Consider the following 111613-nt stretch of genomic DNA (forward strand, 5'->3'; position numbering starts at 1 on the left):
CTCGATGGAGCTCAGGGCGGAGGTGTCGAGCGGTGCGCCGAAGGTCACGGCCCGCAGGACAAGCACGTCGCGCGCCATGTCTGCACCATGGCGATAGGCGACCTCGGGCAGGGGCATAGGGTCGGATATCAGGGTCTGATATTGCTCAAGACGCTTCTTCTGGGCCTTGGAGAACCGCAGCGCCCCGCCGTCGATAACGCCAATGGCCGCCAGCCGGCGCAGCGGGTCCGGCGGCAGGTTCAGCGTGGATTCGTGTTCGAGAAGCGGGCCGAGAGGGGTCTCGGTGGCGCCGGGAAGGACGGTGTTCAGGACGCCGGTGCGCGCCATGACGGCGACCGCGGCGAAAGGGTCGGGGGCAGCGAAGAGCTTCAGCAATTCCTGCCCGACCCGTTCGCGCGACAGGTGTTCCAGACCATCGAGATTGGCGGCAATGGCGGCCAGCGCATCGGCGTCCATCCCGGTCTGCGGGTCGCCGTACCAGGCATAGAACCGGAAGAATCGCAGGATGCGGAGATAGTCCTCGCGAATCCGCCGGTCGGCGTCCTCGATGAAGCGCAGGTGCCGCGCCTCGATGTCGGGCAGGCCGCCGAGGGGATCGGTGATCTGCCCGTGCCGGTCGGCGTAGAGCGCGTTCATGGTGAAGTCGCGGCGCACCGCATCCTCGGCCACGTCATCGGCGAAACGGACCACGGCGCGGCGGCCATCCGTCTCTACATCGGCGCGAAAGGTGGTGACTTCGAAACCCGTGCCGTTGGCGACGACCGTCACGGTGCCATGGTCGATGCCGGTGGGAACGGCCCTGAGGCCCGCCGCCTTCGCCAGCTCGATCACCCGTTCGGGACGCGCGTCGGTGGAGATGTCGACGTCCGCGACGGGTTCGCCGAGCAGCGCGTTGCGGACACAGCCCCCCACGGCATAGGCGCGATGACCGCCATCCTCCAGCATCTTCAGCACGGCCTGCGCGCCCGGCGCGGTCAGCCAATCGCCGGTGACGCGGGTCACGCCTGCACCCGCTCCGCCAGGCCGCGCAGCATCCGCGCGGTGGCGCCCCAGATGTAATAGGGACCATAAGGTGCGGTGTAATAGAGACGCCTTTCCCCCCGCCAGCGTCGCCATTGCACGCTGTAGCGGGCCGGGTCGGTGATGTGGTCGAAGGGGACGTAGAACGCCTCTTCGACCTCGCCGGGTTCCGGCACCAGCGTGAAGGGGGCGCGGATCAGTGCCAGCACCGGCGTCACGAGGAAGCCGGTCACGGTCTCATGCGCGGGCAGGGTGCCCAGCACCTCGACGTTGGAGGGGTCGAGGCCGACCTCTTCATGCGCTTCCCGCAGCGCGGCGGCGACCTCGTCCGCGTCGCCCGGATCGACCTTGCCGCCGGGAAAGGCAATCTGGCCGGGATGGTGTTTCAACCGGCTGGAGCGCTTGGTCAGCAGCAGTTGCAGGCCCTGCGGCGTGTCGAGGAAGGCCGCAAGAACGCCCGCGGGGCGCAGCTTGCGCTCCGGAGGCAGCGCGATTCTGGGGTTCAGGTCGAAATCCGACGACTGCCCGGCCGGGACGCCCAGCGCCCGGCGCAGGGCATCGGCCTGGTCACGCGTTGTCATCCGCCTCGAACCCCACCGTCTTCGGGTCGAGCTCGTAATGCGCCCCGCAGAACTGGCAGTCGGCGGTCACGAGACCATCGTCAGTGGTCATCCGCGAGATATCCTTCGCGGAGTAGATCGACAGAGACTGGCGCACACGGTCTTCGGAGCAGGTGCAGCCGAAGCGTACCGGCTGGCTGTCGTAGACGCGCGGCCGCTCTTCGTGGAACAGGCGCACAAGCAGGTCGGTTGGCGGCACGGAGGGGCCGATCAGCTCGAACTCTTCCAGAGTCTGGAGGTGGGCGTTCACCCGGTTCCAGTGCTCCTGCTCGTCGCCCGACACGAGGTCGTCAGCCTGCAACAGGCCTTCTTCGCCGGACCCGCCGTCCTGCGCCGCGAAGGGCGACGCCTTCGGCATGTGCTGCAGCATGAGGCCGCCGGCGCGCCAGTGCTCTTCCTGCCCCGGCTCCTTCGAGCGGCCGAAGGTCAGCGCGAAGGTCGTCGGCAACTGTTCCGACTGGGCGAAGTAGGCGGCGGCGCAATCCGACAGGCTGTTGCCCGCGACCGGGGTGATGCCCTGGTACGGCTGCATGCCCTCGCCCTGGTCGATCAGGATCGCGAAGTAGCCCGCGCCAAGCTGCTGGAACGGCGTCGCATCGGTGATGCGGTCGCGGTCGAAGCTGGCGTAGGCCCGGATGCGCGCCGGGTGGCCTTCCTTGTCGGGGCCGTAGTAATCCGTTGCGATCATCCGCACCGGGCCGTTTGTCTGAACCTGGAGCGACAGCTTCCAGCGCAGCTTGATTGTCTGGCCGATCAGCGCGGTCAGCAGCGCCATCTCGGCCACCAGGGCCTCGACCGGGGCGGGATAGTCGTGCTGCTTCAGCACGCCCGACAGAACGCCGTCGAGACGCGCCACGCGGCCACGCATGTCGCTGCGATCAAGCTGAAAGGGAAGGACGGTATCGTCCCAGACGATCTTGTCACCGAAGCTCATGAATAGGTCCTTGGGGGTTTTCCTGGCTGCCTGTGGCTGGCAATAGGCGGTCATATAGGGACTTCATGTCCGGAACGCAAAGGGGCAGGGATCATGCGCAGATACGGGGACAGTCCGAAGGCCGGGCAAAGCTACACCTTCCGCCCCGGCGTTTACGTCATCCTGCCGCGCGCCGGGAAACTGCTTCTGACGCACCAGTCGACCCCTTACCCGGAGTTCCAGCTGCCCGGCGGCGGTGTCGATCCGGGTGAGCATCCGCTGACCGCGCTGCACCGCGAGGTCTTCGAGGAGACGGGATGGCGAATCGCGGAGGCGAGGCGGCTGGGCGCGTTCCGGCGTTTCACCTGGATGCCGGAGTACGAGATCTGGGCCGAGAAGCTCTGCGTCATCTACACCGCACGGCCGGTCTTTGCGTTGGGCGATCCGACGGAACCGGGACACACCGCGCATTGGGTTCCGACCGATGTGGCGGCGCAGGTTCTGGGCAACCCCGGGGAGCGGGACCTGGTGACGCGACACATCCTGTAGGCGGCCCTACAGCACGTCGAATTCCAGAAGCGCGGCAGAAACGTCGTCGCCCAGCTTGTCCGAATTCTCCATTTCGCTGGTGAGGCGCCAGAACATGTCCTCCATCAGGTCGGGGCCGGAGCCGTTGGCGGCGCTTTCGCGGAACAGCCGCGCGAGCCCGTCCTCGCCCAGCATGGTGCCGTCTTTCATCACCGCCTCGGTGAAACCGTCGGAGTAGAGCAGGAGCATGTCGCCGCTGGCCATGCGGAACCTGTGCTGGTCGTAGCTGACGTCTTCGACAAGACCGATGGGCAGGCCGCCGTCGCCGATCCATTCGATCTGCCCGTCGGCGCGCAGGAGCAGCGCGGGGGAATGGCCCGCCTGAACGAGCCGCATGTGCCCGGTGCGCAGGTCGGCGGCGACATAGGCCAGCGTCAGGTATTCCTCCACCCCCGGATCGGCGGCGAGGCGCTGGTTCAGCAGGCGCGCGGTTTCCGCCGGTTCGCGCATGGCAAAGCGGTTGCCGGGCATGGCGCGCAAGGCAAGGTTCTGTTCGGGAAAGGTACTTGAGAGATAGCCCGCCACCCGCGCCGTCACCATCGCAGAGGTGATGCCATGGCCGGAAACGTCGATGCTGTAGAGGCCAAGCCGGTCGCCGCCGGGACGGAACATACCCACGAGGTCGCCGCCGACATGGCTGCAGGGATGCAGCAGCAGGCTGACGCGGGAGGTGCCGATTTCGGCGACCCGTTCGGGGACAAGGGACTGCTGGATCGTGCGCGCCTGCCTGAGGTCGTTGTCGATCGCCTTGTGGATCTCGCGCAGTTCCTCCAGCGCGACGGAGAGGTGCTGGTTCTTGACCGACAGTTCCCGCTGCATGGCAAGCAGCCGTTCGCCCGCGTTGATTCGCGCCCTGAGCTCATGGTTGTCCACCGGCTTCGTCAGGAAGTCGTCGGCGCCGGCGTCGAGGCCCTGCGCCACATCGCCTTTCTCGCTTTTCGAGGTCAGGAGGATGAAGTAGCCGTATGTCTCCCGGTCGAGCGCGCGAAACCTGCGGCACAGTTCCAGTCCGTCCATGCCGGGCATCATCCAGTCGGACAGCACGAGGTCGGGCGGCGTTTCGGCGCAGATGCGCAGCGCCTCCGGGCCGGAGGTGGCGGTCAGCACCTCGAACCCCCACCGCGCGAGAACGAGGCCGACGATCTTGAGCTGAAGCTGACTGTCGTCAACGACCAGAACGCGCCGGATCGATCCCGTCAGGACGGGCGATTTGAGAAATTCTTCGGCGTGCAAGGCGCTTCCTTCGGCTGCGTTCCGACCCCCGGGAACCCCTGCTAGCGGCATTTTCTTAACGGTGCCTCAAACATCGAATTCGCGGCAACTTCTGTCGTCGCTAAAGGTCGCGTTCACGGTCTTGTCCTATTCCGGAGCGTCAGAGAAGGAGGCGACAGATGATCGACTGGACGCGCGTGAACGAACTCGTCGACGAGATCGGGACCGAGGATTTCGGCGAGGTGGTGGAGCTTTTCCTGATGGAGGTGGACCATGCCATCGGCCTGCTGGCGAACGGCGCCGGCAATCCCGTCGTGGTCGAGGAGCAGTTGCATTTCCTGAAGGGCGCGGCGCTGAACCTCGGGTTCGAGACGATGGCTCAGCTTTGTCTCAAGGGGGAAAAGGCCGCCGCCGCCGGACGCCCCGACGTAGTGTCCGCCGAAGAGGTGCAGGCGGTCTACGTCACCTCCCGCGCGCAGTTCGAACGCGATCTGCCGAAACGGCTGGCCGCCTGACCCGTCTCAGATCAGGAACTGCGCCAGGATCTCGTCGTCGGTGATGTCCTTGTAGTTGAAGCCGTTTGCGTCGAGCTGGCCGAACAGCCGGTCGAAGCTTTCGGGCGCGTTCGTCTCGATCCCGATCAGGACGGAGCCGAAGTTGCGCGCGGACTTCTTGAGGTACTCGAAACGCGCGATGTCGTCTTCCGGACCGAGCAAGTTGAGGAAATCCTTCAACGCGCCGGGGCGCTGCGGCAGGCGCAGGATGAAGTACTTCTTGATTCCGGAGTAACGCTGGGCACGTTCCTTCACTTCGGGCAGGCGCTCGAAATCGAAGTTGCCGCCGGAGGTGACGCAGACCACCGTCCGCCCGCTGATCCCCTGGCCCAGGTCCTTCAGCGCATCGACGGACAGCGCGCCCGCCGGTTCAAGGACGACCCCCTCCACATTCAGCATTTCCAGCATCGTGGTGCAGAGGCGGTCCTCTGCGATGGTCAGGGAGTTGGCAAGCCCGACGCCCTTCAGCCGGGCAAAGCTGCGTTCGCCGATCTTCGCCACTGCGGCGCCATCGGCGAAGGTGTCGACCTTCGGCAGCGCCACCGGCCGCCCCGCCTGCAGCGCCGCGCGCAGACAGGCGCCGCCGGCGGGCTCGACAAAGGTGTACTGCGTGTCGGTGCCGAAATAGGACAGGATGCCCGCCGCCAGCCCGCCGCCGCCCACCGGGATCACGATGTGATCGGGGGCGCGGCCAAGCTGGGCTTCGATCTCGGCCGCGACGGAGGCCTGCCCCTCGATCACGTCGTCGTCGTCGAAGGGCGACAGGAAATGCCCGCCGGTATCGCGGCAGAAGGCCTGCGCGGCGTGAAGGCAGTCATCGAAATAGTCACCGATCAGGCGAATCTCCACATGGTCGCCGCCGAACATGCGGGTCTTCTGGATCTTCTGCTGCGGCGTCGTCACCGGCATGAAGATCACACCCCGCACCCCGAAATGGCGGCACATGTAGGCGACACCCTGCGCGTGGTTGCCCGCAGAGGCGGCAACATAAAGCTCCACCTCCGGGCGCTTGCGCATGGCGTTCAGCGCGCCGCGCAGCTTGTAGGAGCGCACGGGCGACAGGTCCTCGCGCTTCAGCAACACCTCTGCGCCGAAGCGTTCGGACAGGTGATCGTTGCGCAGAAGCGGCGTCGCGGGGAAGACCTCGCGCATGGCCGTCTCGGCGGCGCGGGCAATATCCTGGAACTCGGTCATGGTCCCGTGCTGGCACCGGCTGCGGCGCTTGGCAAGTGGGATCAGCGCCGCAGGACCCCTGCGTGGAAGATCGCCGTGACCGCGGTGGTGTGGATCAACACCTGCACCCAGAAGGTCACGAGCACGAAGACCGCGTCGAGCGCGCTGGCCGCGGCACCCTCGACCGGGATCATGAGCTGGATGCCTACGGACATGACGAAGAGCGCCACGGCCAGCCCGAAGAGCGGCGCGGCCTGCTTGCCCGTGGCGGCCCATGCCTCGTGCAGGCGCATCACGCGGTCCACGGCAATGCCGGGCAGCACCGGGCTGAGCCGCAGGAAGACCCAGAACACCATGAACCACACGATGTTTATCAGGAAGGCATGCACCAGCGGCCCGGGGCGCAGCAGCATGTCGAGGAAGATCAGGATCAGCACACCGGCGAACAGCAGGCCGAAGATCAGCCGGAACAGCCGCCAGCCGTAGCGCGTGAAGACGTCGATGGGGCGGTCGGTGGCCAGCGGATGCTGCGGTTCCGCCAGAAGCAGGAAGCGGTGCCAGCGCACGGCGAACCACGCGACGCACAGGCTGAAGACGATGAGCATGCCGGCGGCCGCGGCGATGGCGAGGAACACGCTGTCGCCCATGCCCTGCGCGTAACCGAGGTAGTTGTACCAGACCACGAGCCCCGCCACGACCGGGACAACCGACAGACGCAGACCCTGGAAGATGTGCCTGTTGATGAGGTGAACGGTCAGGACGATGAGCGAGACGAGGGGCAAGGGCGTGCTGTTCCGGAAAGAGGCGGATGGCCCAGAAGGAAGGCGCAGGGCGCACGGGTGTCAAGACCTGCAGCCCGGCCACGGCGGCCTGTCCTGCGGCCATGCGCCGGTGTCCACCTTGCCCATGCGGCAAAAACCCGTTACGCACCGCGCCAAATCTGCGATGAGGATCATCCACATGAACGCGCCCAAGAAAGTCGTGCTGGCCTATTCCGGCGGCCTCGACACTTCCATCATCCTGAAATGGCTGCAGACCGAATACGGCTGCGAGGTGGTGACCTTCACCGCCGATCTCGGCCAGGGCGAGGAGCTGGAACCGGCGCGAAAGAAGGCCGAGCTTCTGGGGATCAAGCCGGAGAACATCTACATCGAGGACGTGCGCGAGGAGTTCGTGCGTGACTTCGTCTTCCCGATGTTCCGCGCCAACGCGGTCTACGAGGGTCTGTACCTGCTGGGCACCTCCATCGCGCGTCCGCTGATCTCCAAACGGCTGGTGGAGATCGCCGAGGAAACCGGCGCCGATGCCATTGCGCATGGCGCCACCGGCAAGGGCAACGACCAGGTGCGGTTCGAACTCTCTGCCGCCGCGCTGAACCCCGACATCAAGTGCATCGCGCCCTGGCGGGAGTGGAACCTGAACTCGCGCACCTCGCTTCTGGCGTTTGCCGAGGAGAACCAGATCCCGATCGCCAAGGACAAGCGGGGCGAGGCGCCGTTCAGCGTGGACGCGAACCTGCTGCACACCTCGTCGGAGGGCAAGGTTCTGGAGGACCCGGCCGAGAACGCGCCGGATTACGTCTACCAGCGCACGGTGAACCCGGAAGACGCGCCGGACACGCCGGAGGTCATCGAGATCACCTTTGAAAAGGGCGACGCGGTGGCGATCAACGGCGAGGCGATGAGTCCGGCGACGATCCTGACGCAGCTCAACGAATATGGCCGCAAGCATGGCGTGGGCCGTCTGGACTTCGTCGAGAACCGTTTCGTCGGTATGAAGTCCCGCGGTATCTACGAGACGCCGGGCGGCACGATCCTTCTGGAAGCGCACCGCGGCATCGAGCAGATCACGCTCGACAGCGGTGCGGGCCACCTGAAGGACAGCCTGATGCCGCGCTATGCGGAACTGATCTACAACGGCTTCTGGTTCTCGCCGGAGCGCGAGATGCTGCAGGCCGCCATCGACAAGAGCCAGGAACTGGTCTCGGGCACCGTGCGGCTGAAGCTTTACAAGGGGTCGGTGCGCACCGTGGGCCGCTGGTCGGAGGCGTCGCTCTACTCGGAAGCGCACGTGACCTTCGAGGACGACGCCGGCGCCTACGATCAGAAGGACGCGGCGGGCTTCATCCAGCTCAACGCCCTGCGCCTGCGTCTGCTCGCGGCGCGGAAACGTCGTCTGGGCTGACGGCTACGTCCGCAACGTCACTCTTGCATAGTCCCTCGTGCCGGGCACATTCGCGCGGTACGAGGGAGACAGCATGAGCCTGACAGACATTCGCGACAAGATGCAGCGTGGGCTCGACAAGCGCCCGCTGGACGAGGTGATCAAGTTCGACTGCGGGGCGGACGGGTCGATCACGCTTCAGGACGGGCAGGCCGTGCTGGAGGATCGCCCCGCGCAGTGCACCATCCACATGACCGCGGACAACCTGCGCAAGCTGATCCAGGGCAAGATGAACCCGATGACCGGCTTTGCCATGGGCAAGATCCGCGTGTCGGGGGACATGGCCCTGGCGATGAAACTGGGACAGCTTCTGGGCTGAGACAGAGACTGATTACTCAAGTGAATGACCCCGGCGGAACGCTCCGCCGGGGTCTTTTTCGGACTGCTCTTATTGCGCGGTGATGGTGGCCATCACGAGGCTGCCGTCCGGCTTGATCGGGCCGTCCTCGGTGGCGCCCAGCGTGTATTCGAAAACGCCGGTCGTCATGCCGCCGTCTTCACCGTGGACCATCAGCATCAGCATGTCGCCCGCAGCGACGTCTTCCTGCAGGATCGCGGCGACGTCCATGTTTTCACCCATGCGCAGCGGAGCGTAGCCGACAACCGGGCCGGGCTTCATTTCCGCGTCGGTGCGGTGCACGACCATCCAGCCGTTTGCCGGAGCGACGACCTTGGTGGCGGACACGACGCCGTTGGAAACGTCCTGATCCGCGGCCTCGACCATCGGCGCCATGGAGTGGCTGGCGGCAAAGGCGGTGGTTGCGGTCACGGCAATGGCTGCGGCAAGTGCTTGGATTTTCATAATTTCATCTCCCGATCATTTGGGTTTTGCGGGCCTTTGCCCGCGTTGAACACCAGCATCCACGTTCGGGGTGTGGGGGAAGTTTCGAATTTTCTCGGAAATCGTTCACGTCCCTCTCACCTTGCGGTGAAGACATGCCGCGACAGTTGCCACGACGGGCAGGGCGCGCGCAGGGTATTTCCAAAAGGGGATCCGACATGAGCACGATCAGGATTTGGATGACGGTCGCCGCGCTGGTCGCGGGGCTTTTGGTACAGGGCCAGCGCGCAGAAGCGGCGGAACTGTTCGTCGCGGGCGGCTGCTTCTGGTGCGTGGAGGCGGATTTCGAGAAGGTCAGGGGCGTGCGGGAGGTGGTGTCGGGCTACACCGGCGGATCGACGAAGAACCCGACTTACAAGGAGGTGTCGCGCGGCGGCACCGGCCATTACGAAGCGGTGCGCATCGACTACGACGAAGGTCAGGTCTCTGCCCGGCAGCTTTACGACCTGTTCTTCCGCTCCGTCGATCCGACCGACGCGGGCGGCCAGTTCTGCGACCGGGGCGAAAGCTACCGAACCGCGATATTCGTTACCAATCCTGCCCAGAAGCAGGCCGCAGAAGCCGCCAAGGCCGCGGCGGAGAAGGCGCTCGGCAAGAAGATCGTCACGCCGATCCGGAACGCCGGACCGTTTTACAAGGCCGAGGATTATCACCAGGACTACTACAAGGGCGACAGCCGGACGCTGACCCGCTTTGGCCCGATCAAGCAGAAGGACGCCTACAAGCGCTACCGATCGGGCTGCGGCCGCGACCAGCGGGTGAAACAACTTTGGGGCGAGGCCGCGCCCTTCGTGAACTGAGAGGGCCGAGCGCTCAGCCGAAGGCGTCCTGAACCTCTTTCAGGTCCGGGATCACGTCGGCGGTGCCGTAGCGCGTGACCATCAGTGCGCCGGCCTTCTGCGCAAGACCGATCGCCTGTTCCATCGGCATGCCACGGTCGAGGCCCGCCAGAAGATAGCCGGTGAAGGTGTCGCCCGCGCCCGTGGTGTCGGCCGGCGTGACCTTCGGTGCAGGCAGGTCGCGGACCGAACCGGCGTCGGTGTTGTGCCAGCGGCATCCGTCGCCACCCAGCGTGATGACCACGTCGCGGACCGGCAGGCTCTCTGCCGCGCGGCCGGTGGCCTGTTCGAGCTGCTGCGCCTCCACCGCGTTCAGGACAAGGATGTCCAGAAGCGGCAGGACGGCAAGTGTCGCCTCTGCCGAGAACGGCGCGGCGGCATAGGCCACCTTCATCCCGCGGCGAGAGGCCTGTTCGGCGGCTTTGCGCTGAAGATTTGTCTCGTTCTGGAAGAGGAAGATGTCGCTGGAGGTCGCGTCGGCCAACGCCTCGGCGATATGCGTCTCTGTCAGGGCATGATTCGCGCCGGGGAAGATGACGATGCTGTTCTCGCCTTCGGCATCCAGAAGGACGATGGCGTGGCCCGTGGTCTCTTCGACCTCTCGCAGCTGGCGCGTATCGACGCCGTATTCCGTCAGGCGCTGGACCGCCCATGCGCCATCCGCGCCGACTGCCCCGATGTGCAGGCAATGCGCGCCCGCCCGGGCCGCAGCCACGGACATGTTGGCGCCCTTGCCGCCCAGACCGCGGGTAAAGTTCGTCGCGGCCAGTGTCTCACCGGCGACAGGAAGGTGCGGAAGACGATAGAAGAGATCCGCATTCACGGACCCGAGGTTGAAGATTGTCATGTGCCCATCTGCAATAAACTGGTGCTACGCGATATTCCGATGTCCTGCGATCCTGCAGATGGCAGGCATTCCTGAAATGCCGTTGCGCTCTTCACGATGCAGCGCTTCGGCGCTGAATTCAACACGAAGACGTTTGACCGTCGCGGTCACCGAGATCATCGAGCAATAGGGACGGGCGGCGCGGGACCGTCCCGCGCCGCCCGGTTTTCGGATATGGCTGTCAGCCGACCTTGCAGGCGGCCAGAACCGCCATGTTCAGGATGTCGTTCGCGGTGGACGAGGACGAACAGATCTGGATGGAATGATCGACGCCGGCCAGGATCGGCCCGATGATCGTGGCGCCCGCCATTTCCTGCATCAGCTTGGTCGAGATCGAGGCCGAGTGCCGCGCCGGGACGACGAGGATGTTCGCCGGGCCGGTGAGGCGCTGGAACGGGTAGGATTCCTGCGCCTTGGGGTTAAGCGCCACGTCGACCGTCATCTCGCCCTCGTACTCGAAGGACACGCCCCGCTGGTCGAGAACGCGCGGCGCGATGTGCATCTTCTCGGCCCGCTCGGACACCGGGTAGCCGAAGGTCGAGAAGCTGACAAAGGCGACGCGCGGCTCCAGCCCGAGGTGCCGCGCCACGTCGGCGGCCCGTTCGGCGATGGTGGCGAGGTCCTGTTCGTTCGGCCATTCGTGCACCAGCGTGTCCGAGATCAAAACGATCCGGCCCTTGTGCAGGATGGCGGTGACACCGGCGGCGCCGTGTTTGGCATCGGCATCGATGACGTGGTTGACCAGTTGCAGCACATGCGCGGACTTGCGCGTCGCGCCCGTGACCAGACCGTCGCCATGCCCATGCGCCAGCATAAGCGCGCCAAAGACGTGGCGGTCGCGGGCGGCAAGCCGGTGCACGTCCTGGCGGTCCATGCCACGGCGTTGCAGGCGTTCGTAGAGGAAGTCCTTGTAGGTCTGCAGGTGGCGGCTGTTGGCGGCGTTGACCACCTCGAGCTCGCGCACCGCGTCGGCGAGGCCCGCTTCTTCCAGCTTCTGCTTCACGTCCGCCTCACGGCCCACGACCAGCGCCTTGCCGAAGCCGTTCCGCTGGTAAAGGACGGCGGCGCGCAGCACGCGGGGATCGTCGCCTTCGGCAAAGATCATGCGGGCTTGCGCGGCGCGGGCACGGTTGTTGATCGACCGCAGGATCGGCGTCGTCGGGTCCATGCGCGCCTTCAGCCGTTCCGTGTAGGCGCCCATGTCGACGATCGGACGCCGGGCCGCGCCAGTGTCCATGCCGGCGCGCGCCACGGCGGGCGGAATACGGTGGATCAGGCGCGGATCGAAGGGCGTCGGGATGATGTAGTCACGCCCGAAGGAAAGCGTCTTGCCATAGGCGAGGCCCACCTCGTCCGGCACGTCCTCGCGCGCCAGCGCCGCCAGCGCTTCCGCACAGGCGATCTTCATCTCGTCGTTGATGGCCCGCGCGTGGATGTCGAGCGCGCCGCGGAAGAGGTAAGGGAAACCAAGGACGTTGTTCACCTGGTTGGGGTAGTCGGAACGCCCGGTCGCCACGATGGCGTCGGGCCGGACCTCGTGCGCCTCTTCCGGCGTGATCTCGGGATCAGGGTTCGCCATGGCGAAGATCACCGGGTCCTCGGCCATGTCCATCACCATCTGCTGGGTGACGGCGCCCTTGGCGGAGACGCCGAGGAACACGTCGGCCCCCTTCATCGCATCTTCGAGCGTGCGCATTTCGGTCTTGACGGCATGGGCGGACTTCCACTGGTTCATGCCCTCGGTGCGGCCCTGATAGATCACGCCCTTGGTGTCACACATGACGCAATTGTCGTGCTTCGCGCCCATGGACTTGAGCAGTTCGAGGCAGGCGATCCCCGCCGCACCGGCGCCGTTCAGCACGATGCGCACGTCCTCGATCTTCTTGCCCGACAGGTGCAGCGCGTTGATCAGGCCCGCCGCGCAGATCACCGCCGTGCCGTGCTGGTCGTCGTGGAAGACGGGGATGTCCATCTGTTCCTTGAGCGTCTGCTCGATGATGAAGCATTCGGGCGCCTTGATGTCCTCGAGGTTGATACCGCCGAAGGTCGGGCCCATCAGCCGCACTGCCTTGATGAATTCCTCCGGGTCCTCGGTGTCGAGCTCGATGTCGATGGAGTTCACGTCGGCGAACCGCTTGAAGAGCACGGACTTGCCCTCCATCACCGGCTTCGAGCCGAGCGCGCCGAGATTGCCGAGACCCAGCACCGCGGTGCCGTTCGAGATCACCGCGACGAGGTTGCCCTTGTTGGTGTAGTCGTAGGCCAGTTCGGGGTTCGCTGCGATGTCCTCGCAGGGGACCGCCACGCCGGGGGAATAGGCAAGCGACAGGTCGCGCTGGGTGGTCATCGGCACGGTTGCCTGAACCTCCCACTTGCCCGGTGTCGGCTCCAGGTGGAAGGCAAGCGCCTCTTCGCGTGTGAACTTCACTCTTGCCATGGACCGGTCTCCCCCCGTTTAGGTGTCTGGCCTCATTACCTCCGGTTTGACCGGGCAACAATGGGGGAAGGGCGGTGGTAGCGCGACCAGTGCGACGGCTGCGGCCCGCCTCCGGCCCGACCGACCCTTTCGCAGCGCGACCGGCCTGATATACCGCTTCGGACCAAGCGGAAGGGAAGGTCCATGTCCAACGTCACACCGATGATGGCACAATATCTGGAGATCAAGGCGCAGTACCCTGACGCGCTGCTGTTCTACCGGATGGGTGACTTCTACGAGATGTTCTTTGACGACGCGGTGGCGGCGTCCGAGGCGCTGGACATCGCCCTGACGAAACGCGGCAAGCACGACGGCGACGACATCCCGATGTGCGGCGTCCCGGTGCACGCGGCGGAGGGCTATCTGCTGACGCTGATCCGCAAGGGATTCCGCGTCGCGGTGGGCGAACAGCTCGAAAGCCCCGAAGAGGCGAAGAAGCGCGGCTACAAGGCGGTGGTAAAGCGCGACGTGGTGCGGCTGGTGACGCCGGGCACGCTGACGGAGGACACGCTGCTGGAGGCGCGGCGGCACAATTTCCTGTGCGCTTTGGGCAATGTCAGAGACGAATGGGCGCTGGCGTGGACCGATATCTCCACCGGCGCGTTTCACGTGATGCCGCTGGGACAGGCACGGATCGGCGCGGAACTGGCGCGGCTCGCCCCCTCGGAGGTGCTGGTCTCGGACAAGGTGGACGAGACCTTGCGCGAGGTGCTGGGCGATCTGGGGATCGAGGCGACGGTGCTGGGCGCGGCGTCCTTCGAGTCGGGCGCGGCAGAGCAACGCCTGTGCAGCACCTTTGCGGTGCAGACCCTGGCGGGGTTCGGGTCGTTTTCCCGGGCGGAACTGTCCGCCATGGGCGCGCTGGTCGATTATCTCGACATCACGCAAAAGGGCCGGTTGCCGCTGCTGCAGACCCCGAAGCAGGAGGCCGGCGCACGGCTGATGCAGATCGACGCCGCGACGCGCCGGAACCTCGAACTGACCTCTGCCATGTCGGGCGGGCGGGCCGGATCGCTGCTGGCGGTGATCGACCGGACGGTGACATCGGGCGGGGCGCGGTTGCTGGAACGGCGGGTCTCCTCGCCTTCGCGCGACCTTGCAGTGATCGGCGAGCGCCTGGAAGCGGTGCGCTGGGGTGTCGAAGGGTCGTTCTCCGACGGGCTGCGCGAGCTGCTGCGGCGCGTGCCGGACGTGGAGCGTGCGCTGTCGCGGCTGGGTCTGGACCGGGGCGGGCCGCGCGACCTGACCGCCGTGCGCAGCGCCCTGACTCAAGCGGAGACGATACGCGACCGGCTGGAGGGCGTGGAACTTCCAGCGCTTTTGGGGCGGAGTAGAGACGCATTGGCCGGTCACGAGGCTCTGCTGGAACTGCTGGATGCCGCGCTGGTGGCGGAGCCGCCGCTGCGGGTGTCCGATGGCGGGTTCATCGCGCCGGGCTACGACGAGGCGCTGGACCAGGCGCGGACCCTGCGGGATGAGGGCAGGGGCGTGATCGCCCGGATGCAGGGGGAATACGCCGAGGAAACCGGGATCGGGTCGCTGAAGATCAAGCACAACAACGTGCTGGGCTATTTCATCGAGGTGGCGACCACCCATGCCGACAAGATGCACGCCCGCAGCGACCGGTTCATCCATCGTCAGACAACCGCCAACCAGGTGCGCTTTACCACCACTGAACTGTCAGAGCTGGAAACGCGCATCCTGAACGCCGGGGCGGAGGCGTCGGAGATCGAAAAGCGGCTCTATGACGCCTTGAGACGCGAGATTCTGGATCGGGCAGGGGTGTTGTCCGAGCTGGCGTTTTCGCTGGCCGAGTTCGATCTTGCGCTGGGGCTTGCGGAACTGGCGCGGCAACGGGACTGGTGCCTGCCGAAGGTCGACGACAGTCGCGCCTTCGATATCGAAGCGGGACGGCATCCGGTCGTGGAGGCGGCGCTGCAGAAGGCCGGTGAGCCGTTCATCGCCAACGACTGCGCGCTGAGCGCCGAGGGGGATGCCGCTTCGGTCCGGCTGCTGACCGGTCCGAACATGGCCGGTAAGTCGACCTATCTCAGGCAGAACGCGCTGATCGCGCTGCTGGCGCAGATCGGGTCCTATGTTCCGGCGCGTTCGGCTCACATCGGGGTGGTCAGCCAGATCTTCAGCCGGGTCGGAGCCTCTGACGATCTGGCGCGCGGGCGGTCGACCTTCATGGTCGAGATGGTGGAAACCGCCGCGATCCTGAACCAGGCGGACGACCGGGCGCTGGTGATCCTCGATGAGATCGGACGCGGCACGGCCACTTATGACGGGCTGAGCATCGCCTGGGCGACGCTGGAGCATCTGCATGAGGTCAACCGCGTGCGCGGGCTGTTTGCCACGCACTACCACGAACTGACCGTTCTGGCCGGAAAGCTGCCGGGCGTGAAGAACGCCACCGTGGCGGTGAAGGAGTGGGAGGGCGATGTCATCTTCCTGCACGAGGTGCATGACGGTGCAGCCGACCGGTCCTACGGTGTGCAGGTGGCGCAACTGGCCGGACTGCCCAAGGCGGTCATCACAAGGGCCCGGGACGTGCTGGAAGCGCTGGAGAAGGGGGAGCGGGAACGCGCCTCGCCCAAGGCGCTGATCGACGACCTGCCGCTGTTCTCTGCCGCGGCGAAGGCACCGGCACCCGCTGTTTCACGGGAAACACCCTCGGCGGTCGAGGAGCAACTTGCGGCGATCATCCCGGATGAGATGTCGCCGCGAGAAGCCCTGCAAGTGCTCTACGACCTCAAGGCGCTCGTAAAGGGGTGAAGGTGGGTCACTGATCCACCTTCCTTTTGGTTACTCGTTCAGCTTGCCGGGGTGGAGCTGACGCCGACCTGCGCGGGGCGCAGCAGACGGTCGTGCAGCATGAAGCCTTCGGCAGAGACCTGGATGATCTCGCCCGACGTGGTGCCCGGCACCGGAGCCTCGAACATCGCTTCGTGCAGTTTGGGATCGAACCGCTCACCGATTTCCGGCGACACGCGGGTCATGCCGTGGCGGTCGAAGACGTTCATCAGCTCTTTCAGCGTCAGTTCGACGCCTTCCACAAGTGCCGTCGACGCGTTGGAGCCGTCTTCCTTCGCCGCAAGAAGGGCGCGGTTCAGGTTGTCGTAGACCGGCAGCAGGTCGCGCGCGATGCGGGAACCGCCGTAGGCCTGTGCTTCCTGCCGGTCCTTGGCGGCACGCTTGCGCGCGTTCTCCGCATCGGCCAACGCCCGCATGAAGCGGTCCTTGTAGTCGTCGCGTTCGGCGCGGAGAGCGTCCACTTCCGCGGCCTCGTCATCAATCTCTTCCTCGGCACCGGCATAGGTTTCGGCTTCGGCGCTTTCGACATCGTCGAGGAATTGCTCTTCTTTCGGATCTGCCATTCTTCACCTCTGGCTCCGGTCGGTGATCAGCTTGCCGACCAGTTGCGCTGTATAATCCACGATCGGGACGATGCGTCCGTAGTTCAGACGGGTGGGTCCGATGACCCCCACTGCACCGATGATCTTTCGGTCTGCGTTCATATATGGAGAGACCACCAGAGAGGAACCCGAAAGTGAGAAAAGTTTGTTCTCCGAGCCGATAAAAATGCGCACCCCTTCGCCGTCTTCGGTCAATTCGAGGAACTCTGCGATGTCTCTTTTGCGTTCGAGGTCGTCGAACAGGCTGCGGATTCGGTCCAGCTCTTCCTCGGCCGACTCATCGAGAAGATTCGCGCGGCCCCGCACGATCAGCCGTTCGGAGCTGCGGCCCTCGCCATCCCAGACGGCGATGCCCGCGTCTATGAGGTCGGCGGCAAGCGTGTCGATTTCCTGACGGCGGGCCTTTACCTCGGCCTGCATGACCTTGCGGAGATCGGAGAGGGTGCGTCCCTCTGCCAGGGCGTTGATGAAGTTCGCCGCCTCGCGCATCGCCGAAGGGGTCAGGCCCGGCGGCGGCGTGAAGACGCGGTTCTCCACGTGGCCGTCGGCGAAGACGATGACCACCAGCGCGCGGTCTTGCGCGAGCGAGACGAAGTCGATGTGCTTCAGCGGCGCTTCGTGTTTCGGGGTCAGCACGAGGGAGGCGCCGCGCGTCACGCCGGAGAGGGCGGAACCGATCTCGTCCAGAAGGCCGCCGACATCGCCGCTGCGTCCGACAGTGGCATCGAGCTTTTCGCGGTCGCTGTTGTCGAGGTCGCGGACTTCAAGCAGGCCGTCGACGAACATCCGCAGACCGAGTTGCGTGGGCACGCGGCCTGCCGAGACATGCGGGCTGTCGAGGAGGCCGAGGAACTCGAGGTCCTGCATCACGTTGCGGATGGTCGCCGCCGAGATGCGCTCCGACAGCATCCGCGTCAGGCTGCGGGAGCCCACCGGTTCGCCGCTTTCCAGGTAGCCTTCGACCACCCGGCGAAAGACTTCGCGGGATCTGTCGTTCAGCTCGGAGAGAATTTCGTTTGCCTCGGCCATTCTTATCCCTTCGCCCGTCATTAAAGTGCATGCCGGACGCGCGTCAATCGGGGTTGCGCTTACGGGTGCGCCCTGTCTATCCCGTGACAAACACGAAAGGACAGATCATGCGACCGTCGGGACGAGACTTAAGCGAGATGCGCCCGGTTTCAATCGAAACCGGGGTAACGAAGCACGCAGAGGGATCTTGCCTCATCAAGATGGGGGACACGCATGTCCTGTGCACCGCATCTTTGGAAGAGCGGGTGCCGCCTTTCGTGAAGGGCAGCGGGCAGGGCTGGGTGACGGCGGAATACGGCATGCTGCCGCGGTCGACCTCTTCCCGGATGCGACGCGAAGCGGCGATGGGCAAGCAGGGCGGGCGTACGGTGGAAATCCAGCGCCTGATCGGCCGCGCCCTGCGCGCGGGTGTCGACCGCAACGCCCTGGGCGAACGTCAGATCACCGTGGACTGCGACGTGATCCAGGCGGACGGCGGCACGCGCTGCGCCGCGATCACCGGCGGCTGGGTGGCTTTGCGGCTGGCGGTAAACAAGCTGATGAAGGCCGGCGACATCGTCACCGATCCGCTGATCTCGGAGGTCGCGGCGGTGAGTTGCGGGATCTACGCGGGGCAGGCGGTTCTTGACCTCGATTACCCTGAGGACAGCGAGGCCGGCGTTGACGGCAACTTCATCCTGCGGGGCGACAACGCGCTGATCGAAGTGCAGATGAGCGCGGAAGGGTCCGTCTTTTCCCGCACCCAGATGACGCAGCTGATGGACCTGGCCGAAAAGGGCGTGGCCGAGCTGGTCGCGGCACAGCGGGCGGCGGTGAAATGACACGCAAGTTCGAGGGCGACAGGATCCTTGTCGCCACCCACAACAAGGGCAAGCTGGAAGAGATCGCCGATCTGCTGAAGCCGTTCGGGGTCGAGGTTGTTGGCGCCGCGGGCATGGGTCTGCCGGAGCCGGTCGAAGACGGCACGACCTTTGTCGAGAATGCGCGGATCAAGGCGCATGCCGCGGCCAAGGCCACCGGCCTGCCCGCACTGTCCGACGATTCCGGGATCGAGATCGACGCGCTCGACAAGGCGCCGGGGGTCTACACCGCGGATTGGGCAGAAACAGAGTCTGGTCGTGACTTCGTGATGGCCATGACGAAATCGCACGACCTGCTGGTGCAGTCCGGTGCGCCGGAGCCCTGGACCGCGCGGTTCTGCTGCACGCTGGTGCTGGCCTGGCCGGACGGTCAGGACGAAGTGTTCCCCGGCAAGATGGAAGGCCGCGTGGTCTGGCCGATGCGCGGGGAGCAGGGACATGGGTACGATCCGATCTTCCAGCCCGAAGGGTACGACGTGACCTTCGGAGAGATGGATCGCTGGGAAAAGAACAAGATCAGCCACCGCGCCGATGCGTTCCGCAAGTTCGTTGACGGCTGCTTTGCCTGAGAACTGGCAGCAGGGGGGCTTTGGGCTTTACGTGCATTGGCCGTTTTGCGAGGCCAAATGCCCTTACTGCGACTTCAACAGCCATGTCGTTCGGGAAATCGACCAGACCCGCTGGGCCGCGGCGCTGGCCTCGGAAGTACGGCGTGTGGCGGCGGAGACGCCTGGGCGGGTACTGGGGTCGATCTTCTTCGGGGGCGGCACGCCGTCGTTGATGGCGCCGGAGACCGTGGCGACCGTGCTCGACGCGGCCCGGGACGGCTGGACCTTCGGCAACAACATCGAGATCACGCTGGAAGCCAATCCGCGGTCCGTCGAGGCGGCCCGGTTCGAAGGCTATGCGCGGGCGGGGGTCAACCGCGTGTCGCTGGGTGTCCAGTCTCTGCGGGAGCCGGACCTGCGACGACTGGGCCGGCTTCACGATGTTGGCGAAGCGCGGGCCGCGTTCGGGATCGCACGTGAAGTTTTTGACCGTGTCAGCTTCGACCTGATTTATGCGCGGCAAGGCCAGACGCTGGCCGACTGGGAAGAGGAACTGGGTGAGGCGCTCGACATGGCGGTCGACCACCTATCGCTCTACCAATTGACCATCGAGCCTGGCACGGCCTTCTGGGACCGGTCTCAGGCTGGCAAGCTGCGCGGTTTGCCGAGTGATGATCTTGGCGCCGACATGTACGAGCTGACGCAGGAAATGTGTGCGCGGGCCGGGATGCCGGCCTACGAAGTTTCGAACCACGCGCGCTCCGATGCGGAGTCGCGGCACAACCTTGTTTACTGGCGGTATGGTGACTGGGTTGGCGTCGGTCCCGGCGCCCATGGACGTTTCGATCTTGGGCCGCAGCGGATCGAAAGCGTGGCTTGGAGGATGCCCGGTCGCTGGATGTCCGCCGTGGAAGAGGCGCAAGACGGAGACGAAAGCCGTACGGCCGTTGGCGGGGACGATCAGGCGATCGAATACCTCATGATGGGGCTTCGCCTGTCAGAGGGACTTGATTTGGCGAGGTTACACCAGATGTCGCTGAATGTCGCCCAATCGGCGCAAGTTGCGTCTCTGCAGGAGATGGAGCTTCTGGAATTGTCCGCCGGAAGGTTGATCGCAACCCCCCGGGGACGCCTGGTTCTGAACTCAGTGATCGAGGCGCTTCTGCCTTAACGGTACGTGCTCAGCAGCCCGCAGAGCGCGTCGAGATGTTCCAGCGTGTCGTAGGAAATCGACAGTCTGCCTTTCTCTTGCCCCGGCTTGTGGTCGATCTGAACCTTCATGCCAAGAGCCGCGGAGAGGTCCGCTTCGAGCGCCTTCGTGTCGGCGTCCTTGTCCATCTGGAAGGCGCCGTCGGTCGAGGGCTTGCGGGGCTTGTCCGGGTTGGGACCAGATTTGACGAGCTTTTCCGTATCACGGACGGAAAGACCCTTTTCAACGATGGTCGTTGCGAGCACTTCGGGGTTCGGCGCCGTGATCAGCGCGCGGGCATGGCCGGCGCTGAGGCTGCCCTCGGAGACCATTTCCTGAACGCTTTCCGGCAGGTTCAGAAGCCGCATCAGGTTCGCGATGTGCGAGCGGCTTTTGCCGAGCGCCTCGGCCAGCTTTTCCTGAGTGTGACCGAACTTGAACATCAGCTGGCGGTAGCCTGCAGCCTCTTCCATCGGGTTCAGGTCGGCCCGTTGAATGTTCTCGATGATTGCGATTTCGAGGACTTCGGTGTCGTTGAAATCGCGGACAAGGACGGGCACCTCGTGGAGCTGCGCCATTTGCGCGGCGCGCCACCGGCGTTCGCCCGCGACGATTTCATACATGTTCGCGTCATTGGGATCCTGCCGGACAATGAGCGGCTGGATGACGCCCTTGGTGCGGATGGAGTTCGCGAGGTCGTCCAGGTGTTCCTGCGTGAAGGTCCGGCGCGGCTGGTCCGGGTTCGGGCGCAACTGCTCGATCGGGAGCAAGCGGTCCGGGCGGCGGGGACCTTCCTGCGGGGCGCTGTCCGCGGCCGGTGTCACGTCTGCCATCAGCGCCGACAGGCCACGACCAAGGCCGCGACGGTTGTCTTTTTTCTCTGCCATGTGAGCCTCCTCTGTCACGCCGATCCTTAGGCTGCGTGTTTTTCGTTCTTCTTGATGAGTTCTGCCGCGAGTGCGCGATAGGCTTGGGCGCCCTTCGAGGCCGTGTCGTAGGCCAGAACGGGCAGGGCATAAGACGGCGCTTCGCTGACGCGGACATTCCGGGGGATGACTGTGCTGAAGACCAGATCGCCGAGATTGGAGCGCGCGTCCGCTTCGACCAGTTGGGACAGGTTGTTCCGTGCGTCGTACATCGTCAGGACGATGCCCTCGATCCGGAGGCTGGGATTTGCTGACTGGCGGACTTCGCGAATGGTCAGCATGAGTTGCGACAGACCTTCGAGAGCGAAGAATTCGCTTTGCAGCGGCACGAGCACGGAATGCGAGGCAACCATCGCGTTCACCGTCAGAAGGTTAAGCGAGGGCGGGCAATCGATCAGGACAACGTCAAAGTCCAGCTTCGCCATGGCGGGTTGGCGCAGGGCATCGTGCAGAAGGTAGCTGCGTTTTTCGTTCGAGATCAGCTCGATATCGGCGGAGCTGAGATCGACGGTCGCTGGGATCAGGTGAAGATTTTCCGTCGACGTGGAGAGGATCACGGAATCGAGGTCGGCCTCGTCCAGCAGGAGCTCGTAGGTCGTATATTCACGATCTTCTGGCTCGATCCCTAGACCAGTCGATGCGTTGCCCTGAGGGTCCAGATCGACAACCAGAACTTTCTGGCCCAGTTCGCACAGCGCTGCGCCCAGATTGATCGTCGTGGTCGTCTTGCCGACGCCGCCCTTCTGGTTTGCAACGGCAATGATTCGAGGCCCGTTTGGCCGCAGTGGATCAGTCATGTGCGAGATCTCGTATTTCCAGAACGACGGCATCTGCGTCTGTCTTGCTTGTATGCGCAGTATAACCGAATTGCCATTGCGCGCGTGCATCTTCGAGCTCTTTTCCCCAAGTTTTCCCTTTGGGAAACAGGGCTATGCCTGTTGGCTTCAGATGGTGGCTGGCGAACTGGCAAAGGGCCGGAAGAGGGGCCAAGGCGCGCGCGGTCAGGATATCTGCCGCCAGGGCGGGAAGATCCATAATGCGCTTGCAGACGACATTTGCATCAACCTGGGTTTCGCGCAGAACGGTGCGCAGGAAGCTCGCCTTCCGTTGGTCCGACTCGATGAGCGTGACCTTCAGTTCCGGGTGCGATTCCTCGGCCAGAATAGCAATCACGAGGCCGGGGAACCCTCCGCCAGAACCGAGATCGGCCAGTTTTCGGCTTTTCCCAGGGATCAGATCCATGAGCTGGGCAGAATCCTGAAAATGGCGACTTGCAGCATCGTTCAAGGTGTTTTGTGAAACCAGGTTTATGACCGGGTTCCACTTTTTAAGGAGCGAAAGATAGTGCTCGAGCTTCTCCGATGTTTCACGTGAAACATTCAGCACTGGTCCAAGGTTCAGATCCATCACGCGACTGTCTTGCGCTCTAATTGCCGCAGCTTGGCGAGGATGAGCATCAAGGCAGCAGGGGTCATTCCTTCAATACGCGATGCCTGAGCGATGGATTCGGGCCGCACATCATCCAGTTTTTTCCGAAGCTCGTTGGACAAGCTCGGAAGCGCATGGAAATCGAAATCGAGCGGTATGCGAACAGCCTCGTCGCGCCTCAGCGTATCAACGTCTCTGGCTTGGCGATCCAGGTAATTCGCATAAAGCGCTTCTTTCTCGATCTGAGCACCGGTGGCTTCGTCGATGCCAAGGAACGCCGGTTCCAGTTTCGACAAATGAGCGAGTGTAACGTCTTTGAAAGACAGAAGCTGGAAACCTGAACGACGCGTTCCATCCTGATTGACCGCTATTCCCAACGTCTTCACCTGCGAGGGCGTGAAGGACGTCTCTTCCAAAAGACGTTTGCCGGCATTCAAAGCTTCCATTTTCTGAGTGAATGCCTTGGCGCGTTCTTCAGAAACGATGCCCAGATCAATGGCCCTTGGCGTCAGACGCTGGTCCGCGTTGTCGGCGCGGAGGGACAGGCGGAACTCGGCGCGGCTGGTAAACATCCGGTAAGGCTCCGTCACGGAGCGGGTCGTCAGATCGTCAATCATCACGCCAATGTAGCTGTCGGTACGCGAGAACTGTATCCGGTCTCGCCCCAAGGCATTGGCCGCGGCATTCAAGCCCGCAACAAGACCCTGAGCGGCGGCTTCTTCGTAGCCAGTCGTGCCATTGATTTGTCCGGCCAGATACAGACCTTCGAGTTGTTTCACCCGCAGGGTGGAATCGAGAGAGGTCGGATCGACAAAATCGTATTCGATGGCGTAGCCCGGTTGCAGGATCTCGACATTTTCCAGTCCTGCAATGCTGCGAACGTAATCCTCCTGAACCTCCGCGGGTAGCGACGTGGAGATTCCGTTGGGGTAGACGGTATCGGTGTCGAGGCCTTCCGGTTCCAGAAAGACCTGATGCGACTCTTTCTCTGCAAACCGCACCACCTTGTCTTCGATGGACGGGCAATACCTGGGCCCGATCCCCTGGATATGACCCCCGTACATGGCGGACCGTCCGAGGTTTTCCCGAATGATCTCGTGGGTCCTGGCGTTTGTGTATGTGATCCCACAGGAAATCTGCCGTGCTTCTGGTGCCTTGGAGAGGAAAGAGAAGAGGACCGGATCCTCATCTCCGGGTTGCTGTTCGAGCCCACCCCATGCAATCGTCTTTCCGTTCAGTCTGGGCGGTGTGCCGGTTTTCAAACGACCGAGCGGAAGACCCAACTCGTCTATGCGCTCCGCCAGGCGAACCGCGGGGTCGTCACCGACCCTCCCGCCGGGGTAAGAGCGATCACCGATATGAATGATGCCGCGCAGGAAAGTGCCACTGGTCAGGACGACGGACCGGGCCGAGATACTCTGTCCGTCGCGCAGGACCACACCGCAAATGCGCCCACCCTCAATGGAAAAGTCTACCACCTCGGCTTCGACGATCTCCAAGTTCTCGACCGAGGTAAGCGTCTCCCGCATCTTTTCCGCATACCGTTTACGGTCAGCCTGCGCGCGCGGGCCTTGAACGGCGGGGCCTTTACGGCGGTTCAGAAGACGAAACTGGATTCCTGCGTAATCGGCAACGCGCCCCATCACGCCATCCAATGCGTCGATCTCCCGCACAAGATGCCCTTTGCCGAGACCGCCGATCGCCGGATTACAGGACATCACGCCAAGATCGGTTTTTTTGAGCGTCACAAGCGCTGTTTTTGCGCCCATCCTGGCAGAAGCGGCCGCAGCATCAGCGCCCGCGTGCCCGGCGCCAACGACTACAACATCGAACGTCGATTGTTTCACGTGAAACACTCCTCACTTCCCGATGCAAAACGACGAGAATATCTCGTCCAGCAAGTGCTCAACTTCAACCTTGCCAACGAGAACTTCCAGTTGGCGAATTCCCAGCCGAATATCCTCACTCAGAATATCGACTTCACTCATTCCGTCTTCCAGACCAGATACGGCCTGTTCCAGATAGGTTCGGCTCCGTATCAGGCTATCCCGATGCCGCTCCCGCGACGTTAGGCCCATCCCGGCCGTCCGCTCAGAAAGGACCTCCTCAATCCGGGACAGGAGCAACGGCACACCGAACCCTGTCCGGCCGGAAAGTCCGTCCTCGTACACACCTGAATCATCTTTGGCCCAGCGAACAACATCACCGCACCTTACTTCGATTTCCGGCTGGCCGCCATGCTCCACCAAGTGCACACGCAGGTCGGCGGCTTCTGCCCGCCGACGCGCAAGATCGATACCCAGGCGTTCCACAGGATCCTGCGTTTCCCGCAAACCGGCTGTGTCCAGGAATGTCACCGGAAGACCGCCAACCTCCATGCGCACCTCAATCACGTCCCGTGTCGTGCCGGCAATTTCCGAAGTGATTGCCGCATCTCGGCCTGCAAGATGGTTCAGCAGGGTGGACTTGCCCGCGTTCGGGGGACCAACAATCGCCACCTCGAACCCAAGACGAACGCGCTCCGCCGCATCGAGTCCACGAAGCTCGCTCTGAATGTCGGACAAGACGTCCTTCAAAAGACCGATGACCTCATCCGTCACATCGACGGGCACGTCCTCATCCACGAAGTCAATCGTCACTTCCAGCAAGGACGCCGCGCGCACCAGCTTCTGACGCCATTCGGACACCCGACCCGACAACGCCCCGGACAAGACGGCAAGCGCCTGTTTCCGTTGCGCTTCTGTCTCCGCCTCGATCAGATCGGCAAGAGCTTCGACCTGGGTAAAGTCCATGCAGCCATTTTCCAACGCCCGGCGCGTAAATTCCCCCGGTTGCGCCGGTCGGCAGCCATCCACCAGCGCGAGCTCAGCAAGAACCGCGCGCACGACCGCAATGCTTCCATGCAGATGGAACTCGGCGGACTCCTCGCCGGTGAAGCTGGACCCAGCCGCAAAGGCCACAACCATCGCTTCGTCGAGCTGCACGCCAGACCGGTCCCGCAAGGTGCGCAGGACCATGCGCCGCGGTTCGGGAACCGATCCCGCAAGCGCCTTCACGGCCTCCCAGGAACGATCTCCGGACACGCGGACCACTGCGACACCGGACCGACCCGGCGCTGACGCCAAGGCGAAGATCGTATCCATGGCTGCGTCAGCTGTTCATCGAATCGAAGAATTCGGAGTTGGTCTTGGTCTGCTTGAGCTTCGACAGAAGGAATTCGATCGCGTCGGTCGTACCCATCGGGTTCAGGATACGGCGCAGCACAAATGTCTTCTGCAGATCAATCTTGTCGACCAGCAGGTCCTCCTTCCGCGTACCGGACTTGAGGATGTCGATCGCCGGGAAGACCCGCTTGTCCGCAACCTTGCGGTCCAGCACGATCTCGGAGTTGCCGGTGCCCTTGAATTCTTCGAAGATGACTTCGTCCATACGCGAACCCGTGTCGATCAGCGCCGTCGCGATGATGGTCAGCGAACCGCCTTCCTCGATGTTCCGGGCTGCACCGAAGAAACGCTTCGGACGTTGCAGGGCGTTTGCATCGACACCGCCGGTCAGGACCTTGCCGGACGACGGAACAACAGTGTTGAACGCCCTACCAAGTCTTGTGATGGAGTCGAGAAGAATAACAACATCTCGTTTATGTTCGACAAGACGCTTGGCCTTCTCGATCACCATTTCACTGACGGCCACGTGCCGTGTCGCCGGTTCGTCGAAGGTCGAGGAGATCACCTCGCCTTTCACCGAACGCTGCATGTCGGTCACTTCTTCCGGACGCTCGTCGATCAGAAGGACGATCAGGTAGCACTCCGGGTGGTTCTTCTCGATCGACGCCGCGATGTTCTGCAGCAGCACCGTCTTACCCGTGCGCGGCGGCGCGACGATCAGCGACCGCTGGCCCTTGCCGATGGGCGACACCAGGTCGATGATCCGGGCGGAACGGTCCTTGATGGTCGGATCCTCGATCTCCATCTTCAGGCGTTCATCGGGATACAGCGGCGTCAGGTTGTCGAAGGCGATCTTGTGGCGTGCCCGTTCCGGATCTTCGAAGTTGATCGCAGCTACGGACACCAGGGCAAAGTAGCGCTCCTCATTGTCAGGCGCTCGGATCTCGCCCTCGATGCTGTCCCCGGTCCGCAGCGAATACTTCCGGATCATGTCGGGCGATACGTAGATGTCATCCGGACCCGGCAGGTAGTTCGCCTCCGGAGAGCGGAGGAAACCGAAACCGTCCTGAAGCACCTCCAGAACGCCGTCCCCGTAGATGAGCCAGCCTTCGTCGGCGCGCTCCCGGAGGATCTGGAACATCATCTCGCCCTTGCGCATGGTCGAGGCGTTCTCGATCTCCAGCTCTTCCGCCATGGCCAAGAGGTCCTTGGGGCTTTGCGCTTTCAGATCGGCAAGGTTCAGTTTTTCTTCGCTCATACGCCACATCGCGACAGCAAGAGGTGTCGCGCTTTCTTCGTTTCTAGGGAGAACATGATCCAGAACAGGAACGACAGAGAGGTAGTCCTTCCGACCATCCGAAGTCAATGCCTGACTTCCGGGCGGTGTCCCCGGTCATTCCAAGATAGATAAAGTAAAGATTTAGAAAGGTTTTTGAAGTGATATGGGAGCGGGATTTCTGTGGATTAAGGAACGGTAAACACACTTACCAACACGCCGCCGACCTATGGAGAACTTCGGGGATCGTCTCTGGACGACCTGACAATGAACTTAGAAATATTTATTTATTTCAATAATTTATGCATATGAAATCGCGCAGGAGCGGGGTTGGAAAACCACGGGATGAACAGCATCCGACCGCGATTGTCACGCGCCATGAGATATCCTCGTCAACATGGGCAAGCCCGGCGAAGGGCGAGGGCGGAACTCGCGATCTTTCCCGTGCTTGCATGTAGAACCGAATTTTCGCACAAACGTCATCGATCCAGCCCACACACTCATACCAAGATTTATCCCCATGAAAGAGGACCTGATCCTCGCTTCCGGCTCCGAAATCCGCGCCAGCCTGCTCCGGTCCGCCGGCCTGAACGTCGCGTCAGAGCCCGCCCGGATCGACGAAGACATGATTCGGGAATCGCTGCTTGCCGAAGGCGCGACGCCGCGGGATATCGCCGATACCCTGGCAGAAGCTAAGGCGCAGAAGGTGTCCGGGCGGCATCCGTCAGGCCTGGTTCTGGGTTGTGATCAGGTGCTGGCGTTCAAGGGCGCCATCCTGTCGAAACCTGTCAGCCGCGAAGAGGCGCGCGGTCAGCTTGTCTCTCTGCGCGGCGAGACACATCAGCTTCTCTCCGCAGCCGTCATCTATGAAGAGGGTAAGTCGGTCTGGCGGCACGTCGGCACCGCGCGGCTGACGATGCGCACCTTTTCGGACGCCTACCTCGACGCCTACCTCGACAGGAACTGGCCTGACGTCGGCTCCTCCGTCGGTGGCTACAAGCTCGAGAAGGAAGGCATACGTCTCTTCGCGCGCGTAGAAGGCAGCCATTTCACGATTCTCGGGCTCCCCATGCTCGAACTGCTCAACTTCCTGTCCGTCAGAGGAACCATCCCTTCATGACCCTGCCTCGAATTCCTCTCGCCGCCGTCATCGGCAAGCCCATCGCGCATTCGAGGTCGCCGCGTCTGTTCGCGCACTGGCTCAGGAAGCACGGGATTCCGGGACACTATATTCCCATCGAGGTGCCCGCCGACAAACTCGCCGAGACCATCCGGCTCTTGCCGGAACTCGGTTTCATGGGCGTCAACGTCACGATCCCTTACAAGGAGAAGATCCTGGAGATTGCCGATCTCGCGTCTGACCGGGCGACGCTGATCGGCGCGGCGAACACCCTGATCTTTAGAAAGGACGGCAGGATCCACGCCGACAACACCGACGGTTATGGGTTCACCGAGAACCTCAGGCAGTCGGCGCCGGATTGGGATCCCTCCGCCGGGCCGGCGGTGGTGTTCGGGGCAGGGGGCGCGGCCCGTGCCGTCATCGCATCCCTGATCGACGTGGGTGTGCCCGAAATCCGGCTGACCAACCGGACACGTGTGCGGGCGGAACAGCTGCGGTCCGATTTCGGCAACCGAGTTCAGGTGCACGATTGGGTGCAGGCCGGCAACATCATCGAGGATTGCCGCACGGTGGTGAACACGACGTCCCTCGGCATGACCGGCAAGCCGGAGTTCCGCGTTCCGCTGGATGCGCTCACTCCGGACATGGTGGTGTCCGATCTCGTCTATACGCCGCTCCAGACCCGTCTCCTGCGCGAGGCCGAGCGTGCCGGCAGCACGGTGGTCGACGGTCTCGGCATGTTGCTGCACCAGGCGGTGCCCGGTTTCGAGCGGTGGTTCGGCACACGGCCAGAGGTCGACGAAGCGACACGCGCCGCCGTCCTGCGATGAGGTTCAAGCTGGGGCTGACCGGGTCCATCGGCATGGGCAAGTCGTCGACGGCAGCGATCTTTGCCGCCGAGGGATGTGCCGTCTGGGATGCCGACGCCGCGGTGCACAGGCTCTATTCCGCTGGTGGCGCCGCGGTCGATCCGATCGGAGAGCGTTTTCCTGACGCCATCCGGGACGGTGCGGTGTCCCGCGACGTGCTGAAGACCCTGATTGGGGGTGATCCCGAGGCCTTGCCCGATCTCGAACGCATCGTGCATCCGCTGGTCAGGGCAGATCGCGAGGCATTCGTCAGGGACAACGCCGACAGGATCGTGGTGTTCGACATTCCGCTGTTGTTCGAGACGGGCGGCGACGCCGAGATGGACGCGACCGCCTGCGTCTTTGTTTCACGTGAAATACAGCGGGAGCGGGTCCTTGCCCGGGGCACGATGACCGATGCGGACCTTGAGCGCATCCTGGCCCGGCAGATGCCGTCCGAGGAAAAATGCGCCCGGTCGACATGGACGATAGAGACGGATACGCCTGAACATGCGCGCGCGCAGGTGCTGCACATCCTGGATGAGATCGAAGAAAGGCTGAGACATGCGTGAAATCGTACTCGATACGGAAACCACGGGGTTCGAGCCGGAGCAGGGCGACCGCATCGTCGAGATCGGTGCCGTGGAACTGTTCAACCACGTTCCGACCGGCAACACCTATCACCAGTACATCAACCCGGAACGGTCCATGCCGCAGGAGGCCTTTGCCGTCCACGGCCTGGGCGACGATTTCCTGCGCGACAAGCCGGTCTTTGCCAAGATCGTCGACGAGTTCCGCGCCTTCATCGGTGACTCGAAACTGGTGATCCACAACGCCGCCTTCGACGTCAAATTCCTGAACGCCGAACTTCGCTGGGCCAACCGTCCGACGCTGGCCAAGGACTGCGCCATCGACACTCTGGACATCGCACGCCGGAAATTCCCCGGCTCACCTGCTTCGCTCGACGCGCTCTGCCGCCGGTTCGGGATCGACAACTCGTCGCGGACGCTGCACGGCGCGCTTCTCGACTCTGAAATTCTGGCTGAGGTCTACCTCGAGCTTATCGGGGGCAAGCAGCCGGATTTCGGGCTGACCGCTGCGTCCTCCACTCCGAGTGTCGGTGAAACAGTGACGAACTGGCGGCCGAAGCCGCGGTCCACGCCGTTGCCATCGCGCCTGACGGACACGGAAAAGGCGGCTCACGCCGCCTTTGTCGGGAAGCTCGGGGAAAACGCGATCTGGAACCGGTCCTGATCGCGTTCCGCTGACTTACTGCGTCGGAACGCTGGAGGCTTCCTGCTGCGCGGCGGCGCGGCGCTGAAGCTCCGCACGGTAGAGCGCGAGGAAGTCGATCGTTTCCAGGTTCAGCGGCGGGAAGCCACCGTCGCGGGACACGTCCGACACGATGCGGCGTACGAACGGGAAAAGCATCCGCGGGCATTCGATCAGCAGGAACGGGTGAAGCTGGTCCTCGGGGACGTTCTCGATGTGGAACACACCCACGTAGTCGAGTTCGAGGATAAATAGGATTTCGGAAGACTCCTTAGCCTTCGACTCCACCTTCAACTTCATGACGACTTCGAACTGGTGCTCCGGCGTCCGCTTCTTGGCGTCGAGGTTGACCTGGACCTGGACGTCGGGCTGCACTTCGCCGGACACGCCTTTCTGGGAAAGGATGTTCTCGAACGAAAGGTCACGGATAAACTGCGCAAGCACGTTCATCTTGGGCGGCTGAGGCGCTTGGGCTGCCCCGTTGGAATCTGCCATGAATTGTACTCCGGTTGAATTTCTTGAAAGCTGGATTAACAGGCGCCGATGGGTTTCTCAATGCCTCGTCCAGCCGGAACCGGGGTGGTTCGGCGACTTGCCCTGCGGAACTTCGGTAAAATCACCGTCGATCACATCACCGCGTGCAGGGGTCGGGTCGCGGTGCGGGGGGCGCTGCGGTTCGGGCCCCATCTGGAAACGCGTCACCTTGATCCGCTGGCGCGCCCAACGCATCACGGCGGACCGGACGCCCGGGACGAGCAGGGCAAAGCCCACGGCATCGGTGAAGAACCCCGGAGTCAGTAGGAGCGCGCCCGACAGAAGGATCATCGCGCCATGTGCCAGCGGCTCACTGGGGTCCTGAAGTTCGGAAAAGCTGCGTCTGAGGTCGGCAAGCGCCCGCGCGCCCTGCGACCGCACGAGGTACGTGCCGATGATCGCTGTCAGCACGACGATGGCAAGCGTCGGCAACAGGCCAATCAGCCCGCCCACCTGGATGAAAAGGGCGATCTCGATCAGCGGGACCATCAGAAAGACCAGAAACAGCCACATGCGCATTCCTCCTTGACCAATGTCCGAACCATATCCGGCCAACGGTTCACTTCACCGCCGCCCGTGTGGACTTGTTCAGACACGTCACCTACATAGGAACCCGAAGCCAAAGTTTCCATCCGTACCCATCATGAGGCCCCGATGCAGAATCCGCTCCTCCAGCTTCTTGTCCTGGCCGGGATCGCCGTCTTCCTCGTGCTGCGTCTGCGCAGCGTGCTGGGGACGCGCGACGGGTTCGAGCGGCCAACGCCTTCCGGCAAGAGCAAGGAAACCACGTCGCGCCGCGACTTCGAGGTGATCGAAGGTGGTCCTGACCACGACATCACCGACCACGTCGCAGAGGGCAGCGATGCCGCCAACGCGCTGGCCGCGATGAAACGGGTGGAGCCGAGCTTCTCCGTGTCGGAGTTCCTTGGCGGGGCGCGCGGGGCTTACGAGATGATCCTCATGGGCTTCGAACGGGGCGATATCGAGGGGTTGAAGCCGTTCCTCGCCGATGACGTTTTCGAGACCTTCTCCGACGTGGTGGAGGCCCGCGAGGCCGAAGGCCTGACCATCGAGGCGAATTTTGTCGGCGTTCGCGAAATGACGCTGGCTGGCGCATCTTTCGACCCCGACACGCGCGAGGCGGAAATCACCGTGCGCTACGTCGGCGAACTGACCTCTGTCGTGAAGAACGCCGAGGGTGAAGTCGTCGAAGGATCCCCGACCGCGGTGAAGCGTCAGAAGGACATCTGGACCTACGCGCGCGTCATGGGCGCAGACGATCCCAACTGGCAACTGGTCGCCACGGACGAATGATCCGACTTGTCTTCGCGCTTTCGCTGGTTCTCTTTTCCATGAGCGCCTCGGCGGAAGGCGAGGACGAGACCTCGTACACTGTGCTGGATTTCGACGGCCTCGAAGGCTGGGCAGAGGACGACCACCTTGCGGCGCTTGAGGTGTTCCGCAACACCTGCGGCGACATGAACGATCCCGATTGGCGGGCGCTGTGCAAACTCGCTCTGTCCACGAACGATGCGCGCGGCTTCTTCGAACTGCTGTTCCGGCCGGTTGTCATCAGCGACGGGGCCGAACCGCTGTTCACCGGCTATTTCGAGCCTGAACTCGACGGAGCGCCGTTCCGATCAGGTCGCTACCAATATCCGATCTATGCCATGCCGCCCGAAGCGCGCCTCAACCGCCCGTGGCTGAGCCGCCGCGATATCCTGACCTCCGGGGTCATGGAGGGGCGCGGTCTGGAAATCGCCTGGGTCGACGACCCGGTGGAGCTGTTCTTTCTGCAGATCCAGGGTTCCGGGCGGGTGCGTTTCCCGGACGGTCGTCACATTCGCGTGGGTTACGGTGGATCGAACGGGCACGATTACCGGTCCATCGGCAAGGAACTGGTCCGGCGCGGCCTGTTCAACATGCACCAGGTGTCCGCGCAGGTCATCAAGGCATGGGTCCGCAGCAATCCGATGCTGGGCGAAGAGCTGCTGTTCCACAACAACAGCTATGTCTTCTTCCGCGAAGTGAGCGAGGTGCCCGCAGAAAAGGGGCCGCTCGGCGCGATGAACCGGTCGATCACGACGATGCGGTCGATTGCGGTCGATCCGAAGTACACGCCGCTCGGCGCGCCCGTGTGGATCGAGAAGAAGGGCGAGACCCCGCTCAACCGTCTGATGATCGCGCAGGACACCGGGTCCGCGATCAAGGGGGCGCAGCGGGCCGACATCTTCTACGGGACCGGCGACGAGGCCGGGCGCATTGCAGGCGGCGTGAAGGACCCCGGGCGGATGGTCGTCCTGATGCCGATCCAGCGCGCCTACGCCTTCGCACCGGACTGGGTGCAATGAGCCGGCGCCGCGTGCGTCCCGATGAACTGGAGCTCTGGTCGCAGATCGCTCGCAGTGCCAAGCCGTTGCCGGGCAACCTGAAATCGCGGAAACTCTCACCCTCCGAACCGACGGTCCCCAACAGCCGTCCCTCGAAGCCCGTGACAGAGAACGTGTCGCCTTTTTCCATGGGGGCAAAGGCGCCGGACCACACGGAGACGCATTATTTTCCGAAGACAGCGGCGGACCGGCTGCACGCGGCGCCGGTCAACATGGATCACAAGGCCTACCAGCGCCTCAAGCGCGGGAAGCTGACGCCGGATGCCCGCATCGACCTGCACGGGATGACGCTGGACCGTGCACATCCGGCCCTGACACGCTTCATCATGGGCGCACACGCAAAGGGCCACAGGCTCGTTCTGGTGATCACCGGCAAAGGTGCCGCACCCGATCCCTACGATCCCGCGCCACGGCAGCGGGGGGTGCTGCGTCAGCAGGTGCCGATGTGGCTGCAGATGGCACCTCTGGCCGCGGCGGTGCTTCAGATCACGCCTGCACACCAGAGGCACGGCGGCGCAGGCGCTTACTACGTCTACCTGCGGCGGGCGCGGTAAGGATCAGAGAAACTTCGCTGCGCGCCGCACGCCGATGGCCATGCAGATCGTCGCGAGGATGAAGTAGCCCGCAACACCCAGGTACTGGACCTCGATCCCCACGCCTGCGTCGATCAGACCGCCGGTCAGACCGGGACCGAGGGCGGAGCCCAGCACCATCACCGCCGCCGCCATCGCCTTGATCGCGCCAAGGCTTCGCGTGCCGTAGAACTCTGCCCAGAACGCGTTCGGCAGGGTGGTGTTCGCGCCCGCGGTCATGGCCACGAAGATCAGGCCGATCAGCGCGGAAAACAGGCTCTGTCCCACCGCGAAAAGCGCGAAACCTATGACCATGGGAAGCTGGTACCACGGGATCAGCCGTGGCGTCCCGAAGCGGTCCAGCAGCCAGCCGGACACTAGCATCGCGGTGATCGATCCGGCAGTGTACAGCGGGAAGATCGCCACGAGTTCCAGGTGGCTCCAGCCCTTCACGGTCGCGAAGTGGACCTGCTGGAAGAAAAACGCGGTGTTGAAGGCGGACGGGCCAAGAAGCGCCGGGATCATGAACCAGAACAACCAGTGGCGCAGCATCTCGGGCCGGCGCCAGTGCCGTCCTTCCATCCCGACGGAGTGGTCGGTTTCCGCGTGGCTTTGCGGCGTGCGCTCCTGACGCAGAAGCATGACCAGCAGCGGGATCGCCATAACCGCCACCGTCGCAGCACCGACCCACAGCAGCCGCCAGTCCATCCGGGTCATCAGCCACACGAAGGTCAGGGGGAGCAGGCCTTCGCCGATTGCGAAGCCGAGAGTAGCAACGGAGAGCGCCTTGCCCCGTGTCGCCACGAACCAGCGCGACATGGAGACGACGGCAAGGTGGCTGGCCATGCCCTGGCCTGTGAAGCGGAGGGCAAAGATCACGACCGGCAGCAGCGCCGCCCAAGTGTTGAACGCCATGAACAGGCAGGACGCGGCCAGCATCGACAGGACAGCCGCCCCCAAGACGCGTGTCCGGAAGAAGTCGGTCAGCGATCCCGCCCAGATCATCACCGCCGCCGAGACCGACGTGCCGATGGTGTAGATCAGGCCCCATTGTCCGTGGCTCAGCCCGAACGTGCTGCGGATTTCCCCCGCGAAGATCGAGATGAAGAACGTCTGGCCAAAACTCGACAGGAAAGTCAGCAGGATACCTGCCGCCAGCCACTGGATGTTTTCGGAAAGAAAGCGAAGGAGACTCATGTTTCCGCTATCGGACGGAACCGGGGCGGGCACAAGTGAAACTGCGATGCCGGCTGTCAGGCGTTGCCGAAATCCACATCGCCTGCACGGGTCGGGGCAGCGGTAAGGATCCTTCAAGGATTTCACTGTTAACGTGGTTCGAAGTCCGCTGGGACACGGATCGGGATGACGACAGCCGAGGAAGACGACCGCCGCAGGGGAAAGATCATCGTGCTGGGCGCGAACGGCAAGCTCGGGCGCATGGTGTGCCGCCTCTGGCCTTCGCGCGGTGAGCTGATCACCGTTGCGCGGAAAGAGGGCGCAGCAGAAGTCACGTGGAAGCCCGGCGATGATGTTCCGGCGGTTCTGGCCACTGAAACCCGTGCCATCCTGGCCTTGTGGGGCGCGACCTCCGGTGTGCTGAGCGACAATGCCCGTCTCGCGGAGGCGGCGCTCAATCTGGCGGTCGCTGTCGGTGCGCCGCAGGTTGTCCATATTTCCAGCGCTGCGGTGTATGGTGTCGCGGACAGGGCGTTGCATGAGGCAGACGCTCTTCAGCCGGTCGGCCCGTACAGCGTTGCCAAGTGCGACATGGAAGATGCGATTGCCGCCTGGCACCGGGGCCATGGGGAAGCCGTCCGCTCCATCGTCCTGCGCCTCGGCAACGTCGCCGGGGCGGACAGCCTCGGGCAGAGCCTGCGCCGCAGGCCTTCGGTGGCGCTCGACCGCTTTGCCGACGGCACCGGCCCGCAGCGCAGCTATATCGGCCCGGTCGACCTTGTCCGCGTGTTCAAGTTCCTGACAAAAGACATTGCCATATCAGGTGCTTACAATGTCGCTGCACCTCAGGTGACGGCCATGGCGGACATCGTGACTGCCGCAGGCATGGACGTAAGGTGGACGTCGGCGCCGCCGGGTGCCATCCAGTCCGTCGTGCTCGACACGTCGAAGCTGGGCAGGCTCTTGCCGGATCTGCGGATCGCTTCATCGCCTGCCGAACTGGTGGCGCAGGCCCGGGCAGCGGGATTCTTGCCATGTCCCGCCTGACGTTCCGTATCCTTGATGTGATCTATGCCCTTGGGCTCGGGCTGTTGCTGTCGCCGTTGATCCTGGTCGTGGCGCTGATCTTGCTGTTGAGGGAGGGGCCGCCGGTCTTTTATGGCTCCGAACGGATGCGCGACCCGGGCAGATCCTTCACGCTCTGGAAGTTCCGTACCATGCAGCCGAAAGAGCGGGATGGGGGTGTGACCGGCGGGGACAAGGCCGCGCGGATCACCTCCACGGGTAAATGGCTCAGACGGACGCGGCTGGATGAACTGCCACAGATCTGGAACATCCTCAGGGGCGATGTCGGTTTCGTCGGTCCGCGCCCGCCGCTTCGCAGATATGTCGAGATGTTCCCGGACCTTTACGACAAGGTGCTGGCGGAGCGTCCGGGTGTCACCGGGCTCGCATCGCAGGCATTCCACGCGCATGAGGAAAGACTGCTGTCAGGCGCATCGACGCCAGAGCACACCGAAGACATCTACTGCCGCCGCTGCATCCCGCGGAAGGCACGGCTGGACCTCATCTATGTGAAAAGCCGCACGCCCTGTTCGGACATGCGGCTGATGTTCGCGACGGTGTTCGGCCGGGTGACGATGCACGACCGCAAAGGACGTCAGTAGCGCAGAAGCTGCGTGTCCAGATACCCGAGGGTTTCGCCCATCCACTGGCGTCCGCTGACGATCGTCCCGTCTCCGGCCACGTAGTAGCTGTTCTCGAAGGACGCCTCGCCGGCTGCCTGGCAGGACACACCGACCGAGGAGGTCGGCATCGTGGCCCGGCCCAGCGGCGTGTGACCTCCCGCGCCGGGACGGACAGAGCAATGGTAGATGATTTCCTTCGTCTTGTACTCGGGCGTCAGGAAACGCTGCACGTAGCTGACGTTGCCGCCCGCGCGCGACTGGATCATGTAAAGCAGCTCGTCCTCTTCTGTGGACATCAGGTCGCCGCCAAGCCCGCGCGAGGCGGTGATCATGCCGTCGCGCATCACGACGGCCTGCCGCGCCTGGTTGCCGAAGGTCTGATATTCGCCGTTGCGCTCGACCTCCGACAGGAGCACCTGCGCGTTCCTGCGGTTCTCGAGTTGGAACAGGGCGACCGGCTTGTTGGTCGACTGCAGGGCCTGGGCGATCTGTGCTGCGGAGATCGGCGGCGGGGGCGTCCGGCGCGCCTTGATCGAGGCGGGGATGCCTTTGAGCACATCTAGGGTGCTCGCCGACTTGTCGCTGCCGCAGGATGCGAGGATCAGGCCGGCGCACAGGGCGAGGCCGATTGTCTTCAGGCGTGTCATGCTCATCGCCAGAACCTCCCCCACGATTCGACAACTTCGGGTTTGTGGTAGTCCCGAACCTGTTCGTAGAGCCGGCCACGAACGTTGAGGCGCGCACCGCCGTCACGGGTGAGCGACCGGACATTGATGTTGTTCTCGCGCCGGGTGGGCACGTTGAGCAGCGAGCTGATCGGGATCGTGATGCGGATACCCTTGTCGAAGGAACCTTCGCCGAAGTCTTCGGCAGAGGCATCGGTGACGGTCGCATAGGCGCCGACGCTCCAGCCGTTGGCAAACTCGCGGTCGAGTCCAACGGTGGCACCGATGTCGCCGGCGAGGTAGCGGCCCACGTCAAGCTGGCCGTGGAAGCCGTTGCCGAAGTCGTAGTACGCCGAGACATGGCCGTTGAACTCCGGGATCTCCCGCTTGGCGCCGGACACCGGGTCGGTGGTGGTCATCGACTGGAAGCCGAAAAGCTGATCGTAGTCGCGGCGCTGGATCCAGTTCACTTCCGCGCCGAAGGCGACACGGCTGGTGACCGGCTTCCAGAGGATCTCGGCCGAGACACCGCCGTACATCTCTTCGAGGTAACCTGCCGAGATCCGGCCGTAGAGGTTCTTGCCCGGGCGCCCGTAATAGGCGAGCTGGAGGTTCTCGATGGTTTCGTCACCCTCTGCGGCGTAGACCGGCGCATCCGTGCGAACGCGCGGCAGGCCAGATTCATCCCGGCGGCTGATGTCGCTGATGTTGCCGGTGGCGCGGTAGGAGGCCGAACCGGAGAACACGAGGTTCGGCGTGACGTCGAGGCTGAACGTGCCGCGCAGGCCTCCCTCGGTCCGGACAGGCTCTTCGGGGTCGAAGACCGACACGTCGAGGTAGGGAGCAAGCGACCAATCGAACTGCGGATAGGACGACTGATATGCCTCGGGCTCGCGCCCGAAACCGTCGTAGAAGCGCACGCGCGGCAGGATCTCGATGGCGGCCTCATGCTCCTCGCGTTCGAGGTCGGAGCGCATGATGACGACCGACGACGTGGCCATGCCGTTGACCATCGGGATGATTTCGAACTGTTCGACCGATGCGGGAAGTGTCCGGGTCATGACGCGGGCGATACGGCCAAGCGCCTGCGCTTCGGAGTTGAAGCGCGGGTTGGACACACGCACGACGGCCCGACGGCTTTCGAGGGTCATGCCCTCCAGCCTGATGCCTTCCGAGGCGAGCGTCTGGGCAAGCTGCGTCTGCGCTGCGGTGGTCTTCTGCGGGTCGACGGTCCAGCCAAGGTCGGCGGCGGCGCCGGCCGGACGGGGGGCGACGGGCAGGCCGGACGGCTCGACCCCGCCGGGAACGCCCAGCGTCTTCGGGTTGGTGTAAACCGTCAGCTGCGCGCCAACCTCACTGCCAAGCACACTGTAGAGCGAAAGCTGGCCCGCGCCCTGCCAGAGCTTGTAATCGACGCCGAAGTTCCAGGGCGACTTGTGCTCGACACCGCCGCTCGCAACTTCGCGTTCGTACTGGTCGGAGGAGTATTCGACCTTGAACTTGAAGCGGTCGTTGGGGGCGTAGCTGACACCGCCGAACGCGGCCATGTCGCCGCGGAACCAGCGGTCGGTCGTGAACTTGCCGCCCTGGCCGAGAACGGTCGTCGGACGGGTCCCGAGAGATCCGAGCGTCGCTTCGCTGCCGAAGCGGCCCCAGCCGATCCCGCCGGTCACCTTGAGGCCGGGCATCAGCGTCTTGGTTGCGACGACGTATTCGCCGCTGTAGACGCCCGTACCGATGATGTCCGACATGCCGACCACGATGGCCGGGCGCCAGCCGCTTTCCTTCATCAGAAGGTAACGAATGTCAAAGCTGCGGTCGAAGTAGTCTTCGGAGACCGCGAAGGGGAAGGCCTTCAGTTCCGAGTAGCGAAAGCTGCCCGACAAGCGGGGCGTGATCTGGAAGCTCAGGGTTGAGCGGGTGTAGTTTCCGAATCCGCCATAGGTTGCACTGAGCGTTGCATCCGGCAGGACTTCGGCTGTCGGCATGTCGACGAGGCCCGGGGTCCCGTAGAGGTTCATGGTGGCGCCGTCGCGGCCTTCCTGCGGTACCGCGGCAGAAGACCAGAGCGTTGCGACGGAGCCGAGAAGTGCTCCGACGATCCGTCCGCGTCGTGAGTGTCGGGAAGGGATACCCGGCATGTTCTTACCTCTGCTCTTCTTGGCCCGCACTCTTGCTACGGTTTTGCCATGTTCGTGTCCATAAATTTGCACGGTTCGCCGCCGGGTCTGTGTGATTATGAGCACGGTTGTGAGTCTGGCAAAATTAACCCGACACTTTGACTCGTTAAGGCGGTGGTAAGCCGCCGCCGCATAAACCTGACCCCGGTGGGAGAAAGGTGAGTGCGATGAGCGGCGACAATGAACTTGCGCCTATCATCATCAAACGGAAGAAAGTCGTCGGCGGCGACGGGCACCATGGCGGGGCTTGGAAGGTGGCGTATGCCGACTTCGTCACGGCCATGATGGCGTTCTTCCTTTTGATGTGGCTATTGAACGCGACGACGGAGAAGCAGCGCAAGGGTATTGCCGACTACTTCACCCCGACGGTCGCCATGGCCCGTGTGTCCGGTGGCGGCGACGGTCCGCTTGGCGGTGACTCCGTGTTTGCGGAAAACACCCTGCCGCGCATGGGCTCCGGCTCCACCAGTCTGAACCCGGCCGCCTCCAACGGCGAGCAGGGCACCTTCACCGAGGGGGACACCGGCGACGACGCGGCAGACATGGACGAAGCCTTCAAGGAGGTGGAAGAGATGCTCATGGGGCGCGGCGGAGAGAGCATGGTCGCCGACGAGCTGATGGAACACATCGTCACACGCGTCACCGACGAGGGGCTGGTGATCGAGTTCTTCGAATCCGAGCACGCCCGCCTCTTTACCGGCGAAGCGACACCGACGCCCCTGCTGGAAGATCTGGCGCTTGTCCTGGCGCGAGCGTCCGAAGTGGTGACCAACCAGATGGCGATCGAGGGGCACGTCGCGTCCTATCCCCTTGTTCTGGCTCGGGATCCAAGCTGGGATGTCTCCGGGTTGCGCGCCTCCGCCTTCCGCGAGTTGCTGACCGGCGACGGGGTGTCGGAGAACCGCATCAAGCGGGTCACCTCCTACGCCGACCGGGAACCGGTGCACGCCAATCCGATGAACCCCCGCAACAACCGGATCGAGGTGGTCTTTCTGCGTGACTTGTGACGGGCCCGAGATTGGATCGGATTTTAGCTGTTAGCCGGGCGTTAAACCGGCGGCCTTATCAGTTGTCTCGAAATTTGAGCGAGACAGCAGAAAGGCGTGTCAATGACGATCTCATCTTCTCTCAACGCAGGTGTTGCAGGCCTTTCGGCAAACGCGACGCGGCTGGCGACCATTTCCGACAACATCGCCAACTCTGCGACGCAAGGCTACAAGCGCGTCGAGACGGAATTTTCCGCCATGGTGACCTCTGGAAACTCCGGCACCTACACCGCCGGGGGTGTCCGCACGCAGACCAACCGGCTCGTCGCGGAACACGGCGCGCTGGTGACGACGAACAACGCCACCGACCTCGCCGTGCGCGGCACCGGTTTCCTTCCGGTGGCCCAGGCGACAGAGGTGCTGGCCGGCAACGGCAATCCGCAGATGTTCATGACGACGACGGCATCGTTCCGGCTGGACGCAGAAGGGTATCTCAGGACGGAATCGGGCCTCATGCTGCTGGGTTGGCGGGCAAATGCGGACGGCAGCATTCCGAACCTGGCCCGCGACACGTCTGCCAGCCTCGAGCCTATCCAGATCGCGCTGAACCAGTATCTCAGCGAACCGACCACCGCGATCACGATGGGCGTCAACCTCCCGGCGACACAGACGACCGCCGGCGCCTCCGGTGATCCGCTGGAACTGCCCATCGAATATTTTGACAACCTTGGCCGATCGGAATCGCTGAACGTGACGTTCACGCCCACCGTCCCGGCCACCGGCTCTTCGAACGAATGGACGATGGTCATCACCGATTCCGCCAGTGGCGGCGCAATCATCGGCGACTACACAGTGACTTTCGACAATACGCCATCGGCGGGCGGCACACTGGCAAGCGTCAGCGCACCGATCAGTGCCGGCGGCGCCTACGACGGCGTGGCAGGCTCCGTCATCGTGAACGCAGCGGGCGGCCCGATCGAACTGAGCATCGGACAGCTCTTCACCAACAACGGCTTGACCCAGCGCTCCGACAGCTTCGCGCCACTGAACATCGCAAAGGACGGGTCGCCTGCGGGCAACATGACCTCCGTTGAAGTCGATGAAAGCGGGCGGGTCTACGCTTACTTCGACACCGGGGCCAGCGCTGTCATCTTCCAGATCCCGCTGGTCGACGTTCCGAACCCGAACGGCATGATCGCGCTGAACAACCAGTTGTTCCAGCCCTCGGCAGAGAGCGGCAGCTTCTTCCTCTGGGATGCCGGCGACGGCCCAACAGGAGAGATCGTTCCCTACGCACGGGAGGAATCGACCACCGACGTGGCTGCCGAACTGACCGACATGATCCAGACGCAGCGGGCCTATTCGTCCAACGCGAAGGTCATCCAGACGGTCGACGAGATGTTGCAGGAAACCACCAACATCAAGCGCTGACCCGAAACCGATCCTGACAAAAGGAGGGTGCTAGATGTCCCTGACGGGAGCCCTGAACGCCGCGATGTCCGGCCTGAAAGCCAACACACGCGCAGCATCGCTGATCTCGACCAATATCGCGAACGCCACGAACGAGGCCTACGGGCGGCGTACGATGGAACTGAGCGCACTCGGATCCGGCACGCGCGGCGGCGTTCTCGTCGCGGGTGTCGTCCGGCAGTCCGATCCTGTTCTGGTGGCCGACCGGATGGTGGCGGACTCCCAGCTTGCGGGCGGCAGCGACATGTACGCCTTCGCGAAACGGCTGGAGACACTGGTCGGGGAGTCGGGGACGTCCGGCTCCCTCACCGACCGGATTACCGCCTTCGAGAACGCGCTGTTGTCCGCGTCCTCGAACCCGGCGTCCGCGCAGCGGTTGGAACTGGTGGCCGTCACCGCGACCGATTTGACCAACGCGATCAACGACCTTTCTTTCGAGGTGCAACTCGCCCGGCAGACCGCCGACACCACGATTGCCAAGCAGGTCTCCACGCTCAATGCGGCCGTGTCGCGGCTGGAGGTCATAAACGATATCGTGCGCAAGGCCGAAGCTTCGGGAACGGAGACGGCCTCGGTTCTCGATGAACGGCAGGCCCTGCTGAACGAAATCTCCAGCATCGTGCCCCTGCGCGTGGTGGAGCGGGAGGACGGCCAGATCGCCCTGTTCACGCGAAGGGGCGGCATCCTGCTGGACGGCAAGGCCTATGAGGTCGGCTTCAGCACCACCGGCTCCATTGATGCAGCCACGACTTTGGGCGGCGGCGGGCTGTCCGGTCTGACGCTCAACGGTACGGCGATCGACCCGTCCACCAACGGCATGTTCGCCGGAGGCAGCCTTGCTGCCCAATTCGAGCTGCGCGACGTGACGGCGGTGAACCGGCAGGCGGAGTTGGACGGCATCGCCCGCGACCTGATCGAACGGCTTGGCCCAGGCGGTCCGGACTCCACGCTTGGCGCCACCGATCCGGGCTTTTTCACCGACAACGGCATCGCCTTCGCGGCCGCGAATGAAACCGGGATCGCCGGGCGGATCTCCCTCAACGCAGTGCTTGCACCGGCGGGCGGCGGGACCTGGCGCATTCGTGACGGGATCGGCGCCGCCGCCGCCGGAGAGGTCGGAGATGCGACCCTCCTGCAGGGGATCGCGGATGCCCTGGGTGCCTCGAACGTGCCCGGCTCGGCGGCTTTGCCCAGCATCGCCCGCACGTTCATCGACCAGGTGTCGCAGTTCTCGTCCTCGGTCGCAGGCGAACGGGTGCGGTCCGAAAACGCATTCACCTTCCTGTCGGCCCAGAACCGGACGCTGCGCGAGATGGAGCTCTCCAAGGGCGTCGATACCGACCAGGAGCTTCAGAAGCTGATGCAAGTGGAACAGTACTACACGGCCAACGCAAAGGTCATCTCGACCGTCGACGACCTGTTCGAGCGTCTGCTGTCAATCTAAGGAGACACTCCCATGGAAGTCATCGGCGACATGGCGCGCGCGCTGGTTCTGCGAACGAACCAGGTCAGGCTGCGCGAGGAAATGGACAAGCTGGCGGTGGAGGTTTCCACGGGATTCGTGAAGGATCCCGGGCAGCACCTGAACGGCGACCTGACCGGGTTGCAGGCCATCGACCGGTCGCTTTCACGGCTGGAGGCCTACCGGATCAACACCACGGAGGCGACGTTTCTGACCAGCTCGATGCAGACCACCCTCGACGAGATCCAGACACGGTCGGAAATGGTGTCGCAGACGCTCATCTCGGCTGAGCTGACGCCGAACGGACCGCTGTTGAAGACAATGTCCGAGGATGCGGAAAATGCGCTGGGACAGATCCTGAACGGGCTCAACCGCAGCGTTGCGGGGCGGTTCCTCTTTTCCGGGACGGCGACCGACCGCCGCGCCGTTCAGGGGATCGAGGACCTGCTGACCGACGTCCGCGCCAGCCTTGCCGGCGCCACCTCGATGACGGACGTGGAGACCGCGCTCGACACCTTTTTCGGGGCGGGCGGCACGTATGAGACGGTGACTTACGAGGGGTCGAATACCGGGATTTCCCCCCTGCGGCTCAGCGAAACGGAAACCGCAAACGTCGACATCCGCGCCACCGACCCGGTCTTCAGGGAGGTGCTGAAGCCGCTGGTCATGGCTACGCTGGCGACGGACTCGTCCCTCGGATTCTCGCAGGACCTGCAGGTAGAGATGCTGGCAGCCTCCGGGCGCAACCTTCTGGGTGCGCAGCAGGACATCGTCGAACTGCGGGCGGGGCTGGGCGCGCTCGAAGCGCGGGTGGAGGAAACCAACACCCGCAACGCTGCCGAACGGACGGCCACCAGCATGGCGCGTCTCGATCTGGTCGGGGCGGATCAGTATGAAACGGCCTCCCGCTACGAAAGCATCCGCGCGCAGTTGGAGAGCCTTTATGCCATGACGGTCCGCTCGCAGCGACTGTCCCTGGCGGAGTTCCTGTGATGCTGAGACGTCTGGCTTCCCTCTTCATGATCGTGGCTGCTATGGCCTTGCCCGCAGCCGCTCAATCCGTCCGCATCAAGGATCTTGTCGAGGTGGACGGCGTCCGGTCCAACGACCTCGTCGGTTATGGCCTCGTGGTCGGCCTCAACGGCACGGGCGACGGGCTGAGGAACTCGCCCTTCACCGAAGAGATCATGACCAACATCCTGGAACGGCTTGGTGTGAACGTGACCGGCGAACAGTTCCGGCCGCGCAACGTGGCCGCCGTTCTGGTGACCGGCCGCCTTCCGCCGTTCGCGCGCACCGGCGGGCAGGTCGATGTGACCGTCTCGGCCATCGGTGACGCCAAGAGCCTGCTGGGCGGCACCCTGATCATGACGCCGCTCAACGCCGCAGATGGACAGATCTATGCCGTGGCCCAGGGCACCGTCATTGCTGGAGGGGCGGAGGCAGAAGGCGATGCCGCCCGCGTCGTCCAGGGGGTGCCGACCTCCGGTGTCATTCCCTCCGGCGCACGGGTGGAGCGTGAAGTGCCCTTCGATTTCGCCAACCTGTCGTCGCTGCGCCTTGCCCTGAGAGAGCCGGATTTCACGACCGCGGCCCGGATCGAGGACGTCATCAACCGCTCTCTCGGGCGACGCGCCGCCGTCATGATGGATGCGGGCACGATACAGGTGAATCTGCAGAACACTGGCGCATCTTCTCCGGCCCGCGCGGTCGTCGCCATCGAGAACCTCGCCGTCGAACCGCAGCGCCGGGCGCGTGTCGTGGTGGATCAACGCTCGGGCACCATCGTCATGGGGGCTGATGTCCGGATTTCACGGGTCGCCGTCTCGCAGGGCAACCTGACCCTGAGGATCGAGGAGGCCCCGCTTGCCATCCAGCCGAACCCCTTCGCCGACGGGGAAACCGTGGTGGTGCCGCGCACCGGCGCCTCCATCGAGGAAGAGCCGGGGATCGGTCTGGCCGAGGTCCCGACCGGGACCAGCCTTTCCGAGGTGATCGCAGGCCTGAACGCGCTGGGTGTCAGCCCGCGCGACATGATCGACATCCTCAAGAGCATCAAGGCGGCCGGCGCGCTTCACGCGGATTTTGTGGTGATGTGACAGCCCGGCAGAGGCTTTCTTAACGGCTCGGTGCCAGTCTGGCCCGGGAAATGCAGTTGGAGCTTTCAGCATGCTCGGAATCATCGGGATCGTCGTTCTTTTTGCCATGGTGTTCGGGGGATACCTCGCCGCCGGCGGCAAGATGGGCATCATCCTCAAGGCGCTCCCCTTCGAATTCATGATGATCGGCGGCGCGGCTGCCGGGGCCTTCCTGATCGGCAACGACGGGGGCACGGTCAAACACGCCCTCAAGGACATCGGCAAGGTCTTCAAGGGCGCGAAGTGGAAGCACGAGGATTACCGGGATCTTCTGTGCCTTCTGTTCGAACTGATCCGCCTTGCCCGTCAGAACCCGGTCGCGATCGAGGAACACATTGAAAGCCCGTCGGAATCCTCGATTTTCGGCAAGTATCCGAAGATCCTGGGCGACAAGTACGCGATCGAGCTGATCTGCGACACCATGCGCTCCGTCTCGATGAACTACGACGACCCCCACCAAGTGGAGGAGGTTCTCGACAAGCGTCTGGAGGGGATGGAGCATCACGCGATGCACTCGAGCCATGCGCTCCAGTCGATGGCCGACGCGCTTCCGGCGCTGGGGATCGTCGCGGCGGTGCTCGGCGTGATCAAAACCATGGCCTCCATCGACCAGCCGCCCGAAGTTCTGGGCAAGCTGATCGGTGGCGCGCTGGTTGGGACCTTCCTTGGTGTGTTCCTGGCCTACGGGCTGGTCGGTCCCTTCGCGGGCAAGGTCAAGGCGGTCGCCGAAGAGGACATGCATTTCTATCACCTCATCCGGGAGGTCCTTGTCGCCAACCTTCACAACCACGCAACCAACATCTGCATCGAAGTCGGAAGGCAGAACACACCGGGGCATTTCCGCCCCACATTCGAAGATCTCGAAGAAGCCCTGAAATCGGTCAAGCAGGAGGCGGCATGACCCGATGGCTGACGGTCGTCTTCCTGCTCGCGACGGCGGCGGTTGCCCAGGCGCAACCGCTGGTCGTGCGCACCGGGGAGCATGGCGACTTCACGAGGCTGGTCCTGCAACTGCCGGACGGTGCAGACTGGGACGTCAATACCGGCGCCGGTACAGTCACCGTCGGGATCAGCGATCCGTCTGTTACCTTCGATCTTTCGGAGGCATTTCAACGCATTGACCGTAGCCGCATCGCCGATCTGACGGCGGTCGGCAACGGGTCGTTGGAGGTCAAACTGGCCTGCAGGTGCGAAGCGGATAGTTTCCTCGTCGATTCGAACCTGTTGGTGCTCGATCTGTCAGAGGTTGAGGGCCCCGCCTTGTCCGAGGCCGAACCCCGGCAGGTTGAGACGCAATCGCCTCGGCCTTCCCCGGCCGCGGCAGTCAGCCCTCTCGTTGCGGATCTGAGCAGGGTGCGCGTTGGGCAAACGGCAGGCATCGGTCCGGGCCGGCAAGCCGATCCGCTGCTGCCGAAAATGCGCAACCCGGACAATACCGTGAGCCGGCAAACACAGCAGGCAGAAACCGAAGACAGCGAGCCGTCCAACAGCGCCCCCGACCTTGGCGAACAGATCGCATCCGACCTTGCTGTGGCGGCCACGCGCGGTCTGCTCAGCCCCTCCATCCAGACCGTGCAATCGCAGTCCGAACCGAACCGCGGCGCGGACCCTGTACCTCCGGGTGCAGCCCCCTTGTCGGCGGACTCCGCTGACCTCGCAAGACAACTGGTCGCGGGGTTGACCAACGCGACGCACGAAACGCTCAGGGCGGGACGTGTGTCCATCGGCGCGGACACCTGTGTCCCCGACAGCAAACTCGACATCGCCCATTGGTCGGAACCGGAGTCGGAGGCCGTGGTCGTGATGTCGAAGCGCCGCAGCGCTTTGTTCGGAGAGTTCGACCGCATCGACCAATCCGCCCTGAAATCCTACGCCCGCAGCCTGTTGCACTACGGTTTCGGCGCCGAGGCGAAGGTCATCCTCGAAATGAGCGAAGGAAAACCGGACGCCCTGATGACCGCCCTCAGTTTCCTGGTGGATGGGCGCCCCGATCCCGGCAGGTTCTTCGCCGGACAGGAGAGCTGTGCCGGTGCCGCCGCGCTCTGGGCCGTCCTGTCCACACCTAACCTTTCAAGCAGCGCGCATCTCGAGACCGACCTGATCCTCCAGTCTTTCGAAGCGCTACCCAAGCATCTGAAGGAACATCTCGGTCCGCTGCTCGCGGAACGCCTGACCGGCGCCGGGTTCACAGACGCCGCCCGCGAAGTCTATGTCCGGATGGAGCGTGCTTTTGGCTCCGAATCCGACCGCGTCGCGCTTGGCCGGGCCAACATGGACCTGAAGGACGGCAATCTGGCCGATGCGGAAACGCGCCTGAAACCATTGTCGGAAAACGGAACATCACAGACGCCGGAGGCCATCAAGGCGCGCATTTCATTGGCCGAGGCACAGAATGAACGGTTGCCAGAAAGGATCGTCGAACTCGCGGACGCCTATGCCAACGAATACCGGAACACGGATCAGGGCGCGGTGCTTTGGCAGGCGCATATCCGATCCCTTCTGCAGAACGGTGCCTTCGACCAGGCGTTCATGGCGATGGACGACGCAAAGGGAATTCCGGACGACATTCAGGCAGAGACACGGGAACTGGCTTTCCACCAGCTTGTGAACCGGGCTGAGGATCTGACCTTCCTGAAACACGCCCTGTCCACGGACCATCCCCACGGCGGAGAGCGCGGCGTCACCAACGCAACGATCCTCAGCATTGCCCAGCGTCTTGTCGGCCTTGGAATGGCCGATGTGGCGCTGGAGCAGCTGGATCTGGTCGCCGGGCAGGGTGACAACAGGGCGATCCGCGTGATCCGGGCGGCGGCCCTGATGGATCTTGGCGAACCCGAGGAAGCGGAAATCCAGCTGATCGGGCTGAGGGGCGAAGACGTCGAACGTATGCGCGCGGAGGCGCGTCGACAGATGGGTGACCATGTCTTTGCCGAGAGGATCTTTCGTGAGGTCGGTGCCGAAGACGCGGCTGCGACCTCTGCTTGGCTCTCCGGTAATTGGGAGGAGATGGCCAACGGCTCGGACAGCGTGATGAGCGAAGCCGCAAGGATGCTTCAGCAGGCAGGCACGACCATGGGCGACACTGATGTCACGCTGCGGGCCGCCGAGGACATCTTTGCCGAGAGCGAGAGTTCCCGGAACACGATCCGCAGCCTGCTCGAAACCACGCGGGTGGCTCCTGACAGCTGATCTGAACACCGATTCTAAACCATTTTGGCCTAGCAAAATTCAGGAGAATTTTCGCGAAACGGGGCGGAGCAAGATGGTATCGCAGAGCGTCCTCAAACAGGCGACCGACAGATCGAAGTGGGCCGGGTCAGACTTGGAGATCACCAAGCCGCGGACATGTCCTGAAATCTGCGGTCACTTCGCATGAAACTCGACGCATCCCAGCTGTTCAAGCCGACGGTGCTTCTGGCGCTCGCGCTCATGGCGATCATCGTGATGATGATCCTGCCCATGCCGTCATGGGTCCTGGACATCGGCCTTGCCGTGTCCTTCGGCCTCGCGATCCTGATATTCACCGTCACGCTGTTCATCGAAAGGCCGCTCGATTTCTCGGCCTTCCCGACGATCCTGCTGACCTCGCTGATGCTCAGGCTGTCGCTGAATGTGAGTTCGACGAAGCTGATCATCGGCGAAGGGCACACCGGTACACACGCGGCGGGTGAGGTCATCCAGGGTTTCGCCAATTTCGTGATGGGCGGCAGCGTCTTCCTCGGGCTTGTCGTGTTCGGCGTCTTGATGATCGTGAATTTCGCGGTCATCACCAAGGGCTCGGCCCGGATGGCCGAGGTTTCGGCCCGCTTCGCTCTCGACGGGATGCCGGGCAAGCAGCTGGCCATCGACGCAGACATGTCCGCGGGTGCCATCGACCACGCAGAGGCAAAGGCGCGCCGCGAAACTGAACAGCTCGAGACGACGTTTTTCGGGTCGCTCGACGGCGCCTCGAAGTTCGTGAAGGGCGATGCCGTCGCGGGGCTTCTGATCACTTTGCTCAACCTCGTCATGGGGATGATCATGGGCGTCGCGGTGCATGACATGCCGCTGGGCGACGCCATGGAAACCTATGCGATCCTGACGGTGGGCGACGGACTCGTGTCCCAGATCCCGGCGGTCATCATTTCCATCGCCGCCGGTCTTCTCTTGGCGCGCGGCGGTGCGACCGGCTCGACCGACATGGCGATGATCACCCAGCTTGGCCGTCATCCGGCGGCTCTGGCGACGGTCGCGATCCTGATGGTTCTGTTTGCGCTCGTGCCGGGCCTGCCGTTTGTTCCGTTCATTCTGGGTGGTGCTGTCCTTGGCTGGGCGGCGTGGCACATCGCAAAGCGCCCGCCGGAGAAACCGAAAACGGAAGAGGACAAGGAGCAGGAGGAGGAGCCGGCGCGCCAGCGGATGGGCGACGTGCTCGACCTCGACGACATCCATGTGGAGTTCGCGCCGGACCTCGTCAACATGGTGCTGGATCCGGGCACCGGCCTGGACATCCGGATCTCCAACATGCGCACGCATATCGCGTCCAACTTCGGCCTGATCCTTCCGGAAATCCGGCTGACGGACGCGCCCTCCCTGCCGACGGGGACCTATGTCGTCCGCATTCACGGGGTGGAAATGGCACGGGGCGAACTCAACCCCGACATGGTTCTGGCGCTGCTTCCTGATGCGGGTGACAGCCTGCCCTCCGGACACGATGTGACCGAACCGGTCTACGGGGCGCCTGCCCGTTGGATCAGGCCCGGCGATCAGGACAGGGCCGCGATGACCGGCGCCACCATCGTCACGCCCACAGAGGTGCTGGCCACCCACCTGTTGGAGGTGATCCGCCGCAACTTTGGCCGACTGTTGTCCCTGAAGGCACTGCGCCGCCTGCTGGATGAAATGGTCACGCTGTCCAATCCCGTCCGGGCGGAGGCAAACCGCAAGCTGCTGGACGAACTGATCCCGGACAAGGTGCAGATCGACACGCTGTTGCAGGTTCTCCGACTGCTTCTGGATGAGCAGGTGTCGGTCCGGAACCTGCCGTTGATCCTTGAAACCATCGCGGAAATGCGCGGTCAGCAAAGCCAGCCGGAGGCGATCTGCGAACACGTGCGCCAGCGGCTCGGGTTCCAGCTGGTCGCCGGGATGCGCCGCGACGATGGCACGATCCCCCTCGTGCAACTCGCGCCGGAGTGGGAAGAGACGTTCCAGTCCTACCAGGTCGAAAGCGCGCATGGCGCGCTTGATGTCGCGCTGCCGCCCGATCAGTTCGAGAGCCTGACAAAGGGTCTTGCGCTGACCATCGGCGACGCGGGCGGGAAGGGGATCTTCCCCGCCGTCGTGACTTCCGCCCGACGGCGGCGGTTCCTCAGGACGGTCATGGTCGCCAAGGGTCTGACCAATCCGGTGCTGTCTTTCGAGGAGATCGGCCTAGAGGCACGGCCTTCGCTGGTCGGCGTGGTGGCGGCGTGACCAGCCTCGCGATCCTGCAGGAACTCCTGGGCGATACGGCGTGGATGTCCCTTGCCGTCTTCCTGCGGATCGCGGCCATCCTGGCCATCCTGCCTGCCTTTGGCGAGCAGGTGATCTCGGTTCGGGTCCGGCTGGTGCTTGCGCTGCTTCTGACCGTTGTCGTGACGCCCGCCGTGGCACCCTTAATCGCCTTGCCGGGGCCATCGCTGGGGACCTTCCTGCGGGCCCTCGCGACAGAGACGATATCCGGCCTGTTCCTCGGCATCATGCTGCGCACGTTCATTTTCGCCATCCAGACAGCGGGCGCCATCGCGGCGCAGTCCACGTCGCTGTCCCAGCTTCTCGGGCAGTCCGGCATGGACCCGCTTCCGGCCATCGGGCACATCCTGACGATGGCGGCGCTAGCCCTGCTGATGGCCACGGGGTTTCACGTCAACGTTGCCGCCTTCATCGTCCTGTCCTACGAGATCCTGCCCTTCATGGATTTCCCGAACCCGTCCGCCATCGCCGAGGCCGGGCGGGCGCGGGTGTCTCAAAGCTTTGGCCTCGCGTTCAGCCTCGCCGCGCCCTTTGTGATCCTGTCGGTGATCTACAACCTGACGCTCGGCGCCATCAACAAGGCGATGCCGCAGCTCATGGTGGCCTTTGTCGGCGCGCCGGTGATCACCTTCGGCGCCATCGCGACCCTTCTCGTGGCGGCGCCGTTCATGCTGTCGGTCTGGCTGACGGCGGTCGAGGGTTTCCTCGTCGCGCCCTTCGCAAGGTGACGCATGGCCGATCAGGACGAAGCCGCCGAGAAGAGCCACGAACCATCCCAGCGCAAGCTGGACCAGGCCCGCAAGAAAGGCGAAATCCCCCGGTCGGCCGACCTTCTGACCGCCATGGCCTACCTCGGTCTGCTGCTTTGCGGCGTCGCGGCGGGCGGATACATCCTGACGCAATTCGCCGAAGTCATGCTGCCGCTGCTTGAGCAGCCTGACCGCATTGCCGAGGCGTTCTTTGGCGGAAACGCCACGCCTCTCGCGGGGTCGATCATGGCGGCGGCCATGTCGCCGGTCCTTCCGCTTCTTCTCGTGCCCGGGGTCTTCGTGCTCTTGACGCTGTTTGCGACAAGGGGCTTCGCCTTTGCGGGGTCGAAACTCCAGCCGAAAGTGTCCCGCATCAATCCGATCGAAGGTGCCAAGAACAAGTTCGGCCGCCGCGGGTTGTTCGAGTTCTTCAAGAGCTTCGTGAAGCTGACGATCTACTCCATCCTGCTTGCGGTCTTCCTTCAGCACCAGCTCGACAGCATCGTCGGCACCGTTTTCGGAACCCCGGCCGAGGCCGTGTTGCTGATGACGGACCTGATGCTTCGCTTCCTGCTGGTCGTGGTCCTGATCGCCATCGTCATCGGCGGCATCGACGCCTTCTGGCAACGGATGGAGCACATGCGCAAGAACCGCATGTCCCAGAAGGAACTGCGGGACGAAATGAAGGATTCGGAGGGCGATCCCTACATCAAGCAGCATCGCAGGATGCGTGCCCAGGAAATGGCGCTGAACCAGATGCTGCCGGATGTGCCCGGCGCCGACGTGGTGATCGTGAACCCGACGCACTACGCGGTTGCGCTTAAGTGGAGCAGGATGCCCGGTTCGGCCCCGGTCTGCGTCGCCAAGGGCACGGATCACGTCGCCGCCCGGATCAGGGAGGTCGCCGCCGACGCCGGTGTGCCGATCCATTCCGATCCGCCTACCGCGCGCGCGCTTTTTGCTACCACCCGGATCGGCGATGAGATCGCGACCGAACACTACCGCCCGGTCGCCGCAGCCATCCGGTTCGCGGAAAGCATGCGCGCCAAGGCGAGACGGAGTTACGGCAAATGAGCAGGTACGACGAACTGGCCGAAGCGACGCGCCTTCTGCTGGAGCAGGAACTGGACGCGCATCGCCGCAACCTTGAACAAAGCCGGCGTATCGATGGCGAGCTGGCCCAGCTCGACGCCATGCGGAAGGCGGCGCAGTCCGATCCGGGCGCCATCACGGCCCGCCAGATCCTGGGCGCCGACACGTTGTGGCAGGGCTGGCTTGCGCGCAAGCGGCAGGACATGCTGCGGCAGGCGGCGCGCGCGCGGGCGCAGGAGCTGATGACGCTCGACCGCGCGCGCCTGGCGTTCTCGCGCACCGAGGCGGCAGAGACGATCCGGCGCGAAGCGAAGATGGAAGCACTCCGCAAGTCCCGCACACGCGAAGCCGACGCCATGGAGGCGCTGGGTCAACTGCGGATCGCCATGCGGCGTGCGGAAGACGGGGACGAGGCCTAGCTCTCAGACGTCTTGGCGGGCGATTTCCGTGATCAACACGTCGCGCGCCTCGGACCCGAGAACGGACCGCGCACCGTCGAGCAAGGCGCTGCGCAGGATGTCCATGCGCTGACCGGCCGTGAAGGACCCGTTGAAACCGCCGATGTTGGCGTGATCGAACATGATCTGCAGGAAGACGTCTCTCAGTTTCGGTTCACGGGCGTAGACCGTCTCGGTCATGCCTTGCGTGACCTCGACGCTGAGCGAGGCCACCACCAGTGCCTGCACCCGCTCGTCGCCCATGACGGGCACGATGAACTGGTTGGTCAGTTTCACGTATTCGTTCGTGATAGGTGCGGCTTCTTCTGGCGAGGCAGCCTCCACCGTGGTGTGAGCGACGTCCCCGGCGGGGGCGACGCAGTCCACTGCCGCGACCTCTGCCTCCGGCGGCGGGGCGGGCTTCAGCATGATGCCCGCGCCGATGCCTGCGCCGGTCCCGATCAGGGCGAGGATGATGGGAAGGAGTTTCTTGATCATGCTGGCCCCTCAGAACGGCAGGACGGCGTCGAGCACCTGTTGGCCGATCCGCGGCTGCTGGACATCGGTGATCTGACCCCGGCCGCCGTAGGAAATCCGCGCGGATGCGATCTTGTCGTAGGTGATCTCGTTCTGGCGCGAGATGTCCTCGGGCCGGACGTAGCCGGAGACCAGCAGTTCCCGCAGCTCGAAATTGACGCGGACTTCCTGGCTGCCCTCGATCGAAAGGATGCCGTTCGGCAGCACGTCCACGACGGTTGCGGCGATGCGCAGGGTCAGGCTCTCGCTGCGGCGCACCGATCCGTCCCCGCCCGAAGAGGCGCTGCTGTTCAGATCGACCGCGCTGTCGAGGCTGGCGCCGTCCGTGATCCCCTGGTTGATCCGCTCCGGCACGCCGAAGAGATCCGGGATGGCAAGCGATTCAGACCCGTTTCGCGACCGGGAGGTGCTGTTCTGGATCTCCGCACTGTCGTCGATCAGGATAACGACGGTCAGGATGTCGCCGCGCTTCATGGCGCGCCGGTCCCCCAGAAGGGAGGCCTGACCCGCGCTCCAGAGCGAGGCTCCGTCGCTGGCGCGCCCCGCAGGGCTGACTTCGGGAATGCCCGAGGCGATCATTGCGACCCGTTCGGTGCTTTCCGTCTGGGGCGTGAAATCGGGCGCCTTGCCGATATGGTTCATCCGTGCGCAGGCCGCGGTGGTCGCGACCAGTGCAATCAGAAACGTGATGCGCAGCATGGAGATCCTCACTTTGTCACCAGGACCGATCCGTCCGGTGAGATTGTTCCGAACAGCACCGTCCGGGAGTCGCTGTTCATGACGCGGATGCGCTCGCCCTCGGCGCCGCGATCCAGCGCGCGGCCCTCCGCGATGATCCGCAGGCCGCCGCGTGAATAGATCAGTTCGACGACCTGATTTCGGTCCACCAGCGCGGGCTCTCCGACCGAGCCGATCATCAGTGGCCTGCCGGGATAGATCGCGTACCGGGATTCCTGGCCGATCACATCGTCGAGCGAGACGTAAGCACCTGAAATCGTGACCTGATCTATCCGGACGGCGTCCGGTGAGATGATCTGTTGCGGGCGTATCGTCTGGGTGGCGACGACCGTTTCCGCCTGCGCGCCGCCGGCCAGTGTGCACAGGAGGGCAAGCGCGAGGCGCATCAGCGCACCTGCGCCGTCGCGCCAAGCATCTGGTCTGCCGCCGAAATCACCTTGGAGTTCAGTTCGTACCCGCGTTGTGCCTCGATCAGGTCGGTGATCTCCTTGACGGCGTCGACCGAGCTGTCTTCGAGGTAGCCCTGCCGCAGCGTGCCAAGCCCGTCCTGGCCGGGTGTGGACTGGATCGCCGGGCCAGATGCCTCGGTTTCGACGAAGAGGTTGGAGCCGATGGCTTCCAGTCCCTTCGCGTTCGCAAAACCGGCCAGAGTGAACTGACCCAGAAGCTGTGCCTGCGCCTGTCCGGCGAAATAGGCATAGACTTCCCCGTCGGCATTGATGGAAATGCGGCGCGCGTCGTCAGGGATCGTGATTTCCGGCGCGACGGGGTGCCCGTCCGAGGTGACGATCAGGCCCTCGCCCGTGCGTTTCAGCCCGCCGTCGCGGGTATAGGCGGCCTGACCGGAGGGCAGCGTGACCTCGAGATAACCGTTGCCCTCGATGGCGACGTCCAGGTCGCCCCCGGTAGCGGACAGCGCGCCTTGGGACAATTGCACCGAAACCGCGGCGGGCCGCACGCCCAGGCCAAGCTGGATGCCTGTCGGCAGAACCGTCCCGTTGGAGGCATTGACCGTCCCGGCCCGGGCCATCTGCTGGTAGTGCAGGTCGGCGAACTCCGCCCGGCGGGCGTTGTAGCCGGTTGTGCTCATGTTCGAGAGGTTGTTGGAGATGACTTCGACCCGCATCTGCTGGGCACTCATGCCCGTTGCGGCGATCTTGAGGGCGCGCATTCTACTGCTCCTATTTCATGAATGCCTTGATGGCATCTCTGATGCGTTCGTCTTCGCGTTCGGAAAAGCTCTGGCCCAGCTCGTAGGCGCGTTGCACCTCGACCATGCGGGCCAGTTGCAGGACCGTGTCCACGTTCGAGGCCTCGGTGAACCCCTGCATGACGCGCGGGTCGTCCACCGGCTCGAACCCGGCGGTGGCTTCGAACAGTTGCGATCCTTCGCGGACCATGGCCAGTTCGTCGACGGGGCGGACCACGCCGATCTGGCCAATGGGCCGGCCGCCCGTGCTGAGCGTGCCGTCCTGCGCGATGGCAAGATCGGTGGCGTCGGGCGGTACGAAGATCGGCGCGCCGCCGCCGTCCAGAACGGGGTTTCCGTCCGGTGTGACCAGCAGACCTTCGGCGCTGGGCGAAAAGGCCCCGGCCCGGGTCAGGCGTTCGCCGTTGGGCGTCCCGACGAGGAAAAACCCCTCCCCCTCGATGGCCAGATCGTAGGCGCTGCCCGTGGGTTCCAGCTCCCCCTGCGCGAAGGACGTCTTGTGGATCCGCCCCGCCGCCATCGACACCGAATCCAGCCGGTCGCCTTCCGACAGGTACTCGGAGAAGATCATCCCCTCCTGCCGGAAGCCCGTGGTGTTCGCGTTTGCGATGTTGTTGGCGATGACCTGCATTTCACGTAGCAGGCTCGATTGGCGGCTCAGCGCGATGTAACCGGCGGTTTCCATGTCACCCTCCTGCGATGATCGGTAAGATGCGTTCCTGGAAGAACCCCACGAGCGTGTTCGTCATGAAGCTCATGGACATCCAGAACACCGCCACGATGGCGAGCAGCTTGGGCACGAAGGTCAGTGTCATTTCCTGGATGGAGGTCAGTGCCTGCAGAAGCCCGATTCCGACACCGGCAACCAGCGCGGCGGCGAGGATCGGCACCGAGGTGACGGCAGCGACCCACAGGCCCATGCGCAGGGTGTCGAAGAAGACGGTTTCGTTCAGCACGGCTCAGACCGGCATCCGAAGGATTTCCTGGTAGGCCTCGACCACCTTGTCGCGGACGGCCACCACGGTTTCGACGGCAAGCTCCGACTGGGCGAGCGCCTCGACCAGGGCGTGCGGGTCGGCATCGCCTGTCATCGCTTCCTGAGAGGCTTCCTCTGCCGATCTGAGCTGCCGGACGAAGTCCTCCGTCACGCGGGCAAAGTCGGCCTCCATTTTGCTGGGCTCTGCGGGATCGGGCTCCATCGCGGGGCGCGAAGCGGCGTATTTCTGTGCTGCATAGAGCGAACGGACGTCCATTCTGGTCACCTTTCACTGGGGGTTTAGCGTCACTGGGGGTTTAGCGGCGCAGCAGGTCGAGAAGTGCACTCGACATCTGGCGGGTCTGGTCGAACATCTTGAGGTTGGCCTCGTAGGACCGCTGGGCTTCGCGCGCGTCGGCCAGCTCGATCATCAGGTCGACGTTCGATCCGAGGTACCTGCCGGTCTCGTCGGCGAGCGGATGCGAGGGATCGTAGACCTCGTCGAGGGGAACGCGCGACAGGTCCACGTCTCCGGGCTCCACCCGCGACAGCGAGGAGTCGTCCTTCGTCACGTCGAAGCTCAGCAGCTTCCGGTGGTAGCCGGGCGTGTCGACGTTCGCGATGTTCTCCGACACGACGCGCAGCCGTGCGGCCTGTGACATCAGACCGCCGGAGGTGACGGACAGGGCATCTGAAAAAGCGCTCATGAAAGACTCCCGTTATCTGCGTCCAAGGCTGGACCGCAGGATGTTCAGGTTGCTGCGATAGATCGCGAGGGCCCGGTCGTGCTGACGCTTGGCGTTCACGGCGAACATCATCTCCTCTTCGACGGAGACGGTGTTGCCATTCGGATCGGCGGGCGAGTCGCGTTCGGTGATATCCGGTTCACGCGAGGTACTGCCGTTCAGGTGCCGGTCGCGTGTGGCGCGCTGACCCGAGAAGCCCTGGCGCACACTCGCATTGAATTCCGCGACGGCCTTGCCGCGGTAACCGGGCGTATCCGCATTTGCCATATTCTGGGCGGAGTACGCCTGCTGCACGCCCGCATGCCGTGCCATCGCCATCGCCGTTCTGAAGACGTCCAGATTTTGGAACATCGGGGATTCTCCCTCGATTTGTTTCAATCAAGGCTTAACCCTGATTCCTTTAGAAACGGTTTGCGGACCCTGAACGGAGCGTACGATGGATGAAGAGATCAGCGGCCTGCGCGCCAGGATCGCGCAGATGCAACCCGTGCGCGACGTGGGCAGGGTCCAGGCGGTCGACGGCACGACGATCTGGGTCAGCGGCCTGTCAGAAGTGGCGAGCATCGGCGACCGGCTGCGCCTGTATCACGGTGCCCAAACACTTGGCGGAGAGGTCCTGCGCATCCGGAACGACCTTGTCGCCATGCTGCCGGACGAGGTCGCCGAAGGCGTGTCCAAGGGCGACCGGGTGGCGGTGCTGGGGCCGCCGACCCTTGCGCCCTGCAACAGCTGGATCGGGCGGGTCGTGGACGCCTACGGTCGCCCCCTAGACGGCGCGCCGCTGGGTCCCGGGCAAAAGCGACGACCCTTCCGGGCAAGCCCGCCGCCCGCCGCCGCGCGTCGCCGCCTTGGCCCGCGCCTGTCCACCGGCCTGTCGGTCTTCGACACGCTCTTGCCCATCGCGCAGGGCCAGAGGATGGGTCTTTTTGCGGGATCGGGCGTCGGGAAGTCACGCCTTCTCGCGCAGCTCGCTCAGGGCATGCAGGCGGACGTGGTCGTCCTTGCGCTTGTCGGTGAACGAGGCCGTGAGGTTCTCGATTTCGTCACCAAGGTGCTCGGCCCGGAAGGGATGAAGCGCAGTATCGTCGTCGCCGCGACGTCCGACCGTTCGCCGTTGGAACGGCGCCGTTGCCCGCTGGCCGCCATGACGATTGCTGAGCATTTTCGCGATCAGGGCAAGCACGTGCTCTACATGGCCGATTCGATCACGCGCTTCGCCGAGGCGCATCGCGAGGTGGCCATAGCCTCCGGCGAATTGCCGGCGCTGCGGGGCCACCCCCCGTCGGTCGCACACCAGATCATGCGACTGGCCGAAAGGGCTGGATGCGGTGTCGAGGGTTCGGGGGACATCACCGCCGTCCTCAGCGTGCTTGTCGCCGGATCGGACATGGAAGAGCCGATCGCCGATATCCTGCGGGGCGTTCTCGATGGGCATGTTGTGCTGGATCGCCAGATCGCCGAACGTGGCCGCTTCCCCGCCATTGACCTTTTGCGCTCCGTCTCGCGAAGTCTGCCCGAAGCGGCGAACGAACTTGAAAACGTGCTGATCCAGGATGTCCGGCAACTTCTGGGATCATACGCCCGGTCGGAAACCATGATCCGTGCCGGGCTGTATCGCGAGGGGGAGGATCCGATCCTCGATCATGCGGTCCGGGCGTGGTCGGACCTCGACGATTTCCTGTCGGAGCCATCGCCAGCAGGACCGGAACGTGCCTTTCAACGGCTGGAGTTGATCCTGCGCCGGTCCCAGTCCGCCAAGCCGCGGCGACCTGCACCGCAACGAGGCCGCCCGGGTCTGCAAGCCCGTTAGCGGCGGGGTGGCATCACGTGCGCTGGTTCTGGATCGAAGACAATAGCGTCAGCGCAATCTGCTGCGATCCGAAGCCCGTATTGGACGCCACATCCGATTGAAGCAGGTAGCTGTAGATCACCTTGTTGCGGATGGTCTCGTCTTCGAGATCCTTGAATTGCGTTATCCCGAAGCGGCTGGCGGCCTTTTCCTTCAGCATCTCAACCTGCTTGTCGATGTCGATCTGGCTGAAACTGCCGGGAAGGCCCAAGGCGGTCTGGAACACCTCCCGCATGGTGGAATCACCCAAGACGTTGAACCACTTTGTGTTTTCGGAGCTGTCGAGGCCCGCCAGCGCCGGTGCCCCACGCTGGAAACTGAGAGCGATGCCGATGGTCGGGTTCACCTCGTTCACAGCATCCTCGAACATCTGCCACTGATAGTTGTCGATGATCTTGTCCGCAAACCCGTTGGTCCTGATTGCTGTCGTCGGCTCGGCGTCGAAGCCGAACGCCTTGGTCATCGCGATCAGACCCCTGTCCCCAAGGACGTTTGCCAGGTCTCCGGGATCGCTTGCACCCTCTTCGAAAACACGCTTCAGAAGGGCCCTGCTGTTGGTGCGATCCTCTACACCGAATGCGGTGAGCGCGACCTTCAAAAGATCGTTGTCCTTCATCAGGTCGTCCACACTGGTCACCGATCCGATGGATTCCCTGAAATAGTTTTTGGTCGTCTCGAGTCCGTCCAGCACTGTGGATTCAAGCGTCGCGGCGGCAAGGGGATTGGTCGCGTATTCCGGCTGTTCCAGCAGGTCGGCGAGATCGCCCCGAATGCGCTCGTCGTAAGAGGCCAGAATGTCGTCCGCGAACCCGCCTTCCTGGAAAGGAAAACTGGTGGTTTCCTCGAAGCTGAACGCGCGGGCGAGGGCGATGTAGCGGCCATCCTTCAGCTTGTTGGCCAAGGCGCCGTCATCTTCCGCGCCCTCGTTCAGGACACGCTTGATGAGGTACGTGCTGTCGACCTGGTCACTCAGTCCGAAGGCGGCCAGCGCGACACTCAAGAGCCGCCGGTCCTTGACGAGATCGTTGCCCGACTCGATGGTGCCAATCTTCTCCTTGAAGTAGTCGGTATCCCGGGCGAGGTCCGCACTGGCGTTGAACGCCGTCCTCTGCTTGGACATCGTGGTCTGAAGAACCTGCCATCCGATCAAACCCGACCCCGGGATCATGGGCGTGATAGGCATTACTTCGCACCTGTTGCCAAAAGCCGGTCTTCGCGCGGGATCAAGGCTCTCAACGCCTTGAGGCATTGGTAGAACTGGTCGCCCAGCAGTGCATCCGTCGCCTGTGTCAGCAGCCTCCGGCTGTCCGGATCGACCAGAATATGGCTCAACTCCTCGATCCTTGGCAGAAGCTGCGAACGCGCGTCTTCCGGGTGCGCATCGCCGGTCAGGATCAGCTGCGCCGTGTAGCACAGTCGCCGCACCGGTGTCCGCGCTTCATCCGGATGGATCGCATCCCTGAGGCGCAGAACGTTGGCGTTCGGTGTGACGATGGACAACCTGCTTCGCTTGTCACCGTTTTCGATCACGGCACCGTTGATCAGGACTCGTTCCCTGGGACCCAGCTTTAGCACCAGTCCGCTCATCTGCTTGTCCTCCGGCCGCTCAACCCCTTGAGGATGGCGGCATTGATTTCCAGCAGCGGCGTTATCCGGCCCTTTCGCGTCAGGACCTTGGACGTTTGCTGCTGGACGAATTCGGCAAGATAAAAGATCCTGGCACGAAGATCCTGCGGCAGGGCGTTGCCGTCGTCGGCAACATCGATGGCAAGCGTAGTCCACAACCTTTGATTGTCGGAGAGCGCTTCGACAAGTTTCGGATATGCCATTGGACCAGCTTCTGCTGCCGCTTTGATACGGTGTGTGACGCGTGCGATCAGCTCATATTCGGTGCCGCGCGGAGTCTGGGTTGTCCGGGCATTTTGAGCGTAGGCACGTAGCGCTTGGGTCTGGACGTTCACAGGAGAACCTTCTGATCTAGAGGATCATGATTTTCGAATATCGGAGGCTGGATTTCTCCAGCCTCCAAAACGTGATCTTACTGGAACAGCGACAGCAGCGACTGCGGCGCCTGGTTCGCGATCGACAGCGCCTGTACGCCCAGCTGTTGCTGGACCTGAAGCGCCTGCAGACGCGCCGAGGCTTCTTCCATGTCCGCGTCGATCAGTGTGCCGATACCGGACTTGAGCGCATCGGTCAGACCGGAGATGAAGTCCGTCTGCGTTTCGATACGGCCCTGCGCAGAACCGAAGGCAGAGGCCGAGTCGATTGCGATCTGGATCAACCCCTCGATGTCCGCCAGGGCTGTGTCTGCGCCGGTCTGTGTCGTGACGTCGATATCACCCAGCGCTTCGAGCTTGCCGCCGATGACCGTGGAGGCATCGGTGTTGTACTGGTTGAGCGTGTACGAGAAGTTGTCGCCGGTCACTTGGTGACCAGTGAACACGATCTCGTTGCCGTTCTGGACAACAGCCCCGACGGTTCCGATGTCGGTGCCAAGGTCGGCCGCTGCATAGCTGTTGAACGCCGCGGCAAGACCGGCAACGACTTCCGCCATCGTGTCGCCATCGCGGGCGACGTAGGAAATGTCGTTGCGATCTGTCGTTGCGGCCAGGCCGTTGCCCGCCGTGCCGGTGATCGCGATGGAGAAACCGGTGCCTGCTACCACCGTGTCGGTCGAGGCCGTTCCGAAGGTCGTCGTGCCTGCCGGCGCCGTGGTGTTGTTGCCGGTCATCACGAAGGCCGCGCCGTCACCATCCCCTGTCGCGTCGTTGTTGGCACCAGTCAGGGCGGTCAGGGACGCGCCGATGCTGGACGACCCTGTGCCGAGATCCTGCTTGCGTACGGAAATGTCGGACGCGGTCACACCGTCACCGGAACGATCGAGCGACGAAAGGATGTTGATGATACCTGACCCGGCCGTGAGACTGGTGTTCGACAGCAGGTTGAGACCGTTGAACTGGGCTGCACCGACGACCGCTGCGATCTGGTCGCGCAACGCACTGATATCGTCCTGGATCTTGTCGCGGTCGACGTTCTCTTCCTGCGCAGCGACGATCTTTCCCTTGATGTCGGTGAGCAGTTCGGAGACGGTTTCGGCCGCTTGGCGCGCAACGGAGACGGTCGATTGGCCAAGGTTCAGGCTGTCCGAGATGCCCTTGAAGCCTTTGACGTCGGCTTCCATCACCTTGGAAATCGCCCAGACCGCCGAGTTGTCCTTTGCGCTGGATACACGCTTGCCCGTAGAGATCTGTTCCTGGGTCTGGGACAGTCTGGAATTGATCGTCTTCAGGGTCTGCAGCGCGACCATCGCGCCATTGTTCGTCAGGATGCTAGACATGTTTTGTCCTTGCTGTTCAAAAGGCGCTTTGCGCCGGTTGCTTTTGCCGCGAACGGCATCTCTGACGTCTTTCTGACGCGTACAGCCCGAACCTTCCTCGGCCTGCGCCACCCTTTTCAGGTGCGCTGCCAACTTCGCCGTTGAGTCCTAAGGGAGCGCTACGACCTCCACCTGCTATCTCGATAATTTGACGAAACTCACGCGCGCCTTTCGAGGCGCTGCACCTCCGGGGCGGACAGGCTGTGCTTCTTACCGGCGGAATCATAGGTTTCGACGGATTTCCTGACGCGGTTGAGGTCGCCCAGACGCGCTGCAACGTTACGGATACCTGCCAAGGCGGCGTCAAAAAGTTCCTGATTCCGCCGCAGTCCGTCGCTGAGCGGTGTCAGCACGTCTCGGTCGAGCGGCAGATCGTGCAGGGATCCGACGAGGCGTTCCTTCTCGTCCAACAGTTCCGAAATCCGGTCGAAATCGCCGCTGATGAGCGCAGCCCGCTCGGCGTCGATCAAGTCTTCCAGTCGTTGGGTCAATGTGCGCTCATCCATGGGCTCTCTCCTTCAGTGCCTCGAAGATCATTTCCGTGAGTCCTACGCCTCCGTTTGCTGCCATCTGGCGCGCCTGTTCGAGACGCAGCATGGACGAGAACTGGTCCTCCCCGGCGCCGCCACCGAACGCTTCCGGGGTTTCGCCCACGCCAGCCGCCTTCAACATTTCAGCGAGGAAGTTCGCTTCCAACTCGAGCGCCGCGTCCCGCAATTTTCGCTCATTGCTTCGGGCAGCAAGAGGCAGATCCGGTGTCAGCTCCATGGTCATTCTCTCCAATTCGACTCAGTTGGAACCTTTTGCCGCGAGTTCAGTAAAGAACTGGTAAGGATGTTGGCCTTACGTTCCAGGTGCGGAAGAACTCCCGGAGCTGCCATGTTTATTCAACCGACAAACCCGATTAGCCTTGCCGGAGCGGCCGGTTCCAAAGGGCAGAGTCAGAACCGTAACAGCGGTGAGGATTTCGATCAGATCTTTGAAAGTGGGTCTCAGGCGCGTCCGGATGGTATGAACAGCGAGAAACGGTCCGCTGCAAAGGATGGAGATGGTGCACGCCTTGTGAGATCAGCCGCACAGGAGGCCGATGTACAAGAAGCTGATGCTGTCGAAACTGATTCCGTTGACATTGAAAATTCTGATGAAAAATCGACGAGCTTTGAAGAAAGCGCCATTTTCGATCCTGATACTTCGTCAGAGCTTCAGATAGGCGAGTCTTTGGAAGATGCCGGCTTCGGACACCCGAGGACTCGAAGAGAATCAGAAAACCAAAGATCAGTTGGACATTCTCTAGAGGGACTACACGTCCCAAGTAATGTACTCATTCGCCCTGAACCAGCCTTAAAAAGGTCGCCGAGCAGCTTGTCCCCGGATAATATTGATTTAGAAAAATACTCATGCCCCAAAAGCCGAGATCAGGCATCTCCCGCCTCAGTACTTCCTGTAGAAAGTCAAAATGGAGAATTCGGAAAGGATAGAGTCGCGCGTTCGGATCAGCTCCAATACACCAAGAATGGCCTTGAATTAAACTCTAACCGTTTCAATGCAGAGCCTCAAAGCATGAATTTGGAGGCAAGCGACTCCGATAATAACAAGGGTGTCTCAAGGTTTGCAAATAGGGTAATCGAAAGTGATATCGAGAGTAGTCCTGCCTCACTGCGGTTCACCAGAGCGGACAGTGGACCAGATCGAAACACTGGCAATGTTGTTGGTGTTAATCACGGGCAACGCAGCATAGCTATTGGTGCATCACTTTCTGGTGGTTCACACGTTCAGTCGTCAAAGAACCAGTTGGAAAAAGACCTCGGACTTCTAGAGAATTTTGCTGCTCAAGGCCTTTCGGCAGTGGCGGAGAGCAAGGAAAGTACAATTAGATCGAGGTTTGACGAGCCTCGAACTGGGGCCGCAAGCCAGGTAATCTCGTTCTCTGAGATTTCTCAAAAAAAGCTCACAGCGGGAGGGGCTCCGGAGACGTTAATTTCTGAAGGTACAAATAGGAGCAAGAAAAACTCAGATGGAACCAAGCCTTATTCCGTCGCGACAACCGAACTGAGTCCACATAATGACGGCGATGCGGCCGTCCGTGATCGAAGCTCTCTCAGATTTGATATCAGCAAAAAGGAAACGACACTTTCGGGAGACGCTTCAAAGGAAGCGGTTTTTCCTGGGGATCTATTGCGAACCTCAGGCCGCGCCCAACAGTCTCGACACGGTATCGAGAAGGTCGATAAGACGGACCTAACAGCCAAGACCTTGCAGCTTTCCGGTGTTGCCGAAACCTCCAAGGATGTACCGAAAGCCATCAGTAACCAGAATAATGAAATCGCATCACCCCAAATCGTCGGTCCTGAACCAAAGCGTGGAATGTTGCGGCATACCAGCGGCACTTTTCTTGGTTCTGACCAGCGCCATCAGGAACCGACTTGGGGCGTTAAGAACTCGGAAGCCAATCCTCCGGGCGCAAACTGCGAGCCCAATATCGTCGCTGGTCGTGTGGGGTCCGAAGGCATGTCGACTGCGGTAACGCAACCGCAAGACCGTGCGAGAGAAATGACTCCGCTTGCTTCTGAACTGTCTGCCACTCAGCATAGGGACGCTGCCGACCCTTCGCCCGTCGCCATGTACGCAACAAGAGACGAAGTTAGCGTAGCGCAGCATTCAGTTTCGTCAGAATCGGTCATTGTCCGTCAGATATTGAAGAACAATGAGCGTGAGAATGTCGCCAATCGGGAGACAAGCGATGCTGGAACCGACAATAAAACTGTGGTGAGCGGCGCTGCGCTTGCGACCACGACTCAGCCAACCGACCCGTCCACAACTGCGCGATGGCCCGACCCGGCTGGGACCACTATTGCGGTCGCACTGCAGGCCTTTGAGGATGTTACCGAAGAGGATGTCGGCGGCACCGATCTTCCCGTGAGCGGGGCGTCCTCAAGCGGCGCGTCGCAGGCAAACCAAGCCGGTGGAACGCAGTATCAACCGCTTAACAGGACCGACCCCAGTGCTGTGATCCGGCAGGTCTCGGAGGCGTTCGCACGTCTGAGCGACCAGACGGTCGAGCTTCGTTTGTCGCCGGAGGAACTTGGCCGGGTTCGGATGTACATGCATTCCGGCGAGCACGGTCTTGTCGTGAACATCCAGGCGGACCGGACCGAGACGCTGGACCTGATGCGCCGCCATGTAGACGAGCTGGCGCGGAATCTGGCAGACGCCGGCTATGAAAATGCCGGGTTCACCTTTGGCGAGGAACGACGCCAACGCGAAACATCTCTTGGCGATGCGCTCGATTTGGTTCCAGCTGTGGATGACGACCTCGCGCCTCTGCCGGGCATCGAAACCGATGGGGCCGATGGCCTCGACATCAGGATGTGAGGAAACATGGTCACTGTCTCTGATCCAGCGCCACTGTATGGCAACCAGTCCGGCCAGACGGCCCAGAAGCCGTCGGTCGAGCAGAACACGCGGGCCGTTCTGAGTTCCGACTTTGAGACGTTCCTCAAGATGCTCACCGTGCAGGTGCAGAACCAGGATCCGCTGAACCCCGTCGACTCGACGGAGTATGCGACGCAGCTAGCGACGTTCTCCTCTGTAGAACAGCAGGTGCAGACCAACGAACTGCTCCGCAACATCAGTGCAACCCTGGGCGGCAATTCGCTGAATGAATTCGGTCGCTGGATCGGGATGGAAGGGCTGGTCCGCGCACCCGCCATGTTCGACGGTGCCCCCGTGACGATCCGCCCCGATTATTCCGAGGACGCAGACCGCGCCGTGCTGGTGGTGCGCGACGCGGGCGGAGAAGAGGTGCAGCGCTTCGACATCGATGTCGGCGAGGAGGTGGTGTTCTGGGGCGGAGGCGACAGCGAAGGCAACCCTCTGCCCCCCGGCATCTACCGTTTCGACGTGGAAAGCTACATCGACCAGCGGTTCGATGGCTCTACCATGGCGCGTGTCTACAGCCGCATAGACGAGGTGCGCAATGACGACGGGACGGTCCTCTTGCGCTTCGCCGACGGGACCGAGGCGACCTCGGAAGAGATTGGAGGCCTGCGACAGGCACGGCAATGACGCACGATGGCGGTTGCCGATTCGAAAAACTTGGACGCGAAGGAAGGAAAATCTTGGTTAAGAAGCGAAAAGATCGATGCATCTTCAACGTGTATGGGCTTCTCGTGGGGATCCGTATTTCGCATGCGCGGAAAAAACATGCAAACGTGCCACACTGGTGGCGCAAACCGGTGAATTTTGCAGGCGACAAGGTGCCGTTCCGCGCACCTGCAGAATTTGCCATTTGATAGGCAGCACTGAAAACGCTACGTTGCCTGAAGTAGGGCGTACCGCGTCCATCATTCTGAGACTGGAGCATAGTCATGAAAAAGATCTCTACCATCGCGGCGGTCGTGGCCCTCGCAGCTTCCTTCAGCGCGCCGGCTTCTGCCCAGCAGGCTGACCCGTTTGCATCCTCGCAGGTTTCCGCGGTGCCGGCGTTGGTCGTCATCGGTGGTATCGCCGCTGTCATCGCGATCACTGCGGGCACCAACAACGACTCCTCGACCGGCACCAAGTGAGGCCGCGTCGACATTAAGGTCGACAAACAAAGCATAGAGAGCGGCGGCAATATTGCCGCCGTTTTTCATTTGTAGGTCAGGCAGCTCGACCTATCCGAAGAACGGAGCAAGCAGGATGACCGCGGCAGAGGCTGCGGCACCGCCCGAAGCCCAGAACAGCCGTGCGGGCCAGGGATTGCGGCGCTGCTCCGGTTCGGGCTGGGACTGTCGGATCAGGGCGGCCTCCACCAGCTTGGGCAGGCGCGGACCGAACCGGGCCATCACCGCCGCCGTCTTCATCAGATCCGACGCAGCCGCGCGCGGGCCGATGGACTTCTTGATGTAGTCTTCGACCACGGGCTGGGCGACGCGCCAGATGTTCATGTGCGGATCAAGGGATCGGGCGACGCCTTCCACAACCACCATGGTGCGTTGCAGGAGGATCAGCTCCGTCCGTGTTTCCATGCCGAACCGTTCCGTCACCTCGAACAGGTAGGCCAGCAGCTTGCCCATCGAGATGCGGGTCGCGTCCATGCCAAAGATGGGCTCTCCGACGGCGCGGAGCGCGCGGGCAAATTCGTCGATGTCGCGGTCCGCGGGCACGTAGCCCGCTTCGAAGTGCACCTCGGCGACGCGCTTGTAGTCGCGCCGGATGAAACCAAAGAGGATCTCGGCGTAGACCCGGCGCGTGTATTCGTCGATGTGCCCCATGATGCCGAAATCATAGGCGATGATATCGCCATTCGGCGCGACCTTCAGATTGCCCTGGTGCATGTCGGCATGAAAGAAGCCGTCGCGCAGCGCGTGGTTGAGGAACAGTTGCAGGACACGCTGGGAAAGGGCGACGCGGTCGTGGCCCATGGCGTCGATGGCGGCGTTGTCGCCAAGCGGAACGCCTTCGGCCCAGCTCATGGTCATGACGCGACGGCCCGACAGCATCCAGTTGACCTGCGGAAGCTGGAAGCCCTCGTCGTTTTCCGTGTTCGCCGCAAATTCGCTCGCGGCGGCGGATTCGAGGCGAAGATCGAGTTCGCCCATCACCACGCCTTCGAAATGCGCGATGACTTCGCGGGGCCGCAGGCGGCGGGACGAGGGCGACAGCGTCTCGATCACCCAGGCTGCAAAATAGAAAGCGTCGATGTCGCGGCGGAAGGCCCGCTCGATTCCGGGCCGTAGAACCTTCACGGCGACGCTTTGGCCGGTCTCGCGTAGCGTGGCCTTGTGCACCTGCGCGATGGAGGCCGCGGCGACGGGTTCGCTGAACTCGGCAAAGATCTCGTCCACGGGCAGGCCGATCTCGGCCAGAACCTGCTCCTTGGCCTCTTCGATCGAGAAGGGGGGCAATTTGTCCTGAAGGACGCGCAACTGGGTCGCCATCTCGGCGCCGACCACGTCTGGCCGGGTCGACAGGATCTGGCCGAACTTGATGTAGGCCGGGCCAAGCGCCGTCAGGGCGCGCACCGCGGGCGGTGTGGACGGATCGCCCTCATCGCCCAGCCACTTGAAGGGCCAGCCGAGCACCCGGGCGGCCACCCGCAGCGGTGCGGGCGCGTCGAAGGCATCCAGAACCACGCGCATCGCGCCAGTCCGTTCAAGCGTCGCGCCTGTCTGGATCAGGCGCCAGATGTTGTGCGGACCCCTCAAAGCTTCCAGCCCGAATGCAGGCAGGCCACGCCCATCGACAGGTTCCGGTACTTCGCATTGCCGAAGCCCGCCGCGCGCACCATTCCCAGGAAGGTTTCCTGGTCTGGAAACTTGCGTATGGATTCAACGAGATACTGGTAGGAGTCGCGGTCCCCGGCGATCACCTGTCCCATGCGCGGGATGATGTGGAACGAATAGAGGTCATAGGCCCACTGCATCAGGTCGTTGGGAATCTGCGAGAATTCGAGCACCATCAGCCGTCCGCCCGGACGCAGCACGCGGTATGCCTCGTTCAGGGCTTCCTGCGGGCGGGTGACATTCCGGATGCCGAAGGAGATCGTGTAGACGTCGAAGCTGTTGTCCGGGAACGGCAGCTTCATCGCGTCGCCCACCACCCAGTCGAGCTGGTCGCCAAGGGATGACGCCTCGGCCCGTTTCCGACCCTCGACCAGCATCGGTTCCGTCAGGTCGAGCACGGTCGCATGCCCGTCGCCCGCACGTTTCAGGTAGCGGAAGGAAATGTCGCCGGTGCCACCCGCCACATCCAGCAGCTTCGTACCGCGGCGCGGCGCGAGCCAGTCCATCATCGCGTCCTTCCAGACGCGGTGAATGCCGAATGACATGGCGTCGTTCATGACATCGTACTTGGACGCCACGGATCGGAAGACCCCCTGAACACGCCCCGCCTTTTCGCCCTCCGGCACTTCGGAGAAGCCGAAATGGGTGGTTTTTCCGCTGGTGTCGTTCATGCGAGGCGTCCTTTCGTGTCGCAGAGACTTATAGGGCGTAGGCATCGCTCTGCAATGCGGCGCGTTGCGTTGGGTCGCAGGAATGCGGACGCCGGCAGCGCGAGGGACGTATGCGCCCGGGCGGGGCCGATCAAGACGCCGGGAGGTCGTGCGGACAGCTATGGCGATGCCGTGCGCTTTACGGGGCGCCGGTCGCTGACTACATGTCGGCTTCACCTCCCCGGAGATGCGCAATGCCCGAACTGCCCGAAGTCGAAACCGTGCGCCGCGGTCTGGCCCCCGTCATGGAAGGCCAGGTCATCGCGCGCGCACAGGTCAACCGGCCCGACCTCCGCTGGCCTTTTCCAGAACGGATGGCCGAACGGCTGACCGGGGCGCGTGTCTTGCAGCTTCGCCGGCGGTCAAAGTACATCCTCGCCGACCTGTCCACGGACGAAACCCTGCTGATCCACCTCGGTATGTCCGGACGGATGCTGGTGTCGGGCGATCCCCTCGGCCAGTTCGTGCACGCGCATCCCATGCCGGAGAAACACGATCACGTCGTCTTCGACATGGAGAACGGCGCCCGCGTCACGTTCAACGATCCGCGTCGCTTCGGCGCCATGGACCTGATGCCCACGCAGGCGGCCGAGGCGCACCCGCTGCTCGCCCGGATCGGTCCGGAACCGCTGAGCAATGCCTTCACCGAATCCCACCTCGTGGAGCGACTCAAGGGGCGGAACATGCCGGTCAAATCCGCGCTTCTGGACCAGAAGATCGTCGCCGGACTGGGCAACATATACGTTTGTGAAGCGCTGTTCCGTGGCGGCATCCATCCGGCGCGACGTTGTGTCCGCATCTCCGCGGCGCGGATTTCGGCGCTGGTTCCCATCGTCCGCGACGTGCTGGACGACGCCATCGCGGCGGGCGGATCATCTCTCCGGGATTTCCGGCAAGCCGATGGAGAACTTGGATATTTCCAGCACAGCTTTGACGTCTACGGACGTGAGGGTGAGCCATGCAGGGCGCCCGGTTGCACCAGTAAGATCCAGCGTATCGTGCAGTCGGGGCGGTCGTCCTTCTTCTGCCCGACCTGCCAAAGATAAGCTTGATCGTCTTCACCGAAGTGTTAAGGCTTGGCCTCTGACGGAACCGGACGGAGCCCTATTCTCATGGCCTATGAGACGATCATCGTCGAAGTAGAAGACCACGTCGCCACCATCAGACTCAATCGCCCCGACGCCCTGAACGCTCTCAACTCCGAGATGTTGGGAGAGCTGTGCCAGGCGCTGAAGGAAGCTGATGGCAACGACAAGGTGCGTTGCATCATCATCACCGGTTCGCAGAAAGCGTTCGCCGCCGGTGCCGACATCAAGGAAATGTCCGACAAGAGCTACGTCGACATGTTCCTGTCGGATTTCTTCGGGGCGGAAGGCGGCACCATCGGCCGCACCCGCAAACCGATCATCGCCGCCGTTGCTGGATACGCGCTGGGTGGCGGTTGCGAGCTGGCGATGATGTGCGACTTCATCATCGCCGCCGACAACGCGAAGTTCGGCCAGCCTGAGATCAACCTCGGGGTGATTCCCGGTCTTGGTGGCACGCAGCGCCTGACCCGCTTTGTCGGCAAGTCAAAGGCGATGGACATGACGCTGACCGGCCGGTTCATGGACGCGGAAGAGGCGGAGCGTTCCGGCCTCGTCAGCCGCGTCGTGCCGGCAAAGCAACTGATGGAAGAGACCCGCGCCGCGGCCGAGAAGATCGCAGAGAAGTCGATGATCTCGACCATCGCCTGCAAGGAAGCGGTGAACATCTCTTACGAGACGACGCTGTCCCAGGGTCTGCTGTTCGAGCGCCGTGCCTTCCACGCGCTGTTCAACACCGAGGACCAGAAGGAGGGCATGGGCGCATTCATGGAAAAGCGCTCGGCCCAGTTCCGGGACCGCTGACCGCGGATCAGGCCGGAAAGTACAGATTCCGGCAAGCATCCGAACGTGATGCTTGCCGAAACCGGGTGTGTGCTATATAGGCGCCCGTCATACATGCGCGTGATGCCCGCTCAGGCAAGAATCGGTCCCGCAGTCCGTTCGGGTCCTGAGAGGCATTGCGTCGTCACAGAGAACTTGAACCGATACCACGAACAGGACCGATCATCATGGCAAACACACCCCAGTCCAAGAAGCGCGCACGTCAGTCGGAAAAGCGTTACGCCGTCAACAAGGCACGTCGCTCGCGCATCCGCACCTACCTCCGCAAGGTCGAAGAGGCGATCGCATCCGGCGATCAGTCCGCGGCACAGGAAGCGCTGAAGGCGGCCCAGCCCGAACTGATGCGCGGCGTGACCAAGGGCGTGTTCCACAAGAACACCGCTTCCCGCAAGATGTCGCGCCTCGCGTCACGCGTGAAGTCGATCGGCGCCTGAAGCGCCAGCAATACCAATACCATGTGTTGAAAAAGCGCCCTCACAAGGGCGCTTTTTTGCGTTTTCAAGGTGTTGCAGGAACGCCAGATTCTTTTTCCGGATTCACCGAGTCAAGCTACAAGATCGGTTGCCGGAAACTGACGAAGGTTGGTAATTTCACCGAGCGAGTCACGTCGCACTGGGGGGACAAGGCTGCCAGCCCACGCGTTCATTGGGGAAAGCGGGGGCAAACTTGTCAGGGCACTTGAAGTGCTTTTGATGATGTTCAGGGGAAACCCTGGCCATGTCCAGGATACAGACCGGGTCTTCGGACCTGCGCACCGAGGGGACATCGGGCGCGGGAATCGGTGGATCGTTGGAGCAGTCGCTCCACGCCTCGAACCTTACGGGTTACGAGCGGGCTGTTCTGTTCCTCGCTGTGCGTGAACGCGTCCGTCGGCAGGCGGAGAGCAGGAACGGAACTGAGGACACAGTTGGCGGATGACAAAAGAACAATGGGGCGCCCTCCAAGAGCAGATTTGCAAGACGATCGGTCAGAACAACTACAAGACCTGGATCGAGCCGTTGCGCTTCCGCGGAGTTACGCCTGAGGGCATCGTAACGCTGCAGGCACCGACGAACTTCTTCGGGACGTACGTCTCGCAGAACTTCGGCGACATGCTTCTGGCACAGATTTCCACGGTGGAACCGTCGGCGCGCCGTCTGGCATTCCAGGCCGGGATCGTGGACGACCCCAGCGACAAGGCCGAGGAAAAGGCCAAACCGCTGAACCTTCCGGAAACGGAGCAGGCGCCGGTCACGTCTTCCCGCGACCAGCAGCTGCCGGGTGCGCCGCTGGACATGCGATTTACCTTCGACACCTTCGTGGTCGGCAAACCGAACGAACTGGCTCACGCCGCCGCGCGCCGCGTGGCCGAGGGCGGTCCGGTGACGTTCAACCCGCTGTTCCTGTATGGTGGTGTTGGCCTTGGTAAGACGCACCTGATGCACGCCATTGCGTGGGAGCTGTCGCAGCGCAATCCCGGTCTGACCGTGCTGTACCTGTCGGCAGAACAGTTCATGTACCGCTTCGTGCAGGCGCTGCGCGAACGAAAGATGATGGACTTCAAGGAGATGTTCCGCTCCGTCGACGTGCTGATGGTCGACGACGTGCAGTTCATCGCGGGCAAGGATTCCACGCAGGAAGAGTTCTTCCACACGTTCAATGCGCTCGTGGACCAGAACAAGCAGATCATCATTTCCGCCGACCGTGCCCCGGACGAGATCAAGGACCTGGAAAACCGCATCCGTTCGCGGCTTCAGTCCGGCCTCGTCGTCGACCTGCATCCGACCGATTACGAACTCCGCCTCGGCATCCTGCAGTCGAAGGTCGAGGTCTATCGCGGCATGCACCCGGGCCTGCAGATCGACGATGGCGTGCTTGAATTCCTCGCGCATCGTATCTCGACGAACGTGCGCGTGCTCGAAGGGGCGCTGACCCGTCTGTTCGCCTTCGCCTCGCTGGTCGGCAAACCGATCAACATGGATCTCGTGCAGGACAGTCTTGCCGACGTGCTGCGCGCGTCGGAGCGCAAGATCTCCATCGACGAGATCCAGCGCAAGGTGGCCGAGCACTACAACATCCGCCTGTCGGACATGATCGGGCCGAAGCGGGTCCGCAACTTTGCCCGTCCGCGGCAGGTGGCCATGTACCTGTGCAAGCAGCTCACATCGCGGTCCCTTCCGGAGATCGGCCGCCGCTTTGGCGGGCGCGACCACACCACCGTCATGCACGGCGTGCGGCGCATCGAAGAGCTGCGCCAGCAGGACGGCCAGATCGACGAAGATGTGGAGATGCTGCGCCGCGCTCTGGAGGCCTGAAAAGGCGCATCCTGAGTCTGCCTCACAACACTTGGAGCCGTGGCACGCCGTTTCGGGGCGGCGCGCCTTGACGCTTCCGGAAATCCAACAGACAAATGGCGAAAACCGGCTTGGAGCGGGGTCCGCTCCGCGCTAACGTGCGCGTCCGGACTGGCGGAGAGGGTGTAGTGCGATGAAGATCAGCATGGAACGGGCGGCGCTTCTGCGCGCGGTCGCGCAGGCGCAATCGGTCGTGGAGCGGCGCAATACCATTCCGATATTGGCCAACGTCCTTATCGAGGCGGAAGGCGAGACGGTCACGTTCCGCGCCACCGACCTCGATATCGAGGTTCTCGACAAGGCCGTGGCCCAGGTCGAGAAGCCGGGCGGCACCACGGTGTCCGCCGTCACCCTGCACGAGATCGTTCGCAAGTTGCCGGACGGATCGCTTGTTGCCCTTGCCGAGGAACCGGGCACCGGGCGGCTGACAGTGTCTGCGGGCCGTTCGAACTTCAGCCTCGCGACGCTGCCGAAAGAAGACTTCCCGGTCATGGCATCGTCCGAATACGGCTCGAACTTCACCGCCAAGGCCGAAGTCCTCCGCCGCCTGTTCGACAAGTCCAAGTTCGCAATCTCGACCGAGGAAACACGGTATTACCTGAACGGCGTCTACATGCATGTGGCCGACGGCGATGGCGGTCCGGCCCTGCGCTGCGTCGCGACCGACGGCCACCGGCTGGCCCGCATCGACGCGCCGCTGCCCGACGGCGCCGCGGACATGCCCGGCGTGATCGTCCCCCGCAAGACCGTGGGTGAAATGCGCAAGCTTCTCGACGAGGACGGCATGGATATCGCCGTTTCCGTCTCCGAAACCAAGGTCCGGTTCGCGACACCCGACATCACGCTGACCTCGAAGGTCATCGACGGCACCTTCCCCGACTACACACGCGTCATCCCGCAGGGCAACACACGCAAGCTGGAAGTCGACGCCTCCGAGTTCGCCAAGGCGGTCGACCGTGTGGCTACCGTGTCGTCGGAACGGTCGCGCGCTGTGAAGCTGCAGCTTGACGAGGACCGGCTCATCCTGTCGGTCAACGCCCCCGACAGCGGCGCGGCAGAGGAAGAACTGGCGGTTGCCTACGGCGACGAGCGGCTGGAGATCGGCTTCAACGCGAAATACCTGCTGGAAATCGCCAGCCAGGTGGACCGGGAGAACGCGGTATTCATGTTCAACTCGTCCGGCGATCCGACCCTGATGCGGGAAGGCAACGACACCAGCGCGGTCTACGTGGTAATGCCGATGCGCGTGTGACCGGGAGAGCGCCGATTTTTCAGCGAAGAATCGCGGCCTCGGGCAGACATACCCCTTCGAACCACCAGCCAGGGGCGCAACCGTGCACCTGTCGCACCTGAGCCTGTCGCATTTCCGCTCGCACAAGCGGGTGGTCATCGACGTCGATCACCGTCCGGTGGCGATCTGGGGTCCGAACGGGTCGGGCAAGACCAACCTGATCGAAGCCGTGTCCCTGTTCTCGCCGGGGCGGGGTCTGCGGCGGGCGTCGGCGCAGGACATGGCCCGGCGACCGGAATCCCTTGGCTGGAAGATCACCGGGACGCTGGAAAATCCGCAAGGTACGCACGAAATCGCGTTTACGTCCGAAGGCGGCGCGGCGCGCAATGTGCGTATAGACGACAAGCAGGCCAGCCAGGTTGCCCTTGGACGGATCGCCCGCGCGGTTTGGCTCATCCCCGCCATGGACCGGCTGTGGATCGAAGGGGCGGAGGGGCGGCGGCGGTTCCTCGACCGGATCGCCCTGTCGTTTTTCCCCGATCACGCGCAGGCGGCGCTCGACTACGACAAGGCGATGCGGGAACGTAACAGGCTCCTGAAGGACATGGTTCGGGACCCGCACTGGTACACGGCCCTTGAACGCCAGATGGCAGAGGCAGGGGCAGCATTGCACGTCAACCGGCTGGCCGCGCTCGACCGGATCGCAGAGGCGCAGGACGGCGCCGAGACGCGCTTCCCGGCCGCGACGCTGGACCTCGTGCATGGCGACGGCGAGATGCCCGGCTCTGCCGCCGATCTTCGCGTCGCGCTGGAGGAAAGCCGCAGGCGGGATCTGGCGGCGGGGCGGACGCTTGTGGGTCCCCACCGCGCCGACCTGATCGGCACCTTCGCGGCCAAGGGGGTGCCTGCCGCCGACTGCTCGACCGGTGAACAGAAAGCGCTGCTGATCTCGCTGATCCTGTCGAACGCCCGGGCGCTTGCGGCGGACGAAGGGCACCCGCCGATCCTGCTGCTGGACGAGGTCGCCGCGCACCTCGACGCCGGACGCCGCGCCGCCCTTTTCGACGAGATAAGCGCTTTGGGCGCACAGGCCTGGATGACCGGGACGGGACCGGAACTTTTCGCCGAACTGGGCGACCGGGCGCAGGCGCTGGAGGTCTCTGAAGGGCCCTCCGGATCCGTAGTTTCAAAACCCTGAACTTTATACCAAATCTTGTGTCTGAGACGTGACATTCCCCGGCCCGGAGTCTATAAATCGGGGCAAAATAACAAGGGAAATGGGCATGTCCGACCAGCCGAGCGAAGCATACGAATACGGCGCCGATTCCATCAAGGTTCTCAAGGGCTTGGAAGCGGTCCGCAAGCGTCCCGGCATGTACATCGGCGACACGGACGACGGTTCGGGTCTGCACCACATGGTCTACGAGGTCGTGGACAACGGCATCGACGAGGCTCTGGCCAAACACGCTGACTACGTTCACGTGAAGATCCACGCGGATTCCAGCGTATCGGTGCGCGACAACGGACGCGGCATTCCCACCGACATCCACACCGAAGAGGGGGTCTCGGCCGCGGAGGTCATCATGACCCAGCTGCACGCCGGCGGTAAGTTCGACCAGAATTCCTACAAGGTCTCCGGCGGTCTGCACGGCGTGGGCGTGTCGGTGGTGAACGCGCTCTCCGTCTGGCTCGAGCTGCGCATCTGGCGCAATGGCAAGGAGCACTACGCCAAGTTCGAGCACGGCGAGACCACGGAACACCTTCGCGTCGTCGGCGATGCCGAGGGCGAGCAGGGCACAGAGGTGCGCTTTCTCGCGTCCACGGGCACCTTCTCCAACCTCGACTACGATTTCCACACGCTGGAAAAGCGCCTGCGCGAACTGGCCTTCCTGAACTCCGGCGTGCGGATCATTCTCGAAGACGACCGCCCGGCCGAACCGCTGCATATCGAGCTGCACTACGAGGGCGGGGTACGTGAATTCGTCAAATACCTCGACCGCTCGAAGCAGGCCGTCATGCCGGAGCCGATCTACATGGAAGGCGAAAGGGACGGCATCGGTGTCGAGGTCGCGATGTGGTGGAACGACAGCTATCACGAGAACGTCCTGCCCTTCACCAACAACATCCCGCAGCGAGACGGCGGCACCCACCTTGCGGGCTTCCGTGGTGCGCTGACCCGCCAGTTGCAGAAGTATGCGCAGGAAAGCGGGATCGCGAAGCGGGAGAAGATCAACTTCACCGGCGACGACGCCCGTGAAGGTCTGACGGCAGTCCTGTCCGTGAAAGTGCCCGATCCGAAATTCTCCAGCCAGACCAAGGACAAGCTGGTCTCGTCCGAGGTCCGCCCGGCGGTGGAATCTCTGATGAACGAGAAGCTGGGCGAATGGTTCGAGGAAAACCCAACCGAGGCCAAGCAGATCACCGGCAAGATCATCGAGGCCGCCATGGCCCGAGAAGCCGCCCGCAAGGCGCGCGAACTGACCCGCCGCAAGACCGCGATGGACGTGTCGTTCAACGCCGCCAAGCTGAAGGACTGTTCCGAAAAGGACGCCTCGAAGACCGAACTGTTTCTGGTCGAGGGTGACTCCGCCGGCGGCTCTGCCCAGACCGGACGTGACCGCCGGACGCAGGCCATCCTTCCCCTGCGCGGCAAGATCCTGAACGTGGAGCGGGCCCGCTTCGACCGGATGCTGGGCAGCCAGGAAATCGGCAACCTCGTGATGGCGCTCGGGACCGGCATCGGCCGGGACGAGTTCAACATCTCGAAACTGCGCTATCACAAGATCATCATCATGACCGACGCGGACGTGGACGGTGCGCACATCCGGACGCTTCTGCTGACGTTCTTCTACCGCCAGATGCCCGAACTGATCGAGGGCGGCTATCTCTACATCGCGCAGCCGCCGCTCTACAAAGTCGCGCGCGGCAAGTCGGAGGTCTACCTGAAGGACCAGACCGCGCTTGAGGACTACCTGATCCAGCAGGGCATCGAGAACGCGCAGCTCTTGCAGGGCAATGGCGAGGTAATCGGCGGCCAGGATCTCGTGCGTGTGGTGGAGGAGGCGCGTCAGCTCAAGCGTGTCCTCGACGCCTTCCCGACGCACTACCCGCGCCACATCCTCGAACAGGCCGCCATTGCCGGGGCCTTTGTGCCCGGTGCCGTGGATTCGGACCTGCAGGGCGTCGCCGACAAGGTCGCCGCACGTCTCGACCTCGTGGCCCTGGAATACGAGCGTGGCTGGATCGGTCGCATCACGCAGGACAAGGGCGTCCGCCTTGCCCGTATCCTGCGCGGTGTCGAAGAGGTGCGGACGCTGGACGGCCCGATGCTCCGCTCCGGAGAGGCACGCCGGACCGGCACCCTGACCGAGAGCCTTCAGGCGGTCTACGGCAGCCCCGCGACGCTCGAGCGCAAGGACCGCAGACAGCTGATCCACGGTCCGCTCGAACTGCTCAAGGCGATCCTGGAAGAAGGCGAAAAAGGCCTGTCGCTGCAGCGGTACAAGGGGCTGGGTGAAATGAACCCGGACCAGCTTTGGGAAACCACGCTGGACCCGAACGCCCGGACGCTGCTGAAGGTGACCATCGACGACATGACCGAAGCCGACGACCTGTTCACCAAGCTGATGGGCGACGTGGTGGAACCGCGCCGCGACTTCATCCAGCAGAACGCCCTGTCGGTAGAGAATCTGGACTTCTGAAAAAGAAAAGGGGCGCGCATGGCATTGCGCACCCCTCGCAAGATGTGGAGGTCGCGCAAGGGTTTGCGCGACCTTTCTTTTTTTCGTCAGCCGACCAGTTTGGCCGTCATCTCCACAAGCCGTTTTGCCTGATGGGCAAGGGCAGCCTTGCCGGCGTCGTCGAAACCGTCCGGCTTGGTCGAGAAACCGTAGGGGTTGCCGCCGGCACCAAAGATCGACTCGTCGGTGTAGCCCGGTGCAACGATGATCGCGCCCCAGTGCATCGCGGTGGTGTAGAGGCTCAGGAGGGTCGTCTCCTGCCCGCCATGCGGGTTCTGGGCGCTTGTCGTGGCGGTGAAGGTCTTGTTGGCCAGCTTGCCAGATCCCCACAGCCCGCCGAGCGTGTCGATGAACGCGCGCATCTGGCTTGCGACCACGCCGAAGCGCGTCGGGGCCGAGAAGAAGTAGCCGTCCGCCCACTCCATGTCATCCGCCGTGACCTCCGGGATGTCCTTCATCTTTTCGAGTTGCGCCTTCCAGGCGTCCTGCCCCTCGACGACCTCTTTGGGGGCGGTTTCCGGGATGCGGCGCAGGCGCACTTCGGCACCGGCTGCCTCGGCTGCCTCTGCTGCCGCGAGTGCGACGGAATGGTTGGTGCCGTAGGTCGAATAGAAAACGATTGCGATCTTGGGTTGTGCCATGTTGATCTCCTTCCTTTGAGTTGGACTTAGGCGGTTGCCGGCGCGGTCAAGCGTTCCTGATGAACGTGCCGTTGTTCAGTTCCTTGAAAGCCTGCCGCAATTCATCCTGCGTGTTCATGACGATGGGGCCGTGCCAGGCGACGGGTTCCTGGATCGGGCGCCCGGTCATCAGCAGGAAGCGGATGCCTTCGTCGCCCGCCTGAACGGTGATCTCGTCGCCCGAGCCGAACCGGACCAGCGTGCGGTTTCCGGTCATGTCGCGGATGTTGAGTTCCTGCCCGCGGTACTCCTTCTCGACCTTGATGCCCACCGGATCGCTGGCGTCGCGGAAGGTCCCGGAGCCGGCGAACACATAAGCCAGCGCGTTTGACCGGGTATCGACCGGCAGAACCTTGCGGCGGCCTGCGGGGATCGACACGTCGAGCAGCATGGGGTTGGCCGCGATGCCGTCGACCGGGCCGGTCTTGCCCCAGAACGAGCCGATGATGACCTTGACCGTCGTGCCGTCGTCATCTCCCTCGATGGGGATGTCGCTGCCGGTGATGTCCTGATAGCGCGGCGCAGTCAACTTCAGCGAAGACGGCAGGTTTGCCCAAAGCTGGAACCCGTGCATCTGGCCCTTGGCATTGCCGAAAGGCATTTCCTGATGCACGATCCCGGACCCGGCGGTCATCCACTGGACGCTGCCGGCGCCGAGGCGGCCCTTGTTGCCAAGCGAATCCGAATGCTCGACCTCGCCGTCGAGCACGTAGGTGATGGTTTCGATGCCGCGATGCGGGTGCCAGGGAAATCCCTTCGAATAGAGCCGCGGATCGTCGTTGCGGAAGTCGTCCATCATCAGGAACGGGTCTGTCAGCGACGGATCACCGAAGCCGAAGACACGATGCAGATGGACGCCGGCGCCTTCGATGGCGGGCTGCGCTTTGGTGGTGGCCGAGACAGGTCTAAAGGTCATGGGACGCTCCGTTTGTCATTGCACTCAATGTGGGACCTTCGCGATGAATTGGAATTGGTGAAGAACCCGTACCGTCTGTGCGCAGGCGCGCAGAAACCGGTGATTTTGTGTGGGGAATGGGGCGCGTCTTTTGGGTGCCGCCAAGCACGGGACAGCGCATTTGAGAGGAACTCGCGCGCCGCAAACCCAATTTTTAGGGGTCAATCAGGTCTTTGCCTGTACGTGGCGGTCAAACCTGGGGTCAGAGAACCGGCGCCGTTGCGATGTGCGTAAATAGGAGGCTCACTGCGAAGATGGCCTCGCCTGGGCCCCCGCCCCGCCTCAGCCGCGCGCCACCGCCAGGTCAAGCGTCTCGGCCGCGCCGCGCAGGATGCCCGCCATGTGGTCGGCCAGACCCTCGGACCGATCCACCGGCACCAGCAGGCTGATCGTGCGGTCCGCATCCGGCATCTCCAGTGGCATGACCCGGACTTCGCTCCGGTGGATGCCCTGCCGCCGGGCGAAGAGGTCCGGAAGGATGCCGATGCCTGCGCCGGTGGCAGCCATCAGCACGATGGAATCGAGGCTCGTCCCCTCGTAGTCGTCCGAGACCGTCGCCCCGCTGGCGCCCGCGATGCCATAGACGATCCGCGCCAGCCTGTGGCCGGTGTCCAGCGTCAGAAGCCGCTGGCCGGCAAGGTCCGCCGCCCCGATCCGGCTGCGCCCGGCCAGCGGATGATCCTGCGCGACAGCGACCCACAGCGGTTCGACGAAAAGCGGCCGCTGGAAGGTGTTGGGGTGATCCTCGGGCGTGGAAATGACCGCATCGAACCGGCCATTTCGCAGCCCCTCATCAAGGCTGAGGGTGTTTTCCTCGCGCACGATCACGCGCAGTTCGGGTTCGTCTTCGTGCAGCGCCTTCATCGCCTGAGGCAACAGGTAGGGCCCGATGGAGGGCAGCACGCCCAGCCGGAGCCGCCCTCCGAAGGGCAGGTCCGACAGCATCGTGCTGCGCAGGGCCTCGACCTCCGACAGGATGCGGCGGGCACGGGTCACGAACTCCAGCCCCCGGGCCGTTGTCCGCGCCCCGGCGCGCCCGCGGTCGAACAGCCGGACGCCCATGTCGGTTTCGACCGCCGCAACCTGGTTGGACAGGCTTGGCTGGCTGACATGCAGCTTTTCGGCGGCCAGCCCGAAACTGCCAAGCTGGTGCACGGCGACGATGTATTCCATCTGGCGCAGGGTCGGCCGCATTCATAGCTCCAAGCTATTCAACTGCTCATCCATTTGTATTTAAGCTATGCCAGAAATCCGGGCAACAGGGCTGAAACCCTTCCCGGAGTTTCGACCGATGCAGATATTCGACAGCCTCGTCGGCAACCTGATGGTGCCGACAATCCTTTTCTTCGTCCTTGGGCTCGTGGCCGCCGTGGTCCGCAGCGATCTGTCCATCCCCGAAGGCGCGGCCAAGTTCATGTCCATCTACCTCCTGCTGGCCATCGGATTCAAAGGCGGTCACAGCCTTGCGGACAATGGCCTGAACACCGAGGTCTTCGCTGCACTTTGCGCAGGGCTGCTGCTGTCCTTCGCGATTCCGTTCATCGCCTACGGCCTGCTGCGCAGCATGACGCGGCTGAATGCGTTGAACGCCGCCGCCGTGGCCGGGCACTACGGGTCGATCTCCATCGTGACCTTTGTCGCGGCCTCCAGCCTGCTTCAACTCACCGGCGTCGCGTCCGATGGCTTCATGGTTGCCGTCGCTGCCACGATGGAAGTGCCCGCGATCCTCTCGGCGCTCTGGATCGCGCACCGTTTCGGGCAGCAGGGGTCCTCCGGCAGCGTGCCGATGCGCGACCTCTTCGCCAATGGGTCCATCGTGTTGCTTGCCGGGGCGTTCCTGATCGGCACGCTGACACAGGACCAGGGGATGGAGATGATCGCCCCCTTCGTCGTCACCCCCTTCACTGGCATCCTATGCCTCTTCCTTCTGGACATGGGCCTGACGGCGGGACGCAGCCTGTTGCTGAACCGGCATCTGCTGAGTGCGGGGCTCTTCGCCTTCGGACTGCTGATGCCGGTGATCGGCGCGGTTCTGGCCATGGGGGTGGGAACGGTGATCGGATTGCAGACCGGCAGCCTCTTTCTGCTGATGGTCCTGTCTGCCTCGGCTTCCTACATCGCGGTCCCCGCGGCGATGAAGATCGCCCTGCCGCAGGCCGAAGCGGGCATCTACCTGACGCTTTCGCTGGGCGTGACCTTCCCGTTCAACATCATCCTCGGCCTGCCGCTTTACCTGTGGCTGACAGAGCTGGTGTGAGTGTGGCGGTCAACAGGCTGGCCCCGTGTGGACCGGCCATGCCGGTCTGCAAATTGCCGGGGCAGGGCTGTGCCGATCAGGCCGCACCCGCAGACGGCAGCCGGATCAGGCCGTGGCGCGGGCCGACAACCCGTCCAGAATGGCGCAATCCGGGTCATCGTCGCCATGGCATTGGCTGATGAGGGTCTGAAGCTCCGCCTCGAGCGTCTTCAACTGCCTGATCTTGTCGCGGACCGTGTCGAGGTTCTGCATCGCCAGGGCGCGCACGTCACGGCTGGCGCGGGTCGGGTCGGCGTTCAGGTCCAGCAGGCGGCGGCATTCTTCCAGGCCAAACCCCAGATGCCGGGCCTGCGCCAGGATCCGCAGTCGATCCACCGCGGTATCGGAGAAATCCCGATAGCCGTTTTCGGCCCGATCTGCCTTCACCAGGCCGAGATCCTCGTAGTAGCGCACGGTCTTGACGGTAAGCCCCGTGGCCTTGGCTGCCTGTCCGATGTTCATGGCGGGTCTCCTTTGCGTCATTAAACCCTCCAGCTTGTGGAAGGTAAAGTCACTTCGGCTTGACCGCCCCACGCCGCCACGCATTGCCCAATGGTCGCGTCTGCCTTCACGGCTTTTCAACTGGCTACGGTGCCGGTCGCGTGCGAGAAACGCGGGATGACACGTTTGCTTTTGCCCCTTCTGATATGCCTGTCGCTCGCCGCGCCCGCCGCAGCGCGCGAGATCACCGTATTCGCCGCGGCAAGTCTGCGTGACGCGCTCGACGAGGTGGCGGAGCTTTACCGTGATGAAACAGGGGACGACCCGGTGATCTCCTACGCCGGATCGTCCGCCCTTGCGCGCCAGATCCAGCAGGGCGCGCCCGCGGACGTATTCATCTCCGCCAACACCGCCTGGATGGACGTGCTGGAAGAGGACGGGTTGCTGGCGCCCGGCACCCGCCGCGACCTGCTGGGCAACTCGCTGGTGCTTGCGGCCGGGGTCGAAGGGCCGGTCGCAGAGCTCACGCCCGACAGCGATCTGGCCGGCTGGCTGGACGGCGGCAAACTGGCCATGGCGCTTGTCGATGCGGTGCCCGCGGGCATCTACGGCAAGGCGGCGCTGGAACATCTGGGACTTTGGGACAGCGTCGCAAGGCAGGTCGCGCAGGCCGACAACGTTCGCGCCGCTTTGGCCCTCGTCGCGGTGGGGGCGGCGCCGCTCGGCGTCGTCTACCGCACCGACGCTCAGGCCGAACCGCGCGTCTACGTGAAAGCGGCGTTCCCGCGGGACAGCCATCCGCCGATCCTTTACCCCGCCGCGTCGATCGTCGAAAAACAACAGGACGCCCTGCCGTTCCTGTCCTTCCTCGAAACGGGACCGGCGCAGGACATCTTCCTGCGGCACGGCTTCACGGTCATCGCGGAGTAACGGATGGACTGGCTCGGACCGGAGGAATGGAGCGCCGTGGCCCTGTCGGTCAAGGTCTCCTTCTGGGCGGTCGTTGCCTCCCTGCCGTTCGGGTTGCTGACCGCCTACGCCCTGGCGCGCTGGACCTTCCCCGGCAAGCAGATCCTCAACGGGCTGGTGCACCTGCCGCTGATCCTCCCGCCGGTCGTGACGGGCTACCTCCTGCTTCTGACCTTCGGGCCAAGGGCCCCGGTCGGTGGGTTCCTCGAAACCATCGGACTCGGTATCGCCTTCCGCTGGACCGGCGCGGCGCTGGCAGCGGCGATCATGGGATTTCCGCTGATGGTCCGCGCCATGCGCCTGTCGATCGAGGCCATCGACCCGCGGCTGGAAGAGGCGGCGGCAACGCTTGGCGCGTCGGGGGTCCGTGTCTTTGTCACGGTGACGGTGCCCCTCATGCTGCCGGGCCTGCTGACCGGGGCGATCCTCGCCTTCGCCAAGGCGATGGGTGAATTCGGCGCGACGATCACCTTTGTCTCGAACATCCCCGGACAGACCCAGACCCTGCCCTCTGCCATCTACGCCTTCCTGCAGATCCCGGGCGGCGAAGCCTCTGCCCTGCGGCTCGTGGTGGTGTCGATCATCGTGGCGATGGGCGCGCTTCTGGTGTCGGAATGGGCGTCGCGCCGGGTTGCGGCGCGGGTGGGGGCGTGATGCTGGACCTGCACCTGAAACATGCCTTCGACCGGTTCCAACTGGACGCGCAGTTCACCGCGCCCGCCGGGGTGACGGTCCTGTTCGGGCGATCCGGCTCAGGCAAGAGCACGGTCCTCAAGGCCACCGCCGGTCTATTGCGCCCGGACGAGGGGCGCGTGACCCTGCACGACCGGACGCTCTGCGACACGGCGAAGGGCATCTGGCTGCCGCCGCACAAGCGCGGTCTCGGCGTGATCTTCCAGGAAGGCCGCCTGTTCCCCCACCTCACCGTCCGCCAGAACCTTCTGTATTCCCGGCGGAAGGCGCCGAACCTGTCGCGCGTGGTCGAAATGCTGGGGATCGGCGACCTGCTCGACCGCCGCCCCCGCGCCTTGTCGGGGGGAGAGCAGCAAAGGGTCGCCATCGGCCGTGCGCTTCTGAGCGAACCGCAACTGATCCTCGCCGACGAACCGCTGGCTGCCCTAGACGAGCCGCGCAAGGCCGAAATCCTGCCCTACTTCGAACGCCTGCGGGACGAGGCCCGCTGCCCGATCCTCTACGTCACGCATTCCCCCGCCGAGGTCGCCCGCCTCGCAACGACGGTTGTCGTCCTCGACGAGGGCAAGGTGACACGGCAGGGCACGCCCGCCGACGTGCTGGGCGACCCGGACGTGGTGCCCGCGGGCATCCGCGGCGTCGGCGCAGTGCTCGAAGCGACGGTCGCCCGGCACCACGAGGACGGGCTGACCGAACTCGACGCGGGCGGGGTGGCGCTGTTCCTGCCCCGCACGGATGCAGCGCCCGGCACCCGGACCCGTATCCGTATCGCCGCGCAGGAGGTCATCCTGTCCCGCGGGCACCCGGAGGGCCTTTCGGCGCTCAACATCCTGCCCGGCACCGTGGTCAGCCTGCGTGCCGGGGACGGTCCGGGCACCCTCGTCGTCGTCGACACCCCCGCCGGTCGTCTGCTGGCACGGGTCACGCGCCGCTCAGCGGAGGCGCTGCAACTGGCGCCCGGCGTCGCCTGCCATGCCGTCGTGAAGACGGTCGCCATCGCACGGCAGGACATCGGGCAGGGTTGAAGCGGCACCACGGCCCGCTAGCTCGGCCTGCATGGAAAACGCATTGGTCATCGGCGCAAGCGGCGGCATCGGCAGCGCGATCTGCGCGGCGCTCGACTCGCGCGGCGTCTCCGTCACCGGGCTCTCGCGCTCCGGTGACGGTCTGGACATCACCGACGAAACCTCCGTCGCGGAGGCGCTGAACCGGTTCGATACGCCCTTCGACCTGATCTTCGTCGCCACCGGAGCGCTGGAAATCGACGGCCACGCACCGGAAAAGTCGCTGGATGCCCTGACCGCCAGCGGCCTTGCCGACCAGTTCGCGCTGAACGCCATCGGCCCCGCGCTGGTGCTGAAACACGCCCGCCGCCTGATCCCCCGCGACCGTCCCGCGACCGTCGCGGTTCTGTCGGCGCGCGTCGGCTCCATCGGAGACAACGGTCTTGGCGGCTGGTACGCCTATCGTGCGGCCAAGGCCGGGCTCAACCAGCTTGTCCGCGGCGCGGCTATCGAGCTTGGCCGCAGGCACCGCAAGCTCTGCGTCGTCTGCCTGCACCCGGGCACCGTCGCCACCCGCTTCACCGCCGATTACCAGGACCGCCACCCGACCGTTCCGCCAGACGAGGCCGCCCGCAACCTGCTGACGGTGATCGACAGTCTGACGCCTGCCGACAGCGGGCGGTTCCTCGACTATGCCGGGAAGGAGATCCCCTGGTGACCCGACTCGTCCTGGTCCTGGGCGACCAGCTGACCGAAACCGTCGCCGCGCTCCGCAAGGCGGACAAGGACAGGGACGTGGTCGTCATGGCCGAGGTCGCGGACGAGACGGCCTATGTCGGCCACCATCCCAAGAAGATCGCCCTGATTTTCGCCGCCATGCGCAAGTTCGCCGGCCGCCTCAGGGACGACGGCTGGGACGTCGCCTATTCCGAGCTCGACGACACCGACAACACCGGCAGCATCCCCGGTGAGCTCCTGCGCCGCGCCGACCAGTACGGTGCGGGGGAGGTGCTGGCGACAGAACCCGGCGAATGGCGGCTGATCGCCGCTCTGGACGACACGCCTCTCAAGGTCACGCAGCTTGAGGACGACCGCTTCGTCGCCTCCCACAAGGATTTCGAGGACTGGGCCAAGGGGCGCAAGGCGCTGCGGATGGAGTATTTCTATCGCGAGATGCGACGCAAGACCGGCTTGATGATGGACGGCGACCAACCCGCCGGCGACAAGTGGAACTACGACCACGACAACCGCAAACCCGCCTCGGGCGAGGTCGACACCGCGCCCATGCGGTTCACGCCGGACGAGACGGTCGAAGAGGTGCTCGATCTTGTCGAGGCCCGCTTTGCCGACAACTTCGGCACGCTCCGCCCCTTCACCTTTGCCACCGACACGGGACAGGCCCGCCGGGCGCTGGCGCATTTCGTCAAACACGCCCTGCCGAAGTTCGGCGATTACCAGGATGCGATGATGGAGGGGGAGCGCTACCTGTGGCACTCTCACCTCTCCGCCTCGATCAACATCGGCCTGCTCGATCCGGTGGAGGTCTGCAAGGCCGCGGAAGACGCATGGCGAGCCGGGGACGTGCCGATCAACGCCGCCGAGGGGTTCATCCGCCAGATCATCGGCTGGCGCGAATACGTCCGCGGCATCTATTTCCACGAAGGGCCGGACTACCCCTCCCGCAACGGACTGGGCCACAAGCGCGACCTGCCGTGGTTCTACTGGGGCGGAGAAACGAAGATGCGCTGCGTCGAAGCGGCGGTCGCGCAGACCCGGGACGACGCCTACGCCCACCACATCCAGCGCCTGATGGTGACCGGCAACTTCGCCCTTCTGGCCGGGATCGACCCGCATCAGGTGCACGAATGGTATCTGAGCGTCTACATCGATGCCTTCGAATGGGTCGAAGCCCCGAACACCGTCGGGATGAGCCAGTTCGCCGACGGCGGCATCATCGCCTCCAAACCCTACGTGTCGTCAGGCAACTACATCAACAGGATGTCCGACCACTGCAGGCACTGCGCCTACGACGTGAATGCAAAGTCCGGAGAGGACGGCGCCTGCCCCTTTAACACGCTCTACTGGCACTTCCTCGACCGCCATCGCAAACGGTTCGAGGAAAACGGCCGCATGGCCAACATGTACCGTAGCTGGGACAGGATGGACGAGGAAAAGCGTCACGCCATCCTGCGCGCCGCCGAACGCACGTTGAAGAAACTCGACGAAGGGGAGGTCGTCTGACCCGCCCCTTCATCTTGGTCCAAATACCTTGGGGGTGCGGGGGCAATGCCCCCGCGGATCGGCCCGGCGCCAGCCGGGGCGATACTTGCTACAGGACGTAGCGGCTCAGGTCCGTCGACCGGGTCAGGTCGCCCAGCTGTGCCTCCACGAAATCGGCATCGACGGTTACCGCCTCGCCCGCTTTGTCCGGCGCGGCAAAACTCAGTTCCTCGAACACCCGCTCCATCACGGTGTAAAGCCGCCGGGCGCCGATGTTCTCGACCGACCCGTTGACCTCTGCCGCGATGCGCGCGAGCGCCTCGATCCCTTCCTGCGTGAAGGAGACGGCAACCTCCTCGGTCGCCATCAGCGCGGTGTACTGGCGGGTCAGCGCGTTGTCGGTCTCCGTCAGGATGCGCACGAAATCGCCTTCGGTCAGCGCCTTCAGGTTCACGCGGATCGGAAGGCGGCCCTGCAGTTCCGGCAAGAGGTCAGACGGCTTCGCGATGTGGAACGCACCGGAGGCGATGAAGAGGATGTGGTCGGTCTTCACCGGCCCGTGCTTGGTCGACACTGTCGTGCCCTCGATCAGCGGCAGCAGGTCGCGCTGCACGCCTTCGCGGGACACGTCGCCCCCGCGCGCCTCCTGGCGGGCGCAGACCTTGTCGATCTCGTCTAGAAAGACGATCCCGTTCTGCTCCACCGCTTCCAGCGCGGCGGCCTTCACCGTCTCGTCGTCCAGCAGCTTGTCCGCTTCCTCGGTGATCAGCAGGTCGTAGCTTTCGGCGACGGTCATGCTCTTGCGCGTGGTCCGTCCGGCAAAGGCCTTCCCGAAGATGTCGCCAAGGTTCATCATCCCCATCTGGCCTGCTCCCGGTTGGCCGGGGATGTCCATCATCGGGAAGGGCGAGGACGTGTCGGCCACGTCCAGTTCGATCACCGTCTCGTCCAGTTCGCCGCTCTTCAGCTTCTTGCGGAACATCTCGCGCGTGGCCGAACGCGCATCCTTCCCGGCAATCGCCTCGATCACGCGTTCCTCGGCGGCGGCATGGGCGCGGGCCTTCACGTCCTCCCGCATGTGGTCGCGGGTGTCGATGATCGCGGTGTCCACGAGGTCACGGATGATCTGTTCAACGTCGCGGCCGACATAGCCCACCTCGGTGAACTTGGTCGCCTCGACCTTGATGAAGGGCGCGCGCGCCAGCTTGGCCAGCCTGCGCGAGATCTCCGTCTTGCCGACGCCGGTGGGGCCGATCATCAGGATGTTCTTCGGATAGACTTCGTCGCGCAGGTCGTCGCTCAGCTGCTTGCGTCGCCAGCGATTGCGCAGCGCCACCGCGACGGCGCGCTTGGCTTCCTGCTGGCCGATGATGAACCGGTCCAGTTCGGAAACGATTTCACGGGGTGTGAGGTCGGTCATGAGTGTCCTTCCGATACGTTGCGGCTGAGATAACCTCTGAGGCGGAAAATCCAACCCTTGAAGGAACCGCCGTGTGATCCGACGTGTTGGATCTAAGGATCGGAGACACCCCAGCCATGCCGAATCAAGGTTTCATGCCCATAGAAGATACCGACGCCGTTCCAGGCGATCTGGGCGCGCCATCGTTCGGCGACGGCCCGGTCTGTGTCATCACGAACCGCAAGTCGGGCCGCAACTCGCGGGACCGCAACGCGGTCGAGGCCGCGGCCGAGGCGCTGGGGGGCGAAATCGTCTCCTTCAGCGGCGGCAAGGGCCTGATGGAGGCGATCGAGAAGGTGAAGGCGCGCAAGCCCTTCCTGGTGGTCGCGGCCGGGGGCGACGGCACCGCCATGGCCGTGGCCGGGGCCTTCGTCGGCACAGATGTCGCCTTCGGGGTCCTGCCGCTTGGCACGTTCAACTATTTCGCCCGCGGGCTGGGGCTCAGCACCGATCCGGTCGAGGCGAGCAGACAGCTTGCCGCCGGTCAGGTGGTCGAACGTCACATCGGTACGGTGAACGGCCAAGTCTTCCTGAACAACGCCAGCGTCGGGATCTATCCCTCGATCCTGAAGGTCCGCGAAAGCGTCTATCGCCGCTGGGGACGCCGCAGGATCATGGCACATTGGTCCGTGATCAAGACCTTCATCCGCTTTCGGAAACCCATGCGCGTGAGGCTGGAAGTCGACGGGGACGGCGGTCGTTACCGCACCGCCCTTGTCTTCGTCGCGCGATCCTCGTTCCAGCTCGAACGGTTCGGGCTGGAGGGCACCGACATCATTCGCGAGGGCGGTTTTGCCGTCCTGCTTGTCAACGCGCGCACCCGTCTGGAACTTTTCCGGCGCATCACGCGCCTCGCGCTGGGAACGGTAGAGGAGGGCGTCGACTATGACCTCTTTGCCGGAGAACGGTTGAAGCTGGATGTGGAAGGCAAGCGCCGCGTGCTGCTGGCCTACGACGGAGAGAAGAAGCGCATGAACGCGCCGCTGGAATTCGGCATGTCCGAGCGCCCGTTGCGCCTGCTCATCCCGGAGAAGCCCGCATGAGGCGTGTGCTGCACCTGTCAGACCTGCACTACGGAAAGGACCGCGCGGACCTCGAAGAGCCGCTCCTGGAAACGGTGGACCGGCTGGCGCCCGATCTGGTCGCCATTTCCGGGGATTTCACCCAGCGCGCCCGCGTGTCCCAGTTCGACCGCGCGCAGGCCTTCCTCGACAAGCTGTCCGTCCCTTGGATCGCCGTGCCCGGCAACCACGACACACCGCTCGACGAATTCTGGATCCGGCTGCTGACCCCGTGGAAGCGTTACCGGGCCGCTGTGTCGCGCGATCTGGAACCTGTCTATCAGGACGACGCGATGACCCTTGTCGGCGTGAACACCGTCAACCGGTTCTCGTGGCAGAGGGGGCGGCTGTCGGAAAAGCGGATCAAGCGCGCCTGCCAACAGTTCTCCGACGCGCCCGACCGCGCGCGTATCGTCATGCTGCACCACCCTCTTCAGCATGGGCCGGAGGTCGACAAGCGACTGATGCGCGGGGCCGGGCGGGCGCTCAAGGCCTTTGCCGAAAGCGGCGCACAGGTGGTGCTGTCCGGGCACCTGCACAACACGGTCATCGCGCCGTTTCGGGCCTGGCCGCAACTGCTTTTCGTCCAGGCAGGCACCAGCCTCTCCAGCCGCATGCGCGGCGAGGTGAACACCTTCAACCTGCTGGAAATCGACCACCGCAGCGTGACGGTCGAAAGCTGGGGTGCCGAGGACCTGACCTTTGCCCCCGTGTCGCGCGCCCACTTCTTCCGCAACAACGGGGAGTGGGAGCGCCACGACAACGCCCCCTCGATTGCGCCTGCGCACCACATCCGCCGCGCGCGGTCTGTTCGGTAGCACGCTTTTCCCGTGGCCCGTTCCCCGGACCGGCGTAAGCTGAGCCGTGAGGGAACGGGGGAATCGACACATGAAAGCTATATGTATGGCGTTGGCCTTGGTGGCGCTTTGCGGAACGGCCGAGGCACAGAACGCCTGCGACTGGGGCAACCTGCGGTCGGAGGCCAGCGAAGAGAACCGCGAGCTGGTCGTGACGAATGCGGTCGGCGACCGCAGCGCGCGTCTCTACTGGATCGATTTCAACGGCACCCCGGTCTTCTACGCCGAGATCCCGCCGAACGGCCGCCACGTGCAGCAGACCTTCCGGCGGCATGTTTGGATTGCCGAGAACAGCTACGGCTATTGCGACGTCATCTTCACCGTCGAGAACAATGTCGAAATCGTCATCCGCTGACCGCGCGGCAACGGATCACTCGATGGTTTCGACCGTCAGGTTCCCGTTCGTGTAGACACAGATGTCCGCGGCGATGGACATGGCCTCGCGCGCGACGGTCTCGGCGTCCTTGTCGGTATCCATCATGGCCCGCGCCGCGGCGAGGGCGTAGTTGCCGCCCGACCCGATGGCGGCCACGTCATGTTCGGGTTCCAGAACGTCGCCTGCGCCGGTGATCACGAAAAGGTCGGTGCCGTCGGTGACGATCAGCATGGCTTCCAGCTTCGACAGATACTTGTCCGTGCGCCAGTCCTTTGCCAGTTCGACAGAGGCGCGCTGAAGCTGACCGGGCGTTGCCTCCAGCTTCTTTTCCAGCCGTTCGAGCAGGGTGAAGGCGTCCGCCGTCGATCCCGCGAATCCGGCCACCACTTCCCTGCCGCCAGGTGCAAGGCGACGCACCTTCCGGGCCGTGCCCTTGATCACGGTCTGGCCCAGCGAAACCTGCCCGTCACCGGCCACGACGACCTTGCCGCCCTTGCGGACGCCGATGATGGTGGTGCCGTGCCAGCCGGGAAAATCGTTGCTCATGAAGGCCTCCTTTGATTGGCCTCCATATGGTCCCCATCGACGGCCCCGGCAAGGGGGGCGGGGCGCCTGTGCGGCACCCCGCCATGTCAAATGGCCGGTCAGGCGACCTCGGTCTCGACCTCGATGTTGCCCTTCGTCGCGTTGGAATACGGGCAGATGAAGTGGCCGCGCTCGGCGATTTTCTCGGCCACGTCCTTGTCCACGCCCGGCATCGACACGACCAGTTTCACCTTCAGGCCGAACCCGCCGTCAGAGCGCGGGCCAATGCCCACATGCGCGTTCACCGTGGAGTCGTCGGGGACGGTGCCCAGTTTCTCGCTTTGTGCCGCGAACCGCATCGCGCCGAGGTAGCAGGCCGCATAGCCAAGCGCGAAAAGCTCTTCGGGGTTGTGACCCGCGCCGGAGCCGCCAAGCTCTTTCGGGCTGGTCATGGTGACGGTCAGCATCCCCGACTTGAGAGAGGCGACACCGTTGCGGCCGCCGCCGGTGGCATGGGCTTCGGTCCAGTACTTCGTATCGACGGTCATCTGTGATTCCTTTCAGTCGCGTGCGATTAAATCGTGCACGATACATATAGTCGAGACGACCCTCTGTCAATCGCTTGCCAATGTATCGCGCACGACTTAATTTCAGGGGATGACACTCGCCCCCCACGACATGTTCTGTTTCTCGCTCTATTCCGCGACGCACGCCATGCAGCAGGCCTATCGCCCGCTGCTGGAGGAGATCGGCCTGACCTATCCCCAGTACCTCGTGATGAGCGCGCTTTGGACCGCGGAGAATCCGCTGAGCGTCAGCGGCATCGGGCGCGAGGTGCAGCTGGAATCGAGTACGCTGACGCCCTTGCTGAAGCGTCTCGAAACGGCCGGCCTGATCGTCCGCCGCCGCAACCCGGAAGACGAACGGCAGCTTCAGGTGGACCTGACCGAGGCAGGCCGCGCCCTTCAGGCACGCGCGGCGCATATCCCGGCGTGTATCCTCGAAAAGACCGGGATGGACGTCGAGACGCTCCGCCGCCTCCAGGGAGAGATCCGGGACCTGACGCAGCGCCTGCGCACGGGCACCGGCGACACCTGACCGTCAGACCGGCGTCCGCCGCCTTTTCCACCAGCCAACGACGAACGGGACAACGGCACAGCCGGCAAGGAACAGCGCGATCAGGGCGAACTGGATCAGCTCTGACGTCTCGAACCGTTCGTCGATCCGCACGGTCTTCGGGTCGTCGCGCAGGTATGTGACGGGCACGACCCGCCCCGCCTCGATGTTGCGGTAGAAACCATGGGACACCTCGGCGTCCGCCTCGATCTCTGCCCCGTCATGTTGGAAACGGACAATGGCATAATAGTGTGTCACGGGCGGCTTCGGATGGCTTTGGGAGAGGCTGCGGGTGAAGCGGCCCGCAAGCGTCGCCTCAGCCTCGATCCCGTCGGTGGCGAAGGCGGATCTGCGGTCGACGAAGTTCCAAAGGATCGCACCCAGAACCAGCGCAAGAACCGGCACCGCGAACAGCAGCTCCCACGGCTTCTTTGCCTGGTTCATGCCCCGACGGCCCCGCGTCGTTCGGCCCGCGCGGTGCGTATGGCATAGGCACTCAGCGCAAGGGCGGCCAGCAGGAGCAGCGGCCCGAGGATCAGCGCCCATATTGCGGATGACCGAAGGCGGCCGGGGTCAAGCAGGTATTCCGGCCCGTCGCTGCCATCGACCACGTGCAGCGCCACGGTCTGCCCTTCGCTCAGCGTATTGAAGAACCGCCCCGAGACGTCCTCGAGGTGCGGGCCGGTCGGGGTGGAGACGAAGACGCGGAAGGTGGTGCTGGTGGACCCGCCCTGCTGGCGCTGCGATTTGTCCAGCCGGGTCACTGTGGCGTCGATGGTGCGGGCGCCGGCGAACCGTGCGGCATCATTCGACTGCGCGGTCCCGGCGAACAGCGCGGCGATCCCCGCCAGCGCAAGGAATACCGCAAGCCCGACGCCGCGCTTGATGGCGAGCCAGATCATCTTGTCCCTCCGGTTTTTCCCGAAGTCTGACCAGAAATGATTGTTGCGCCAAGTCCATGAACGGAAAAAGGCCCCGCGAGGGGGCCTTTCAAACCAGCCGTAGCCAGTCGGGATCAGATGGAATCTTCGATCCAGGACTTCAGCGCGGCCTTCGGCGCTGCGCCGGCGCGGTTCGAAATCGGCGCGCCGTCCTTGAAGATGAAGAGCGCCGGAATGCCGCGCACGCCCATGGCGGCGGCGGTGTTCGGGTTCTGGTCCACGTCGACCTTCACGACCTTCACCTTGCCGTCGAATTCTTCGGAAAGCTCTTCCAGGGCCGGGCCGATCTGCTTGCAGGGACCGCACCATTCGGCCCAGAAATCGACGACAACGGGGATGTCGGAATTCTTCACTTCGGCGTCGAAGGTGGTGTCGGATACGGCGACGGTGGCCATGGGAATCTCCTGTGGGTTGGGAGGCGGGCAGGGCAGCCCGGTCAGGTGCAGGAAGGTAGGCAGCGACTCAGGCAGCGTCAAGATGCTGTCGCGCGGGCGAGGGCTTGTGTCACAAGTTCGTGCGGGATCGGCATGTAGTGGTTGGTGGCGGTCCACAACAGCCCGGTTTCGATCTCCCGATCCGGATAAAGTTGAGCGAGCGCGGCGTGATAGACCGCCACCTGCCGCAACAGGCCGTCTGGCGTTTCCTCGGGCGTCGCGGGGGTCGTGCGGTTGGTCTTGTAGTCGATTGCGACAACCCGGTCATGCGCCACGATCAACCGGTCGATGATACCGTGAATACGGCCCAGCGGTCCGAGGTCGGCAGTGATCGGCACCTCCGCCAGCGAGTCGGGTCCGAAGAAATCGGCGAAGGCGGGGTTCTCCAGAACTCTCAGCGCCTCGTCCATGATCTGCGGAAGCTGCTCGCGGATCAGGATGGTCTCCGGGTCGCCGGCGTATTGTTGGACAAGGCTTTCGCCAGCCGAGCGGCGATCTTCCGGCAGCAAGGGGGCGAGAACTTCGAGGAACGCGTGCAGTGCGGTGCCCCGGGCGGTCGCCACCTCTTCGGTGTCGCCCTCCGCGCCGCCCAATGCCTTTGCGCCGCCAAGGTCGGACGGGGACCGGGTTTTCGGCAGTTGCTCCGGCGGTGCGATGGGCCGCAGGAGATGATCGGGCATCACGACCGCGTCGACCGATCGGGGTTCCGGGGCCGTCATCTCAAGATATGACCAGTCGGTGCCGAGTGTCAGGCCCTCGCCGGACCCGAGGCCGCCGAAATCGAAGGCCTTTTGCACGGCGCCCGACTCCGTCATTCCGCGCCGCACCTTGTCGTACCACGCCTCCGGCTTGTCGGTGCCATCGCCCGCGGCAGCCACGATCAGCCATTTCTCTGCACGGGTCAGGGCCACGTAGAGCAGGCGGTCGCGTTCCTGTGCTTCCTTCACCTTCGCGGCCTCGACGGCGGCCTGCTGGCGCGGCGGCTGCGCGTCGGAGGTCTGCTTCCAGATCACACCGTCCGGGTCCGACAGGAGCTCTGCCTTGATAGAGGTGTCGGGCGCCGCGCAGTCGGGCAGGATGACGATGGGCGCCTCGAGGCCCTTCGCCCCGTGCACCGTCATGACCCGCAGGGTTTCGCCCGCGCTGTCCGGCGCCCGCTTGATCTGCAGATCGTCCGACTGTGCCCATTGCAGGAAGCCGGTCAGCGTCGGCACGGCGGTCTGCTCGTAGGCCAGTGCCTGCTGGAGGAGCGCGTTGATCCCGTCTTCCGCCTCTTGGCCCAGCCGCCCGATCAGCAGGCGGCGGCCCTTGTGTCGGGTCAGGATACGCTCGATCAGGTCATATGGGCGCAGGAAGTCGGTCTGGCCGCGCAGGTCGTTCAGGACTGCCAGAACAGCCGGATGTGCGTCGCTGTCCCGAAGCGTCGGCCAGAGGTATTTCGTCGTGCGCCGGTGGGCGAGGGTGAAGAGATCCTGCTCCGACAGGCCGAACAGCGGCGAGCGGAGCGCGGTGGCAAGGGACAGCGAATCCTCGGGCGTTTCGAGGAAGGACAGAAGCGCGATGATGTCCCGCACCGCGAGTTCGGCCATGACCTTCAGTCGGTCGGCCCCCGCGATCGGCAGGGCCTCCTGCTTGCAGGCGCGGATGATTTCCTTGAACAGTTGCGACCGGCGGCGGACGAGGATCAGGAAATCCCCCGCATGAACGGGCCGCGCGCGGTATGTGCCGCTGTGGCCGTTCTCTACCGGCAGGGGCGTCCCGGCGTCGATGGTCTGGCGGATGAAGCGGGCGATTCGCTGGGCGAGTATGACGGTGTGGTGCCGCGCCCCCTTGCGGTCCAGCGGCTGGTGCCACGGCCCGTCCTCGTCGTCCCTGGTCTTGTCCACGACCGGCCACAGGTCGACCCGCCCCGGCATCTCCGACTTGAACGCGCGGTGCTTCTGGTCCGGGCTGAAGCCGGAGGCATCGGCCCCGTCGAAGGTGCTGTCCACCACCCGCAGGATCGGTTCTGCGGACCGGAAGCTGTATTCGAGCACCATCGCGTTCAGCGGCGCATCCGTGTTCATCAGCCGTTCGCGGAAGTCCTCGCGCATCCGGTCGAACTCGGACGGGTCGGCGCCCTGGAAGGAATAGATCGACTGCTTCTTGTCACCGACGACAAAGATCGTGCGCCGCGTATCCCGCGCGCCCTCGCCAGAAGTGAATTCGCGCGCCAGCCGTTCGATCACGTCCCACTGCACGGGCGAGGTGTCCTGCGCCTCGTCGACAAGGATGTGGTCGATGCCGCCGTCCAGCCGGTAGAGCACCCAGTCCGCCACACGTTCGTCTGACAAAAGGTCACGGGCGCGAGTGATGAGGTCGTCGAAATCGAGCCATCCGCGCCGCATCTTCGCCTCTTCGTAGGCGGGCACGAAGCGCGCGGCGAAGGCGGTCAGGGCAATGTCGCGGTCGGCGGCGGTCAGCGCCTTCTCCGTCTCGAGCGCCCCTTCGACGCGGTCGGCAAGCTGGTCGAAGGCCTCGCACAGTTCGGGCGCGTTCTTGCGGGTGGCCTTTGTCGGAAAGTTCTTTCGGATCGTGCCGCCCTGCGTCAGGCAGATCTGCTTCAGCGCGGCAAGGGCCTGTGTGTCGTGGCCCTTGATCGACTGCAGCAAGGGCACCAGACCCTGCTCGGTCTTGCCGCCCGCCTTGAAATGCGGAACCAGCGCGGCGGCGAGTTCCGTCTCATTGCCGAGGAAGACCGACGCCAGAAGGGTGTCTTCGCCGTCGTCCGGCTTCAGCCCATAGGCGGCACGGATGGCGTCGGGCGCTGGCGGATCGACGAAGACATCCCGCCGTGCACTGAGTGAGGCCAGCAGCTTGCCGGGATCGTCGCCCGAGATCCAGGGCGCGATGCCTTCCAGCAGACCCCGGTCGGGGCCGGAGGCGATCTGGTCGAGGATCTCGGCACGCAGCAGTTCGGCGGCACGGTCCTCCATCTCCTGGAACTGCGGGGAGACCCGCGCCTCTAGCGGGAAGCGGCGCAGGAGCGAGGCGCAGAAACTGTGGATCGTCTGGATGCGCAGGCCGCCCGGTGTCTCGATGGCGCGGGCAAAGAGGGTGCGCGCCTCCTGCAGGAAGGCATGGGAGGGCGTCGTCTCTACCCCGAGGCTTGCCAGTTCGTCGCGCAGTTTGGGTTCCGGCAGCATGGCCCAGGCGCCCAGCCGCTTGAACAGGCGGTTCTGCATCTCGGTCGCGGCGGCCTTCGTGTAGGTCAGGCAGAGGATGTGCGACGGGTCCACGCCTTCCAGCAACAGCCGCGCCACACGGTCGGTCAGGACGCGCGTCTTGCCGGACCCCGCGTTTGCCGCCAGCCAGGTCGAGGCATCGGGGGCCGCGGCATCCACCTGCCGCTGTGTCGCCTCGTCCCTCATGTCAGCCTCAAAAGGTCGGCGTCATCGGTCACGTCCCATTCGCCGAAGCGCGAGAGGTGGTCGTAATCCGCGATATCGGTGTCCTTCATCAGCGCGCGCCGGGCGGTGTAGCCCTTTTCCTCGTCCATGTAGGCGGCGATCAGGGCGCAGAACTCCTCCCACGTTTTTTCCGGCGGGCTGTCGGCCAGCGGCGCGGGGACCTCCTTCGGGTCGCCGGGCTTCAATTGGATATAGGTGGCGGCGGCGATGTAGCGGGGCGCGATGTTCGGGAAGGCGCCCTGCTGCAGCATCGCCGACTCCAGCAGAAGCTGCTTGTCGAAATAGAGCTGTTCCTTGGCGGAGGGCGCGCCGCCGGTCTTGTAGTCGTAGACATGCGCGCCGGCATCCTGCGCGATGTCGATCCGGTCGGCCCGGGCCTTGAGCGTGAACCCCAGCGCCGGGATGGCGGCCGCGCCCTCGGTCTCGAAGTTGTCGAGGTGCGGGGCGGCCCTTTGCCTGCGGTCCGCCTCGCTGTCGCAGAACCACGGCGCGAACCGCGCGACCCGCGCCTGCCAGAGTGCGCGAACGGTGGGAAACGGCACGTCGTCCAGCAGGACCCGTGCGATCTGCATGAGCCGGTCGGGCGCCAGGCGGTCGGGATCGGCCACGGTTTCGCGGATGAAGGTCTCGATCACCTCGTGGGTGACAACACCACGCATCAGGGCATCGGGCGCCTGCATCAACGGGTCGAGCGCCTTCAGTCGCAGGATGTAGCGGGCGTAGATCGCGTAGGGGTCGCGCACGAGACGGCGGATCGACGTGACCCACAGCTCCTGCGGGCGGGTCGTCGCAGGCGGTGCGGGCGAGGGCCTGCGCGCCGGCTCCGCCACGATCGGGGTTTCAGCGGCGGTGGCCAGTGCGGTCCAGTGCGCACCACGTTGCCGCATCTCCTCCAGTGCCTTGGGGCCGTTGCGATCCGGCAGGCCATTCAGGAGGTTGGTCAGCCGGTTGATCCAGCGTGACGGAACCGTCTCTGCCTCGTCGGACTTCAGCGACCTCGTCAGCCAGATCTCCGGTGCGGCGGCGGCCTGCTGGAAGTCATGCGCGGACAGGCCGATCCGGCGTTCGGGCAGCAGAAGGCCCGCCTGCGCCCGCATGGAGCGGTTGAGCCACGGGTCGGCGGCGGGGCTTTCCGGCCACGCGCCTTCGTTCAGCCCGGCGAGGATCAGCAGGTCCGCGCCCATCACGCGTGCCTCGAGCGTGCCCCAGATCAGGATCTTCGGATGCGGGGCGTCGCGGTCGCGCACTTCCTCGCGGGACACCAGCGCCCCGAACAGATCGGCATAGTCGCGGGCGGTCATGTCGGTGCCATGCTCCGCCTCGACCTGCAGGGTCTCGGTCAAAGCGCGCAGCTTGCGGCCCGCGTTCTCGGCCCAGAGCGGCGCGGGATCGCCATCGGGCCCGGCGGTCAGCGCCTCCGCCAGAGCGAGATGCCGTTCGATCCACTCCGTCAGCGGCAGGGTGCCGGTCTGCTGGCGGTCGCAGAGTGTCGCGGCCCAGGCGCCCCACCTTTCCGAGTCCCGGGCCGTGGCCCAAGCGGTCAGCGTTTCGGCATCGGGATAGGGCAGGCCGGTCTTGCGGATGTGCAGTTCCAGTTCGCGCGTGGTCAGCAGATGCGGGCCGCGGTCCTGTCCGGCGTGGGTCAGCGGGTGTTTCAGCAGGCTCAGCAGCAGCTCTGCCGTCAACGGTGCGGTGAAGAGCTCGGCGACCAGCCGCAGAAGCCGTCCGGGCGGGGTCAGCTGCGCGGGCGTACCGGCGGAATCGTCAGGCAGGATGTTCCAGCGGTCGAGCGCGGATGTCACCTGCCGCGTCAGCATCCGGTCCGGGGTGATCAGCGCGGCGGTTGTCCCTTTCTCCGCCGCCTCCCGCAGGCGCAGCGCGATGGCAAGGGCCTCTTCACGCTGCGAGTTCGCCTCAAGCAGCGTGACACCCTCCATCGCCTGCGGCAGATCGGGCAGGTTCGGACCTTCGGAGAGCCACTGGTGCGTGACCGGCGCCGGGCGCATCGCGAGGGAGATCACCCGGTTCCGGGCCGCACTGGGCGGCTGGCCATCGGTCCAGGGCCGCACGTCCCGCGCGGTGATCTCCAGCTCCCGCATCAGTTTCGCGAACCTGTATTGCGGATGATCCTCGCTGGTCAGCGGGTCTTCCAGCTTGGACCAGACGGTGTCGGGTATATCCGTGTCGAAGCCGGGCAGGACGATGGCGCCCTGCGGCAACCTGGCCACGGCTTTCATCAGCGCATGCGTCGTGCCGCGCGACCCTGTGGAGCCCGCGATGATGACCGGATGACGGGGCGGCTGTGCCTCCCACGCCTCCAGCCGCAGTTCCAGCGCCCTGCGGTTGAAGGCCTGCGCGTCGGGCGTTGCATCTTTGTCGAAGTACTGTTGCACGATGTTGAAAAAGGTCAGCGCCCGCTGCCAGTGCCCCGACTGGTCGGTGACGTCGAGGTTGGCAACGGTTTCCGGCGACACGCCCTCGACATGCATCTCCTCCATCAGCGTGGCGAGGCTGTCGGACAGGTCGAAAAGCGCGGACCGCGGTGCGAGGTCGGGCTGCGTTTCGAGCAGGCGAGAGACGAGGCCCGTCAGTTCCAGCCTCCGGCGCAGCGGCGATACCGGCGCAGGCAGGGTGGCGCGGGTCAGCGGATCGGCCAGGTCTGTCAGAAGCCGGATGCGCGGCAAAAGGGAGACGGGCCCGGCGTCGAACAGGCTCCGCAGGCGGCGGCGCATCCGGTCTGTGGCGACGTAAAGCTCCACGCGGGCGATGGCCTCTGGCGGGCTGCCGTCCAGCCGCGCGCGCAGGCCGTCGATCAGGGCGGCAGGGAAATCCACGCCGGGGGGCAGGGCGAAGACGCGCGGCCCCGCTGCGTCGTCGGTAAAGAGGTCAGGCATTGGCGCGGTCCAGCATATCTTCGGCCAGCGCGATGCCCTCGGGATGACCCACGTCGCACCATGTGCCCGGATAGGCGATCCCGTGGAAGCGGCCCTGTGCGGCGGCATCCTCCCAAAGGCGGTGCATGGAGAATATGTCCTCCCCGATCCCTCGCAGCGCATCGGTCTTTACGATCTGTGCGCCGGTATAGACCATGTCGCCGGGCCGGGTGATGGTTCCGTCCCCGGAAAAGGCGAAGTCGCCGCCGCCTTTGCGCCCCACGGCGCGGGCCAGCGGCACACAGAGCAGCAGCGCATCCATGCGCTCCGGCTGCCATGCGTCGGACAGCAGCGCCAACGGGTTGGGACCGGACCAGACCGCGTCGGTGTTCAGGGTGAAGACCGGCCCTTCGCCCAGCAGCGGCAGCGCGCGTTTCAACCCGCCGCCGGTGTCGAGGATGTCCGGCAGTTCGACGCTGACGTGGACGCCTGAACCGGCAAGATGCGCCTCGATCCGGTCCGCGTGGTAATGGGCATTGACGACGCGCACCGGGACGTCGCGCGCCAGGTCCAGCGCGTGATCCAGCAAGGCACGCCCTGCCACTTCGATCAGCGGTTTCGGGCGGTCCTTCGTCAGCGCGCCCATGCGCGTGCCGAATCCGGCGGCGAACAGCATTACTGCGTCGGGCATCGTGCCAGGAGTTCCTGAAGAAAGGCCGCGTTCGGTGCGGGCAGTTTGGCGATGATCGGCCGCATCGGTTTCAGAGCGGGGTGAAGCGACTGGATCTGGATATGCGACCAGCAGCGCGGAAGGAAGTCCAGGTAGCGGGTCTTGCCCTGCGTCACCGCAAGCCGCGCAAAGACCCCGAGGATGCGTAGGTTGCGTTGAACGCCCAGCACCGCATAGGCCGCGCGGAACGCCTGCGGATCGGTGCCGGTGGCGTCGATGTAGGCGTTCAGGCAGGCGGCTTCGGTCGCGGGCTGAACGTCGCGCCGCACTTCCCGGCAAAGCGAGGCGAGGTCATAGGCCGGATGCCCCGCCAGCGCGTCCTGGAAGTCGAGCAGCCCGACGCGCGCCGCGCCGAAGCGACCCGGCAGCATCAGCAGGTTCTCTGCATGGAAGTCGCGCAGGACAAGCACACCATCGGGCGCTGCGTACTCCCTCAGGATCGGCAGGAACGTTTCCGTCGCCTCGGCGAGGAGGTCGGCCATCTGCGCGTAATGCGTGAACGTCAGGTCGATGGCACCGGCGAGGTGCTCCGGCGTCGCGACGGGCAAGGAGTCGGGCGCTTGGTACCCGTGCAGCCGGACCAATGCCCGCACCGCCGCAAGGTAAAGCGACGTCTCCGCTTCGGCGTCGCGGGCCAGCGTCGCGATCAGCCCGTCGCCGAGGTCCTCGAGCAGCAGCATCCCCGAGGTCTCGGCCAGCACCTTCGGCGCGGACAGGCCGAGGCTGTTCAGATGGCGGGCCAGCCGCGCAAAGAGGGCGGCATCGCCGTGCGGGTCCTGCATGAGGATCGCCGTCTCGTCACCGCGTGTCAGCCGCGCGTAGTGGCGGGAGGACGCATCGCCGGCCATCGGATGCACCGTGGCGTCGCTCCAGCCGGCCTCTTCCAGGAAGTGATCCACCGGGTTCTCGCGCGCCTCCGCCTGTGCGCCGGCCCAGGCTGTCTTGAGCCGCTCGTCCCATTCCGGGTCGCTCCAGCCGATCGTCAGGGCGCGGGTGTCGCCATCGCCGACGGTGCGGAACGTCAGGTGCAGCGCCGAGGCCGGGGCGAGGTCCCGCAGCCGGTCCGGCCATTCGACAAGGCAGATCGCGTCCTCGAAGGCATCCAGCAGGCCGAGTTCCACGATCTCCTGCGGGCCGGTCAGCCGGTACAGGTCGGCGTGCCAGAGAGGGCCGCTGCGTGTGTCGTATTCCTGGACAAGGGTGAAGGTGGGGGAGGGCACGTCCTCCGGCGTCTCCAGCAGGGACTGCACGAGCGCACGTGCGAAATGGGTCTTGCCCGCGCCGATCCCGCCGGACAGCAACAGCACGTCACCCGGCCGCAGGCGCGCGCCGAGCACACGGGCCAGAGCTTCCGTGGCGTCCGGCGTCGGCAGGGTCAGCCTGCGGTTTCGGGTGTCCTGAACGGTCATGGCGCGAGGATAGCCTTCGCGCCTGTCGCTGCAAGCGCGATCAGTCGCGCATGGCCGCCTCGCTGATCTTCAGGGACGCCGGAGCCCCCGCGACATGAGAGAACCGCACCATCGTCGCCCCGGAGGACACCGGTTCGACCGCGCAATGCAGGTGCTCGCCATCGGTGGTGACAAGTTCGGCGTCCCAGCAGGCCCTTTCGCGCAGGGTCAGGACGAAATCTCGGATCTCCGACCAGATCGGGCTGGGCAGGCATCCCGCGCTCCAGTCCTTCGTGGCATCGACGATGGTGATCTCGGCGAAGGCGCTGTCTGGGTCGCAGTTCCAGCGGTCCCGATAGGCGGCGTTGGTGAAGGTCAGCACCCCCAGTCGAGAGAACACCGCCACCGCATCGTCGAACCGGTCCAGAACGGATTGGGTCATCTCAAGCTCCGACCGGAAGCGGCGCGTGAGGGAGATTTCGGCGCTGATATCCTCGATCAGGAAGGCGACGGCGCCGTCGGGATGCGGGCGCCCCGTGATCTTGTAGGTCAGGCCGGACGGCAGGTTCCACGTTTCCGCATAACGGTCCTCGCGCGCGGCCGAGACCACGTCATAGATCTTCTCCCGCCACGTGTTGTAGTTCTTCGGTTCCGGCATCATGCGGTTTTCGCGCATGTGATCGAAGAACGACAGGAGGTTCGGCTTCGCGGACAGGAAATCGACCGGCAGATGGGTCAGGTCGACCAGCGCGGGGTTGAACAGCACCAGCCGCCTGTCGCGGTCGAAGACGGCAAGGCCGATGGGCAGGTGCGCGAAGGTCTTGGTCAGGGTCTGCACGAAGTTGCGCTGCGCCATCTCGGCCTCGACGAGGTTATTGATCGACGACGCATAATGCAGCCAGGACGTGCCGACGGGCCGCGAGATGACCTCGTACCAGAGCGCCTCGCCGGTGCGGGTCCGCAGGCTGACGCGATCCGTCTGCACCGTGCGCTTGATCGGCAGCGGCAGGTCGAAGGGGCATTCGTCCTCGTCAACCGCGCCGGTGTCCGCCTTCAGGGTCTCGAACGCCTCGTTGGCCCAGGTGAGCGCGCCGTCCTCCGTCTGCCAGATCGGGTAGGGGGCGTTGTCGCAGATCTGGCGCATCATCTGGTGATCCGCGTCCAGCACTGCCGCCCGGAACAGGAGAGCGGGTCCGCTGTGTGGCGTGGACAGGCTGACGCGCAGGTTCCGCCCCGAAGGCACTGCGTCCAGCCGTGCGTCGGCCAGCAACTCGGAGCTCCAAGTCCGTTCGATGTCGGGCGGATCGGCAGGCAGTTGCGGGAACCCCGGCAGCAGGTGGGCGCGCAGATCCTGCCATGTAACGCCGTGCAGGTTTGAGCGGTCGAACAGGTGGAGCGCATCCGGCGTGTGGTCAATGACAACACCGTTCCGGAACAGGATGACGGTGTCGATCTGCCGCCGCCCGAACCTCAGACGCGCATCTTCACGGCGTTTCGAGACGAGATATACGAACAGCGCTGCAAATGCAGCGGCCCCGCCTCCTGCGCCGATGGCAAGAACCATGTAGTCCTCCAAACCGCTTCCCCCGCCTTGCGAACCAGACATGACACACCCGGGATAAACCTAGCTTCAGCTTAGTTAACGACCGGTTAAACGATTGCAGTGAGGACCCTAGCCGCTGATGAGCTGGTTCTCCCCCAGCGGCGTGCCTCGGCTGGCCGGGTCCGGGACGATCTTGGCGCGCGGCCAGATGACCTCCACGATGGCCCCGGTCGGCTGTCCTGTCTCGGTCATCGGCGCGTAGGGATCGGACGCATTGGCAAAGCTGAGTTCCGCCCCCGACCGTTCCAGGAGGGTCTTGGCGATGAACAAGCCCAGGCCCATGCCCTCGTATTCCGGCCGTGCCCGTCGGTCCGCGTCGGACCGGCGGCGGCGCATGAAGGGGTCGCCGATGCGCCCGATCACCTGCGGCGGGAAGCCCCGGCCGTCGTCGAGAATGCGGATGGAAATCAGGTCGTCGGTCCACATCGCCTCCACCCAGACGGTCGTCCGGGCGAAATCGACGGCGTTCTGCACGAGGTTGCGCAGGCCGTGGATGATCTCGGGTCGGCGCAGGATCTGCGGCGGATTGTACTCTCCGCCCGGGCCGGGGCCGTCCTCGATCAGGATCTCCTTGCCGCGGTCCTGATGCGGCTCGGCGGCCTCGCGGATGACCTCGACAATCGGCGCCTGCCGCATGTGCAGGTCGTCCTTCCCGGCGCGGCCCATGCTGCGCAGGATGTCCCGGCAGCGGTCCGCCTGACTGCGGATCAGCAGCGCGTCTTCCTTGAGGTCCGGGAAATCGTCCAGCTCCTCCGCCAGCTCCGATGACGTCAGCTTGATCGTCGCCAGCGGCGTGCCCAGCTCATGCGCCGCCGCCGCCACCACACCGCCAAGGTCGTTCAGCTTCTGCGCGCGGGCCAAGGCCATCTGCGTGGCTGTCAGCGCGTCGGACATGGAGTTCATCTCGCGCGTGATGCGGCGCGTGTAGGCGGACAGGAACACCAGCGCGATCATGATCGCCACCCACTGACCGTAGACGAACACGTCCGGTATGCGGAGGATGAAGCCCTCTTCGGTCCGCAGCGGCAGGTGCCAGAACACCATACCCGTCACCAGCACCATCGCGGTGAGCATCAGCGTAATTGTCGACCTGAGGCTCAGCACCGTGGCCGAGATCGTCACCGGGCCCAGCACCAAGAGCGAGAACGGGTTGTGCAGCCCCCCGGTCAGGTACAGCAGGAAACACAACTGCAGCAGGTCGAACATCACCATCAGGAAGTTTTCGGTCTCCGACAGGCGCTTGCTTTCGGGGAAGACGAAGATGGCGACGAGGTTGCCGACGACCGATGTGCCGACGGCGAGGTAGGCCAGCCCAAGCTCGAGCTGGAGGTTGTACAGCCGTTGCGCGATCGTGATCGCTGCAAGCTGGCCAAGGATGGCGACCCAGCGTAACAGGATCATCGTGCGGAGACGGATCCAGTTGCTGCGCTGCTCTTCGCCGATCAGACCGAGTTCAGTTGTGCTCATTGGGATTGTTTCGTCTGTCGCGCTTGGTTAGGCAAGTGTTGGATGACATTCCGCAAACAATATGTGTTCCGCCGAGGAGAGTGCCCATGACCCGAACCTTGTCCTATGCCGCGATCGGCGCGGTCGTCGTTTTGCTGGGTGGCACCTTCGCGGCCTCCGCCGGCTGGCTTGACGGCTTGTTCGGCGGCAGTTCGGACGACGTGTACGCCAACTGCCGCGAGGGGGTTGTTGCGGGCGACATCGGCGGGCCTTTCGAACTGGTGGACAAGGACGGCAACACGGTGACCGACGCGGACGTCATCACCGAGCCGGCGCTGGTCTATTTCGGCTACACCTTCTGCCCGGACGTCTGCCCCTTCGACACGGCGCGCAACGCGGATGCGGTCGACCTGCTGGCGGACCGCGGGATGAGCGTCACGCCGGTCTTCATCACCATCGACCCTGAGCGGGACACGCCCGAAGCGGTCGGCGAGTTCGCCTCCAACCTGCATCCAAAGATGGTCGGGCTGACGGGCTCTGCCGAGCAGATCAAGGCCGCCAGCCAAGCCTATCGCACTTACTACAAGAAGCAGGACGGCGATCCGGACTACTACCTCGTGGACCACTCCACCTTCACGTACCTCGTCCTGCCGGGGGCAGGGTTCGTCGACTACTTCCGCCGCGAGGTCACGCCGGAACAGATGGCAGACCGTGTCGCCTGCTTCATAGAAGCCACTTGACAGCGGCAAGTGGTAGCGTTTGACCCCACCAGTAGGCGTGGTTAATAGTGATCCCCACGGCAGCGCAGCGGGAGACAGGCCTTGGCAGAACGCGACATAGACGACCTGGGCGACGACAAGTCCCTGCTGCTCGTTGACGACGACGAACCGTTCCTGAGGCGCCTGGCCAAGGCCATGGAAAAACGTGGTTTCGAGGTCGAGATGGCAGGCTCTGTTGCGGCGGGATCGGCCATCGCCACGGCGCGGCCCCCGGCCTATGCGGTCGTCGACCTGCGGCTCGAGGACGGCAACGGACTGGACGTGGTGGAGGTGCTGCGCGAGAAGCGGCCCGATTCGCGGATCGTTGTCCTGACGGGCTATGGCGCCATTGCGACGGCGGTCGCCGCGGTCAAGATCGGTGCCACGGATTACCTGTCGAAACCGGCGGATGCGACCGACATCACCAATGCGCTTCTGTCGAAGGGCGACGAACTTCCGCCGCCACCGGAGAACCCGATGAGCGCCGACCGCGTGCGGTGGGAGCACATCCAGAGGGTTTACGAGCTGTGCGACCGCAACGTGTCCGAGACCGCCCGCCGGTTGAACATGCACAGGCGCACCCTGCAGCGGATCCTCGCGAAGCGGTCGCCGCGCTGAGCGACAGCTCGTAGGGCGGGGCTGTGCGCCGCCCGTCCCGAGGTCACAGCAGGCTGATGCGGGACCGGGCGGAGACCGCCTCGTCCTCCAGCGTTTCGATCGACATGATGTGCCAGTCGAGCCCGGTCTGTCCCTTGGCACCGGCATCCTTCAGCGCCAGTTTCGCCGCGCGCGCCTGTTCCGCCGACATCGACAGCGCCTGGGCAACCTCTGCACGGGCTGCCCGGATCTCGTCCAGTCGCCCGGCGTAGGCCTTGCCCGAAATCTCTCCCGCCGCGTGCGCCGCCTTCAGGTCGGCGATTTCCTGGTCTTGCGACTCCAGCAGGCCCGGCATCGTCTCTGTCAGCGTGGCCATCTGCTTCTGCGCCCCGGAAATCGCCGGGGTCACGCGGGACAGGGACACGAGTTCGACCCGTTCCCTAACCTTCCTCTGCCCGACGGCGTTGCCCACCACGGCCCCTGCGGCACCGCCGGCCAGCGCGCCCACCAGACACTTGCCGCCTTCCGACGCCGACACCACGGCCAGGCCGCAGCCGGCGGCTGCGCCGATGGCCGCGCCCTGCATTGTCGTGCGGCGCAGGATGTCCTTGGTCATCTGGTCCAGCGCCCGCGCCTGTTCGACCATCGCGTCGTCCGCCCCGTCCTGCGTCGCCGTGAAGGAGAGCGCCGATGCGTTGCGGCTGACCGACGGCATCTGACCGCATGCGGCTACACTCATGACGATGACGGACAGGACGAGGATCTTGGCAGGCAACACGGGTTCACTCCTTGAGGTATCGAAACAATGCGGGGCCTGGGCCGCGCTTTGTTCGCTATTTCAGGGAAATGGGGCCAGATTTTGACAAAGTGATCCCAATTGAACGGCGTTCTAGGAATGCTCCACAATCAGAGCGGGTATCGCTTCACGATCCGGTCGACCACCCTGCCGTCCTTCCGGGTCACGTCCCCGGGGATCACATGGTCGTCCGCAAACCCCATGTGGCCGTAATACCCGAGGCCGGAGTCGTTGTCTGAGGTGATCCGCGCAAGGATCGCCACCCCGCCCCGCGCCCGGCAGGCGGCCAGTGTGGCATTGAACAACGCCCGGCCCGCGCCTTTGACCGGATCGCGACGGTCGGTGAAACTGCCGATGGAATAGAGCCCGTCGCCAATGTCGAACACGTTCTGGAAACCGACGATGCGGTCGGAGGTCTCCACCACGGTGCTGATGGCGGGGCCGTCGATGAATTCCTCGGTAAAGCTCTGTTCGGTGAACGGTTCCTCGTAGGCGGTCGTGCCCCCCTGCGCGATGGTGAAGTTCACGATCTCCATGCAGGCGGGCATGTCGTCGGCGGTCATCGGTCGGGTCTTCAGCATCAGAGCATGTCCATCAGGCTGGCGTGGCGCGCAGTGAAATCGTGCCGCGCATCGACGGGCGGGCGCAGGCGGATCGACAGGTCGGCGATCATGTCGAGATCGGGCGCGCCGAAGAAACGGTCTGCCTCGGCACGGGTGAAGCCGGCGATTTGCGTCGCCTCCATCCAGGCCGAGATCCGGTCGGCCTTCTTGATCTGCTTCTTCAGCCGCGCTGGCGTGACGGCGGGCAGGCCGAACCGGATGTGGATCGCTGCCGACAACCGCTTGTCCAGTTCCTCGTAGCCGGGACCGACCGCGGCCTTCACCGGGCTGATCATGTCGCCGATCACGTACTCCGGCGCGTCGTGCAACAGTGCCGTCAGCCGTTCTGTCGCGCTGGCCTTCGGACACAGGCGGCCAAAGAGTTCCTCCACCAGCAGCGAATGTTCGGCCACGGAATAGGCGTAGTCGCCATGGGTCTGGCCGTTCCAGCGGGCCACGAAGGCCAGCCCGTGGGCGATGTCTTCGACCTCGATGTCCATGGGGGTCGGGTCCAGCAGGTCGAGCCTGCGTCCGGACAACATCCGTTGCCACGCGCGAGGGGGTTTGGCCATGACGTCTCCGGTGTCCTGTCCTGTGCGCCCTTTGGTTAAGGTTTCGCGGCGGCGGTGTAAATCGGGGGTACTTCGCGGGCAACCGCGCCTGATGAAAGGACTTCTTAACCGCGTTCAGCCTATGCGAGGTACAAGCGCATTGTGTGGCATCCGTCAGGATGGTACCTGCGCCGGGAGGAATTTGGCCCGGTTCCGGGTCGCTCACAGGATGCAGAGGAACTGCAATGTCGCAAGATTACATCGTCAAGGACATTTCGCTGGCCGCCTTCGGTCGCAAGGAATTGGATATCGCCGAGACCGAGATGCCGGGCCTGATGGCCCTTCGCGAGGAGTACGGCGAGGCGAAGCCGCTTGCGGGTGCGCGCATCGTCGGTTCGCTGCACATGACCATCCAGACTGCCGTCCTGATCGAAACGCTCGTGGCGCTTGGCGCCGACGTCCGCTGGGCATCCTGCAACATCTTCTCGACCCAGGACCACGCCGCGGCCGCGATCGCGGAGGCGGGTATCCCCGTCTTCGCCATCAAGGGCCAGTCGCTGGAAGAACACTGGGATTACCTCGACAAGTCCTTCCTCTTCCCGGAAGGCGCGAACATGATCCTCGACGACGGCGGCGACGCGACGCTCTACGTCCTGCTCGGCGCCCGTGCCGAGGCCGGTGAGGACATCATCCCCGTCCCGCAGTCCGAGGAAGAGGCCGTCATCAAGGCGCAGATCAAGAAGCGGATGGAAGCGTCCCCGGGGTGGTTCACCAAGGTGCGCGACGCGATCCAGGGCGTGTCCGAGGAAACCACCACCGGCGTCCACCGCCTGTACGAGCTGCAGAAGGAAGGGCGTCTGCCGTTCCCGGCGATCAACGTGAACGACTCCGTCACCAAGTCGAAGTTCGACAACAAGTATGGCTGCAAGGAATCGCTGGTCGACGGCATCCGCCGCGCCACCGACACGATGATGGCCGGCAAGGTGGCAGTTGTCTGCGGCTACGGTGACGTGGGCAAGGGCTCTGCCGCCTCGCTGCGCGGCGCGGGCGCCCGCGTGAAGGTCACGGAGGCCGACCCGATCTGCGCGCTTCAGGCTGCCATGGACGGGTTCGAGGTCGTGCTGCTTGAAGACGTCGTCGACAGCGCCGACATCTTCATCACCACGACCGGCAACAAGGACGTGATCCGCATCGAGCACATGCGCGAGATGAAGGACATGGCCATTGTCGGCAACATCGGCCATTTCGACAACGAGATCCAGGTCGCCGCGCTGAAGAATCACAAGTGGACCAACATCAAGGAACAGGTGGACATGATCGAGATGCCCTCGGGCAATCGTCTGATCCTGCTGTCCGAAGGTCGCCTGCTGAACCTCGGCAACGCCACCGGGCACCCGTCCTTCGTGATGTCGGCCTCCTTCACCAACCAGGTGCTGGCGCAGATCGAGCTGTGGAAGAACGGCGACAACTACAAGCCGGGCGTCTACATCCTGCCCAAGCACCTCGACGAGAAGGTGGCGCGCCTGCACCTCGGCCGGATCGGCGTCAAGCTGACCCAGCTTTCGGCGGAACAGGCGGCCTACATCGGTGTGAAACCGGAAGGCCCGTTCAAGCCGGAACACTACCGCTACTGACGGCGGGCAGCGGGGCGGAGAATCTCCGCCCTACATCCTGTTGCACCATTTGGAGGCCGC

At 64.2% G+C, this 111613-nt stretch carries 112 protein-coding genes (1 of these 112 cut by a window edge); 54 read left to right on the forward strand and 58 right to left on the reverse strand.

Translation table 11 applies throughout. The features are described 5' to 3' along the window. The 3 genes in view from CDO87_RS10115 to CDO87_RS10125 are tightly spaced (each overlapping or abutting the next) and all read right to left on the reverse strand, a layout consistent with a single transcriptional unit that may run on beyond the window. Positions 1–1002, reverse strand: the 5' portion of a protein-coding gene (locus tag CDO87_RS10115) for a CCA tRNA nucleotidyltransferase (protein ID WP_100928661.1). 162 nt of this gene lie to the left of the window's left edge; 1002 of the gene's 1164 nt are visible here — the first part of the coding sequence; its start codon is at positions 1000–1002; its stop codon lies beyond the left edge, outside the window. Beyond that, the gene (locus CDO87_RS10120; RefSeq protein ID WP_100928662.1) at positions 999–1601 is read right to left on the reverse strand and encodes a CoA pyrophosphatase; all 603 of its coding nucleotides are present in this window, start codon (positions 1599–1601) and stop codon (positions 999–1001) included. The genes CDO87_RS10115 and CDO87_RS10120 overlap by 4 nt, the downstream gene beginning before the upstream one ends. After that, positions 1588–2574: an Hsp33 family molecular chaperone HslO gene (locus CDO87_RS10125; protein WP_100928663.1), complete on the reverse strand. Its 987-nt coding sequence runs from the start codon at positions 2572–2574 to the stop codon at positions 1588–1590. The genes CDO87_RS10120 and CDO87_RS10125 overlap by 14 nt, the downstream gene beginning before the upstream one ends. A gap of 90 nt (positions 2575–2664) precedes the next feature. On the opposite strand from CDO87_RS10125, the gene CDO87_RS10130 reads away from it, so the two are divergent. Then, positions 2665–3102, forward strand: coding sequence for an NUDIX domain-containing protein (locus CDO87_RS10130; protein WP_100928664.1), 438 nt, complete (start codon positions 2665–2667; stop codon positions 3100–3102). Between the two features lie 6 nt (positions 3103–3108). Here CDO87_RS10130 and CDO87_RS10135 read toward each other — a convergent pair whose 3' ends face one another. Beyond that, complete coding sequence (locus tag CDO87_RS10135; RefSeq protein WP_100928665.1) at positions 3109–4374, reverse strand: PP2C family protein-serine/threonine phosphatase; 1266 nt, start codon at positions 4372–4374, stop codon at positions 3109–3111. Positions 4375–4532: 158 nt separating this feature from the next. Here CDO87_RS10135 and CDO87_RS10140 point away from each other — a divergent pair, with 158 nt between their 5' ends. Continuing rightward, positions 4533–4868: an Hpt domain-containing protein gene (locus tag CDO87_RS10140; protein ID WP_100928666.1), complete on the forward strand. Its 336-nt coding sequence runs from the start codon at positions 4533–4535 to the stop codon at positions 4866–4868. A 6-nt stretch (positions 4869–4874) separates the two neighbouring features. Here the strand turns inward: CDO87_RS10140 and ilvA are convergent, their stop codons facing one another. Continuing rightward, a complete protein-coding gene (gene ilvA, locus CDO87_RS10145; RefSeq protein WP_100928667.1) occupies positions 4875–6101 on the reverse strand; it encodes a threonine ammonia-lyase IlvA in 1227 nt (408 codons plus the stop codon). 41 nt (positions 6102–6142) lie between these two features. Beyond that, a complete protein-coding gene (locus CDO87_RS10150) occupies positions 6143–6862 on the reverse strand; it encodes a hypothetical protein (RefSeq protein ID WP_100928668.1) in 720 nt (239 codons plus the stop codon). Positions 6863–7040: 178 nt separating this feature from the next. On the opposite strand from CDO87_RS10150, the gene CDO87_RS10155 reads away from it, so the two are divergent. Further along, positions 7041–8264 (forward strand): argininosuccinate synthase, encoded by a 1224-nt coding sequence (locus CDO87_RS10155; protein WP_100928669.1) that lies wholly within the window; start codon positions 7041–7043, stop codon positions 8262–8264. Between the two features lie 73 nt (positions 8265–8337). Beyond that, the gene (locus tag CDO87_RS10160) at positions 8338–8622 is read left to right on the forward strand and encodes an SCP2 sterol-binding domain-containing protein (protein ID WP_100928670.1); all 285 of its coding nucleotides are present in this window, start codon (positions 8338–8340) and stop codon (positions 8620–8622) included. Between the two features lie 69 nt (positions 8623–8691). Here CDO87_RS10160 and CDO87_RS10165 read toward each other — a convergent pair whose 3' ends face one another. Continuing rightward, positions 8692–9105, reverse strand: a complete 414-nt coding sequence (locus tag CDO87_RS10165; RefSeq protein WP_100928671.1) for a hypothetical protein — start codon at positions 9103–9105, stop codon at positions 8692–8694. A 197-nt stretch (positions 9106–9302) separates the two neighbouring features. Here CDO87_RS10165 and msrA point away from each other — a divergent pair, with 197 nt between their 5' ends. Then, complete coding sequence (gene msrA / locus CDO87_RS10170) at positions 9303–9944, forward strand: peptide-methionine (S)-S-oxide reductase MsrA (protein ID WP_100928672.1); 642 nt, start codon at positions 9303–9305, stop codon at positions 9942–9944. A 13-nt stretch (positions 9945–9957) separates the two neighbouring features. Here the strand turns inward: msrA and CDO87_RS10175 are convergent, their stop codons facing one another. Next, a complete protein-coding gene (locus CDO87_RS10175) occupies positions 9958–10830 on the reverse strand; it encodes a ribokinase (protein WP_100928673.1) in 873 nt (290 codons plus the stop codon). A 220-nt stretch (positions 10831–11050) separates the two neighbouring features. Then, a complete protein-coding gene (locus CDO87_RS10180) occupies positions 11051–13306 on the reverse strand; it encodes an NADP-dependent malic enzyme (RefSeq protein WP_100928674.1) in 2256 nt (751 codons plus the stop codon). A 183-nt stretch (positions 13307–13489) separates the two neighbouring features. Here CDO87_RS10180 and mutS point away from each other — a divergent pair, with 183 nt between their 5' ends. After that, positions 13490–16123: a DNA mismatch repair protein MutS gene (gene mutS / locus CDO87_RS10185; protein ID WP_100928675.1), complete on the forward strand. Its 2634-nt coding sequence runs from the start codon at positions 13490–13492 to the stop codon at positions 16121–16123. A gap of 38 nt (positions 16124–16161) precedes the next feature. On the opposite strand, the gene CDO87_RS10190 is transcribed toward mutS, so the two are convergent. Beyond that, the gene (locus CDO87_RS10190; protein ID WP_100928676.1) at positions 16162–16725 is read right to left on the reverse strand and encodes a nucleotide exchange factor GrpE; all 564 of its coding nucleotides are present in this window, start codon (positions 16723–16725) and stop codon (positions 16162–16164) included. A gap of 3 nt (positions 16726–16728) precedes the next feature. After that, positions 16729–17793, reverse strand: coding sequence for a heat-inducible transcriptional repressor HrcA (gene hrcA, locus CDO87_RS10195; RefSeq protein ID WP_100928677.1), 1065 nt, complete (start codon positions 17791–17793; stop codon positions 16729–16731). 107 nt (positions 17794–17900) lie between these two features. Here hrcA and rph point away from each other — a divergent pair, with 107 nt between their 5' ends. From rph to hemW, 3 genes are read left to right on the forward strand one after another with little or no spacing between them, the layout of a single operon-like run. After that, positions 17901–18614 (forward strand): ribonuclease PH, encoded by a 714-nt coding sequence (rph, locus tag CDO87_RS10200; protein WP_100928678.1) that lies wholly within the window; start codon positions 17901–17903, stop codon positions 18612–18614. Further along, a complete protein-coding gene (gene rdgB / locus CDO87_RS10205; protein ID WP_100928679.1) occupies positions 18611–19222 on the forward strand; it encodes an RdgB/HAM1 family non-canonical purine NTP pyrophosphatase in 612 nt (203 codons plus the stop codon). The genes rph and rdgB overlap by 4 nt, the downstream gene beginning before the upstream one ends. After that, complete coding sequence (hemW, locus tag CDO87_RS10210; RefSeq protein ID WP_100928680.1) at positions 19185–20372, forward strand: radical SAM family heme chaperone HemW; 1188 nt, start codon at positions 19185–19187, stop codon at positions 20370–20372. The genes rdgB and hemW overlap by 38 nt, the downstream gene beginning before the upstream one ends. Here hemW and CDO87_RS10215 read toward each other — a convergent pair. The 6 genes from CDO87_RS10215 to rho are packed head-to-tail and all read right to left on the reverse strand — an operon-like array spanning position 20369 to position 27166. After that, positions 20369–21277 (reverse strand): ParB/RepB/Spo0J family partition protein, encoded by a 909-nt coding sequence (locus CDO87_RS10215; protein ID WP_100928681.1) that lies wholly within the window; start codon positions 21275–21277, stop codon positions 20369–20371. The two genes, hemW and CDO87_RS10215, sit on opposite strands and share 4 nt — an antisense overlap. Positions 21278–21303: 26 nt before the next feature. Continuing rightward, positions 21304–22113 carry a ParA family protein gene (locus CDO87_RS10220; RefSeq protein ID WP_100930916.1) on the reverse strand — a complete coding sequence of 270 codons (810 nt, stop codon included), beginning with the start codon at positions 22111–22113 and terminating at the stop codon, positions 21304–21306. After that, positions 22106–22723 (reverse strand): 16S rRNA (guanine(527)-N(7))-methyltransferase RsmG, encoded by a 618-nt coding sequence (gene rsmG / locus CDO87_RS10225; RefSeq protein WP_198521887.1) that lies wholly within the window; start codon positions 22721–22723, stop codon positions 22106–22108. The genes CDO87_RS10220 and rsmG overlap by 8 nt, the downstream gene beginning before the upstream one ends. After that, complete coding sequence (gene mnmG, locus CDO87_RS10230; RefSeq protein WP_100928683.1) at positions 22723–24600, reverse strand: tRNA uridine-5-carboxymethylaminomethyl(34) synthesis enzyme MnmG; 1878 nt, start codon at positions 24598–24600, stop codon at positions 22723–22725. The genes rsmG and mnmG overlap by 1 nt, the downstream gene beginning before the upstream one ends. 3 nt (positions 24601–24603) lie before the next feature. Then, positions 24604–25887, reverse strand: a complete 1284-nt coding sequence (gene mnmE, locus CDO87_RS10235) for a tRNA uridine-5-carboxymethylaminomethyl(34) synthesis GTPase MnmE (protein WP_100928684.1) — start codon at positions 25885–25887, stop codon at positions 24604–24606. Positions 25888–25894: 7 nt separating this feature from the next. Continuing rightward, positions 25895–27166, reverse strand: a complete 1272-nt coding sequence (gene rho / locus CDO87_RS10240) for a transcription termination factor Rho (RefSeq protein WP_100928685.1) — start codon at positions 27164–27166, stop codon at positions 25895–25897. A gap of 538 nt (positions 27167–27704) precedes the next feature. Here rho and CDO87_RS10245 point away from each other — a divergent pair. From CDO87_RS10245 to dnaQ, 4 genes are read left to right on the forward strand one after another with little or no spacing between them, the layout of a single operon-like run. After that, positions 27705–28304: a nucleoside triphosphate pyrophosphatase gene (locus tag CDO87_RS10245; protein WP_100928686.1), complete on the forward strand. Its 600-nt coding sequence runs from the start codon at positions 27705–27707 to the stop codon at positions 28302–28304. Then, complete coding sequence (locus CDO87_RS10250) at positions 28301–29134, forward strand: shikimate dehydrogenase (protein WP_100928687.1); 834 nt, start codon at positions 28301–28303, stop codon at positions 29132–29134. The genes CDO87_RS10245 and CDO87_RS10250 overlap by 4 nt, the downstream gene beginning before the upstream one ends. Then, positions 29131–29724, forward strand: coding sequence for a dephospho-CoA kinase (gene coaE / locus CDO87_RS10255; RefSeq protein ID WP_100928688.1), 594 nt, complete (start codon positions 29131–29133; stop codon positions 29722–29724). The genes CDO87_RS10250 and coaE overlap by 4 nt, the downstream gene beginning before the upstream one ends. Next, the gene (gene dnaQ, locus CDO87_RS10260) at positions 29717–30406 is read left to right on the forward strand and encodes a DNA polymerase III subunit epsilon (RefSeq protein WP_100928689.1); all 690 of its coding nucleotides are present in this window, start codon (positions 29717–29719) and stop codon (positions 30404–30406) included. The genes coaE and dnaQ overlap by 8 nt, the downstream gene beginning before the upstream one ends. 15 nt (positions 30407–30421) lie before the next feature. On the opposite strand, the gene secB is transcribed toward dnaQ, so the two are convergent. Continuing rightward, positions 30422–30919, reverse strand: coding sequence for a protein-export chaperone SecB (gene secB, locus CDO87_RS10265; protein ID WP_100928690.1), 498 nt, complete (start codon positions 30917–30919; stop codon positions 30422–30424). 57 nt (positions 30920–30976) lie between these two features. After that, positions 30977–31471, reverse strand: coding sequence for an FxsA family protein (locus CDO87_RS10270; protein WP_100928691.1), 495 nt, complete (start codon positions 31469–31471; stop codon positions 30977–30979). 141 nt (positions 31472–31612) lie between these two features. Here CDO87_RS10270 and CDO87_RS10275 point away from each other — a divergent pair, with 141 nt between their 5' ends. From CDO87_RS10275 to CDO87_RS10285, 3 genes are read left to right on the forward strand one after another with little or no spacing between them, the layout of a single operon-like run. Beyond that, positions 31613–32272, forward strand: a complete 660-nt coding sequence (locus tag CDO87_RS10275) for a Tim44/TimA family putative adaptor protein (protein WP_100928692.1) — start codon at positions 31613–31615, stop codon at positions 32270–32272. A gap of 38 nt (positions 32273–32310) precedes the next feature. Further along, positions 32311–33309, forward strand: coding sequence for a murein transglycosylase A (locus CDO87_RS10280; RefSeq protein WP_100930917.1), 999 nt, complete (start codon positions 32311–32313; stop codon positions 33307–33309). Further along, positions 33306–33902: a Smr/MutS family protein gene (locus CDO87_RS10285; RefSeq protein ID WP_100928693.1), complete on the forward strand. Its 597-nt coding sequence runs from the start codon at positions 33306–33308 to the stop codon at positions 33900–33902. The genes CDO87_RS10280 and CDO87_RS10285 overlap by 4 nt, the downstream gene beginning before the upstream one ends. 3 nt (positions 33903–33905) lie before the next feature. Here CDO87_RS10285 and CDO87_RS10290 read toward each other — a convergent pair whose 3' ends face one another. Next, positions 33906–35117 carry an MFS transporter gene (locus CDO87_RS10290; RefSeq protein ID WP_100928694.1) on the reverse strand — a complete coding sequence of 404 codons (1212 nt, stop codon included), beginning with the start codon at positions 35115–35117 and terminating at the stop codon, positions 33906–33908. A gap of 210 nt (positions 35118–35327) precedes the next feature. Between CDO87_RS10290 and CDO87_RS10295 the strand changes: the two genes are divergently transcribed. Together CDO87_RS10295 and CDO87_RS10300 are read left to right on the forward strand one after the other, a co-directional pair. After that, positions 35328–36143 (forward strand): NAD-dependent epimerase/dehydratase family protein, encoded by an 816-nt coding sequence (locus CDO87_RS10295; protein WP_157814963.1) that lies wholly within the window; start codon positions 35328–35330, stop codon positions 36141–36143. Continuing rightward, positions 36131–36763: a sugar transferase gene (locus CDO87_RS10300; protein ID WP_100928696.1), complete on the forward strand. Its 633-nt coding sequence runs from the start codon at positions 36131–36133 to the stop codon at positions 36761–36763. The genes CDO87_RS10295 and CDO87_RS10300 overlap by 13 nt, the downstream gene beginning before the upstream one ends. Here the strand turns inward: CDO87_RS10300 and CDO87_RS10305 are convergent. Together CDO87_RS10305 and CDO87_RS10310 are read right to left on the reverse strand one after the other, a co-directional pair. Continuing rightward, positions 36757–37437 (reverse strand): YjbF family lipoprotein, encoded by a 681-nt coding sequence (locus CDO87_RS10305; RefSeq protein ID WP_100928697.1) that lies wholly within the window; start codon positions 37435–37437, stop codon positions 36757–36759. The two genes, CDO87_RS10300 and CDO87_RS10305, sit on opposite strands and share 7 nt — an antisense overlap. After that, positions 37434–39590: a YjbH domain-containing protein gene (locus CDO87_RS10310; RefSeq protein ID WP_254698406.1), complete on the reverse strand. Its 2157-nt coding sequence runs from the start codon at positions 39588–39590 to the stop codon at positions 37434–37436. Before CDO87_RS10310 ends, CDO87_RS10305 begins: the two co-directional genes overlap by 4 nt. A gap of 206 nt (positions 39591–39796) precedes the next feature. Here CDO87_RS10310 and CDO87_RS10315 point away from each other — a divergent pair, with 206 nt between their 5' ends. The 11 genes from CDO87_RS10315 (at position 39797) to CDO87_RS10365 (ending at position 53438) form a co-directional block, all read left to right on the forward strand. After that, a complete protein-coding gene (locus CDO87_RS10315; RefSeq protein WP_100928699.1) occupies positions 39797–40636 on the forward strand; it encodes a flagellar motor protein MotB in 840 nt (279 codons plus the stop codon). Positions 40637–40738: 102 nt separating this feature from the next. Beyond that, a complete protein-coding gene (locus CDO87_RS10320; RefSeq protein WP_100928700.1) occupies positions 40739–42046 on the forward strand; it encodes a flagellar hook protein FlgE in 1308 nt (435 codons plus the stop codon). A gap of 34 nt (positions 42047–42080) precedes the next feature. Continuing rightward, positions 42081–43529, forward strand: coding sequence for a flagellar hook-associated protein FlgK (gene flgK / locus CDO87_RS10325; RefSeq protein WP_100928701.1), 1449 nt, complete (start codon positions 42081–42083; stop codon positions 43527–43529). A gap of 12 nt (positions 43530–43541) precedes the next feature. Next, positions 43542–44540 (forward strand): flagellin, encoded by a 999-nt coding sequence (locus CDO87_RS10330; RefSeq protein ID WP_100928702.1) that lies wholly within the window; start codon positions 43542–43544, stop codon positions 44538–44540. After that, a complete protein-coding gene (locus CDO87_RS10335) occupies positions 44540–45646 on the forward strand; it encodes a flagellar basal body P-ring protein FlgI (RefSeq protein WP_100928703.1) in 1107 nt (368 codons plus the stop codon). Before CDO87_RS10330 ends, CDO87_RS10335 begins: the two co-directional genes overlap by 1 nt. A gap of 70 nt (positions 45647–45716) precedes the next feature. Further along, positions 45717–46586: a flagellar motor stator protein MotA gene (gene motA / locus CDO87_RS10340; RefSeq protein ID WP_100928704.1), complete on the forward strand. Its 870-nt coding sequence runs from the start codon at positions 45717–45719 to the stop codon at positions 46584–46586. Further along, positions 46583–48874, forward strand: coding sequence for a hypothetical protein (locus CDO87_RS10345; protein WP_100928705.1), 2292 nt, complete (start codon positions 46583–46585; stop codon positions 48872–48874). Before motA ends, CDO87_RS10345 begins: the two co-directional genes overlap by 4 nt. A 183-nt stretch (positions 48875–49057) precedes the next feature. After that, positions 49058–51139: a flagellar biosynthesis protein FlhA gene (gene flhA, locus CDO87_RS10350; RefSeq protein ID WP_100928706.1), complete on the forward strand. Its 2082-nt coding sequence runs from the start codon at positions 49058–49060 to the stop codon at positions 51137–51139. Then, positions 51136–51906 (forward strand): flagellar biosynthetic protein FliR, encoded by a 771-nt coding sequence (locus CDO87_RS10355; protein ID WP_254698408.1) that lies wholly within the window; start codon positions 51136–51138, stop codon positions 51904–51906. The genes flhA and CDO87_RS10355 overlap by 4 nt, the downstream gene beginning before the upstream one ends. A gap of 3 nt (positions 51907–51909) precedes the next feature. After that, positions 51910–53001: a flagellar biosynthesis protein FlhB gene (locus CDO87_RS10360; RefSeq protein WP_100928707.1), complete on the forward strand. Its 1092-nt coding sequence runs from the start codon at positions 51910–51912 to the stop codon at positions 52999–53001. Continuing rightward, positions 52998–53438 (forward strand): hypothetical protein, encoded by a 441-nt coding sequence (locus CDO87_RS10365; protein WP_100928708.1) that lies wholly within the window; start codon positions 52998–53000, stop codon positions 53436–53438. The genes CDO87_RS10360 and CDO87_RS10365 overlap by 4 nt, the downstream gene beginning before the upstream one ends. A 3-nt stretch (positions 53439–53441) precedes the next feature. On the opposite strand, the gene CDO87_RS10370 is transcribed toward CDO87_RS10365, so the two are convergent. The 9 genes from CDO87_RS10370 to CDO87_RS10410 are packed head-to-tail and all read right to left on the reverse strand — an operon-like array spanning position 53442 to position 58014. Next, a complete protein-coding gene (locus CDO87_RS10370; protein WP_100928709.1) occupies positions 53442–53954 on the reverse strand; it encodes a flagellar basal body-associated FliL family protein in 513 nt (170 codons plus the stop codon). A gap of 9 nt (positions 53955–53963) precedes the next feature. Then, a complete protein-coding gene (gene flgH, locus CDO87_RS10375) occupies positions 53964–54692 on the reverse strand; it encodes a flagellar basal body L-ring protein FlgH (protein ID WP_100928710.1) in 729 nt (242 codons plus the stop codon). A gap of 8 nt (positions 54693–54700) precedes the next feature. Next, positions 54701–55117 carry a flagellar basal body P-ring formation chaperone FlgA gene (flgA, locus tag CDO87_RS10380; RefSeq protein WP_100928711.1) on the reverse strand — a complete coding sequence of 139 codons (417 nt, stop codon included), beginning with the start codon at positions 55115–55117 and terminating at the stop codon, positions 54701–54703. After that, on the reverse strand, positions 55117–55902 hold the full coding sequence (flgG, locus tag CDO87_RS10385; protein WP_005858541.1) for a flagellar basal-body rod protein FlgG: 786 nt from the start codon (positions 55900–55902) through the stop codon (positions 55117–55119). Before flgG ends, flgA begins: the two co-directional genes overlap by 1 nt. 10 nt (positions 55903–55912) lie before the next feature. Continuing rightward, a complete protein-coding gene (locus CDO87_RS10390) occupies positions 55913–56626 on the reverse strand; it encodes a flagellar hook-basal body complex protein (RefSeq protein WP_100928712.1) in 714 nt (237 codons plus the stop codon). A gap of 1 nt (position 56627) precedes the next feature. After that, a complete protein-coding gene (locus CDO87_RS10395; RefSeq protein ID WP_100928713.1) occupies positions 56628–56897 on the reverse strand; it encodes a flagellar biosynthetic protein FliQ in 270 nt (89 codons plus the stop codon). A 3-nt stretch (positions 56898–56900) separates the two neighbouring features. Continuing rightward, a complete protein-coding gene (gene fliE / locus CDO87_RS10400) occupies positions 56901–57194 on the reverse strand; it encodes a flagellar hook-basal body complex protein FliE (RefSeq protein ID WP_100928714.1) in 294 nt (97 codons plus the stop codon). A 40-nt stretch (positions 57195–57234) separates the two neighbouring features. Further along, on the reverse strand, positions 57235–57624 hold the full coding sequence (gene flgC / locus CDO87_RS10405; protein ID WP_100928715.1) for a flagellar basal body rod protein FlgC: 390 nt from the start codon (positions 57622–57624) through the stop codon (positions 57235–57237). A 12-nt stretch (positions 57625–57636) separates the two neighbouring features. Then, positions 57637–58014 carry a FlgB family protein gene (locus tag CDO87_RS10410; protein ID WP_100928716.1) on the reverse strand — a complete coding sequence of 126 codons (378 nt, stop codon included), beginning with the start codon at positions 58012–58014 and terminating at the stop codon, positions 57637–57639. Positions 58015–58099: 85 nt separating this feature from the next. Here CDO87_RS10410 and CDO87_RS10415 point away from each other — a divergent pair, with 85 nt between their 5' ends. After that, positions 58100–59473, forward strand: coding sequence for a FliI/YscN family ATPase (locus CDO87_RS10415; RefSeq protein WP_100928717.1), 1374 nt, complete (start codon positions 58100–58102; stop codon positions 59471–59473). A gap of 13 nt (positions 59474–59486) precedes the next feature. Here CDO87_RS10415 and CDO87_RS10420 read toward each other — a convergent pair whose 3' ends face one another. The 6 genes from CDO87_RS10420 to CDO87_RS10445 all read right to left on the reverse strand — a co-directional run bounded on the left by CDO87_RS10420 (position 59487) and on the right by CDO87_RS10445 (position 63659). Next, positions 59487–60662 carry a DUF1217 domain-containing protein gene (locus CDO87_RS10420; RefSeq protein ID WP_254698415.1) on the reverse strand — a complete coding sequence of 392 codons (1176 nt, stop codon included), beginning with the start codon at positions 60660–60662 and terminating at the stop codon, positions 59487–59489. Between the two features lie 32 nt (positions 60663–60694). Next, a complete protein-coding gene (gene flbT, locus CDO87_RS10425) occupies positions 60695–61099 on the reverse strand; it encodes a flagellar biosynthesis repressor FlbT (RefSeq protein WP_100928718.1) in 405 nt (134 codons plus the stop codon). Further along, a complete protein-coding gene (gene flaF / locus CDO87_RS10430) occupies positions 61096–61473 on the reverse strand; it encodes a flagellar biosynthesis regulator FlaF (protein WP_100928719.1) in 378 nt (125 codons plus the stop codon). The genes flbT and flaF overlap by 4 nt, the downstream gene beginning before the upstream one ends. Positions 61474–61550: 77 nt before the next feature. Beyond that, the gene (locus CDO87_RS10435) at positions 61551–62852 is read right to left on the reverse strand and encodes a flagellin (protein ID WP_100928720.1); all 1302 of its coding nucleotides are present in this window, start codon (positions 62850–62852) and stop codon (positions 61551–61553) included. A gap of 197 nt (positions 62853–63049) precedes the next feature. After that, positions 63050–63397 (reverse strand): hypothetical protein, encoded by a 348-nt coding sequence (locus CDO87_RS10440; protein WP_100928721.1) that lies wholly within the window; start codon positions 63395–63397, stop codon positions 63050–63052. After that, positions 63390–63659 (reverse strand): rod-binding protein, encoded by a 270-nt coding sequence (locus CDO87_RS10445; RefSeq protein ID WP_100930920.1) that lies wholly within the window; start codon positions 63657–63659, stop codon positions 63390–63392. Before CDO87_RS10445 ends, CDO87_RS10440 begins: the two co-directional genes overlap by 8 nt. 111 nt (positions 63660–63770) lie before the next feature. Between CDO87_RS10445 and CDO87_RS10450 the strand changes: the two genes are divergently transcribed. The 4 genes from CDO87_RS10450 to CDO87_RS10460 all read left to right on the forward strand — a co-directional run bounded on the left by CDO87_RS10450 (position 63771) and on the right by CDO87_RS10460 (position 67456). Continuing rightward, positions 63771–66263, forward strand: a complete 2493-nt coding sequence (locus tag CDO87_RS10450) for a flagellar hook-length control protein FliK (protein ID WP_157814964.1) — start codon at positions 63771–63773, stop codon at positions 66261–66263. A 6-nt stretch (positions 66264–66269) separates the two neighbouring features. Further along, entirely contained in the window at positions 66270–66956 is a 687-nt protein-coding gene (locus CDO87_RS10455; protein ID WP_100928723.1) for a flagellar hook capping FlgD N-terminal domain-containing protein, read from the forward strand. After that, positions 66953–67183 carry a hypothetical protein gene (locus CDO87_RS26720; RefSeq protein WP_198521862.1) on the forward strand — a complete coding sequence of 77 codons (231 nt, stop codon included), beginning with the start codon at positions 66953–66955 and terminating at the stop codon, positions 67181–67183. The genes CDO87_RS10455 and CDO87_RS26720 overlap by 4 nt, the downstream gene beginning before the upstream one ends. Before the next feature lie 75 nt (positions 67184–67258). Continuing rightward, positions 67259–67456 (forward strand): hypothetical protein, encoded by a 198-nt coding sequence (locus CDO87_RS10460; protein WP_100928724.1) that lies wholly within the window; start codon positions 67259–67261, stop codon positions 67454–67456. A gap of 90 nt (positions 67457–67546) precedes the next feature. Here CDO87_RS10460 and ubiB read toward each other — a convergent pair whose 3' ends face one another. Both ubiB and ubiE read right to left on the reverse strand, forming a co-directional pair. Next, complete coding sequence (ubiB, locus tag CDO87_RS10465; protein WP_100928725.1) at positions 67547–69079, reverse strand: 2-polyprenylphenol 6-hydroxylase; 1533 nt, start codon at positions 69077–69079, stop codon at positions 67547–67549. After that, positions 69076–69828, reverse strand: coding sequence for a bifunctional demethylmenaquinone methyltransferase/2-methoxy-6-polyprenyl-1,4-benzoquinol methylase UbiE (gene ubiE / locus CDO87_RS10470; RefSeq protein WP_100928726.1), 753 nt, complete (start codon positions 69826–69828; stop codon positions 69076–69078). Before ubiE ends, ubiB begins: the two co-directional genes overlap by 4 nt. A 233-nt stretch (positions 69829–70061) precedes the next feature. Here ubiE and mutM point away from each other — a divergent pair, with 233 nt between their 5' ends. The 7 genes from mutM to gyrB all read left to right on the forward strand — a co-directional run bounded on the left by mutM (position 70062) and on the right by gyrB (position 79060). Next, entirely contained in the window at positions 70062–70913 is an 852-nt protein-coding gene (gene mutM / locus CDO87_RS10475; protein ID WP_100928727.1) for a bifunctional DNA-formamidopyrimidine glycosylase/DNA-(apurinic or apyrimidinic site) lyase, read from the forward strand. A gap of 66 nt (positions 70914–70979) precedes the next feature. Further along, entirely contained in the window at positions 70980–71756 is a 777-nt protein-coding gene (locus tag CDO87_RS10480; RefSeq protein WP_100928728.1) for an enoyl-CoA hydratase, read from the forward strand. Between the two features lie 206 nt (positions 71757–71962). Continuing rightward, positions 71963–72229 carry a 30S ribosomal protein S20 gene (rpsT, locus tag CDO87_RS10485; RefSeq protein WP_100928729.1) on the forward strand — a complete coding sequence of 89 codons (267 nt, stop codon included), beginning with the start codon at positions 71963–71965 and terminating at the stop codon, positions 72227–72229. 480 nt (positions 72230–72709) lie between these two features. After that, a complete protein-coding gene (gene dnaA / locus CDO87_RS10490; RefSeq protein WP_100928730.1) occupies positions 72710–74089 on the forward strand; it encodes a chromosomal replication initiator protein DnaA in 1380 nt (459 codons plus the stop codon). A gap of 172 nt (positions 74090–74261) precedes the next feature. Further along, positions 74262–75380, forward strand: coding sequence for a DNA polymerase III subunit beta (gene dnaN / locus CDO87_RS10495; RefSeq protein ID WP_100928731.1), 1119 nt, complete (start codon positions 74262–74264; stop codon positions 75378–75380). An 82-nt stretch (positions 75381–75462) separates the two neighbouring features. Next, on the forward strand, positions 75463–76557 hold the full coding sequence (gene recF, locus CDO87_RS10500) for a DNA replication/repair protein RecF (protein ID WP_100928732.1): 1095 nt from the start codon (positions 75463–75465) through the stop codon (positions 76555–76557). Between the two features lie 85 nt (positions 76558–76642). After that, complete coding sequence (gene gyrB, locus CDO87_RS10505) at positions 76643–79060, forward strand: DNA topoisomerase (ATP-hydrolyzing) subunit B (RefSeq protein WP_100928733.1); 2418 nt, start codon at positions 76643–76645, stop codon at positions 79058–79060. Between the two features lie 86 nt (positions 79061–79146). Here gyrB and wrbA read toward each other — a convergent pair whose 3' ends face one another. The 3 genes from wrbA to CDO87_RS10520 form a co-directional block, all read right to left on the reverse strand. Next, complete coding sequence (wrbA, locus tag CDO87_RS10510) at positions 79147–79740, reverse strand: NAD(P)H:quinone oxidoreductase (protein ID WP_100928734.1); 594 nt, start codon at positions 79738–79740, stop codon at positions 79147–79149. Between the two features lie 46 nt (positions 79741–79786). Beyond that, on the reverse strand, positions 79787–80695 hold the full coding sequence (locus CDO87_RS10515) for a pirin family protein (protein ID WP_100928735.1): 909 nt from the start codon (positions 80693–80695) through the stop codon (positions 79787–79789). Between the two features lie 321 nt (positions 80696–81016). Further along, complete coding sequence (locus tag CDO87_RS10520; RefSeq protein WP_100928736.1) at positions 81017–81928, reverse strand: hydrogen peroxide-inducible genes activator; 912 nt, start codon at positions 81926–81928, stop codon at positions 81017–81019. Positions 81929–82025: 97 nt separating this feature from the next. Here CDO87_RS10520 and CDO87_RS10525 point away from each other — a divergent pair, with 97 nt between their 5' ends. Beyond that, on the forward strand, positions 82026–82991 hold the full coding sequence (locus CDO87_RS10525; protein ID WP_100928737.1) for a sodium-dependent bicarbonate transport family permease: 966 nt from the start codon (positions 82026–82028) through the stop codon (positions 82989–82991). A 105-nt stretch (positions 82992–83096) separates the two neighbouring features. Here the strand turns inward: CDO87_RS10525 and cueR are convergent, their stop codons facing one another. Further along, on the reverse strand, positions 83097–83492 hold the full coding sequence (cueR, locus tag CDO87_RS10530; RefSeq protein WP_100928738.1) for a Cu(I)-responsive transcriptional regulator: 396 nt from the start codon (positions 83490–83492) through the stop codon (positions 83097–83099). Between the two features lie 156 nt (positions 83493–83648). Between cueR and modA the strand changes: the two genes are divergently transcribed. From modA to CDO87_RS10555, 5 genes are read left to right on the forward strand one after another with little or no spacing between them, the layout of a single operon-like run. Then, entirely contained in the window at positions 83649–84401 is a 753-nt protein-coding gene (modA, locus tag CDO87_RS10535) for a molybdate ABC transporter substrate-binding protein (RefSeq protein WP_100928739.1), read from the forward strand. A gap of 3 nt (positions 84402–84404) precedes the next feature. Then, positions 84405–85094, forward strand: coding sequence for a molybdate ABC transporter permease subunit (modB, locus tag CDO87_RS10540; protein WP_100928740.1), 690 nt, complete (start codon positions 84405–84407; stop codon positions 85092–85094). Then, complete coding sequence (gene modC, locus CDO87_RS10545) at positions 85094–86158, forward strand: molybdenum ABC transporter ATP-binding protein (protein ID WP_100930921.1); 1065 nt, start codon at positions 85094–85096, stop codon at positions 86156–86158. Before modB ends, modC begins: the two co-directional genes overlap by 1 nt. 31 nt (positions 86159–86189) lie before the next feature. Next, complete coding sequence (locus CDO87_RS10550) at positions 86190–86855, forward strand: SDR family NAD(P)-dependent oxidoreductase (protein WP_100928741.1); 666 nt, start codon at positions 86190–86192, stop codon at positions 86853–86855. Then, entirely contained in the window at positions 86849–88378 is a 1530-nt protein-coding gene (locus CDO87_RS10555) for a cryptochrome/photolyase family protein (protein WP_100928742.1), read from the forward strand. The genes CDO87_RS10550 and CDO87_RS10555 overlap by 7 nt, the downstream gene beginning before the upstream one ends. 88 nt (positions 88379–88466) lie before the next feature. On the opposite strand, the gene hslU is transcribed toward CDO87_RS10555, so the two are convergent. Then, positions 88467–89777: an ATP-dependent protease ATPase subunit HslU gene (gene hslU, locus CDO87_RS10560; RefSeq protein ID WP_100928743.1), complete on the reverse strand. Its 1311-nt coding sequence runs from the start codon at positions 89775–89777 to the stop codon at positions 88467–88469. 134 nt (positions 89778–89911) lie between these two features. Between hslU and CDO87_RS10565 the strand changes: the two genes are divergently transcribed. The 3 genes from CDO87_RS10565 (at position 89912) to CDO87_RS10575 (ending at position 92089) form a co-directional block, all read left to right on the forward strand. Further along, the gene (locus CDO87_RS10565) at positions 89912–90859 is read left to right on the forward strand and encodes a diacylglycerol kinase family protein (RefSeq protein WP_254698416.1); all 948 of its coding nucleotides are present in this window, start codon (positions 89912–89914) and stop codon (positions 90857–90859) included. Beyond that, on the forward strand, positions 90856–91695 hold the full coding sequence (locus tag CDO87_RS10570) for a metallophosphoesterase (RefSeq protein WP_100928744.1): 840 nt from the start codon (positions 90856–90858) through the stop codon (positions 91693–91695). The genes CDO87_RS10565 and CDO87_RS10570 overlap by 4 nt, the downstream gene beginning before the upstream one ends. Positions 91696–91765: 70 nt before the next feature. Then, positions 91766–92089 (forward strand): hypothetical protein, encoded by a 324-nt coding sequence (locus tag CDO87_RS10575; protein WP_100928745.1) that lies wholly within the window; start codon positions 91766–91768, stop codon positions 92087–92089. Positions 92090–92104: 15 nt separating this feature from the next. On the opposite strand, the gene hslV is transcribed toward CDO87_RS10575, so the two are convergent. Together hslV and CDO87_RS10585 are read right to left on the reverse strand one after the other, a co-directional pair. Continuing rightward, positions 92105–92656, reverse strand: a complete 552-nt coding sequence (gene hslV / locus CDO87_RS10580) for an ATP-dependent protease subunit HslV (RefSeq protein WP_100928746.1) — start codon at positions 92654–92656, stop codon at positions 92105–92107. 98 nt (positions 92657–92754) lie between these two features. Beyond that, positions 92755–93183, reverse strand: coding sequence for an organic hydroperoxide resistance protein (locus CDO87_RS10585; RefSeq protein WP_100928747.1), 429 nt, complete (start codon positions 93181–93183; stop codon positions 92755–92757). 109 nt (positions 93184–93292) lie between these two features. On the opposite strand from CDO87_RS10585, the gene CDO87_RS10590 reads away from it, so the two are divergent. Beyond that, the gene (locus CDO87_RS10590; protein ID WP_254698417.1) at positions 93293–93733 is read left to right on the forward strand and encodes a transcriptional regulator, SarA/Rot family; all 441 of its coding nucleotides are present in this window, start codon (positions 93293–93295) and stop codon (positions 93731–93733) included. Positions 93734–93736: 3 nt separating this feature from the next. On the opposite strand, the gene CDO87_RS10595 is transcribed toward CDO87_RS10590, so the two are convergent. From CDO87_RS10595 to regB, 9 genes are all read right to left on the reverse strand, one after another. Continuing rightward, positions 93737–94195: a DUF3592 domain-containing protein gene (locus CDO87_RS10595; RefSeq protein WP_100928749.1), complete on the reverse strand. Its 459-nt coding sequence runs from the start codon at positions 94193–94195 to the stop codon at positions 93737–93739. After that, a complete protein-coding gene (locus CDO87_RS10600) occupies positions 94192–94653 on the reverse strand; it encodes a hypothetical protein (protein ID WP_100928750.1) in 462 nt (153 codons plus the stop codon). The genes CDO87_RS10595 and CDO87_RS10600 overlap by 4 nt, the downstream gene beginning before the upstream one ends. A gap of 113 nt (positions 94654–94766) precedes the next feature. Then, positions 94767–95087, reverse strand: coding sequence for a thioredoxin (gene trxA, locus CDO87_RS10605; protein WP_005864060.1), 321 nt, complete (start codon positions 95085–95087; stop codon positions 94767–94769). Positions 95088–95164: 77 nt separating this feature from the next. After that, positions 95165–98536, reverse strand: a complete 3372-nt coding sequence (gene addA, locus CDO87_RS10610) for a double-strand break repair helicase AddA (protein ID WP_100928751.1) — start codon at positions 98534–98536, stop codon at positions 95165–95167. Then, positions 98533–101469, reverse strand: a complete 2937-nt coding sequence (gene addB / locus CDO87_RS10615) for a double-strand break repair protein AddB (RefSeq protein ID WP_100928752.1) — start codon at positions 101467–101469, stop codon at positions 98533–98535. The genes addA and addB overlap by 4 nt, the downstream gene beginning before the upstream one ends. Beyond that, the gene (locus CDO87_RS10620) at positions 101462–102139 is read right to left on the reverse strand and encodes a nucleotidyltransferase family protein (protein ID WP_100928753.1); all 678 of its coding nucleotides are present in this window, start codon (positions 102137–102139) and stop codon (positions 101462–101464) included. Before CDO87_RS10620 ends, addB begins: the two co-directional genes overlap by 8 nt. After that, positions 102124–103587 (reverse strand): tRNA (adenosine(37)-N6)-threonylcarbamoyltransferase complex ATPase subunit type 1 TsaE, encoded by a 1464-nt coding sequence (gene tsaE, locus CDO87_RS27205; protein ID WP_100928754.1) that lies wholly within the window; start codon positions 103585–103587, stop codon positions 102124–102126. Before tsaE ends, CDO87_RS10620 begins: the two co-directional genes overlap by 16 nt. Positions 103588–103627: 40 nt before the next feature. Further along, complete coding sequence (locus tag CDO87_RS10630; RefSeq protein WP_100928755.1) at positions 103628–105130, reverse strand: PAS-domain containing protein; 1503 nt, start codon at positions 105128–105130, stop codon at positions 103628–103630. A gap of 108 nt (positions 105131–105238) precedes the next feature. Then, positions 105239–106636, reverse strand: coding sequence for a sensor histidine kinase RegB (gene regB / locus CDO87_RS10635; RefSeq protein WP_100928756.1), 1398 nt, complete (start codon positions 106634–106636; stop codon positions 105239–105241). Positions 106637–106722: 86 nt separating this feature from the next. Here regB and CDO87_RS10640 point away from each other — a divergent pair, with 86 nt between their 5' ends. After that, entirely contained in the window at positions 106723–107355 is a 633-nt protein-coding gene (locus CDO87_RS10640) for an SCO family protein (protein ID WP_100928757.1), read from the forward strand. 81 nt (positions 107356–107436) lie between these two features. Continuing rightward, positions 107437–107991 (forward strand): ActR/PrrA/RegA family redox response regulator transcription factor, encoded by a 555-nt coding sequence (locus CDO87_RS10645; RefSeq protein ID WP_005864075.1) that lies wholly within the window; start codon positions 107437–107439, stop codon positions 107989–107991. A gap of 43 nt (positions 107992–108034) precedes the next feature. Here the strand turns inward: CDO87_RS10645 and CDO87_RS10650 are convergent, their stop codons facing one another. The 3 genes from CDO87_RS10650 to CDO87_RS10660 all read right to left on the reverse strand — a co-directional run bounded on the left by CDO87_RS10650 (position 108035) and on the right by CDO87_RS10660 (position 109940). Further along, on the reverse strand, positions 108035–108748 hold the full coding sequence (locus CDO87_RS10650; RefSeq protein WP_100928758.1) for a hypothetical protein: 714 nt from the start codon (positions 108746–108748) through the stop codon (positions 108035–108037). A gap of 128 nt (positions 108749–108876) precedes the next feature. Beyond that, the gene (locus CDO87_RS10655) at positions 108877–109347 is read right to left on the reverse strand and encodes a GNAT family N-acetyltransferase (RefSeq protein ID WP_157814966.1); all 471 of its coding nucleotides are present in this window, start codon (positions 109345–109347) and stop codon (positions 108877–108879) included. After that, positions 109347–109940: an HD family hydrolase gene (locus tag CDO87_RS10660; RefSeq protein WP_100928760.1), complete on the reverse strand. Its 594-nt coding sequence runs from the start codon at positions 109938–109940 to the stop codon at positions 109347–109349. The genes CDO87_RS10655 and CDO87_RS10660 overlap by 1 nt, the downstream gene beginning before the upstream one ends. A 224-nt stretch (positions 109941–110164) precedes the next feature. Here CDO87_RS10660 and ahcY point away from each other — a divergent pair, with 224 nt between their 5' ends. Beyond that, on the forward strand, positions 110165–111553 hold the full coding sequence (gene ahcY / locus CDO87_RS10665) for an adenosylhomocysteinase (protein WP_100928761.1): 1389 nt from the start codon (positions 110165–110167) through the stop codon (positions 111551–111553). The last annotated feature ends 60 nt before the right edge of the window (positions 111554–111613 follow it).

Source organism: Sagittula sp. P11 (genome assembly GCF_002814095.1).
GTDB lineage: Bacteria > Pseudomonadota > Alphaproteobacteria > Rhodobacterales > Rhodobacteraceae > Sagittula.

Bases quoted from the DNA above. Each gene is read 5' to 3' on its own strand.
- CDO87_RS10120 (WP_100928662.1), bottom strand. From the start codon at position 1,601: ATGACAACGCGTGACCAGGCCGATGCCCTGCGCCGGGCGCTGGGCGTC.
- CDO87_RS10125 (WP_100928663.1), bottom strand. From the start codon at position 2,574: ATGAGCTTCGGTGACAAGATCGTCTGGGACGATACCGTCCTTCCCTTT.
- CDO87_RS10140 (WP_100928666.1), top strand. From the start codon at position 4,533: ATGATCGACTGGACGCGCGTGAACGAACTCGTCGACGAGATCGGGACC.
- ilvA (WP_100928667.1), bottom strand. From the start codon at position 6,101: ATGACCGAGTTCCAGGATATTGCCCGCGCCGCCGAGACGGCCATGCGC.
- CDO87_RS10155 (WP_100928669.1), top strand. From the start codon at position 7,041: ATGAACGCGCCCAAGAAAGTCGTGCTGGCCTATTCCGGCGGCCTCGAC.
- CDO87_RS10160 (WP_100928670.1), top strand. From the start codon at position 8,338: ATGAGCCTGACAGACATTCGCGACAAGATGCAGCGTGGGCTCGACAAG.
- CDO87_RS10165 (WP_100928671.1), bottom strand. From the start codon at position 9,105: ATGAAAATCCAAGCACTTGCCGCAGCCATTGCCGTGACCGCAACCACC.
- msrA (WP_100928672.1), top strand. From the start codon at position 9,303: ATGAGCACGATCAGGATTTGGATGACGGTCGCCGCGCTGGTCGCGGGG.
- CDO87_RS10175 (WP_100928673.1), bottom strand. From the start codon at position 10,830: ATGACAATCTTCAACCTCGGGTCCGTGAATGCGGATCTCTTCTATCGT.
- CDO87_RS10180 (WP_100928674.1), bottom strand. From the start codon at position 13,306: ATGGCAAGAGTGAAGTTCACACGCGAAGAGGCGCTTGCCTTCCACCTG.
- mutS (WP_100928675.1), top strand. From the start codon at position 13,490: ATGTCCAACGTCACACCGATGATGGCACAATATCTGGAGATCAAGGCG.
- CDO87_RS10190 (WP_100928676.1), bottom strand. From the start codon at position 16,725: ATGGCAGATCCGAAAGAAGAGCAATTCCTCGACGATGTCGAAAGCGCC.
- hrcA (WP_100928677.1), bottom strand. From the start codon at position 17,793: ATGGCCGAGGCAAACGAAATTCTCTCCGAGCTGAACGACAGATCCCGC.
- rph (WP_100928678.1), top strand. From the start codon at position 17,901: ATGCGACCGTCGGGACGAGACTTAAGCGAGATGCGCCCGGTTTCAATC.
- rdgB (WP_100928679.1), top strand. From the start codon at position 18,611: ATGACACGCAAGTTCGAGGGCGACAGGATCCTTGTCGCCACCCACAAC.
- hemW (WP_100928680.1), top strand. From the start codon at position 19,185: ATGCGTTCCGCAAGTTCGTTGACGGCTGCTTTGCCTGAGAACTGGCAG.
- CDO87_RS10215 (WP_100928681.1), bottom strand. From the start codon at position 21,277: ATGGCAGAGAAAAAAGACAACCGTCGCGGCCTTGGTCGTGGCCTGTCG.
- CDO87_RS10220 (WP_100930916.1), bottom strand. From the start codon at position 22,113: ATGACTGATCCACTGCGGCCAAACGGGCCTCGAATCATTGCCGTTGCA.
- rsmG (WP_198521887.1), bottom strand. From the start codon at position 22,723: ATGGATCTGAACCTTGGACCAGTGCTGAATGTTTCACGTGAAACATCG.
- mnmE (WP_100928684.1), bottom strand. From the start codon at position 25,887: ATGGATACGATCTTCGCCTTGGCGTCAGCGCCGGGTCGGTCCGGTGTC.
- rho (WP_100928685.1), bottom strand. From the start codon at position 27,166: ATGAGCGAAGAAAAACTGAACCTTGCCGATCTGAAAGCGCAAAGCCCC.
- CDO87_RS10245 (WP_100928686.1), top strand. From the start codon at position 27,705: ATGAAAGAGGACCTGATCCTCGCTTCCGGCTCCGAAATCCGCGCCAGC.
- CDO87_RS10250 (WP_100928687.1), top strand. From the start codon at position 28,301: ATGACCCTGCCTCGAATTCCTCTCGCCGCCGTCATCGGCAAGCCCATC.
- coaE (WP_100928688.1), top strand. From the start codon at position 29,131: ATGAGGTTCAAGCTGGGGCTGACCGGGTCCATCGGCATGGGCAAGTCG.
- dnaQ (WP_100928689.1), top strand. From the start codon at position 29,717: ATGCGTGAAATCGTACTCGATACGGAAACCACGGGGTTCGAGCCGGAG.
- secB (WP_100928690.1), bottom strand. From the start codon at position 30,919: ATGGCAGATTCCAACGGGGCAGCCCAAGCGCCTCAGCCGCCCAAGATG.
- CDO87_RS10270 (WP_100928691.1), bottom strand. From the start codon at position 31,471: ATGTGGCTGTTTCTGGTCTTTCTGATGGTCCCGCTGATCGAGATCGCC.
- CDO87_RS10275 (WP_100928692.1), top strand. From the start codon at position 31,613: ATGCAGAATCCGCTCCTCCAGCTTCTTGTCCTGGCCGGGATCGCCGTC.
- CDO87_RS10280 (WP_100930917.1), top strand. From the start codon at position 32,311: ATGAGCGCCTCGGCGGAAGGCGAGGACGAGACCTCGTACACTGTGCTG.
- CDO87_RS10285 (WP_100928693.1), top strand. From the start codon at position 33,306: ATGAGCCGGCGCCGCGTGCGTCCCGATGAACTGGAGCTCTGGTCGCAG.
- CDO87_RS10290 (WP_100928694.1), bottom strand. From the start codon at position 35,117: ATGAGTCTCCTTCGCTTTCTTTCCGAAAACATCCAGTGGCTGGCGGCA.
- CDO87_RS10300 (WP_100928696.1), top strand. From the start codon at position 36,131: ATGTCCCGCCTGACGTTCCGTATCCTTGATGTGATCTATGCCCTTGGG.
- CDO87_RS10305 (WP_100928697.1), bottom strand. From the start codon at position 37,437: ATGAGCATGACACGCCTGAAGACAATCGGCCTCGCCCTGTGCGCCGGC.
- CDO87_RS10310 (WP_254698406.1), bottom strand. From the start codon at position 39,590: ATGCCGGGTATCCCTTCCCGACACTCACGACGCGGACGGATCGTCGGA.
- CDO87_RS10315 (WP_100928699.1), top strand. From the start codon at position 39,797: ATGAGCGGCGACAATGAACTTGCGCCTATCATCATCAAACGGAAGAAA.
- CDO87_RS10320 (WP_100928700.1), top strand. From the start codon at position 40,739: ATGACGATCTCATCTTCTCTCAACGCAGGTGTTGCAGGCCTTTCGGCA.
- flgK (WP_100928701.1), top strand. From the start codon at position 42,081: ATGTCCCTGACGGGAGCCCTGAACGCCGCGATGTCCGGCCTGAAAGCC.
- CDO87_RS10330 (WP_100928702.1), top strand. From the start codon at position 43,542: ATGGAAGTCATCGGCGACATGGCGCGCGCGCTGGTTCTGCGAACGAAC.
- CDO87_RS10335 (WP_100928703.1), top strand. From the start codon at position 44,540: ATGCTGAGACGTCTGGCTTCCCTCTTCATGATCGTGGCTGCTATGGCC.
- motA (WP_100928704.1), top strand. From the start codon at position 45,717: ATGCTCGGAATCATCGGGATCGTCGTTCTTTTTGCCATGGTGTTCGGG.
- CDO87_RS10345 (WP_100928705.1), top strand. From the start codon at position 46,583: ATGACCCGATGGCTGACGGTCGTCTTCCTGCTCGCGACGGCGGCGGTT.
- flhA (WP_100928706.1), top strand. From the start codon at position 49,058: ATGAAACTCGACGCATCCCAGCTGTTCAAGCCGACGGTGCTTCTGGCG.
- CDO87_RS10360 (WP_100928707.1), top strand. From the start codon at position 51,910: ATGGCCGATCAGGACGAAGCCGCCGAGAAGAGCCACGAACCATCCCAG.
- CDO87_RS10365 (WP_100928708.1), top strand. From the start codon at position 52,998: ATGAGCAGGTACGACGAACTGGCCGAAGCGACGCGCCTTCTGCTGGAG.
- CDO87_RS10370 (WP_100928709.1), bottom strand. From the start codon at position 53,954: ATGATCAAGAAACTCCTTCCCATCATCCTCGCCCTGATCGGGACCGGC.
- flgH (WP_100928710.1), bottom strand. From the start codon at position 54,692: ATGCTGCGCATCACGTTTCTGATTGCACTGGTCGCGACCACCGCGGCC.
- flgA (WP_100928711.1), bottom strand. From the start codon at position 55,117: ATGCGCCTCGCGCTTGCCCTCCTGTGCACACTGGCCGGCGGCGCGCAG.
- flgG (WP_005858541.1), bottom strand. From the start codon at position 55,902: ATGCGCGCCCTCAAGATCGCCGCAACGGGCATGAGTGCCCAGCAGATG.
- CDO87_RS10390 (WP_100928712.1), bottom strand. From the start codon at position 56,626: ATGGAAACCGCCGGTTACATCGCGCTGAGCCGCCAATCGAGCCTGCTA.
- fliE (WP_100928714.1), bottom strand. From the start codon at position 57,194: ATGGACGTCCGTTCGCTCTATGCAGCACAGAAATACGCCGCTTCGCGC.
- flgC (WP_100928715.1), bottom strand. From the start codon at position 57,624: ATGAGCGCTTTTTCAGATGCCCTGTCCGTCACCTCCGGCGGTCTGATG.
- CDO87_RS10410 (WP_100928716.1), bottom strand. From the start codon at position 58,014: ATGTTCCAAAATCTGGACGTCTTCAGAACGGCGATGGCGATGGCACGG.
- CDO87_RS10415 (WP_100928717.1), top strand. From the start codon at position 58,100: ATGGATGAAGAGATCAGCGGCCTGCGCGCCAGGATCGCGCAGATGCAA.
- flbT (WP_100928718.1), bottom strand. From the start codon at position 61,099: ATGAGCGGACTGGTGCTAAAGCTGGGTCCCAGGGAACGAGTCCTGATC.
- CDO87_RS10435 (WP_100928720.1), bottom strand. From the start codon at position 62,852: ATGTCTAGCATCCTGACGAACAATGGCGCGATGGTCGCGCTGCAGACC.
- CDO87_RS10440 (WP_100928721.1), bottom strand. From the start codon at position 63,397: ATGGATGAGCGCACATTGACCCAACGACTGGAAGACTTGATCGACGCC.
- CDO87_RS10445 (WP_100930920.1), bottom strand. From the start codon at position 63,659: ATGGAGCTGACACCGGATCTGCCTCTTGCTGCCCGAAGCAATGAGCGA.
- CDO87_RS10450 (WP_157814964.1), top strand. From the start codon at position 63,771: ATGTTTATTCAACCGACAAACCCGATTAGCCTTGCCGGAGCGGCCGGT.
- CDO87_RS10455 (WP_100928723.1), top strand. From the start codon at position 66,270: ATGGTCACTGTCTCTGATCCAGCGCCACTGTATGGCAACCAGTCCGGC.
- CDO87_RS26720 (WP_198521862.1), top strand. From the start codon at position 66,953: ATGACGCACGATGGCGGTTGCCGATTCGAAAAACTTGGACGCGAAGGA.
- CDO87_RS10460 (WP_100928724.1), top strand. From the start codon at position 67,259: ATGAAAAAGATCTCTACCATCGCGGCGGTCGTGGCCCTCGCAGCTTCC.
- ubiE (WP_100928726.1), bottom strand. From the start codon at position 69,828: ATGAACGACACCAGCGGAAAAACCACCCATTTCGGCTTCTCCGAAGTG.
- mutM (WP_100928727.1), top strand. From the start codon at position 70,062: ATGCCCGAACTGCCCGAAGTCGAAACCGTGCGCCGCGGTCTGGCCCCC.
- CDO87_RS10480 (WP_100928728.1), top strand. From the start codon at position 70,980: ATGGCCTATGAGACGATCATCGTCGAAGTAGAAGACCACGTCGCCACC.
- rpsT (WP_100928729.1), top strand. From the start codon at position 71,963: ATGGCAAACACACCCCAGTCCAAGAAGCGCGCACGTCAGTCGGAAAAG.
- dnaA (WP_100928730.1), top strand. From the start codon at position 72,710: ATGACAAAAGAACAATGGGGCGCCCTCCAAGAGCAGATTTGCAAGACG.
- dnaN (WP_100928731.1), top strand. From the start codon at position 74,262: ATGAAGATCAGCATGGAACGGGCGGCGCTTCTGCGCGCGGTCGCGCAG.
- gyrB (WP_100928733.1), top strand. From the start codon at position 76,643: ATGTCCGACCAGCCGAGCGAAGCATACGAATACGGCGCCGATTCCATC.
- wrbA (WP_100928734.1), bottom strand. From the start codon at position 79,740: ATGGCACAACCCAAGATCGCAATCGTTTTCTATTCGACCTACGGCACC.
- CDO87_RS10515 (WP_100928735.1), bottom strand. From the start codon at position 80,695: ATGACCTTTAGACCTGTCTCGGCCACCACCAAAGCGCAGCCCGCCATC.
- CDO87_RS10520 (WP_100928736.1), bottom strand. From the start codon at position 81,928: ATGCGGCCGACCCTGCGCCAGATGGAATACATCGTCGCCGTGCACCAG.
- CDO87_RS10525 (WP_100928737.1), top strand. From the start codon at position 82,026: ATGCAGATATTCGACAGCCTCGTCGGCAACCTGATGGTGCCGACAATC.
- cueR (WP_100928738.1), bottom strand. From the start codon at position 83,492: ATGAACATCGGACAGGCAGCCAAGGCCACGGGGCTTACCGTCAAGACC.
- modA (WP_100928739.1), top strand. From the start codon at position 83,649: ATGACACGTTTGCTTTTGCCCCTTCTGATATGCCTGTCGCTCGCCGCG.
- modB (WP_100928740.1), top strand. From the start codon at position 84,405: ATGGACTGGCTCGGACCGGAGGAATGGAGCGCCGTGGCCCTGTCGGTC.
- modC (WP_100930921.1), top strand. From the start codon at position 85,094: ATGCTGGACCTGCACCTGAAACATGCCTTCGACCGGTTCCAACTGGAC.
- CDO87_RS10550 (WP_100928741.1), top strand. From the start codon at position 86,190: ATGGAAAACGCATTGGTCATCGGCGCAAGCGGCGGCATCGGCAGCGCG.
- hslU (WP_100928743.1), bottom strand. From the start codon at position 89,777: ATGACCGACCTCACACCCCGTGAAATCGTTTCCGAACTGGACCGGTTC.
- CDO87_RS10565 (WP_254698416.1), top strand. From the start codon at position 89,912: ATGCCCATAGAAGATACCGACGCCGTTCCAGGCGATCTGGGCGCGCCA.
- CDO87_RS10570 (WP_100928744.1), top strand. From the start codon at position 90,856: ATGAGGCGTGTGCTGCACCTGTCAGACCTGCACTACGGAAAGGACCGC.
- CDO87_RS10575 (WP_100928745.1), top strand. From the start codon at position 91,766: ATGAAAGCTATATGTATGGCGTTGGCCTTGGTGGCGCTTTGCGGAACG.
- hslV (WP_100928746.1), bottom strand. From the start codon at position 92,656: ATGAGCAACGATTTTCCCGGCTGGCACGGCACCACCATCATCGGCGTC.
- CDO87_RS10585 (WP_100928747.1), bottom strand. From the start codon at position 93,183: ATGACCGTCGATACGAAGTACTGGACCGAAGCCCATGCCACCGGCGGC.
- CDO87_RS10590 (WP_254698417.1), top strand. From the start codon at position 93,293: ATGACACTCGCCCCCCACGACATGTTCTGTTTCTCGCTCTATTCCGCG.
- CDO87_RS10595 (WP_100928749.1), bottom strand. From the start codon at position 94,195: ATGAACCAGGCAAAGAAGCCGTGGGAGCTGCTGTTCGCGGTGCCGGTT.
- CDO87_RS10600 (WP_100928750.1), bottom strand. From the start codon at position 94,653: ATGATCTGGCTCGCCATCAAGCGCGGCGTCGGGCTTGCGGTATTCCTT.
- trxA (WP_005864060.1), bottom strand. From the start codon at position 95,087: ATGGCCACCGTCGCCGTATCCGACACCACCTTCGACGCCGAAGTGAAG.
- addA (WP_100928751.1), bottom strand. From the start codon at position 98,536: ATGAGGGACGAGGCGACACAGCGGCAGGTGGATGCCGCGGCCCCCGAT.
- addB (WP_100928752.1), bottom strand. From the start codon at position 101,469: ATGCCTGACCTCTTTACCGACGACGCAGCGGGGCCGCGCGTCTTCGCC.
- CDO87_RS10620 (WP_100928753.1), bottom strand. From the start codon at position 102,139: ATGCCCGACGCAGTAATGCTGTTCGCCGCCGGATTCGGCACGCGCATG.
- tsaE (WP_100928754.1), bottom strand. From the start codon at position 103,587: ATGACCGTTCAGGACACCCGAAACCGCAGGCTGACCCTGCCGACGCCG.
- CDO87_RS10630 (WP_100928755.1), bottom strand. From the start codon at position 105,130: ATGGTTCTTGCCATCGGCGCAGGAGGCGGGGCCGCTGCATTTGCAGCG.
- regB (WP_100928756.1), bottom strand. From the start codon at position 106,636: ATGAGCACAACTGAACTCGGTCTGATCGGCGAAGAGCAGCGCAGCAAC.
- CDO87_RS10640 (WP_100928757.1), top strand. From the start codon at position 106,723: ATGACCCGAACCTTGTCCTATGCCGCGATCGGCGCGGTCGTCGTTTTG.
- CDO87_RS10655 (WP_157814966.1), bottom strand. From the start codon at position 109,347: ATGCTGAAGACCCGACCGATGACCGCCGACGACATGCCCGCCTGCATG.
- CDO87_RS10660 (WP_100928760.1), bottom strand. From the start codon at position 109,940: ATGGCCAAACCCCCTCGCGCGTGGCAACGGATGTTGTCCGGACGCAGG.
- ahcY (WP_100928761.1), top strand. From the start codon at position 110,165: ATGTCGCAAGATTACATCGTCAAGGACATTTCGCTGGCCGCCTTCGGT.